General features: G+C 63.4%; 105 protein-coding genes (2 of these 105 only partly in view). 70 read left to right on the plus strand and 35 right to left on the minus strand.

Annotated elements, in window-relative coordinates; genetic code table 11:
* The 6 genes from ECTOBSL9_RS10115 to ECTOBSL9_RS10135 form a co-directional block, all read left to right on the plus strand.
* Positions 1–601, plus strand: the final stretch of a protein-coding gene (locus tag ECTOBSL9_RS10115) for a DNA cytosine methyltransferase (RefSeq protein WP_063464935.1). It extends 701 nt beyond the left edge of the window; the window shows 601 of its 1302 coding nt (coding positions 702–1302); its start codon lies off the left edge, out of view; its stop codon occupies positions 599–601.
* Positions 601–2178: an ATP-binding protein gene (locus ECTOBSL9_RS10120; RefSeq protein ID WP_063464936.1), complete on the plus strand. Its 1578-nt coding sequence runs from the start codon at positions 601–603 to the stop codon at positions 2176–2178. Before ECTOBSL9_RS10115 ends, ECTOBSL9_RS10120 begins: the two co-directional genes overlap by 1 nt.
* A complete protein-coding gene (locus ECTOBSL9_RS10125) occupies positions 2171–4372 on the plus strand; it encodes a Z1 domain-containing protein (protein WP_063464937.1) in 2202 nt (733 codons plus the stop codon). Before ECTOBSL9_RS10120 ends, ECTOBSL9_RS10125 begins: the two co-directional genes overlap by 8 nt.
* A 7-nt stretch (positions 4373–4379) precedes the next feature.
* Complete coding sequence (locus ECTOBSL9_RS10130; RefSeq protein WP_063464938.1) at positions 4380–5339, plus strand: PD-(D/E)XK motif protein; 960 nt, start codon at positions 4380–4382, stop codon at positions 5337–5339.
* A gap of 376 nt (positions 5340–5715) precedes the next feature.
* The gene (locus ECTOBSL9_RS16620) at positions 5716–5970 is read left to right on the plus strand and encodes a type II toxin-antitoxin system HicA family toxin (RefSeq protein WP_082829866.1); all 255 of its coding nucleotides are present in this window, start codon (positions 5716–5718) and stop codon (positions 5968–5970) included.
* Positions 5967–6305, plus strand: a complete 339-nt coding sequence (locus ECTOBSL9_RS10135) for a type II toxin-antitoxin system HicB family antitoxin (RefSeq protein ID WP_063466140.1) — start codon at positions 5967–5969, stop codon at positions 6303–6305. Before ECTOBSL9_RS16620 ends, ECTOBSL9_RS10135 begins: the two co-directional genes overlap by 4 nt.
* A gap of 94 nt (positions 6306–6399) precedes the next feature.
* Here the strand turns inward: ECTOBSL9_RS10135 and ECTOBSL9_RS10140 are convergent, their stop codons facing one another.
* Both ECTOBSL9_RS10140 and ECTOBSL9_RS10145 read right to left on the minus strand, forming a co-directional pair.
* Positions 6400–6675 (minus strand): group II intron maturase-specific domain-containing protein, encoded by a 276-nt coding sequence (locus tag ECTOBSL9_RS10140; protein ID WP_240480956.1) that lies wholly within the window; start codon positions 6673–6675, stop codon positions 6400–6402.
* A gap of 25 nt (positions 6676–6700) precedes the next feature.
* A complete protein-coding gene (locus tag ECTOBSL9_RS10145; protein WP_063464940.1) occupies positions 6701–7588 on the minus strand; it encodes a LysR family transcriptional regulator in 888 nt (295 codons plus the stop codon).
* Between the two features lie 90 nt (positions 7589–7678).
* Between ECTOBSL9_RS10145 and ECTOBSL9_RS10150 the strand changes: the two genes are divergently transcribed.
* Entirely contained in the window at positions 7679–8590 is a 912-nt protein-coding gene (locus ECTOBSL9_RS10150) for a cation diffusion facilitator family transporter (RefSeq protein WP_063464941.1), read from the plus strand.
* A 112-nt stretch (positions 8591–8702) separates the two neighbouring features.
* Here ECTOBSL9_RS10150 and ECTOBSL9_RS10155 read toward each other — a convergent pair whose 3' ends face one another.
* The gene (locus ECTOBSL9_RS10155; RefSeq protein WP_063464942.1) at positions 8703–9959 is read right to left on the minus strand and encodes an EAL and HDOD domain-containing protein; all 1257 of its coding nucleotides are present in this window, start codon (positions 9957–9959) and stop codon (positions 8703–8705) included.
* A 185-nt stretch (positions 9960–10144) separates the two neighbouring features.
* Between ECTOBSL9_RS10155 and ECTOBSL9_RS10160 the strand changes: the two genes are divergently transcribed.
* Genes ECTOBSL9_RS10160 through ggt form a run of 3 tightly spaced genes read left to right on the plus strand, consistent with a single transcriptional unit; the run spans position 10145 to position 12389 of the window.
* Positions 10145–10417, plus strand: a complete 273-nt coding sequence (locus ECTOBSL9_RS10160; protein ID WP_063464943.1) for a CopG family ribbon-helix-helix protein — start codon at positions 10145–10147, stop codon at positions 10415–10417.
* Complete coding sequence (locus ECTOBSL9_RS10165) at positions 10414–10716, plus strand: type II toxin-antitoxin system RelE/ParE family toxin (protein WP_063464944.1); 303 nt, start codon at positions 10414–10416, stop codon at positions 10714–10716. The genes ECTOBSL9_RS10160 and ECTOBSL9_RS10165 overlap by 4 nt, the downstream gene beginning before the upstream one ends.
* The gene (ggt, locus tag ECTOBSL9_RS10170; RefSeq protein WP_063464945.1) at positions 10704–12389 is read left to right on the plus strand and encodes a gamma-glutamyltransferase; all 1686 of its coding nucleotides are present in this window, start codon (positions 10704–10706) and stop codon (positions 12387–12389) included. The genes ECTOBSL9_RS10165 and ggt overlap by 13 nt, the downstream gene beginning before the upstream one ends.
* On the opposite strand, the gene cowN is transcribed toward ggt, so the two are convergent.
* The 4 genes from cowN to ECTOBSL9_RS10190 form a co-directional block, all read right to left on the minus strand.
* Complete coding sequence (gene cowN, locus ECTOBSL9_RS10175) at positions 12357–12659, minus strand: N(2)-fixation sustaining protein CowN (protein ID WP_063464946.1); 303 nt, start codon at positions 12657–12659, stop codon at positions 12357–12359. The two genes, ggt and cowN, sit on opposite strands and share 33 nt — an antisense overlap.
* 207 nt (positions 12660–12866) lie before the next feature.
* A complete protein-coding gene (locus ECTOBSL9_RS10180; protein ID WP_063464947.1) occupies positions 12867–15629 on the minus strand; it encodes a valine--tRNA ligase in 2763 nt (920 codons plus the stop codon).
* A gap of 63 nt (positions 15630–15692) precedes the next feature.
* Entirely contained in the window at positions 15693–16112 is a 420-nt protein-coding gene (locus tag ECTOBSL9_RS10185; RefSeq protein WP_063464948.1) for a DNA polymerase III subunit chi, read from the minus strand.
* A 37-nt stretch (positions 16113–16149) separates the two neighbouring features.
* Positions 16150–17643 (minus strand): leucyl aminopeptidase, encoded by a 1494-nt coding sequence (locus ECTOBSL9_RS10190; protein WP_063464949.1) that lies wholly within the window; start codon positions 17641–17643, stop codon positions 16150–16152.
* A 159-nt stretch (positions 17644–17802) separates the two neighbouring features.
* Between ECTOBSL9_RS10190 and lptF the strand changes: the two genes are divergently transcribed.
* Together lptF and lptG are read left to right on the plus strand one after the other, a co-directional pair.
* Positions 17803–18912 (plus strand): LPS export ABC transporter permease LptF, encoded by a 1110-nt coding sequence (gene lptF / locus ECTOBSL9_RS10195; RefSeq protein WP_063464950.1) that lies wholly within the window; start codon positions 17803–17805, stop codon positions 18910–18912.
* Positions 18909–19970 carry an LPS export ABC transporter permease LptG gene (gene lptG / locus ECTOBSL9_RS10200; protein ID WP_063464951.1) on the plus strand — a complete coding sequence of 354 codons (1062 nt, stop codon included), beginning with the start codon at positions 18909–18911 and terminating at the stop codon, positions 19968–19970. Before lptF ends, lptG begins: the two co-directional genes overlap by 4 nt.
* Here lptG and ECTOBSL9_RS10205 read toward each other — a convergent pair.
* The gene (locus tag ECTOBSL9_RS10205) at positions 19967–20488 is read right to left on the minus strand and encodes an RDD family protein (protein ID WP_063464952.1); all 522 of its coding nucleotides are present in this window, start codon (positions 20486–20488) and stop codon (positions 19967–19969) included. The two genes, lptG and ECTOBSL9_RS10205, sit on opposite strands and share 4 nt — an antisense overlap.
* Positions 20489–20613: 125 nt before the next feature.
* On the opposite strand from ECTOBSL9_RS10205, the gene ECTOBSL9_RS10210 reads away from it, so the two are divergent.
* The 10 genes from ECTOBSL9_RS10210 to htpX all read left to right on the plus strand — a co-directional run bounded on the left by ECTOBSL9_RS10210 (position 20614) and on the right by htpX (position 31833).
* Positions 20614–21021, plus strand: coding sequence for a PilZ domain-containing protein (locus tag ECTOBSL9_RS10210; protein WP_082829867.1), 408 nt, complete (start codon positions 20614–20616; stop codon positions 21019–21021).
* 95 nt (positions 21022–21116) lie between these two features.
* A complete protein-coding gene (locus ECTOBSL9_RS10215) occupies positions 21117–22649 on the plus strand; it encodes a nodulation protein NfeD (protein WP_063464953.1) in 1533 nt (510 codons plus the stop codon).
* A complete protein-coding gene (locus ECTOBSL9_RS10220) occupies positions 22646–23542 on the plus strand; it encodes a slipin family protein (protein ID WP_082829868.1) in 897 nt (298 codons plus the stop codon). The genes ECTOBSL9_RS10215 and ECTOBSL9_RS10220 overlap by 4 nt, the downstream gene beginning before the upstream one ends.
* Positions 23539–24435, plus strand: a complete 897-nt coding sequence (xerD, locus tag ECTOBSL9_RS10225; protein ID WP_063464954.1) for a site-specific tyrosine recombinase XerD — start codon at positions 23539–23541, stop codon at positions 24433–24435. Before ECTOBSL9_RS10220 ends, xerD begins: the two co-directional genes overlap by 4 nt.
* Positions 24436–24543: 108 nt before the next feature.
* On the plus strand, positions 24544–25278 hold the full coding sequence (locus tag ECTOBSL9_RS10230) for a DsbC family protein (RefSeq protein WP_063464955.1): 735 nt from the start codon (positions 24544–24546) through the stop codon (positions 25276–25278).
* A gap of 102 nt (positions 25279–25380) precedes the next feature.
* Positions 25381–26244, plus strand: a complete 864-nt coding sequence (gene trxA, locus ECTOBSL9_RS10235) for a thioredoxin (protein WP_063464956.1) — start codon at positions 25381–25383, stop codon at positions 26242–26244.
* Positions 26245–26352: 108 nt separating this feature from the next.
* Complete coding sequence (gene parE / locus ECTOBSL9_RS10240; protein WP_063464957.1) at positions 26353–28248, plus strand: DNA topoisomerase IV subunit B; 1896 nt, start codon at positions 26353–26355, stop codon at positions 28246–28248.
* Between the two features lie 35 nt (positions 28249–28283).
* Positions 28284–28517 (plus strand): hypothetical protein, encoded by a 234-nt coding sequence (locus ECTOBSL9_RS10245; protein ID WP_156500091.1) that lies wholly within the window; start codon positions 28284–28286, stop codon positions 28515–28517.
* 13 nt (positions 28518–28530) lie between these two features.
* Complete coding sequence (parC, locus tag ECTOBSL9_RS10250) at positions 28531–30777, plus strand: DNA topoisomerase IV subunit A (protein ID WP_063464959.1); 2247 nt, start codon at positions 28531–28533, stop codon at positions 30775–30777.
* A gap of 165 nt (positions 30778–30942) precedes the next feature.
* Positions 30943–31833: a protease HtpX gene (gene htpX / locus ECTOBSL9_RS10255; RefSeq protein WP_063464960.1), complete on the plus strand. Its 891-nt coding sequence runs from the start codon at positions 30943–30945 to the stop codon at positions 31831–31833.
* A gap of 44 nt (positions 31834–31877) precedes the next feature.
* Here htpX and ECTOBSL9_RS10260 read toward each other — a convergent pair whose 3' ends face one another.
* From ECTOBSL9_RS10260 to epmB, 3 genes are all read right to left on the minus strand, one after another.
* Positions 31878–33974 (minus strand): EAL domain-containing protein, encoded by a 2097-nt coding sequence (locus ECTOBSL9_RS10260; RefSeq protein WP_063464961.1) that lies wholly within the window; start codon positions 33972–33974, stop codon positions 31878–31880.
* A 114-nt stretch (positions 33975–34088) separates the two neighbouring features.
* Complete coding sequence (locus tag ECTOBSL9_RS10265) at positions 34089–35879, minus strand: hypothetical protein (RefSeq protein ID WP_156500092.1); 1791 nt, start codon at positions 35877–35879, stop codon at positions 34089–34091.
* Positions 35880–36051: 172 nt separating this feature from the next.
* Positions 36052–37065 carry an EF-P beta-lysylation protein EpmB gene (epmB, locus tag ECTOBSL9_RS10270; RefSeq protein WP_156500093.1) on the minus strand — a complete coding sequence of 338 codons (1014 nt, stop codon included), beginning with the start codon at positions 37063–37065 and terminating at the stop codon, positions 36052–36054.
* Between the two features lie 154 nt (positions 37066–37219).
* On the opposite strand from epmB, the gene efp reads away from it, so the two are divergent.
* Complete coding sequence (efp, locus tag ECTOBSL9_RS10275; RefSeq protein ID WP_025281169.1) at positions 37220–37783, plus strand: elongation factor P; 564 nt, start codon at positions 37220–37222, stop codon at positions 37781–37783.
* Positions 37780–38730 carry an EF-P lysine aminoacylase EpmA gene (epmA, locus tag ECTOBSL9_RS10280; RefSeq protein ID WP_063464964.1) on the plus strand — a complete coding sequence of 317 codons (951 nt, stop codon included), beginning with the start codon at positions 37780–37782 and terminating at the stop codon, positions 38728–38730. Before efp ends, epmA begins: the two co-directional genes overlap by 4 nt.
* Positions 38731–38737: 7 nt before the next feature.
* On the opposite strand, the gene asd is transcribed toward epmA, so the two are convergent.
* Positions 38738–39622, minus strand: coding sequence for an archaetidylserine decarboxylase (asd, locus tag ECTOBSL9_RS10285; RefSeq protein ID WP_063464965.1), 885 nt, complete (start codon positions 39620–39622; stop codon positions 38738–38740).
* Positions 39623–39664: 42 nt separating this feature from the next.
* Between asd and prmB the strand changes: the two genes are divergently transcribed.
* The 4 genes from prmB to ECTOBSL9_RS10305 all read left to right on the plus strand — a co-directional run bounded on the left by prmB (position 39665) and on the right by ECTOBSL9_RS10305 (position 44501).
* Complete coding sequence (prmB, locus tag ECTOBSL9_RS10290; protein ID WP_082829869.1) at positions 39665–40564, plus strand: 50S ribosomal protein L3 N(5)-glutamine methyltransferase; 900 nt, start codon at positions 39665–39667, stop codon at positions 40562–40564.
* Between the two features lie 159 nt (positions 40565–40723).
* Positions 40724–42112 (plus strand): oxygen-independent coproporphyrinogen III oxidase, encoded by a 1389-nt coding sequence (gene hemN, locus ECTOBSL9_RS10295; protein ID WP_063464967.1) that lies wholly within the window; start codon positions 40724–40726, stop codon positions 42110–42112.
* 79 nt (positions 42113–42191) lie between these two features.
* Positions 42192–43265: a chorismate synthase gene (gene aroC / locus ECTOBSL9_RS10300; RefSeq protein ID WP_063464968.1), complete on the plus strand. Its 1074-nt coding sequence runs from the start codon at positions 42192–42194 to the stop codon at positions 43263–43265.
* A 66-nt stretch (positions 43266–43331) separates the two neighbouring features.
* On the plus strand, positions 43332–44501 hold the full coding sequence (locus ECTOBSL9_RS10305; protein WP_063464969.1) for an MFS transporter: 1170 nt from the start codon (positions 43332–43334) through the stop codon (positions 44499–44501).
* A 35-nt stretch (positions 44502–44536) separates the two neighbouring features.
* Here ECTOBSL9_RS10305 and ECTOBSL9_RS10310 read toward each other — a convergent pair whose 3' ends face one another.
* Positions 44537–45418 (minus strand): LysR family transcriptional regulator, encoded by an 882-nt coding sequence (locus tag ECTOBSL9_RS10310; protein ID WP_063464970.1) that lies wholly within the window; start codon positions 45416–45418, stop codon positions 44537–44539.
* A 126-nt stretch (positions 45419–45544) separates the two neighbouring features.
* Between ECTOBSL9_RS10310 and leuC the strand changes: the two genes are divergently transcribed.
* The 18 genes from leuC to ECTOBSL9_RS10400 all read left to right on the plus strand — a co-directional run bounded on the left by leuC (position 45545) and on the right by ECTOBSL9_RS10400 (position 65963).
* Complete coding sequence (leuC, locus tag ECTOBSL9_RS10315; RefSeq protein ID WP_063464971.1) at positions 45545–46951, plus strand: 3-isopropylmalate dehydratase large subunit; 1407 nt, start codon at positions 45545–45547, stop codon at positions 46949–46951.
* 13 nt (positions 46952–46964) lie between these two features.
* On the plus strand, positions 46965–47606 hold the full coding sequence (gene leuD, locus ECTOBSL9_RS10320; RefSeq protein WP_063464972.1) for a 3-isopropylmalate dehydratase small subunit: 642 nt from the start codon (positions 46965–46967) through the stop codon (positions 47604–47606).
* 95 nt (positions 47607–47701) lie between these two features.
* A complete protein-coding gene (leuB, locus tag ECTOBSL9_RS10325) occupies positions 47702–48781 on the plus strand; it encodes a 3-isopropylmalate dehydrogenase (protein WP_063464973.1) in 1080 nt (359 codons plus the stop codon).
* Positions 48782–48834: 53 nt separating this feature from the next.
* On the plus strand, positions 48835–49857 hold the full coding sequence (locus ECTOBSL9_RS10330; RefSeq protein ID WP_063464974.1) for an aspartate-semialdehyde dehydrogenase: 1023 nt from the start codon (positions 48835–48837) through the stop codon (positions 49855–49857).
* 133 nt (positions 49858–49990) lie between these two features.
* Positions 49991–53005: a FimV/HubP family polar landmark protein gene (locus ECTOBSL9_RS10335; RefSeq protein ID WP_156500094.1), complete on the plus strand. Its 3015-nt coding sequence runs from the start codon at positions 49991–49993 to the stop codon at positions 53003–53005.
* Between the two features lie 90 nt (positions 53006–53095).
* On the plus strand, positions 53096–53788 hold the full coding sequence (locus tag ECTOBSL9_RS10340) for a CbiQ family ECF transporter T component (protein WP_063464976.1): 693 nt from the start codon (positions 53096–53098) through the stop codon (positions 53786–53788).
* Between the two features lie 41 nt (positions 53789–53829).
* Positions 53830–54624 carry a tRNA pseudouridine(38-40) synthase TruA gene (truA, locus tag ECTOBSL9_RS10345; RefSeq protein ID WP_063464977.1) on the plus strand — a complete coding sequence of 265 codons (795 nt, stop codon included), beginning with the start codon at positions 53830–53832 and terminating at the stop codon, positions 54622–54624.
* Between the two features lie 73 nt (positions 54625–54697).
* Entirely contained in the window at positions 54698–55342 is a 645-nt protein-coding gene (locus ECTOBSL9_RS10350; protein WP_063464978.1) for a phosphoribosylanthranilate isomerase, read from the plus strand.
* Complete coding sequence (gene trpB, locus ECTOBSL9_RS10355) at positions 55317–56537, plus strand: tryptophan synthase subunit beta (protein WP_063464979.1); 1221 nt, start codon at positions 55317–55319, stop codon at positions 56535–56537. Before ECTOBSL9_RS10350 ends, trpB begins: the two co-directional genes overlap by 26 nt.
* Positions 56534–57349 carry a tryptophan synthase subunit alpha gene (gene trpA / locus ECTOBSL9_RS10360; protein ID WP_063464980.1) on the plus strand — a complete coding sequence of 272 codons (816 nt, stop codon included), beginning with the start codon at positions 56534–56536 and terminating at the stop codon, positions 57347–57349. Before trpB ends, trpA begins: the two co-directional genes overlap by 4 nt.
* A 75-nt stretch (positions 57350–57424) precedes the next feature.
* Entirely contained in the window at positions 57425–58408 is a 984-nt protein-coding gene (gene accD, locus ECTOBSL9_RS10365) for an acetyl-CoA carboxylase, carboxyltransferase subunit beta (protein WP_063464981.1), read from the plus strand.
* Complete coding sequence (gene folC, locus ECTOBSL9_RS10370; protein ID WP_063464982.1) at positions 58405–59718, plus strand: bifunctional tetrahydrofolate synthase/dihydrofolate synthase; 1314 nt, start codon at positions 58405–58407, stop codon at positions 59716–59718. The genes accD and folC overlap by 4 nt, the downstream gene beginning before the upstream one ends.
* A 95-nt stretch (positions 59719–59813) precedes the next feature.
* Positions 59814–60284 carry a Dps family protein gene (locus ECTOBSL9_RS10375; protein ID WP_063464983.1) on the plus strand — a complete coding sequence of 157 codons (471 nt, stop codon included), beginning with the start codon at positions 59814–59816 and terminating at the stop codon, positions 60282–60284.
* 92 nt (positions 60285–60376) lie between these two features.
* Positions 60377–60961 carry an SPOR domain-containing protein gene (locus tag ECTOBSL9_RS10380; protein WP_063464984.1) on the plus strand — a complete coding sequence of 195 codons (585 nt, stop codon included), beginning with the start codon at positions 60377–60379 and terminating at the stop codon, positions 60959–60961.
* 107 nt (positions 60962–61068) lie between these two features.
* Positions 61069–61539, plus strand: a complete 471-nt coding sequence (locus ECTOBSL9_RS10385; RefSeq protein ID WP_240480957.1) for a CvpA family protein — start codon at positions 61069–61071, stop codon at positions 61537–61539.
* Between the two features lie 50 nt (positions 61540–61589).
* Positions 61590–63098, plus strand: a complete 1509-nt coding sequence (gene purF, locus ECTOBSL9_RS10390; RefSeq protein WP_063464986.1) for an amidophosphoribosyltransferase — start codon at positions 61590–61592, stop codon at positions 63096–63098.
* A 112-nt stretch (positions 63099–63210) separates the two neighbouring features.
* Positions 63211–63762, plus strand: a complete 552-nt coding sequence (locus tag ECTOBSL9_RS10395) for a L,D-transpeptidase (protein WP_063466142.1) — start codon at positions 63211–63213, stop codon at positions 63760–63762.
* A gap of 32 nt (positions 63763–63794) precedes the next feature.
* Positions 63795–65963, plus strand: a complete 2169-nt coding sequence (locus tag ECTOBSL9_RS10400) for a malate synthase G (RefSeq protein ID WP_063464987.1) — start codon at positions 63795–63797, stop codon at positions 65961–65963.
* Positions 65964–66068: 105 nt separating this feature from the next.
* Here the strand turns inward: ECTOBSL9_RS10400 and ECTOBSL9_RS10405 are convergent, their stop codons facing one another.
* The 7 genes from ECTOBSL9_RS10405 to ECTOBSL9_RS10435 form a co-directional block, all read right to left on the minus strand.
* Positions 66069–67019 carry an MBL fold metallo-hydrolase gene (locus ECTOBSL9_RS10405; protein ID WP_063464988.1) on the minus strand — a complete coding sequence of 317 codons (951 nt, stop codon included), beginning with the start codon at positions 67017–67019 and terminating at the stop codon, positions 66069–66071.
* Between the two features lie 66 nt (positions 67020–67085).
* Positions 67086–68534 carry a bifunctional 2-methylcitrate dehydratase/aconitate hydratase gene (locus ECTOBSL9_RS10410; RefSeq protein ID WP_063464989.1) on the minus strand — a complete coding sequence of 483 codons (1449 nt, stop codon included), beginning with the start codon at positions 68532–68534 and terminating at the stop codon, positions 67086–67088.
* Between the two features lie 160 nt (positions 68535–68694).
* Positions 68695–69846 carry a 2-methylcitrate synthase gene (prpC, locus tag ECTOBSL9_RS10415; protein ID WP_063464990.1) on the minus strand — a complete coding sequence of 384 codons (1152 nt, stop codon included), beginning with the start codon at positions 69844–69846 and terminating at the stop codon, positions 68695–68697.
* Positions 69847–69865: 19 nt separating this feature from the next.
* Entirely contained in the window at positions 69866–70750 is an 885-nt protein-coding gene (gene prpB, locus ECTOBSL9_RS10420) for a methylisocitrate lyase (protein ID WP_063464991.1), read from the minus strand.
* A 66-nt stretch (positions 70751–70816) separates the two neighbouring features.
* Entirely contained in the window at positions 70817–71542 is a 726-nt protein-coding gene (locus ECTOBSL9_RS10425) for a GntR family transcriptional regulator (protein WP_063464992.1), read from the minus strand.
* Between the two features lie 107 nt (positions 71543–71649).
* Positions 71650–73551: a propionyl-CoA synthetase gene (locus ECTOBSL9_RS10430; RefSeq protein ID WP_063464993.1), complete on the minus strand. Its 1902-nt coding sequence runs from the start codon at positions 73549–73551 to the stop codon at positions 71650–71652.
* A 237-nt stretch (positions 73552–73788) separates the two neighbouring features.
* Positions 73789–75312, minus strand: a complete 1524-nt coding sequence (locus tag ECTOBSL9_RS10435; RefSeq protein ID WP_063464994.1) for an FAD-linked oxidase C-terminal domain-containing protein — start codon at positions 75310–75312, stop codon at positions 73789–73791.
* Positions 75313–75609: 297 nt separating this feature from the next.
* Here ECTOBSL9_RS10435 and serS point away from each other — a divergent pair, with 297 nt between their 5' ends.
* Both serS and ECTOBSL9_RS10445 read left to right on the plus strand, forming a co-directional pair.
* The gene (gene serS / locus ECTOBSL9_RS10440) at positions 75610–76902 is read left to right on the plus strand and encodes a serine--tRNA ligase (protein ID WP_063464995.1); all 1293 of its coding nucleotides are present in this window, start codon (positions 75610–75612) and stop codon (positions 76900–76902) included.
* A gap of 10 nt (positions 76903–76912) precedes the next feature.
* Complete coding sequence (locus ECTOBSL9_RS10445) at positions 76913–77956, plus strand: thioredoxin fold domain-containing protein (protein WP_063464996.1); 1044 nt, start codon at positions 76913–76915, stop codon at positions 77954–77956.
* Here ECTOBSL9_RS10445 and ECTOBSL9_RS10450 read toward each other — a convergent pair whose 3' ends face one another.
* From ECTOBSL9_RS10450 to ECTOBSL9_RS10465, 4 genes are all read right to left on the minus strand, one after another.
* On the minus strand, positions 77957–78322 hold the full coding sequence (locus ECTOBSL9_RS10450) for a hypothetical protein (protein ID WP_063464997.1): 366 nt from the start codon (positions 78320–78322) through the stop codon (positions 77957–77959).
* Positions 78323–78468: 146 nt separating this feature from the next.
* The gene (locus ECTOBSL9_RS10455; RefSeq protein ID WP_082829870.1) at positions 78469–79137 is read right to left on the minus strand and encodes a Spy/CpxP family protein refolding chaperone; all 669 of its coding nucleotides are present in this window, start codon (positions 79135–79137) and stop codon (positions 78469–78471) included.
* A 150-nt stretch (positions 79138–79287) separates the two neighbouring features.
* Complete coding sequence (locus ECTOBSL9_RS10460) at positions 79288–80472, minus strand: toxic anion resistance protein (RefSeq protein WP_156500095.1); 1185 nt, start codon at positions 80470–80472, stop codon at positions 79288–79290.
* Positions 80473–80536: 64 nt separating this feature from the next.
* A complete protein-coding gene (locus ECTOBSL9_RS10465) occupies positions 80537–81475 on the minus strand; it encodes a hypothetical protein (RefSeq protein WP_063464999.1) in 939 nt (312 codons plus the stop codon).
* A 232-nt stretch (positions 81476–81707) separates the two neighbouring features.
* Here ECTOBSL9_RS10465 and ECTOBSL9_RS10470 point away from each other — a divergent pair, with 232 nt between their 5' ends.
* Positions 81708–82187 (plus strand): YbhB/YbcL family Raf kinase inhibitor-like protein, encoded by a 480-nt coding sequence (locus ECTOBSL9_RS10470; RefSeq protein ID WP_063465000.1) that lies wholly within the window; start codon positions 81708–81710, stop codon positions 82185–82187.
* Positions 82188–82272: 85 nt separating this feature from the next.
* Here the strand turns inward: ECTOBSL9_RS10470 and ECTOBSL9_RS10475 are convergent, their stop codons facing one another.
* Positions 82273–82701, minus strand: coding sequence for a DsrE family protein (locus tag ECTOBSL9_RS10475; protein WP_063465001.1), 429 nt, complete (start codon positions 82699–82701; stop codon positions 82273–82275).
* Positions 82702–82826: 125 nt separating this feature from the next.
* Here ECTOBSL9_RS10475 and ECTOBSL9_RS10480 point away from each other — a divergent pair, with 125 nt between their 5' ends.
* Positions 82827–83030: a hypothetical protein gene (locus ECTOBSL9_RS10480; RefSeq protein ID WP_025281546.1), complete on the plus strand. Its 204-nt coding sequence runs from the start codon at positions 82827–82829 to the stop codon at positions 83028–83030.
* A 15-nt stretch (positions 83031–83045) separates the two neighbouring features.
* Here the strand turns inward: ECTOBSL9_RS10480 and ECTOBSL9_RS10485 are convergent, their stop codons facing one another.
* Complete coding sequence (locus tag ECTOBSL9_RS10485) at positions 83046–84602, minus strand: GTPase family protein (protein WP_063465002.1); 1557 nt, start codon at positions 84600–84602, stop codon at positions 83046–83048.
* Entirely contained in the window at positions 84599–85786 is a 1188-nt protein-coding gene (locus tag ECTOBSL9_RS10490; protein ID WP_063465003.1) for a YcjF family protein, read from the minus strand. Before ECTOBSL9_RS10490 ends, ECTOBSL9_RS10485 begins: the two co-directional genes overlap by 4 nt.
* A 106-nt stretch (positions 85787–85892) precedes the next feature.
* Between ECTOBSL9_RS10490 and ECTOBSL9_RS10495 the strand changes: the two genes are divergently transcribed.
* The 3 genes from ECTOBSL9_RS10495 to ECTOBSL9_RS10505 all read left to right on the plus strand — a co-directional run bounded on the left by ECTOBSL9_RS10495 (position 85893) and on the right by ECTOBSL9_RS10505 (position 88859).
* Complete coding sequence (locus tag ECTOBSL9_RS10495; protein ID WP_063465004.1) at positions 85893–87245, plus strand: M48 family metalloprotease; 1353 nt, start codon at positions 85893–85895, stop codon at positions 87243–87245.
* Positions 87246–87302: 57 nt separating this feature from the next.
* On the plus strand, positions 87303–88001 hold the full coding sequence (locus ECTOBSL9_RS10500) for a TVP38/TMEM64 family protein (protein WP_082829871.1): 699 nt from the start codon (positions 87303–87305) through the stop codon (positions 87999–88001).
* Positions 88002–88139: 138 nt separating this feature from the next.
* Positions 88140–88859: a DUF3581 domain-containing protein gene (locus tag ECTOBSL9_RS10505; RefSeq protein WP_063465005.1), complete on the plus strand. Its 720-nt coding sequence runs from the start codon at positions 88140–88142 to the stop codon at positions 88857–88859.
* Between the two features lie 58 nt (positions 88860–88917).
* Here ECTOBSL9_RS10505 and ECTOBSL9_RS10510 read toward each other — a convergent pair whose 3' ends face one another.
* The 3 genes from ECTOBSL9_RS10510 to ECTOBSL9_RS10520 form a co-directional block, all read right to left on the minus strand.
* Complete coding sequence (locus ECTOBSL9_RS10510; protein ID WP_063465006.1) at positions 88918–89154, minus strand: thioredoxin family protein; 237 nt, start codon at positions 89152–89154, stop codon at positions 88918–88920.
* A gap of 32 nt (positions 89155–89186) precedes the next feature.
* The gene (locus ECTOBSL9_RS10515; RefSeq protein WP_063465007.1) at positions 89187–90185 is read right to left on the minus strand and encodes a permease; all 999 of its coding nucleotides are present in this window, start codon (positions 90183–90185) and stop codon (positions 89187–89189) included.
* A 120-nt stretch (positions 90186–90305) separates the two neighbouring features.
* Positions 90306–90809: a disulfide bond formation protein B gene (locus ECTOBSL9_RS10520; protein ID WP_063465008.1), complete on the minus strand. Its 504-nt coding sequence runs from the start codon at positions 90807–90809 to the stop codon at positions 90306–90308.
* A 66-nt stretch (positions 90810–90875) separates the two neighbouring features.
* On the opposite strand from ECTOBSL9_RS10520, the gene arsD reads away from it, so the two are divergent.
* The 6 genes from arsD to ECTOBSL9_RS10550 all read left to right on the plus strand — a co-directional run bounded on the left by arsD (position 90876) and on the right by ECTOBSL9_RS10550 (position 95947).
* The gene (gene arsD, locus ECTOBSL9_RS10525; RefSeq protein ID WP_240480958.1) at positions 90876–91259 is read left to right on the plus strand and encodes an arsenite efflux transporter metallochaperone ArsD; all 384 of its coding nucleotides are present in this window, start codon (positions 90876–90878) and stop codon (positions 91257–91259) included.
* A gap of 161 nt (positions 91260–91420) precedes the next feature.
* The gene (gene arsA / locus ECTOBSL9_RS10530; RefSeq protein WP_063465009.1) at positions 91421–93133 is read left to right on the plus strand and encodes an arsenical pump-driving ATPase; all 1713 of its coding nucleotides are present in this window, start codon (positions 91421–91423) and stop codon (positions 93131–93133) included.
* A gap of 21 nt (positions 93134–93154) precedes the next feature.
* Entirely contained in the window at positions 93155–93640 is a 486-nt protein-coding gene (locus ECTOBSL9_RS10535) for a CBS domain-containing protein (protein WP_063465010.1), read from the plus strand.
* A gap of 62 nt (positions 93641–93702) precedes the next feature.
* Entirely contained in the window at positions 93703–94995 is a 1293-nt protein-coding gene (locus tag ECTOBSL9_RS10540; RefSeq protein ID WP_063465011.1) for an arsenic transporter, read from the plus strand.
* Between the two features lie 83 nt (positions 94996–95078).
* Positions 95079–95561, plus strand: coding sequence for an arsenate reductase ArsC (locus ECTOBSL9_RS10545; protein ID WP_063465012.1), 483 nt, complete (start codon positions 95079–95081; stop codon positions 95559–95561).
* 71 nt (positions 95562–95632) lie between these two features.
* Positions 95633–95947, plus strand: coding sequence for a hypothetical protein (locus ECTOBSL9_RS10550; protein ID WP_063465013.1), 315 nt, complete (start codon positions 95633–95635; stop codon positions 95945–95947).
* 13 nt (positions 95948–95960) lie between these two features.
* On the opposite strand, the gene mltF is transcribed toward ECTOBSL9_RS10550, so the two are convergent.
* Positions 95961–97313, minus strand: a complete 1353-nt coding sequence (gene mltF / locus ECTOBSL9_RS10555; protein ID WP_063465014.1) for a membrane-bound lytic murein transglycosylase MltF — start codon at positions 97311–97313, stop codon at positions 95961–95963.
* Positions 97314–97406: 93 nt separating this feature from the next.
* Here mltF and ECTOBSL9_RS10560 point away from each other — a divergent pair, with 93 nt between their 5' ends.
* Both ECTOBSL9_RS10560 and ECTOBSL9_RS10565 read left to right on the plus strand, forming a co-directional pair.
* On the plus strand, positions 97407–97853 hold the full coding sequence (locus tag ECTOBSL9_RS10560; RefSeq protein ID WP_240480959.1) for a hypothetical protein: 447 nt from the start codon (positions 97407–97409) through the stop codon (positions 97851–97853).
* A 160-nt stretch (positions 97854–98013) separates the two neighbouring features.
* The gene (locus ECTOBSL9_RS10565) at positions 98014–98649 is read left to right on the plus strand and encodes a GDSL-type esterase/lipase family protein (RefSeq protein ID WP_063465015.1); all 636 of its coding nucleotides are present in this window, start codon (positions 98014–98016) and stop codon (positions 98647–98649) included.
* Between the two features lie 113 nt (positions 98650–98762).
* On the opposite strand, the gene ECTOBSL9_RS10570 is transcribed toward ECTOBSL9_RS10565, so the two are convergent.
* On the minus strand, positions 98763–99035 hold the full coding sequence (locus tag ECTOBSL9_RS10570; RefSeq protein ID WP_063465016.1) for a DUF4282 domain-containing protein: 273 nt from the start codon (positions 99033–99035) through the stop codon (positions 98763–98765).
* A gap of 212 nt (positions 99036–99247) precedes the next feature.
* Between ECTOBSL9_RS10570 and ECTOBSL9_RS10575 the strand changes: the two genes are divergently transcribed.
* Together ECTOBSL9_RS10575 and ECTOBSL9_RS10580 are read left to right on the plus strand one after the other, a co-directional pair.
* Positions 99248–100021 (plus strand): (Fe-S)-binding protein, encoded by a 774-nt coding sequence (locus ECTOBSL9_RS10575; protein ID WP_063465017.1) that lies wholly within the window; start codon positions 99248–99250, stop codon positions 100019–100021.
* Complete coding sequence (locus ECTOBSL9_RS10580; RefSeq protein WP_063465018.1) at positions 100018–102054, plus strand: LUD domain-containing protein; 2037 nt, start codon at positions 100018–100020, stop codon at positions 102052–102054. Before ECTOBSL9_RS10575 ends, ECTOBSL9_RS10580 begins: the two co-directional genes overlap by 4 nt.
* A gap of 70 nt (positions 102055–102124) precedes the next feature.
* On the opposite strand, the gene ECTOBSL9_RS10585 is transcribed toward ECTOBSL9_RS10580, so the two are convergent.
* Positions 102125–104866, minus strand: a complete 2742-nt coding sequence (locus tag ECTOBSL9_RS10585) for a cation-transporting P-type ATPase (protein ID WP_063465019.1) — start codon at positions 104864–104866, stop codon at positions 102125–102127.
* An 82-nt stretch (positions 104867–104948) separates the two neighbouring features.
* On the opposite strand from ECTOBSL9_RS10585, the gene ECTOBSL9_RS10590 reads away from it, so the two are divergent.
* The 6 genes from ECTOBSL9_RS10590 (at position 104949) to ECTOBSL9_RS10610 (ending at position 109235) form a co-directional block, all read left to right on the plus strand.
* On the plus strand, positions 104949–105332 hold the full coding sequence (locus tag ECTOBSL9_RS10590) for a DUF6394 family protein (protein WP_063465020.1): 384 nt from the start codon (positions 104949–104951) through the stop codon (positions 105330–105332).
* 34 nt (positions 105333–105366) lie between these two features.
* On the plus strand, positions 105367–107082 hold the full coding sequence (locus ECTOBSL9_RS10595) for a TrkA family potassium uptake protein (RefSeq protein WP_063465021.1): 1716 nt from the start codon (positions 105367–105369) through the stop codon (positions 107080–107082).
* Positions 107083–107101: 19 nt separating this feature from the next.
* Positions 107102–107491, plus strand: a complete 390-nt coding sequence (locus tag ECTOBSL9_RS10600) for a YajD family HNH nuclease (RefSeq protein ID WP_371259022.1) — start codon at positions 107102–107104, stop codon at positions 107489–107491.
* A 56-nt stretch (positions 107492–107547) separates the two neighbouring features.
* A complete protein-coding gene (locus ECTOBSL9_RS16985; protein WP_156500097.1) occupies positions 107548–107703 on the plus strand; it encodes a hypothetical protein in 156 nt (51 codons plus the stop codon).
* Between the two features lie 61 nt (positions 107704–107764).
* On the plus strand, positions 107765–108682 hold the full coding sequence (locus tag ECTOBSL9_RS10605) for a TIGR01777 family oxidoreductase (RefSeq protein WP_063465023.1): 918 nt from the start codon (positions 107765–107767) through the stop codon (positions 108680–108682).
* A gap of 70 nt (positions 108683–108752) precedes the next feature.
* Positions 108753–109235, plus strand: coding sequence for a hypothetical protein (locus ECTOBSL9_RS10610; protein ID WP_156500098.1), 483 nt, complete (start codon positions 108753–108755; stop codon positions 109233–109235).
* Between the two features lie 76 nt (positions 109236–109311).
* On the opposite strand, the gene ECTOBSL9_RS10615 is transcribed toward ECTOBSL9_RS10610, so the two are convergent.
* Positions 109312–110385: a lipoate--protein ligase gene (locus ECTOBSL9_RS10615; RefSeq protein WP_063465025.1), complete on the minus strand. Its 1074-nt coding sequence runs from the start codon at positions 110383–110385 to the stop codon at positions 109312–109314.
* Between the two features lie 55 nt (positions 110386–110440).
* Positions 110441–111940 (minus strand): fumarate hydratase, encoded by a 1500-nt coding sequence (locus tag ECTOBSL9_RS10620; RefSeq protein WP_063465026.1) that lies wholly within the window; start codon positions 111938–111940, stop codon positions 110441–110443.
* A gap of 114 nt (positions 111941–112054) precedes the next feature.
* On the opposite strand from ECTOBSL9_RS10620, the gene dacB reads away from it, so the two are divergent.
* Positions 112055–113432 carry the 5' portion of a D-alanyl-D-alanine carboxypeptidase/D-alanyl-D-alanine-endopeptidase gene (gene dacB / locus ECTOBSL9_RS10625; RefSeq protein WP_063465027.1) on the plus strand. It continues 56 nt past the right edge of the window, so only the first 1378 of its 1434 coding nucleotides appear in the window; its start codon is at positions 112055–112057; the stop codon falls past the right edge of the window.

Below are 113432 nucleotides of genomic sequence, written 5' to 3' on the forward strand. Positions count from 1 at the left end.
GGATGGGCCAACGCCGCACAAGCGCGGATATCAAGGGCTGGGCGCGTTCAAAGGCGGATTCGGTCAGCCGCTCAAAAGGCTATCCCCCGATGCGGTCAAAGACGCGCTGCCCGGTTATGCCCGCACAGACCTCGATACATTCCCGGACTGGAAGATCGACTTCATCCAGAAGAACCGCGATTTTTATGCCCGTCACAAGGCGCTGATCGATGGCTGGATTCACAGAATCAGGGAATTTCCGCCCAGCTTCCAGAAGCTGGAATGGAACTGCAAAGGCAGTGAGCGGAATATCTGGAGGCACCTACTCCAATTTCGTGCCAGCGGTATCCGTGTTAAGAAAGACGATACTGCGCCGTCACTGATTGCCATGACCACGAGCCAGGTGCCGATTGTTGCCTGGCAAAAGCGCTACATGACGCCGCGCGAATGCAGCCGTTTGCAGAGCATGGGCGGTCTTGAGCATCTGCCCGATTCAAAGAACGGTGCATACAAGGCGTTCGGCAATGCGGTGAATGTGGATGTGGTCCTGCACATCTACGATGTGCTGGTCAACCGATCAGCTCTTTGGGCACCGGAAACCATAATGGTTGCGGCGGAATAATGGCGCAGGTCAACTCGGTAAATATTCGACCTGGTGTCAACGTTCTCTCTGTACTGCCCCACCTGAACTACAAGTCATGGTTTGCTTTGGCCGAGTTTGTCGATAACTCGATTCAGAGCAGCATCGACAAGAAGAAGAAACTCAAGGCGGCGGACGGAGGCGCCTACAATCTGTGTGTAGAGATCGATTTCGATGCGCCTGGCAATATGATTACCATAAAAGACAACGCCGCCGGAATCGCCTCGGGTGACTATCAGCGGGCATTTCGCCCGGCAGAGATTCCGCCCGATGCGTCGGGCCTTTCCGAATTTGGTATGGGGATGAAGAGCGCGGCCTGCTGGTTCGCCTCAACCTGGAGTGTGCGGTCAAGCGCTCTCGATGAAGATGTCGAGCGTACCGTCATTTTCGATATCGATGAGATCGTCCACGACAGTACCGAAGAACTCAACGTGCTGTCCATGAAAGTGTCAGAAGACAAGCACTACACCGAAATCCGCCTTGAAAATATCCGCCGCTTTCCGCGCGGCAAGACCATTCAGAAGATCAAGGAGCACCTGTCCAGCATCTACCGGGTCTATATCCGAGAAGGATCGCTTGCTTTGTATGTTGATGGCCAGGAACTCAGCTATGAAGACCCGGCCATCCTCACCGCACCCAGCTACCGCGAGCCCGACGGACAGCCTGTCGAGTGGAAGCTGCCGATAGACTTCGATCTTGGTGACGGCAAGTCGGCCTCCGGCTTTGTGGCGATCCGTGAGACGGCGAACACACGGTTGGCCGGGCTTGCCCTGTTTCGGCGCAAGCGTCTAATCATGGGCAGCGCCGACGAAGCATACCGGCCCGAAGATATCTTCGGACGCTCGAACACCTATCCCTATCAGCGAATTTTCGGTGAAATCCACCTGAAAGGGTTCTTCGTCTCCCACACTAAAGACGGGATCAAGTGGGAAGAGAGCGAGGATGAGTTTCTGCGCAAGCTACGCAAAGTCCTGTCCGAAGAGGCATTCCCGCTGTTGCAGCAGGCACGGGAACACCGCACCAAGACCAGCGCTAAAGCCGCCCGCAAGGATGCTGCCGCCGCGTTGAACACCACCGCATCCAACCTTCAGGATGCAACCTTGGCTGGGAAGCAGAACACAGTGAGTGTTGCCCCTGCCACGTCCGCCGGGGCGGATGACGGTGCAGGGTCTCAGAGCGAGACGCTTCCCGATCTGGATAGCGCCGACAAGGAACAGGCCGAGTTCAGGTTGCGCTTTCGCAGCGAGATATGGGTTGTCGCCATCGAGTTGTCCTACGCCGATGATACCGCCGAGTGGCTGACTATCCGCGATCGCCCCTCGATCACCGACCCCGAACCCCGCCAGGTCACGGTGCGCGTGGCGATGCTACACCCATTCATGGCCCAATTTCCGACAATGGATTCGGACAGCTTCACGGCCATTCTCAACATCGCTGCGGCGATGGCGCTGGCCGAGGTCGTGGCCGGTGAGTTGGCCGACAAAAATCCGGCCGCTGTTCGCCGGTACACCAATGAAATTTTGAAGAATCAGATGTCCAAGAGACTAATGCATGGCTGATACGAAGAGCATCATCAGGGTTGCGCCAAACGCATCGGCGAGCGAGGGAAGGTGGACGCCCAAACAGGGTAGGGCCTTCATCGATATGCTGGACGCGAACGATGCCCTGTCCGATGAAGAAAAAGACCGGCTGGTCGAAGAGACAACCTCGATTTTAAGTGAGTGCGTTGCTCCGTCCCAAGCGGACGAGGTCAATACCGGCCTGGTCATCGGTTATGTCCAGAGCGGCAAAACTCTGTCCTTTACCGGCCTGGCCGCGCTCGCACGTGACAATCAATATCGCCTGGTCATTTTGCTGGCAGGCACTACGAACAATCTGGTAGAGCAATCCCATTCCCGCCTGAAAGAGGATCTGAATATTGAAGGCACGCGCGAATGGAAGCTGTTCTCTACGCAGCAAAAGGGCTTCCAGCAAAGCGAACTGGACCATGTGAATATGGAACTCGCACGGTGGCGACGGGGGAATCCCCGCGCCCGGACGATCCTGATCGTCTCCATGAAGCAGCACCAGCATCTCGACAATCTGGCAACGCTGCTGTCGGATTCCGACCTGTCCGACGTACCTACCCTGATCATCGACGATGAGGGCGATCAGGCCGGAATCAATACCCGCGCCAAGCAGGATGAGGAAAGCACGACATATTCTCGGATCGTCGAACTCCGCCGGTTGTTCCCGCATCACAGCTACTTGCTTTATACCGCGACGCCGCAGGCTCCGCTACTGATCAGCCGGATCGATACGCTTTCACCCGATTTCGGGCGCGTCCTGACGCCCGGCAGCAAATACGTCGGCGGGCAGGAATTCTTTGTAGACGGCGCAAGCCGTTATATCGAGCCGATCCCGCTCGGTGATGTACCAGACAAGAACGACCCGCCGCATGAGCCGCCGAATAGCCTGCTGACCGCACTGCGGGATTACTTTGTTGGCGTGGCCATCGGATTGCTGGAAAGAGATGACCATAAGGGGCGTAATCGCTCCATGATGATCCATCCCGCCGTACCCAAGGATGAACACCTGATGTTCGCACGGTGGGTCAAGCAGGCCAAAGAGAACTGGTCGGTCATCTTGCAGGATGAGGATCACGACGATCACGGTGATCTGGTTGCCGCGTTTACGGCATCCGCCCGCGAACTCTTCAAGACCTACGAGACGCCCTTCACCTGTGATGACGTGCTGTCAGTGCTGCTCGATGCAATCGAGGAAACAGCAGTGGTCGAACTCAACACCCGTGAGAAGAACCGCATCCCGACCGTAGACTGGAAGGGCGAATATAGCTGGATTCTGGTTGGCGGGATCGGTCTTGACCGAGGGTTCACGGTCGAAGGGCTGACAGTGAGCTACATGCCGCGCTCAACCGGCGTTGGGAACGCCGACAACATCCAGCAGCGCGCACGCTTTTTTGGATACAAGAAGGGCTATCTTGGCCTTTGCAGAATTTACCTGACATCCGGGAATATCGATGCGTTCACCGACTATGTGAAACACGAGGAATCCATTCGCGAATCGATCCGTCATCACCTTGAAGATGGCAAGACCCTGAAGGAGTGGCGGCGCACATACTTCCTCGATCAGAGCCTGAAGCCGACACGCAACTCGGTCATCCTGCTTGAAATGTACCAGTCCAAGGGGCGTGGCGGCTGGATTATCCCCGATCATCCGTTCGAGGATTCCGAAATCGTGTCCGACAATCGCGAAGTAGTGGATGAGATCATCGCCGATTTTGACTTCTTACGCTATGCCGAAGATGGCTGGAACGACAAGCAGATCGTTCCGGCGTTCAGCGATAATATCAGGCTGGCGGATGTGCTCGTGAAAATAGGGCAGTTGCGCTATAAATGGCCGGACGACAACTTGCAGCATTCCGCTCTAATGCTCGGCCTTGAACGGCTGGCCACCGAAGAGCCGGATATTCGGTGCAGCTTCTATGCATTGTCCGGGCCGTGGTCGGATGTCAGTGCAGTGCGTACCTTGAACGACAAGGTCCCACCGAAGATCAAGAACCTGTTTCAGGGTAAGAATGCCAAGACCAACTATCCCGGTGCCAGGGCGCTGATATCCGCCGAAACAGTGACCTTTCAACTTCACCGCTACGATATCCAGACTGCAAACAAGAAGCGGATGATCAGTGACGTACCGATATTAGTCGTTCATGTTCCCGATCATCTGATGGAACGTGTCTGGGTCGAAAGATAGTCCCGCCGTGCTGTTCGAATCCTACGCAAAGCTGGTGAACAACTTTCCTGACGGCTGCGACCAGTTATTCGGGCAAGCGTTGACGGAGGATAATGCATTCTGGCTCTCAGTAGACGGTGATGCCTGTCCCTCATTGCTGTTTTCTGCACGGCGCGAGGATGTCCGGAGCGATATCGAATTGCGATCCGTCTCGGTTTGCTTTTCGCGGGATTGCGTTGTTGAAGCCGCCAAGGGCGAAGCGACGATGGGCATCTACACGGTCGTGCGCCTGAACGAGAACGACCCGGATATCGTGCGGATGTTGCTCCGGCTTCTGGAAGAGACGTTCCGGACGCGCAAGACCCCTTACACCAACAAGGAAATCGCGGTCCGCATCCTGGAACTGGCCGACCTCTTTAAGCAGATCGGCGATTCCACAGGGGACATAGTTGGCCTGTGGGGCGAACTTTATGTCCTGTCGCGCGCAAGCAACCTTCAAACGGCTGTCCAATGCTGGTGCCTCAATAAGAACGCCAAGTACGACTATGTGACCGACGGCTTCGCCCTTGAGGCCAAAACGACGGTACGATCCCGGCGAAAGCACCGGTTCTCTCTCGATCAGCTTCGCCCCAACGGCGAGTTCCGCGTCTATGTCGCCTCACTAGCCGTCGTTGAACTCAATTCTGGCCACACGGCAGCCGACCTCATGGATGAGATGTATGGCAAAATCGGCGACGATGATCTGCGCGCGCGGTTCTTTGCGCAGTGCCTGGTCAAGGGCGGGCGCGATATCTACCGGAACACGCTCAAGCTGGGTGTGTTTCCCGATGGAACGTCGCTGATGGTCTTGGATGCTTCAACAATTCCCGTCCCCGAAGTCGCTCAGGCATCGCTCATCGAAAATGTGCGGTTTGATGTCGATCTGACCGACCTTAGCCCTGTCTCCCGCCGTGAGTTGGATACTGTGCTGGCATTCGGGAGGGCATAATCAGCAGGGTTTTCGACCCGTTACTTGTCCGGCACCAGAAATCGCCCCATGCCCTTACCGACTAGGGCGGCCCTTTACCCATAAGTCGCGCAGACCAGTTACTTTTGCCGACCATGATCATTCGATTCCATCCCGCAAGGCATAGGCGAAGCTCATGCTGATGAGTTTGGTGTAGCCACGCCAGATGAGTTGGTGCCCGGGCGGGGGATCGATGTTGCGGTTGAGGTAGCCACCCAGGACTGGGCGTAATCGCCCAGGACGCGCAGTTCGATGGTACCCGTCCTGTAGAACCCGTATTCCATAGTCCCCAGGCCTGGCACCCATGATCGAGGCGGCGGCCTCTTGACGTGGTACCGGTATATGGTACCATTCAATCATGAAACGGAAGCACCAGAAAACCCTGGAGGCTATTTTCGCCCGCCCAACGAGCGCCAATATCCAGTGGCGTGATATTGAAGCATTATTTGGCGAGCTTGGTGCCGAGGTGAGTGAGCGAGAGGGTAGCCGGGTTGCGGTGGTTCTGTTTGGAGAGGTTCGAATATTTCATCGTCCTCATCCAAGCCCGAATACTGACAAAGGAGCTGTTGCCAGCATTCGCAAATGGTTAAAGCAGCACAGGGTATCGCCATGAACACGATGACGTTAGAAGGCTATCACGCCAAAATTGAGTACGACGCTGAACTGGACACATTCCGGGGTGAAATCCTGGGGCTGAATGGCGGCGCTGATTTCTACGGTTGTAACCCAAAGGAGTTGAGGACGGAGTTCAGGAAGTCTTTGCACGCCTTCCTTGAGGTCTGCAAAGAGAAAGGCATCGAACCCCGCCGCCACTACTCTGGTAAGTTCAACCTCAGGATCCCGCCTGACCTGCACGAGCAGCTAGTGATTGCAGCGCAAGTGAAAGGCACAAGTGTGAATAAGCTAGCGCAAGAAGCATTGCAGAAAGAGATTACAAATGCCGGCTAATCGGGTAAGGGCGGGTGTTTAGCCCGCCCTCCCCACACCACCAAGCATGCGGGTCTGCACTAGGCGGTTCATAAGAAGGGAGCACACGACGATTTCAGGCCGAGGCATAACCATGCGCTTTCATCCATTGATCGCGGATGCTGGTCAAGCCCTGGCGTCGCAGCCAGTGATCCAGCTCGGGAATGGGCCGATAGTAGTCCGAGATGCCGAAGTAGCCCATCCAACCACGGACATATTCAGTCAGCGTCTGGAGCCGGTAGTCCATGGACACGCCCCAGCTTCTGCTGGTGAGCTTTCGCAGCCGGTGACGGAAGTCCTGGTGGGCGCGCTCGGACCATCGCAGCTGGTATGGATGGCTGGGCGCTGCCATGCCATGCATCTTTATCCTTGTGGCTTCAACAGTCGCCCTGCTCGGTAAACCATGTCTCCAGGGCGTTGCCGAGCCAGGTGACCACCGGGCGTCCGTGGGCTTGGTCCGCCTCCAGCGCGCTGAATGTCATCCACCAGGTGGCTTCCGGGTGGCGGATGACGCGCAACCTTCCACTGGCCAGATGCTCGGCGATCAGGGGGAGGGGCAGGTCACCCCAGCCGGTTTCTTCCATGACCACATCCCGCATGATTTCGAACTGGGTGAACGCCAGGTAGTTCGCCGTCTCGGGGGACGCGGCCCGCAGGTTGCTGTCGCCCAGGTAGGCGAGGGTGATCTGGGTGTGCAGCACGAGATCGTCCTGGGTGACACGCGGCAGCCGTGCCAGCGGGTGTTCCGAGGCGGCCACGGTGTGCATGCGCACGTCGGCGATTTCCCGCAGGTGGTGGTAGCCCAGGCTCATGGACTGAGGCAGGAGCCCGTAGGCCACATCGACGGCCTGGCGTTCCACGAGCCGGGGGAGTTCCTGGGGCGCTGCCAAGTACACGGAGACGCTGGTTTGCGGGAATTGCGTTTTCATGCGCCGCAGCAGATCCCGCCAGACGGATTCCGGCAGGCTGTCATCCCGGGCGATCCGCAGTTGTGATTCGGCCCCGGTGAGATGGTGCAGGCAGCGGGACTGGATCTGGTCGGCCACCTGCTGCAGGCGTCGACAGTCGGTGACAATGGCGCCGCCGACCGGAGAGAGTTCCAGCCGGTTGCCGGAGCGCTGGAACAGGGTCACCCCCAGTTCGTCCTCCAGGGCCGAGAGGCTGGTGCTCACGGTGGTCCGGCTCTGCCCCAGGGCGCGCGCTGCCGCGGCGACCGAGCCTGTGTCGACGATGGCGAGAAAACTTTTGATCTGTGCAATGCGCATGCTTTCTTCCGCCGGTTATCCCGTCGCTGAGCGACTCACGGTTGTGAGTGTGTCTCCCTAGAATCAGTTCAATAAGGTTCTGGAGGGATCATGAAGCATTTCTTTTCGCGGGAAAATACGTCGCTCGTCGTGTCTGCCGTGGCTGCCGGGTTGTTCGCGCTGGCCGGGGTGGCCTGGGGGCTGTGGATGGGGTCACTGATGATCCTGTTCGACGGTGCCTATTCACTGATCAGCCTCTTGCTCTCACTGCTGGCCCTGTACGTGGCACGCCTGATACGGCAGCCCGGCAACCGTCGCTTCCCCTTTGGCTATGCCGCGCTGCAACCGTTGGTCATTGCCGTCAAGGGCATGACCATCACCCTGCTGTGCGTCATCTCCCTGGCTGCGGCAGTGAACTCCATTTTGGCCGGTGGCGACTCGCTTCAGTTCGGGCTGGCCGTGGTGTTCACCTTCATCAGCGTGATCGGCTGTGCTCTTTGCATGCTGTATCTGCGCTGGTCCATGGGTGTGAACAGTTCGGGTCTGGTGGCGGCGGAGTATCAGCAATGGCGCATGGATACGGCGCTGAGTGCGGCCGTGCTGGCCGGTTTCATCGGCGCATGGGGCCTGGAGTATGCAGGCCAGGGTCATTGGGCCGTGTATGCCGACCCGGTGATGGTGCTGCTGGTCTCCGCTTACTTTCTGTGGGTGCCGGTGCGGATGACCTTGAATGCGGTGCGCGAACTGGTGCTGGCGGCGCCGCCCGCCCACATGGAGCGTCGGGTCACGGCCGCGGTAAGCGCCATGGGCCTATCCCTGGAGCAGGTACGCATGACCAAGATGGGCCCGTATCTGGTTCTGGAGGTGTCGCTGCCAGCGGAGGAGCGGCGGTCGCCGGAGGTGATTCGCTTCGGCCTGTATCGGGCCCTCACGGGTGTGGCTGCGCGGCCCGTGGTGCTGGTGCGCGCCGCCTCGGATCACGACCACATGTGGCCGTCGCTGGATGTGCCGGGGCGGCGCTGAACGGGTTTCAGCCCATAGGGTGACGCCGCTTTTATTGCAAAGGCGCCGGGGCCGGTCTGGGTGACGGTGACCTTGGGGGCGTAGGTGAGGGAGGCGTGCAGGGCGCACATCGTCATCCCGGATGGCCGGTGCGGCGGGATGGTTTTTCCATCAATGCCAGGGTGTGGAAAGCGGCGTCGGAGCTGGCGGCGAAGGCTTCGACGATATCGTGGGGATCAATCTCGCCGCACACCGCATTGGCCAGCCGATTGTTTTCCAGGGCCACTGCATCCTTCAGGAGGTGGCCGTAAAGTCCTTCATGCTTGGTGATGGCCTGCTTGATTTCATCGGCCAAAGGGAGTTCATCCATGAAAAGTTCAAAGGACAGGCCAATCATCGCATCCAGGATTGAGAGCAACCCCACGGTATAGGCAGTCTCCGGGGTTCCCCGACCAATGAGTCTGCACAGGTGCTCGCACAGGTTGGCGCGCAGTAAGCCCAGGTTGATGATTTCACTGGGGCGGCTCTCCAGTCCGGACATGACAAACAGGGTCGCCCACGCCCTGATGCGTTGCAGACCCATCAAGACCACCGCATGATGTATCGAGTGCACGCGGGTACGCAGGCCCACCGCGCTGGAGTTGACGTAGCGCAAGACCTTGTAGCTGAGCGCGGGGTCGCGGGAGACCAGGCTCACCACTTCGTCCATGGGTACATTCGGGTCATTCAAACGGGCAATCAGCCGTATGACCATGGATGCATTTTCCTCTACCCGGCGGGACTGAATCATCACCGGACGGGCGAAGAAATAGCCCTGGAAATAGTCGAAACCCATTTCCTTGAGTTGCTCGAACTGTTCCCTGGTTTCCACTTTTTCGGCCAGCAATCGGGCACCGCCAGCGCGCAGGCCGGGCAGTGCCCTGGGCAGTAGGGGGAGGGTGTCGGGGTTGATCTCCACCTTGATGTAATTCACCTCGGAGAGCAGGGGCTTGAGTGGCGGCTGGAAGGCGTAATCGTCCAGTGCCAGTTCGAAGCCCTGCTCACGCATGTTGGCCACACCGGCCAGCAAGGCATCGTCCACCTCCACATCTTCCAGAATCTCCAGCACCACCCGTTCGCGGTCGAAGGGGACCGGTGGCATGTCCACAAAGAAATGTCGGGTGAGGTTGATGAAGGCCTTGTGTGGGCCTGCCAGGCGATCCAGACCCATCTCCATGAAGGCGTTCAGCAGCGTCATGGATGAGGCGTGGTCCACATCGGTGATGCGGCAGTCCCCTTGGGCATCCCGGTAGAGGAGCTCGTAAGCGAACACGTTGAGGTCGCGGTCAAATATGGCCTGACGCCCCACCTGGATGGTGCGGGCCTTTTCCTGATCGTTGAGGGCTGGCATCGCTTCCTGGGAACCGAGTTCTTGAGCGCATGGGAGGGGAGGCGGATAGACTCAGTCTAACATCGAGCGCGGGGTTTTCGTACTTGGTTATCCCTGGTTATCCGTGTGGGTGGGCAAGAAAGCTTGTTGCCGGGTCATGGACTATAGTGTAATGCGTTGTATTCACCTGAGTTGAGGTCAAGGCCATGGGCGTTACCACAGTCCGTCTTCAGGCGGAGGTTGAGCAGGATCTGGAAGCGGTCGCGCACAGACTCCAGCGGAGCAAGGGTTGGGTGATCAATCAGGCGTTGTCTGAATACATCGAAAAGCAACAACGTGAGCAGCAGCGCTGGGAGCAGACCCTGGAAGCGATGGAATCTGCCGCTCTTGGGAAGGTGGTCGATGCCAGCGAAGTCCATCAATGGCTCGAAAGCTGGGGGACTGACAACGAGCGGGATGCACCGGGATCAGCCGAGTGAGGCTGGTTTACACGGACGAGGCGATTGCCGATCTGGAGCGGCTCAGAGCATTCATCGATGTGCACAATCCCTCTGCAGCCAACCGGATCGCGGCGGAGTTGGTAGAGAAAATTCAGCTGCTGAAGGATTTTCCCGGCATGGGGGCACCTGTCGGGATGGCACCGATGCCTGATACCGTTCGTGACATGGTCTTTGGCAGGTACGTTGTCCGCTATTCGACGCACCCCAGTGGCATCATTATTTTGCGGATCTGGCATGGTACCGCATTCCCACCAAGGAGCCCACGATGTCCCGTTTGATCCGATCCCTTGTCTTCCTGGTCTGCCTGATCTTTGCCGGTTCGTTGATGGCCGGGACGCCGCCCCATGGCGTGGCTACGCCCCATCCTCTGGCCACCGAGGTGGCCGTGGAGGTGCTTGCCCGGGGTGGCAATGCCTTCGATGCCGCCGTGGCGGTGGGTGCGGTGCTGGCGGTGGTGGAGCCTTATGGGTCCGGTCTGGGCGGGGGGGGCTTCTGGCTTTTGCATGAGGCCGCCACCGGGCGGCAGATGATGGTGGATGCACGGGAGCGGGCGCCGCTGGCCGCCCATGCAGACATGTTTCTGGATGATGCCGGCGAGGTGGACAGGGATCGGGTCATGAATGGTCCCCTGGCCGCCGCCATTCCCGGTACGCCCGACGCCCTGGATCACATCGCCCGGGAATATGGGGCGCTGCCCCTGGCGGAGCTGCTGGAGCCGGCCGTTCGCCTGGCTCGGGATGGGTTCCCGGTGGACCCGGTCTATGAGCGGTTGACCTCCTTCCGGCGGGACACCTTGCGGGAGTGGCCTGAGTCGGCAGCGGTGTTTCTGGATGATGGCCAGGTGCCCGGGGAGGGTTTCGTGATCCGTCAGCCGGATCTGGCCCGGACCCTGGAGCAACTGGCGGAGTCGGGGCGGGATGGGTTTTACCAGGGTCCGATCGCCGAGCAACTCATCCAGGCCGTGGGCGGGGCCGGGGGGATCTGGACCGAAGAGGATCTGGTGAGCTATCAGGTGGTGGAGCGCGAACCCATCACCTTCAATTATCGGGGCATGCGTGTGGTGTCGGCGCCGCCGCCGTCCTCGGGCGGCATCGCCCTGGCCCAGGCCCTGCAGGTGCTGGAACGCTTCGATCTTGGGGTCATGGACGAGGCGGATCGGTTGCATCACGGGGTTGAGGCAATGCGGCTGGCCTACCATGACCGCGCCCGGTATCTGGGGGATGGCGACTTTGTGGAGGTGCCCGTGGAGCGCCTCATGGATCCGCGTTACGCGGCCGGGTTGGCCGCCACGGTGCACCCGGGCCGGGCCCGGCCTAGCGATCAGCTCCCGGGCCCGGCGGGTCTGCGGGGAGGGCAGGACACCACCCATTTCTCCATCATCGATGCGCAGGGCAACCGGGTGTCGGCCACCCTGTCGCTGAACTATCCCTTTGGCTCGGGGTTCATGCCTGCCGGGACGGGGGTGGTCCTGAACAATCACATGGATGATTTCACCGCCGCGCCGGGCACGCCCAATGCCTACGGCCTGATCCAGTCGTCGGCCAATCGCATTGAGCCGGGCAAGCGCATGCTGTCGAGCATGTCACCCACATTCCTGGAGATGGATGATCGGGTGGCCGTGCTGGGCACGCCCGGTGGGAGTCGCATCATCACCATGGTGCTGTTGTCGGCCCTGGAGTTTCATGCCGGTGGTCGTGCCGATCGCCTGGTGGCGTCGCCCCGTCATCACCATCAGTATTTGCCGGATCACATCGAGTATGAACCGGATGCCTTCAGCGATGAGCTCAAGGCGCAACTGGAGGCGTATGGGCATGCCCTGGAGGCCCGTTCTCGTCCCTGGGGCAATCTGCAGGCGGTGGTGGTGGAGGCAGATGGCCGTTTCGAGGCGGCCGCTGACCCCCGGGGCGTGGGCAACCACTCAGCAGCAGGCTTCCTCCACCCAGGTGAGTAGGTCCTGGGCCTCGTCGTCGCCGCATTCTTCGAACAGTTCGCGGATCTGGTTGATGTTGGCGTGGATCAGGAACAGGTCGTCGGGTTTGGGGCCTGACTTGGGATTGCGCTTGCCCAGGAAGTAGTCCCAGAAGGGGGATTTCTGGGCCGGATCGGCGGTGAACTCCTCGATCAGGTTCATGACCAGGCGAGCATTGCCGTCGCAGTCCAGGTCCTTGAAGCTGATGTAGCGGGCGTTGGCGGCGTCGGGGTGTAGGTTGGGGCGGGTCACGAAGGGGCTCCTTGGTCTGGTGTTGTGCTGAGTGAGAAGCAAGGAGCGGGCCAGGTTTTTATTTTTTTTAAGTTTTTGTTAATTAAGGGAAAGCTGGAAAGGTGGGGTAGGGGGGTTACTTGAGATTGTGGGGAACGTGACAAGCAGAGGAGTATGGTCCGGCCCTCACCCCAGCCCCTCTCCCGCTTGCGGGAGAGGGGCTAAACCTCACAACCGCCGGATCTTATCCAGCTGACCTTCCAGTTCCCGCAGGCTGGCGCCCATCTCTGCCACCCGGGTGCGTTCCTTCTCCACCACCTCGGCGGGGGCGCGGTCCACGAAGCTGGGGTTTTCCAGTCGACCCCGGCATTGGGTGAGGTTCTTCTGCACCTTGGCCACTTCCTTTTCCAGGCGGGCGATCTCCGCCTCCTTGTCGATCAGGCCGGCCAGGGGGATGAGCAGGTGCATCTCGCCCACCAGGGCCATGGCAGACTCCGGGGGCTCCTCGCCGTGCAGCCACTGCACGGACTCGGGCTTGCCCAGGAATTCGATGAAGGCGCGGCTGGACTGGAAGCGGGTCTGATCCTCCGGCTGCCAGTTGTGCAGCAGCACGGGCAGGGGCTTGCCGGGGCTGATGTCCATCTCGGCGCGGATGCGGCGCATGCCCAGGATGAAGTTCTTCACCCATTCGATTTCCTTGTCTGCCTGGGCATCCCGTGCGCTCTCGTCCACCTGGGGGTAGGGCTGGTGCATGATGGTGTCGCCCTCGCGGCCCGCCAGCGGGGCCACCTGACGCCAGATGGCCTCGGTGATGAAGGGCATGATGGGATGCATCAGCCGCAGCAGGGTCTCCAGCACCTGAACCAGGGTCTTGCGGGTGCCACGGCGGGCGGCCTCGCTGCTGTCCTCGCCGGTGAGCACCGGCTTGCACAGCTCCAGGTACCAGTCGCAGTAGTCGTGCCAGGTGAACTCATACAGGGCGCGGGCAGCCAGGTCGAAACGGTACTCGGCCAGGTGGCGGTGCACCTCGGTGATGGTCACCTGCAGGCGGGAGGTGATCCAGCGATCGGCCAGGGAGAACTCCACCTCACCGCCGTTCACGCCGGTGTCCTCACCCTGGGTGTTCATGAGCACATAGCGGGCCGCGTTCCACAGCTTGTTGCAGAAGTTGCGGTAGCCCTCGATACGGCCCAGGTCGAACTTGATGTCACGGCCACTGGAGGCCAGGGCCGCCAGGGTGAAGCGCAGGGCGTCCGTCCCAAAGGCGGGGATGCCATCGGGGAACTGCTTCTTGGTGGCCTTGGCGATGCGCTTTTCCATCTGCGGCTGCATCAGGCCCTGGGTACGCTTGGCCAGCAGTTCATCCAGGGTGATGCCGTCGATGAGGTCGATGGGGTCGAGCACGTTGCCCTTGGACTTGGACATCTTCTGGCCCTCGGCATCCCGGATCAGGCCGGTGACGTACACCTCCTTGAAGGGCACGTCGTCCATGAACTTGAGGCCCATCATGATCATGCGGGCCACCCAGAAGAAGATGATGTCAAAACCGGTGACCAGTACCGAGGTGGGGTAGAAGGTCTTGAGTTCCGGGGTCTGCTCCGGCCAGCCCAGGGTGGAGAAGGGCCACAGGGCGGAACTGAACCAGGTGTCCAGCACGTCGGGATCGCGGGTCAGGTTGACGCTTGCATCCAGGCCGTACTTGCTGCGCACTTCTTCCTCGCTGCGGGCCACGTAGATCTTGCCGGCATCGTCGTACCAGGCGGGGATGCGATGTCCCCACCAGATCTGCCGGGAGATGCACCAGTCCTCGATATTGCGCATCCATTCGAAGTAGGTCTTGTTCCAGTTTTCCGGCACGAAGCGGATGCGGCCCTCTTCCACCGCCTGGATGGCCGGTTCGGCCAGGGGGCCGGCCTTCACATACCACTGGTCGGTGAGGAAGGGCTCGATGACGGCGCCGCTGCGATCCCCGCGGGGCACCATCAGCTTGTGATCGTCGATGCGTTCCATCAGGCCCTGGGCATCCAGGTCCTGAATCACACGCTCGCGGGCCTCGAAGCGGTCCAGGCCCCGGTAGGCCTCGGGGGCCTCGTCGTTGATCTTCGCGTCGATGGTGAAGATGTTGATCATGGGCAGGTCGTGCCGGCTGCCCACGGCGTAGTCGTTGAAGTCGTGGGCGGGGGTGATCTTCACGCAGCCGGAGCCAAACTCCGGGTCCACGTAGTCATCGGCGATCACCGGGATGCGCCGGCCCGTCAGCGGCAGTTCCACCTCCTTGCCGATGAGGTGCTGGTAGCGCTCGTCATCCGGGTTCACCGCCACGGCGGTGTCGCCCAGCATGGTCTCGGGGCGGGTGGTGGCCACCACCAGGTGACCGGAACCATCGGCCAGGGGGTAGCGCATGTGCCAGAGCTTGCCCTGTTCCTCTTCGGAGAGCACTTCCAGGTCCGAGACGGCGGTGTGCAGCACCGGGTCCCAGTTCACCAGGCGCTTGCCCCGGTAGATGAGGCCTTCGTCATACAGGCGCACGAACACCTCGCCCACGGCCTCCGACAGGCCATCGTCCATGGTGAAGCGTTCCCGGCTCCAGTCGATGGAGGTGCCCAGGCGCCGCATCTGTTGCTGGATCTGGTGGCCGGAGTGCTCGCGCCATTGCCAGACCTTGTCCAGGAAGGCGTCGCGGCCCAGGTCGTGACGGGACTGCCCCTCACGGGCCAGCTGGCGCTCCACCACCATCTGGGTGGCGATGCCGGCGTGGTCGGTGCCCCCCTGCCAGAGGGTGTTGTCGCCGCACATCCGGTGGTAGCGGATGAGGGTATCCATCAGGGTGTCCTGGAAGGCGTGCCCCATGTGCAGGGTGCCGGTCACGTTGGGGGGCGGCAGCATGATGCAGTAGGGGTCCCCCTCGCCACGGGCGGCGAACCAGCCATGGGTTTCCCATTCCTGGTAGACGGTTTGTTCGATGGCGCGGGGGTCGTAGGTCTTGTCCATGGGGCCTGTGTCGGATGCGGAGCGAAAGTGGCGGATTATATTAATCTTTTTTGGGGGTGCCGGTCACCTGCCCAGGGTGTGGTGATGCAGGTCGCAGCCCTGCTCCCGGTAGTGCCGGAACCGTGCCCGGCCGCTGTCACGCACGCTGGGGTCTTCATTGACCACCTCGGCCACGCGCTCGAAGCGCTCGAAGTGTGCGGGCACCTCGGGCGCCAGGTTGACCAGCACCTGGGCACCCTCCGGTGCATTGGGGCCGATGCTCACGGGCACTCGCGCATCGTCAGGGTTGATGCCATGCGGGATGAAGGCGTCATCCTTGAAGGTCCACAGCAGGTCGTCCAGTGCCCGGGCCTCGTTTTGCGAGCGGGTGTGGACATGCACCCGATGCCCAAGGCCGAAGGCCTTGTGCACCAGGCGACAGACGGTGGTGAGCCGCTGCTGGGGGTGGGTGCCCTTGAGGAGGTAGAAGTCGACTCTTGTCATGGTGAGGTGAGTTGTTTGGCTGGGGTGAGGGCCGCATTCATTCCTTGATGCGGTTGAACAGGAACTGCATCACCAGAGGCACAGGCCGGCCTGTTGCCCCCTTCTCCTTGCCGCTCTTCCAGGCCACCCCTGCAATGTCCAGGTGGGCCCATTTGTACTTCTTGGTGAACCGGGACAGGAAGCAGGCGGCGGTGATGGTGCCCGCCGGGCGGCCGCCGATGTTGGCCATGTCGGCGAAATTGCTGTTGAGTTGTTCCTGGTATTCATCCCAGAGCGGCAGCTCCCAGGCCCGGTCCAGGGTCTGACGGCTGGCGGTGAGCAGGTCGTTGGTGAGGGAGGCGCTGTTGCCCAGCACGGCGGTGGCCTGATGGCCCAGGGCAATGATGCAGGCGCCGGTGAGGGTGGCCATGTCCACCACCACCTCCGGGTCGAAACGCTCCACATAGGTCAGGGCATCGCAGAGCACCAGGCGGCCCTCGGCGTCGGTGTTGAGGACTTCCACGGTCTGTCCGGACATCGTGGTGATGATGTCACCGGGCTTGGTGGCGCGGCCATCGGGCATGTTTTCGGCGGCGGCGATCACGCCAATCACGTTCATGGGCAGCTTGAGTTCGGCGCAGGCCTTCATGGCCCCCATGACGGCAGCGGCCCCGCCCATGTCGTACTTCATCTCGTCCATGCCTTCGCCGGGCTTGAGGGAGATGCCGCCGGTGTCGAAGGTGATGCCCTTGCCCACCAGGACCACGGGCTTGTCGTTCTTCTTGCCGCCCCGGTAGTCCATGACGATGAGGCGGGCCGGTTGTTCAGAGCCCCGGGATACGGACAGCAGGGCGCCCATGCCTTCCTTCTCCATGGCCTCCTCATCCAGGATGTCCACCTTCAGGTCCTTGTAGGCCTTTTTCAGGCCCTTGGCCTGGTCCGCCAGGTACACCGGTGTGCACACGTTGCCCGGGCGGTTGCCCAGGTCCCGGGTGAGCTGCATGCCGGTGGCGGTGGCGGTGGCCCGTTTCAGGGTCTGCCCGGCGGTGTCCAGCTCCTCCTCGGCCTCCACGTTGAGCACCATCTGCTTGAGGGCCGTCTTGTTCTTTTTCTTGTTGCTCTTGAGCTCGTCGAAGCGGTAGAGGGCGTCTTCCACCACCAGCACGCTCTGGAAGAGCTTCCAGGGCAGGTCGCGGCCCTTGACGGGCAGGTCGGTGAGGAAATTGTGGGCGGTGGCTGCGCCGCTTTGCTTGAGGGCGGTGATCATGTGGGAGGTCAGCTTGCGGAAGGAGGCCTCGCTCAGGTCCCGCTCCTTGCCGCACCCCACCAGCAGCACCCGCTCGGCCAACTCGCCGGGCACTTGGTGCAGCCAGAGGGTCTGGCCCAGTTCGCCATCCATGTCGCCTCGCTTGAGCAGGGCGCTGATGGCGCCATCGGTGGCCTGATCCAGGGCCTTGGCGGCGGTGGACAGCTTGCGACGCTCGAATACACCCGCAACGATGCAGGGGCTGTGCTGTTCCTGGGGTTGACCGCTTGCGACTGAGAATTCCATGCCATTCCTCGAAATAGACTGGGAAAGCCCGATGATGCAGCAATCCGGGCCCTGGGTCACTGGGTTCGGCGGCGGGTGGTTGGCCTAGCCGATGCCGGGGCTAGTAGTATAGGGAATCTTCCTCCACCGTTAACGCACCCCGTGCCGGGGTGATTCGAGATGCCGTTGAAGGTCCTGGACCGTTACCTGATCCGCGAGATGCTGCTCACGCAGATGGCGGTGATCCTGGTGCTGCTGCTGATCATCCTGGGCGGCATGCTGGCGCGCCTGCTGGGGGAAGTGGCCGAGGGGCGCATCCCCGCCGATGTGTTGCCGGTGATCCTGGCACTGGGGTCTTTCCGGGCCCTGATCCTGTTGTTGCCGGTGTCGCTGTTCCTGGCGGTGATGCTCACCCTGGGGCGGTTGCACAAGGACAGCGAGATGGCGGCGCTCAAGGCCTGCGGCGTGGGTTACGGGCGGCTGTTCGGTACCGTGATGGCGATTACCCTGCCGCTGAGCGTGCTGCTGGCAGTGCTGTCGCTGTATGTGGGGCCCTGGACCACCCTGCAGGTGGACGAGATCCGCGCCGAGACTGCGCAGCGCTCGGATCTCATGGGGATCACCCCGGGGCGGTTCCTGCAGGCTGGCAGCGTGGATGGCACGGTGTTTTTCGTGGAGTCGTTTTCCGATGATCGTGAGGTGATGCACAACGTCTTCATCCAGCGGCGCCAGGGCGGGGACACCGAGGTGGTGGTGGCCCGCAGCGCCGAGCAGCAGATCGACCCCGGTAGTGGCCAGCGTTTCCTGGTGCTGCGTGATGGTCATCGTTACGAAGGCAGCCCCGGAGATGCGGATTTTCGCATCATTCAGTTCGCCACCCATGGAGTGCGCATGCCCGATCCCAGAGCCGTGACCGTGCGCAGTCGCACGGACAACGTGCCCACGGCCGATTTGTGGGGGTCGGAGCGCCTGGAGCACCGGGCAGAACTGCAATGGCGCCTGGCCGCACCGTTGTCCATGCTGCTGCTGGCCGTCCTGGCCCTGCCGCTGTCTTATACCTCGCCACGCCAGGGCCGGTTCGCCAAGCTGGCCGCGGGGGTGGGGATCTACGTGGTCTACGCGCAGATGCAGATGGTATCCAAGGACTGGTTCGCTGATGGTGACACACCAGCCTGGCTGGGCATGTGGTGGGTACACCTGGGGCTGGTGGTACTGGCGCTGGTGCTGCTGTGGCGACAGTACGGCAGTTTCTGGATGCTGCGTGGCTGGCGCCGGGCGAAACTGGCATGAAGATCCTGCGCTTCTACATTGCCCGGCAGGTGATCGGCGGGACCCTTCTGGCCCTGCTGGTGCTCACCGCCCTGGATGTGGGTTTTGCCTTCATCGCCGAGATCGACGATGTGGGGGAGGGGGCCTACGGCTGGATTCAGGCCCTCATGTACACGGCATTGACCGTGCCACGCCGCCTGTACGAACTGTTCCCCACCTCGGTGCTCATTGGGGCCCTGCTCAGCCTGGGCACGGTGGCGGAGAACAGTGAGCTCACGGCCATGCGGGCGGCGGGGGTGTCGGTCTCGCGCATCATCACCGCAGCGTTGCAGGCGGGTGTGGTGCTGATGCTGGCGGCGGTGCTGTTGGGCGAGGTGGTGGCCCCGGCCAGTGAGCGTCAGGCCCAGAACATGCGTACCTTTTCCCATTCCGATCAGATTCAGGTGGGTGGCATTGGTTTATGGGCGCGGGACGGGAACGATTACCTGAACGTGCGCGTGATCATGCCCGGTTTGCGCCTGCATGATCTGCGGGTGTACCGGTTCGACGACGAGCAGCGCATGACCCAGTCCATCCGTATTGCCAGTGCCCGTTATCACGACGGGGAATGGCAGATGGAAGGTGTGGTGCGCAGCCATGTCTCGGTAGATGGCGTGGAGGTGGAGCGTGCCGACGCGGAGCAATGGGATCGTCTGCTGGCCCCGGAGTTGTTTGACGTGATCGTGGTGGAGCCGCGGCAGATGTCTGCCTGGACCCTGGCGCGCTACATCGGTTACCTGCGCGAGAACAATCTGGAGTCGGCCCCCTATGAGCTGGCCTTCTGGACGCGATTCACCACGCCGTTATCCAGCCTGGTGATGCTGCTGCTGGCCATTCCCTTCATCTTTGGCTCGTTGCGCACCGGGGGAGCGGGGCAGCGACTGTTCATCGGCATCCTGATCGGCGTGAGTTTCCACCTGCTCAACCGGATGCTGAATCACATGGGTCTGGTGTACGGCATGCCGCCGCTGCTGGCGGCGGTGCTGCCCATGGCTGTCTTCCTGGTGATCGCCCTGTGGGCCATCCGACGGGTGCGCTAGACCTGCCCGGCCTTGTGATCCGGCAACCGTATCAGGCGCGTACCCGACCAGCGGTCGTGGAGCATGAACTTCTGCGGATGGCGCAGGGTCCAGATGAGCCCAGCCACGAGGATCAGCGCCACCACCACGGCCACGGGCCACAGACCCTGACGCCAGGCCTGCAGGCCCCCCAGCAGGAGCATCCACTGGCTCATGGCCAGCACGAAACGACGCAAGGCCTGCACCCAGGTGACGCGATAGCCATCAAACCCCACCAGGCGCACCCGCCAGGTCTGCATGGCCAGGGTGATGCCGCTGTGGGTCCAGAACCAGCCGAAATACAAAAAGGCCACCCCGAGGATGAGCAGCACATAGGCCGGATACAGGGGGTGCTCCACGGTCAGGCCGGTAGCAACGGTCACCAGCAGGGTGGTGAGCATCAGCGCGGACAGGGCCAGCAGGCCGTCGTACATCCAGCAGGCCATGCGGCGCAGCAGTCCAACGGGTTCGTGCGAGTAGGGTTTCGCGGTCTCGGTCATGGTGGAGCCTGGGCAATGCGTGAGGAGCGGCCATTATACTCATCCCCCCTGCAAGTAGAACCGGCCCTTACAAACCGGATCGGTACTCCTATACTCGTGGAGTGAATGCTGACAGGATCAGCGCAATGGCCACGATGGAGAGGCAATCCATGGTAGAGGAAGAGCAGAACGGAAGACGGCAGTTTCATCGGGTGACTTTCGACGGCGTGGCCTTTCTCACCTTCGACAGCCCCGATGAAATCCGGGTGGAACTGGTGGATCTGTCGCTGCAGGGTGTGCTGGTGCGAACGCCCACCCTGCTGGCTCCCCGTCGGATGGGCGATTATGGCTACCTGCGCGTGCCGCTGGATTCGGAGAACAGTATCCTGGTGATGGTTCAGGTGGTGCGCATGGATGCTCACGATCTGGGGCTTCGGGTCACGCAGATGGACCTGGAAAGTGCCCAGCATCTGCGACGCCTGGTGGAGCTGAACCTGGGCGACGAGACCCTGCTCAGCCGTGACCTGGCGGCCCTGATGGACAGCGGCCAGTAGAACAGCGGCCAGTAGAAAGGAAACCTTGTGCCGCCTCCCATGGTCGAACCCATCAACGTTCCTCAGCTCAATTCTCAAAGGCTGGTCCCGGCCCCATGAAACGACTCGCAACGCCCTTTGCCCGCCGAATCCTGCTCTGGTGTCTGCTGCTGTTGGTGGGCGCCGGGCTGGCCCTGTTCAGTCACGCCCAGGAGAACGGCAATGGCAATGAACGGGGGGTTGCCGTGGTGCTGGATGTGGATGGCGCCATCGGCCCGGCCACCAGTGATTACTTTGTGCGCGGGCTGCAATCGGCCCGGGACATGAACGCCGAGATCGTGGTGGTCCGCATGGACACCCCCGGCGGCCTCGACAGCTCCATGCGGGACATGATCAAGGCCATTCTGTCGTCCCCGGTGCCGGTAGCCAGCTACGTGACGCCCTCGGGCGCCCGCGCTGCCAGTGCCGGTACTTACATCCTGTACGCCAGCCACGTGGCGGCCATGACCCCGGCCACCAACCTGGGGTCGGCCACCCCGGTGCAGATGGGAGGCCCGCCCGGCATGCCCGATGAGGATGAGCCTCGCCGGCCACGCTCTGGCGACCGCCAGCAGGACGAAGCTACCGATGAGGACAACGGCAACGGCAACGGTAATGGCAACGGCAGTGAAGCCAATGATGAGGCTGCGGAAATCAGCGAGGAGGATGTGGAGCCTCTGCGCGATCCGCGTCGGGGCGGCACTGCCATGGAGCGCAAGGTGCTGGAGGATGCCGTGGCCTATATCCGCGGTCTGGCGGAGCTGCGCGGGCGCAATGCCGATTGGGCCGAGGAGGCGGTGCGCGAGGCCGTGAACCTCACGGCAACCGATGCACTTGAGAAGAATGTGATCGACGTGGTGGCCGAGGATACCCGGGATCTGCTGGCACAGATCCATGGTCGCACGGTGAAAATGGAGATCGGTGAGCGTGAGCTCAACACCGAAAACCTGGAGCTGGTGGAGATTGAACCTGACTGGCGTACCCGGCTGCTGTCGGTGATCACCAACCCGAACATTGCCTACATCCTCATGCTGGTGGGGATCTACGGCATCATTTTCGAGCTGGCCAATCCGGGCAGCATCTTCCCCGGCGTGGTGGGTGCCATCTGCCTGGTGCTGGCGCTGTATGCCTTTCAGGTGCTCCCCATCAACTACGCGGGCCTGGCGCTGATCATCCTGGGCATCGGCTTCATGATCGCCGAGGCCTTCCTGCCCAGCTTCGGGATACTGGGTATCGGGGGGGTGGCGGCCTTCGTCTTCGGCTCCATCATCCTGGTGGATGAGACCAACCTGCATATTTCCATCCCCCTGATTGGCGGTACGGCACTGATTTCCGCTGTCTTCTTCATCTGGGTGATGAGCAAGCTGATGGGCCTGCGCCGCAAGAAGGTGACCACCGGCCGCGAAGAGTTGATCGGGGCGCAGGGGCAGGCAACGAAGGATTTCTCCAAGGGTTCCGGTCGTGTCTGGCTGCACAGCGAATCCTGGCTGGCGCAATCCCAGGTGCCCGTTTCCAAGGGCGACACGGTGCGGGTAACCGGCATGAATGACCTGACGCTGATCGTGGAGCCCGTCTCTGATCAAGAAACCTCAAAAGGAGTCGTAACATGATTACAGCCATTCTGGCTCCACTGGCCCTGATCCTGGGTCTGCTCATACTGTCCATCAGGATCCTGCCCGAGTATGAGCGTGGTGTGATCTTCTTCCTGGGGCGTTTCCAGGAGGTGAAGGGCCCTGGCCTGATCATCGTCATCCCCGGGATTCAACAGATGGTCCGTGTGGACCTGCGCGTGATCACCCTGGACGTGCCCAGCCAGGACGTGATCTCCCAGGACAACGTGACGGTGCGGGTGAACGCGGTGCTCTACTTCCGGGTGGTGGATCCGGAAAAGGCCATCATCCAGGTGGAGGACTTCAACAACGCCACCAGTCAGCTGGCCCAGACCACCCTGCGTTCGGTGCTGGGCAAGCACGACCTGGATGAGATGCTCTCGGAGCGGGACAAGCTCAACGACGACATCCAGAGCATTCTGGACAAGCAGACCGACAGCTGGGGCATCAAGGTGGCCAATGTGGAGATCAAGCATGTGGATCTCAACGAGAGCATGATCCGCGCCATCGCCCGCCAGGCCGAGGCGGAGCGTGAACGGCGTGCCAAGGTCATCCACGCCCAGGGTGAACTGCAGGCGGCCGTGAAACTCACCGAGGCCGCCGACATCATGGCCGGCAATCCACAGGCCCTGCAGTTGCGGTATTTGCAGACCATGAGCGACATGTCCAACGACAGTAACGCCTCCACCATCGTCTTCCCCTTCCCGTTCGATCTGCTCGGTGCCTTCCTGGGGAGCGATCGCGCCAACCCCGGTGGCCCCAGCGGCGGGACGACCTCCCGGCCCGCCAAGAACCTGGACGAGGCTGCGGAGACCACCGTCGCGGCAGACGAGGGTCCGGCAGCGGACAACGCGTTGCCACGTCGCCCCAAGGGTGAAAAGGGCGATAAATGACCCAGGCGTCGCCGGTGATCGACCGGTTTCTCGACGCGATGTGGATGGAGCATGGCCTGAGTGGTCACACCCTGGCCGCCTATCGAGCCGACCTGACGGGTCTTGAGGGTTGGCTTGAGGGGCAGGGTGGAGATCTGGCCGCCGCTGACCGCCATCAGTTGCTGGCCTACCTGGCCCAGCGGCTGGAAGGCGGTGCCAGGCCCCGGAGTATGGCGCGTCTGCTGTCCACATTGCGGCGTTTTTATGGCTACCTGGTGCAGGCAGGGCAGATCCGCGAGGACCCCACGGTGCGTATCGACGCCCCCCGACTGGGGCGCCCCCTGCCGGATACCCTGACGGAAGCAGAAGTGGATGCCTTGCTGGCGGCACCGGATGTGGAGGATGCCAATGGCCTGCGAGACCGGGCCATGCTGGAGTTGCTGTATGCCACGGGGCTGCGCGTGTCCGAGCTGGTGGGTCTGCATCTTGGGCAGGTGAGTCTGCGCCATGGCGTGGTGCGTACCCAGGGCAAGGGCGGCAAGGAGCGCCTGGTGCCCCTGGGGGAAGAGGCCATGGACTGGCTGGAGCGCTACCTGGCCGAAGCCCGTCCGGGTTTGATGCAGGGTCACGGGCAATGCGAGGCCCTGTTCGTGACCCGCCGTGGCGCGGGTATGACCCGCCAGGCATTCTGGTACCTGATACGCCGTCACGCCCAGACGGCGGGCGTTACCAAGCATCTGTCGCCCCACACCCTGCGTCACGCCTTTGCCACGCATCTGCTCAACCACGGCGCAGACCTGCGCGTGGTGCAGATGCTGCTGGGTCATTCCAGCCTCTCCACCACGCAGATCTACACCCACGTGGCCAGGGAGCGGCTCAAGACGCTGCACGCCGAGCACCATCCACGGGGCTGAACCCAAAGCCCCTGGGATGGTCTTTTAATCAGCGCCCCGAGTAATATGTCCCGCGTTTCAATCCGGTGACACCGCGATCGCGGCCCAACCCATTCCAAGAGTTGAACCATGCCCAGCTACCGCATTGTCCTTGTCATGATCCTCCTGATGGCCCTGCCGGGGTTCGCCCATGCCGGCTCCGATGCCCCCCGCGAACTGCGCGAGCGTATCGAGGCACTGGTGCCCAATGCCCAGGCCAGCAGCATTCGCGAAACCCCCATCCAGGGCCTGTATGAAGTGCGCTTCGGTGCGCAGGTGCTCTACATGAGCGGCGATGGCCAATACGTGCTGGAGGGGGATCTGGTGGAGCTGGACACCCGCCAGAGCCTTACCGCTTCGGCCCGTTCCGAGGGTCGGCAGGAGATCCTGGGGGGGGTCAGCGAGGCCAGCATGGTGGTATACCCCGCCGAGGGTGAGTCCCGTCACACCATTACCGTGTTCACCGATGTGGACTGCCCCTACTGCCGGCGTTTGCACGACGAGGTGGCCGAGCTCAACAAGGACGGTATTACCGTGCGTTACCTGATGTTCCCTCGCTCCGGTGAAGGCACGCCCACCTACGAGAAGATGGTGTCCATCTGGTGTTCCGATGACCGTGCTCAGGCCATGGATCGGGTCAAGGCCGGTCGCTCCATTGGTGAGAATGACTGCGAGACGCCCGTGCGTGAACACCTGCGGGCGGGTCAGATGATGGGCGTGAACGGCACACCGGCCATCCTGCTGGAAACCGGTGACATGATCCCCGGTTATCGTCCGGCGGGTGAGATTGCCCAGATGATCGAGCATGTGTCCGGCGAACGTTGATCCAGTCTACCCCTTGAAACCTGAATCTTTACCCCGAAAATAGAGGGCCACCCATCGGCCCTTCGGGCTGGGACTCACGCAAATTCAGTACAAGGCCAATTCATGAGCACTTCCGCCACCATCGTCGATATCACCCAGGAGAATTTCCACGCCCTCGTTATCGAAGGTTCGCAGCAGCGCCCGGTGCTGGTGGACTTCTGGGCGGACTGGTGTCAGCCCTGCCAGATGCTCATGCCCATCCTGGCCAAGCTGGCCGAGGAGTACGCCGGTGGTTTCTTGCTGGCCAAGGTGAACAGCGATCAGCAGCAGGACCTGGCCCTTCAGTATGGGGTGCGCAGCCTGCCCACGGTGCTGGTCTTCCGCGAGGGTGAGCCGGTGGATCAGTTCATGGGCGTGCAGCCGGAATCCACCATTCGACAGATGCTGGACAAGCATCTGCCCGGCCCCGGCTCTGAAGCGCGCGGAGCTGCCCGGGAGGCACTGGAAGCAGGCGATGCCGACACGGCCCTGGCTCATCTGGCGCTCGCCCGCGAGGCCAACCCGGAGGAAGAAGAGCTGAAGATCGATCAGGCCCGGGCACTGGTGATGCTGGGTCGCGTGGATGAGGCTGAGGCGGTGATGAAGACGGTGCCCGTGCATCTCCATCAGGAGGATGCGGGCCGCCGCGTGGACGCCCAGCTTCGGCTGGCCCGGGCCCGCGGCGACCTGGCAGAAATCCCCGCACTGGAAGAGCGCCTGGACGGGAATCCGGATGACCCCGAAGCGCTGCACCGAGTGGGCGCTGCCAGGATCCTCGATGGTGAGTATGAGTCAGGGTTGGCCATGCTCATGCAACTCATGAAAAAGCATCGCAAGTATGGCGAGGATGCCGGTCACAAGGGCCTGCTGGCGGCGTTCGAGCTGCTGGGCGCCCGGCATCCGCTGGTCAACGACTATCGCCGCAAGATGATGGCGCTGATGTTCTGAGCCGGGCGTTTTCATCCTCTGGCAGGGGGATGGCCGGGCACTGGACTTGCCACCCACGATGATGTCCCATACAGTACCCGCGCCCTGGCAGACGACGATTGCACGCGCATGAGCGCCTCATCTTCCTATACTTCATCCGATATCGAAGTCCTCTCCGGACTGGACCCGGTGCGCAAGCGCCCCGGGATGTATACCGATACCTCCCGGCCCAACCACATGGCCCAGGAGGTGATCGACAACTCCGTGGACGAGGCCATTGCGGGCCACGCCGACCGCATGGACGTGATCCTGCATGCCGACGGTTCCGTATCGGTCACCGATAATGGCCGTGGCATGCCCGTGGATCTGCATCCCAAGGAGAAACGACCCGGGGTGGAGGTGATCCTGGGCACGCTGCATGCTGGCGGCAAGTTTTCCAACAAGAGTTATCGCTTCTCGGGCGGCCTGCACGGTGTGGGCGTCTCGGTGGTGAATGCCCTGTCGGAAAAGCTGGAGGTGACCATCCGGCGTGACGGCAAGGAACACCACATGAGCTTTGCCGATGGCCACAAGGTCACCGACCTCAAGGTGGTGGGCGAGGTGGGCAAGCGCAATACCGGCACCTGTCTGCGCTTCTGGCCCAATGCCGGTTATTTCGATACCCCGAAGTTTTCCGTACCGCGTCTCAAGCACATTCTGCGAGCCAAGGCGGTGTTGTGCCCCGGGCTGGCGGTGTCCTTCTATGATGAGATCACCGGCGAGCGTTGCGACTGGTGCTACGAGGCCGGCCTCAGGGACTATCTGGTGGAATCCCTGGATGGCGCCGAACGGGTGCCTGATGAGCCCTTCATGGGCAGCATGAGTGGCGAGACCGATGCGGTGGACTGGGCCGTGGTATGGCTGCCCGAAGGCGGCGAGGGGGTGGCCGAGAGCTATGTGAACCTGATCCCCACCGCCCAGGGCGGCACTCACGTGAATGGCCTGCGTACCGGCCTGACCGACGCGGTGCGGGAATTCTGCGAATTCCGGAATCTGGTACCCCGGGGTGTGAAACTGGCCCCGGAGGATGTCTGGGAGAACGTGGCCTACATCCTCTCCTTCAAGATGCTCGACCCCCAGTTTGCCGGCCAGACCAAGGAGCGTCTGTCATCCCGCGAGGCGGCCCCGTTCATCTCCGGTGTGGTGAAGGACAGCTTCAGCCTCTGGCTCAACCAGCACCCGGGCGCCGGGGAGCGCATCGCCGAACTGGCCATCAACAGCGCCCAGAAGCGCATGCGGGCCGGCAAGAAGGTGGTTCGCAAGAAGGTCACCCAGGGCCCCACCCTGCCGGGCAAGCTGGCCGACTGCGCTGCCCAGGATCTGGGTCGCACCGAACTGTTTCTGGTGGAAGGGGACTCTGCCGGCGGCTCCGCCAAGCAGGCCCGGGACCGGGAGTTCCAGGCCATCATGCCCCTGCGGGGCAAGATCCTGAATGCCTGGGAGGTGGACCCGGACCAGATCCTGGCCTCCCAGGAGATCCACGACATCAGTGTGGCCATCGGCGTGAACCCAGGGGCCGAGGATCTCAAGGACCTGCGCTATGGCAAGATCTGCATCCTGGCGGATGCGGACTCGGATGGCCTGCATATCGCCACCCTGCTGTGCGCCCTGTTCGTGCGGCATTTCCGGCCCCTGGTGGAGCAGGGGCGGGTGTACGTGGCCATGCCGCCCCTGTTCCGGGTGGATGTGGGCAAGGAGATCTTCTATGCCCTGGATGAGGACGAGAAACAGGGCATCCTGCAGCGCATCGCGGCCGAGAAGAAGAAGGGCAAGGTGGCGGTGACGCGCTTCAAGGGGCTGGGCGAGATGAACCCGCTGCAACTGCGCGAGACCACCATGGCCCCGGACACCCGCCGCCTGGTGCAACTGACCCTGGATGCCGGCGACGATACCATGGGCCTGCTGGACATGCTGCTGGCCAAGAAACGCGCCTCCGATCGCCGGGGCTGGCTGGAGTCCAAGGGGCATCTGGCGGAAGTGGATTGAGCGGGGCTTACTTTCAAGAATCAACAGGTGTACACGTGGCAAAACCAATGGTTGGATTCGGAACGCGCCTGGGGCTGATCCTGCTCAGCTTCGCGGGCATCATCATCGCCATGACCGGCATCCTGGAACTGGCCACCGGTGGGGTGGGCAGTTTCTATCCGCCTGAATGGCGATTCCCCGGTTACGCCGTGGTGATGATCGTTGGCGGCTATCTCATGATGGCACCCATGGGCTGGCTCTACATGCGGGATGCCAAAACCGATGACTGAGTCCCGCTGAGCCATGAGCAATCTTGAACTGAACCTGGATGGTGTTGAACAGCAGCCGCTGAGCACCTTCGCGGAAAAGGCGTACCTGGACTATTCCATGTACGTGATCCTGGACCGCGCACTGCCCCACGTGGGGGATGGCCTCAAGCCCGTACAGCGGCGTTTGATCTATGCCATGAGTGAGCTGGGCCTGTCGGCCCTGTCCAAGCACAAGAAGTCCGCCCGCACCGTGGGCGATGTGCTGGGCAAGTACCATCCCCATGGGGATTCGGCCTGTTACGAGGCCATGGTGCTGCTGGCTCAGCCCTTCTCCTCACGCTATCCGTTCGTGGACGGGCAGGGCAACTGGGGCTCACCGGACGATCCCAAGTCCTTTGCCGCCATGCGCTATACCGAGGCGCGCCTGTCCCCCTATGCCCAGTTGCTCCTGTCGGAACTGGGGCAGGGTACGGCGGATTGGGTGCCCAACTTCGACGGCACCATGGAAGAGCCCAAGGTGCTGCCGGCCCGATTGCCCAACGTGCTGTTGAACGGTGGCTCGGGGATCGCCGTGGGTATGGCCACCGACATCCCGCCCCATAACCTTCGCGAGGTGGCCCGCGCCTGCATCTGTCTGCTTGAGGACCCGGATGCGGGGCTGGAGCAGATCTGCGAGCACATCCAGGGCCCGGATTTCCCCACGGATGCGGAGATCATCACCCCGCGCCAGGATCTCATGGCCCTGTACCGCACGGGTCATGGCAGTCTGCGCATGCGCGCCCGGTTTGAGCGGGAAAATGGCGACATCATCATCACCGCCCTGCCATTCCAGGTGTCGGGAGCCAAGGTGCTCGAACAGATTGCCGGGCAGATGAACGCCAAGAAGCTGCCCATGGTGGAGGACCTGCGGGATGAGTCGGACCACGAACATCCCACCCGTCTGGTCATCACGCCCCGTTCCAACCGGGTGGACATGGCGGGCCTGATGGACCACCTGTTCGCCACCACCGATCTGGAGCGCAGCTACCGGGTGAACATGAACCTGATCGGCCTGGACGGCCGTCCCCGGGTGAAGAGTCTGCCAACGCTGCTGGCTGAGTGGCTGGAATTCAGGATTGAGACCGTGCGCCGTCGCCTGCAGTGGCGACTGGACAAGGTGCTCAAGCGCCTGCATATCCTGGAAGGCCTGCTGATTGCCTATCTGAATATCGATGAGGTGATTCGCATCATCCGGGAAAACGACGAGCCCAAGCCGGTGCTGATGGAGCGGTTTGGCCTCACGGATACCCAGGCCGAGGCCATCCTGGAACTCAAGTTGCGCCACCTGGCCCGCCTGGAGGAGATGAAGATCCGCGGCGAGCAGGACGAGCTGGAGCAGGAACGGGACCACCTGCAGTCCGTGCTGGGTTCCGATGTCAGGCTGCGTGGCCTGGTGCGCGACGAGATCGAGGCGGATGCCGAAAAATTCGGCGATGATCGCCGCTCCCCCATTGTTGCGCGCGCCGCCGCCCAGGCCCTGGATGAATCCGCCCTGGTGCCCGCCGAACCCCTGACCGTGGTGCTCTCGAAGATGGGCTGGGTGCGAGCCGCCAAGGGTCACGAGGTGGATGCCCAGGGGCTGAATTACAAGTCTGGCGATGCCTATCAGTCCGACGCCCAGGGGCGCAGTAATCAGCAGGCGGTGTTCCTGGATTCCACGGGCCGCACCTATGCCCTGGCCGCCCATACCCTGCCGTCGGCCCGAGGGCAGGGGGAGCCGATCTCGGGGCGCCTGTCGCCACCCGATGGGGCGCAATTCGTGGGTGTGATGATGGGGGCAGGGGAGGACCTGTACCTGATGTCCACTGATCACGGCTATGGCTTCATCTGCCGCATGGAGGACATGATCTCCCGTAACCGTGCCGGCAAGGCGCTGCTCACCGTGCCCCAGGGCGCCAGCGTGCGTCACCCGATGAAGGTGCGTGACCCGCAGCAGCAGTACCTGGCGGCCGCCACCACCGACGGTTACCTGTTACTGCTTCCCCTCTCGGAGCTGCCCTGCATGCCCCGGGGCAAGGGCAACAAGATCGTCAATATCCCCACCGCCCGCCTCAAGGCCGGCGAGGAGTCCCTGGCGGACCTGACTCTGCTGGACGGAAGTGACAGTCTCACCGTGGTGGCAGGCAAGAAGTTCAAGACCCTCAAGCCGGACGAATGGCAGGAATACCTGGGAGAACGCGGTCGCCGCGGCACCAAACTGCCCCGCGGCTTCCAGAAGGTGGACACCCTCAGGTCCGGCTGACAAAAGGCACCCAAAATGGGGACAGACACCTTTTTCGAAAACGAAAAAGGTGTCTGTCCCCATTTTGGGTGCGGGCCCAGGGTGCGCCTGAGCTTGAATTTTTAACGGCAAACCCCATCTAATACGCCGGATAGAATCGGCAATCCTCTCATTGACGGAGACAACATGAAGCGTATCGCCCTTTTCCTGGCCACTAACCTGGCCATCATCGTGGTGCTCAGTATCACCCTGCGGATTCTGGGCGTTGAACGGATCCTGGACGAGACCGGGACCGGGCTGAATCTCAACAACCTGCTGGTGTTCGCGCTGGTATTTGGTTTCGGTGGCTCGTTCATCTCCCTGGCCATTTCCAAATGGATGGCCAAGAAGACCATGGGCGTGAAGGTGATTGAGCAGCCCAGCAACCCCACCGAGCAGTGGCTGGTGGACACCGTGCGGCGGCAGGCCAAACAGGCCGGCATTGGTATGCCTGAGGTGGGTATCTTCGACTCTCCCGATCCCAACGCCTTCGCCACCGGCATGTCCAGGAACAACGCCCTGGTTGCGGTGAGTACCGGCCTGATGCAGAACATGGGGCAGGATGAAGTGGAGGCCGTGCTGGGTCACGAGGTGAGTCACGTGGCCAACGGCGACATGGTGACGCTGGCCCTGATCCAGGGGGTGGTGAACACCTTCGTGATCTTCCTGGCCCGCGTGATCGGACATTTCGTGGACCGGGTGGTGTTCAAGAACGAGCAGGGGCACGGTCCTGCCTTCTGGATTACCACCATCGTGGCGGAGATCATCCTGGCCATCCTGGCCTCCATCATCGTGATGTGGTTCTCCCGTCAGCGGGAATTCCGGGCCGACACCGGTGGTGCCAACCTGTCCAGCCGGGAGAAGATGATCTCGGCCCTGGAGCGTCTGCGCGCCGCTCAGGGGCAGCCTTCACAGATGCCGGATCAGATGCAGGCCTTTGGTATCCGTGGCGGTGGCGTCACCCAGGGCCTCAAGCGCCTGTTCATGACGCACCCGCCCCTGGAAGAGCGGATCATGGCGCTGAAGTCGGGGCGGTGATGGTTGTGTAGCTGGCGGGGATGAGGGGATAGGTACCGCGCCCCTCATCCCATCGTTGAAAAGTCGTATTCCAACCCCTCCGAGGGGGGCTGCAGGAAGTTACCCTGGATGTAATTGATCCCCAGTCCCCAGAGGATGGAGAGGCTGTTGGCATCTTCCACCTGCTGGGCCAGGATCAGGCGGTTCTGAGAGTGGGCCGTGTCCGTGATCTGGCGCATGGCCTTCTGGTTCTCTTCGCTGCTGGGCAGGTTTCGGGTGAATGAGGCATCCACCTTGAGATAGTCAGCGGGGAAGTGATTAAGCACCTGGAACGGATTGAGGCCGTTGCCGAAGTCCTCCAGGGCCAGTTGGCAGTGGACACTCTTGAGGGCCTTGGCAAATTCCTTGGCCTGCTTCAGATAGGCCACCACGGTATTTTCCTTGAGTTCGAAGACCACGCATTCCGCCGGGATGCGGTGCTCTTTCAACCGTTCCATGATCCAGGGCAGCATGCCCGGATCGTGTAGCGAGCCTGCAGTGATCTTGATGAAGAAGATGGTGTCGTGGCCAGCCTTGCGTTGGGTTGCCAGTCGCTGCACCGCGTGATCGATCACCCAGCGATCCAGGGCCTTGGCCATGTCGGTGCGTTCCGCGCTGGGCATGAACTCGGCTGGGCTGATGGCTTCGCCGTTCTCATCCAGCAGCCGCATGAATACCTCGTAACGCTCGCCGCTCTCGCCGTGCAGGCTCACCACAGGCTGATACAGGAGGTGGAGCCGGTTGTCCCGAATGGCCTCGCTGAGGCGGGTGGTCCAGGTCCCATCCAGCTGCTTTTGGGTCATCTCCCGTTCCTTGGGGCGATAGATGACCACGCGGTGGCCGTTGCCTTCCCGGGCCGCCTGCTGGCAGGCCTTCTGGGCGCGGGAAAGCAGCTCATTCATGTCCGGGGCGTTCTCGTCGATCCGGGCCACGCCCATGGAGGCCGTGCAGGTGAGCGAGCGGCCCTCCACGTCACAGATGTGATTGGAGATGGTTTCCAGGATGCCCTGAGTGAAGCGCTCCAGGGCCTCGCTTTCCCATTGGTGGGTGAGAATGGCGAAGGCCTCGCCATCGAAGCGCGCGACGATATCCTCCTCTGCGCAGACCTCCTCCAGCAGCTTGCCGATATCCCCCAGCACCAGGTCACCCCCGGCCACCCCCACCGTCTCGCGGATGTTGGAGAAGCGGTCGATGCGAAGTTCGATCAGTGAGGCGTTGCCGCTGCCCTGAGTGGCCGCGCTGAATGTATCCTGCAAGCGCTCCATGAAGTACTGGCGGTTGTAGAGGCCCGTGATCAGATCCCGCTGGGCCAGGTAATTGAGCTGCTTTTCCAGTTCCCGGGTATTGCTGGTGCGGTTTCGGATGAGGATCTGTGTGCAGGGCTCCCCTTCGATGGTCGCGGGGCTGAATTCCATCTGCACGGCCAGTGCTTCGCCGCCGGCGGTGCGGATCTGCAGATCCAGGGGCTTGGGGTCGGATGCATCCTGGTCCTGGCCCCGATTGCGTTCGTAGGCGCGCAGGAAGTCCTTGAGTTTTTGCTGGTCGTCCCGGGACACCATGTCCATGAGGGGAATGCCCTCGATATCGTCCAGGTGGGAATAACCGAACAGTTCCAGGTAGGAGGTGTTGGCGTAGGTGTGCATGCCCTCATGCACGTAGGCAATGGCATCACGGGAGCTGTCCAGGAGGGTCTTGCAGCGCCTTTCCGTGTCCCTGAGGCCGGATTCGAAGGTCTTCAGGCGGCGCCATTGCCGCTGGAACTCGGCGGCCCGGGTCACCACGTGTCGCAGATGGTCCAGGCGGTTTTTCTGCACCATGTCGTGGGCGCCCAGTTCCATGCAGTCCACCACGTCCACGTCCGGGGAGGTGGCCACGGCCACGATGGGGGCATGGCGACCCATGTTCTGGTTGGCCTCCACCACCTTTTCCAGTGACAGTTCAGGGTGATTCAAGGTGCAGATGACCACATCCGGGGTGTGGCTGCGGAGCTTCTCGTGGAGTTCTTCTTCGTCTTCGGCGCGCTCCGGCCTGACCGCAAATCCAGCGGACTTGAGGGTGCTGACCATCATCTCGGCGTCGTTGAGATCATCGTCGATGATCAGAAGGCGGATGATATTTTCCATGCGATCCGGGCCTGCTCGGGCGGGAACCATGATCGACTGTCAAGCCGATCCCCCATACTGCCGGCGATTATACAGACAATGCGGGGGCGGTCACCAACGAGCGGGCCTGGGGCGCTAGAGGATGTCGGGCCAGGGCGGGGTGTTCTTATCCGATGTTTCGCCCTCAGGGGCCGAAGTGAACTGCGCCGGGCGAAACTGGAATTGAGTGAACAGGCTGGACTGGGTTTCGATGGCGGAGAGATCAACCATGAGTGTGCGACCCGCGAGGGTAACGGCCACCCGTTCGCCCGCCTCGAACAGGCCGGCCCGGCAGATCAAGGTGGCCTGCTGCTCCAGCACCTTGATCCGCGGCAGCAGCAGCCCCGGAATACTGCGCCCCATGGGGCGACCATGTCGCACCGGACTGATGTCCACCGGCATGGCCTTGGGAGCCAGCATCTTGATGCCGACTTCCAGGCCGGCGTCGCTGGGGCTGCGTATCCAGCGGATCATGCCCGGGCGCCAATGCTCGCGTCCAGAGTTGGCATCCCGCAGGGCGATCAGTTCACCCACTTGCGCCCGAACGCTCATATCACCACGCCAGCGCAGCCGAAAGCCTCCGGCGCTGGTATCGAGGACTTCCCATGGGGTTGGAGCTGGCGCCTCCTCACGGGGTTGCAAGGCCCCTGACTGATCCTGCGTGGTGCGATCGGTGACCAGATTACCCTTGGCGATGGTATCCCAGGCACTGGAACTGACATCCTTGGGCGTGTCTGCCAGGTAGCGCACGGTGATACCCTCACTCTCGTAGCGTGGGGAATCGGACATGCGTTCCAGGGTGAGTTCTTCGAAGGCCCTGTCCCGCTCCTGATCCTTGCCGACCGCGCTGGCTTGGGGGGCAGGGCTGATGGCCTGACGGATCATCTCGTGGATGGCGCTGATGCCCAGCACGACGTCGATGCGACCGTCGCGGGAGATGCGGCTGAAGCGGCGTCGGGCATTGTTGGTCCACGCCTGCAGGATGCGGGCGGCTGTTTCCTTGTGGAGCGGGCCGAGGGCGCCCTGGGAGCCGGCACGGACCTCCTCACGTATCTGGCGGATCAAGGGAAACAGGTTCAGGTAACGGACGGCCTCGTGACGGCTGACCTCTGAACCATGAATATAGGCCGGTGGCTCATCGGTGCTCAGGTCGAGCACGTACAGGTGATCAGCGTTGTCTGCCACGGGGGAGGTGGTGATGGCGCACTCGTGGGCAGAATCCTCCAGGTAGCGGGCCAGGGCATCAGCATCCCCCTGGTGCAGGGTGAGGGGGTCGGCCAGGCTGTAAAGACTTATCTGCTTGTAGGTGTGCGCCACGGTGCTGCGTCGATGGCTGTTCAGCTCGACATCCTTGATTTCCTTGGTGACCAACTGCCTCTGTTCGGCCAGGTGGTACAGCCAATGGGCCTGCTCCCATAGCCCGTCGGGCGTGGGCTGGTATAGGCGCCCGGCGTGAAATTGGCGTTCTGCCAGGGCGCGCATGGCCCGGTGAATGGCCAGGCCCAGATGCCGGGGCGCCAGGCGGTTGGCTTCGCAGCTGCCTTCGCGTACCACCTGCAGGTAGCCCATGGCGAACTCGTGCAGCAAATCGGTGTTGATATTGGCGATGCGCTGGCTTCGGGAAGCCAGGGGCAGGGAGCGGTTGATGAAGTGCCTGCTCAGTTGATCGACGATCACTTTGCGGGTGGGCCGCAGAAGTTCGAGGATCTCCAGGCGGTCGTCCGGGGGCATCCGCAACCGATTGAATTCGGTCAGGCCCTGATAGAACAGCCGGGTGGTCTCGCCGGTGTTGGCCAGGGGCAGTTCCCTCAGCCAGCGCTTTACCTTGCGGGGCTGAGTGGGGAATGGCTCGGTTTCCAGGTGCATCGACGGGGTCCCGACCAACATGGCGGAGTGCTCCAGCGTGTCTCTCAAATTACAACGTGAGACATTAAAAAGTGTGACGGAGTTCACTATAATTTATAGCGCACCTCCACCGTGGTAACAAATGATTTTTTGAAGCATGGTTCGTACCGGGAGGTATAAGTGCATCCTGGGCTTGTCGTTTTCAGGTGTGACATCAGGTCCCGGTCACTGGGGATTTCCCCGGTGCGCCTGGAATCTCCCTGACCAATCTGGGCAGGAGATAGCCGGGTTGTTGAGCTGCCAATGCCTTCATGATGGCGAGCGCCGCTGCCTCTTCCACCGCGAAATGCGCGGCCCCGCTCACCGGGTCCAGCACGTGGAGGTAATAGGGTTGCACGCCCGATGCAAACAAAACCTCGCCAAGATCACCCAGGGCAGCGACGCTGTCATTGACGCCGCGCAGGAGAACGGCCTGATTGAACAGGCGCACACCGGTCCGGTCCAGGGTGGCGAGGGCACTGCGGGTGGAGGTGTCCAGCTCCTGGGCATGGTTGGCGTGGATCACCATGACCGGGCGCAGGCGTGTGCCCGTGAGCCAGTCAATCAGATCCGGTCCGATACGTTCAGGAAGGATCACCGGCAGCCGGGTATGCACGCGCAGGGTGCGCAGGTGGTCGATGCGGGCAAGATCCCGTGTCATGGCGGCCAGTTCGCCATCCGTCAGCACCAGAGGGTCGCCGCCGCTGAGAATGACCTCATGGATATCCGGTCGCGAGCGCAGCCAGGCCAGTGTTTCTGGCCAGCGGCTGCGTCCGGCTGAGGCCTGCCCATAAGGATAATGACGGCGAAAGCAGTAACGGCAGTGAATGGCGCAGGCGCCGGTGGTGATCAGCAGGGCTCGGCCGGCGTATTTCTGGATGACGCCAGGGGCCGCCATGGCATCGAGATCCCCCACCGGGTCTTCCACGAAGCCGGGGGCCGCTTCGAGTTCGCTCTCCATGGGTAACACCTGGCGCAGCAGGGGGTCGTGCAGGTTACCCGGGCGCATGCGGGCCACGTAACTTTCCGGCACCTGCAGGCGAAACCGCTGTGCCGCTACCCGGGCCGCGGGCAGGAGTGCCGGATCCAGGTTCAGGCGGCGAATCAGGACCTCCGGATCGGTGATGGCTTGTGCCAGTGCCGTCTGCCAGGCACAAGCCTGACGGTCGGCGGTCAATCGCGTTATCATCGGCGGCTTTACCCAGAGGGCGGACACGGGGCGGTCGGGCATTTTGCCGCGTTTCCCGGGCCCGGTGCCAGTTCCGCCCCGGATGCGCCCGGCATCCACGGTTTTCCCTTACCCCCAATGCGAGCCGAGGGGCTCGACCCGGAGAACTTTGAGCATGGCAACCTACAGCACCAACGAATTCAAGAGCGGACTCAAGATCCTGATGGACGGCGATCCCTGCACCATCGTGGAGAATGAGTTCGTCAAGCCTGGCAAGGGTCAGGCCTTCAGTCGCGTGAAGATCCGCAATCTCAAGACCGGTCGGGTACTGGACAAGACCTTCAAGTCTGGCGAGTCGGTAGAGGCCGCCGACGTCATGGATACGGAGATGCAGTATCTCTACAACGACGGCGAGTTCTGGCATTTCATGGTGCCCGATAACTTCGAGCAGTACGCCGCCGGCGAGACTGCCGTGGCGGACGCCATGAAGTGGCTCAAGGAACAGGACACCTGCGTGGTGACCCTGTGGAACAATTCTCCGTTGTCGGTGGCGCCGCCCAACTTTGTTGAGCTCACCATCACCCAGTGCGACCCGGGTATTCGCGGTGATACCGCCACCGGCGGCACCAAACCGGCCACCCTGGAGACCGGCGCGGTGGTGAAGGTGCCCCTGTTCGTCAACGAGGGGGACGTGATCCGCGTGGACACCCGTAGCGGCGAGTACGTGTCGCGGGCATGACCTGGAAGCCAGCCGCCGCGTTCGGGCGGTTACGCCAACGGGCGCGCCTGCTGGCGGACATCCGTGACTTCTTCGCCTGCCGTGGGGTGCTGGAGGTGGAAACCCCGTACCTGTCCATGGCCGGGGCTACCGATCCTGCCATCCAGAGCCTTTCCGTGCCTCTGGGGGGTGGCAGGCGCTGGCTCCACAGCTCCCCCGAATTCCCCATGAAGCGGCTGCTGGCGGCGGGCAGTGGGGATATCTACCAGATCGCCCGCGTGTTTCGGGGTGAGGAGGCCGGGCGCCACCACAACCCGGAGTTCACCCTGCTGGAATGGTATCGGGTGGGCCTTGATCATCATGCGCTCATGGCCGAGGTGGAGGCCCTGATCCGCCAGGTGGCCGGCGATCGGCTGGCGGCTGACGTGCAAGTGCTGACTTATCGCGAGGCCATGCTCCGTCATGCCGGGGTGGATCCGTTTCAGGTCAGTGAGATGGAATTGTCCCGACGCGCCCGGTCCCTGGGGCTGGATGTGCAAGGCAGCCTGGATCGGGATGGCTGGCTGGATCTGCTCATGTCCACCGTGGTCTGCCAGGCCTTCCCGGCGGACACCCTGACCCTCATTCACGACTATCCGGCCAGTCAGGCGGCCCTGGCCCGGGTCCGTCCCGGAGAGCCGCCGCTGGCGGAGCGTTTCGAGGTGTATTGGGGGCCGATGGAGCTGGCCAACGGCTTCCATGAACTGGGGGATGCCGCGGAACAGCGCCGCCGCTTTGAGGCGGATCAGGACCGCCGCGCGCGTCAGGGGTTATTGCCCATACCCCTGGACGAGCGGCTTCTCAAGGCGCTGGAGGCTGGGCTGCCCGGCTGTGCCGGGGTGGCCCTGGGGGTGGATCGATTGCTCATGTGCCTGGGCGGCGTGGACGATATCCGGGAGGTGCTGGCCTTCGACTGGGAGCGGGCCTAGGGTTTTCCTAACGCATCGCCACCGGCTTCATCCACCCCAGCGCCTCACCCATCCTGAGCTTGCGCCCGCTGGTCAGCTCCTGGGACCATTCCACCGCCCCCTCGGGCAGCAGCAGGATCACCGTGGAGCCCAGGTTGAACCGGCCCATCTCATCGCCCCGGGACAGAGTCACCGGTTCGGATTGATGATCCTTGACCTCCATCTCCCGTGGCAGGCGCGGCGTGACCTCGCCGGACCAGACGGTTTCGATGGAGGCCACGTTGATGGCGCCCACCAGCACCATGGCCATGGGGCCCATGTCGGTGTCGAAGAGGCAGACCAGACGTTCGTTGCGGGCGAATAACCGGGGAATGGTGCGGGTGGTGAAGGGCGCCACCGAAAACAGCCTGCCGGGCACGTAGACCGTCTCCCGGAGCACGCCATCCCAGGGCATGTGCACCCGGTGATAGTCGCTGGGGGACAGGTACTGGGTGATGAAGTCGCCGTTTGCGAACGCCGCCGCGCGCTTCGGGCAGCCTCCCAGGAGCTCCTGAGCCGAATAATCACGCCCCTTGGCCTGGATGATCCGTCCATCGTGCAGTTTGCCGAACTGGCTCACGCGGCTGTCGGCGGGGCTGAGCAGGGCGTCCGGATGGGTGTCCAGGGGGCGGGCCTCTGGATGCAGGGCCCGGGTGAACAGGGCATTGAAACTGGCGTAGTGGGCGGGCTCCGGGTCCAGGGCCTCGGCCATGTTGAGTCCGTATTGACGAATGAACCAGCGTGCCACCGGGTCCTTCAGGCTGGTTTCCCAGCGTGACAACCGGTACACCACGCGCGAGATGGCGTGGTGGGGTAGCAGATACAGGGGCAGGGCCTTGAGCCAGTCCCGCCAGTTGGCCTCTTGATCGCTCATGGGAGTATTATCCCACAGCCCTCCATCACCCGCATGAATCTCATGGACATCTCTTCTGACAGCGACGATCTGGTCACGGTGCGTGATTACATCCGCCTCGGCATGAGCCGGTTCAGTGCCGCTGGCCTCACCTTTGGCCATGGCACCGATAATGCCCTGGACGAGGCCGCCTGGCTGGTCTTTCAGGCCCTGCACCTGCCTCATGACCTCTCCGGCGCCTGGCTGGATTGCCGCCTCACCCGGGAGGAGCGCCGCCAGGTGCTGGACCTGCTGCATCAACGGGTGGAGACCCGCAAGCCGGCCGCCTATCTCACCGGCCGGGCCTATTTCATGGGCATGGAGTTCAAGGTGGACGAGCGGGTGCTGGTGCCGCGCTCGCCCCTGGCGGAGTTGATCGGCCAGGGCTTTGCCCCCTGGATCGAGCCCGAACAGGTGGAGCGGGTGCTGGACCTGTGCACCGGCAGCGGTTGCATCGGCATTGCCTGCGCCCATGTGTTCCCGGATGCCCGGGTGGACCTGACTGATATCTCCCGGGATGCCCTGGACGTGGCACGTGAAAACATCAGCCTGCACGGGCTTGAGGATCGTGTGGAGGCCCTGGAGTCGGATCTGCTGGCGGAGCTGGGTTCCAGGCAGTACGACATCATCGTCAGTAACCCGCCTTATGTGGATGCCGCCGACATGGCCGCACTGACCCCGGAGTTCCGCCATGAACCGGAACTGGGGCTCTCGTCCGGTCCCGATGGCCTGGAGGCCACGGTGCGCATCCTCAAGGACGCCGGTCGACACCTGAAGCCCGGTGGCATCCTGGTGGTGGAGGTGGGCAATAGCGCCCCGGCCCTGGAGACCCGCCTGCCGGATGTGCCGTTCACCTGGCTGGAGTTCGAGCACGGGGGGCAGGGGGTGTTCCTGCTCACCGCCGAGCAGGTACAGTCGCTCTGAAGTGACGCCGGTGCAGGGGCGCTCGAGTGGTCCTCACATGGCCTCAACATGGCACAAGTCACGCAAATGGCCGGTCAGACGTGCCAATCCGGTTCGGCATGTTTATGATGAGCGGTTACAATAGATGATCAACACTTTATCCCCGGGTACCTAGCCGCCATGAGCTTGTCGCAGAGCATTGATTTCGATCTGGACCTGATCAACCGTTACAACACGGCGGGTCCTCGATACACATCCTATCCCACGGCGGTGCAGTTCCACGAAGGCTTCGGGGCGGAGCGCTACGCGGAGATCGCCCGGGAGACCAATGCCAGCGGGCGTCCGCTGTCGCTGTATTTCCACATCCCCTTCTGCGACACGGTGTGCTTCTACTGCGCCTGCAACAAGGTGGTCACCAAGGACCGCGCCAAGGCCAAGCCCTATCTGGACCGTCTGTACAAGGAAATGGCCATGCAGGGGGCGCTGTTCGACAAGACCCGGCCGGTGACCCAGCTGCACTGGGGCGGCGGCACGCCCACCTTCATCTCCCACGACGAGATGTCCGAGCTGATGGGCATGACCGGCGAGCACTTCAAGCTGCTGGACGACGATACCGGCGAATACTCCATCGAGATCGACCCTCGGGAAGTGGACGACAGCACCCTGGGCCTGTTGCGCAAGCTGGGCTTCAACCGCATCAGCCTGGGCGTGCAGGACTTCGACGAGAAGGTGCAGAAGTCCGTCAACCGTGTGCAGAGCGAGTCCCTGGTGCTGGGCGTGCTGGAAGAGGCGAGAAGCCTGGGCTTCCGCTCCACCAGCGTGGACCTGATCTACGGCCTGCCCCATCAGGATCGCAAGACCTTCGGCGATACCATCGAGAAGATCATCAAGGTGGATCCGGCCCGGATCTCGGTGTTCAACTACGCTCACCTGCCGGATCGCTTCAAGCCCCAGCGCCGCATTGAAGAAGAGGCCCTGCCCAGCCCCGGAGAGAAGCTGGCCATGCTGCAGCAGACCATCCAGCAGCTCACCGAGGCCGGTTACGTGTACATCGGCATGGACCACTTCGCCAAGCCGGATGACGAACTGGCGGTGGCCCAGCGGGACCACACCCTCTACCGTAACTTCCAGGGGTACTCCACCCACTCCAACTGTGATCTGGTGGGCCTGGGTTCCACCAGTGTGGGGGTTGTGGGCAACAGCTACAGCCAGAACCATCATGATCTGGAGAAGTACTTCCAGTGCATCGATGAGGGCAAGCTGGCGGTCTTCCGCGGGGTGGAGCTGGATACCGACGATGTGCTGCGCCGCGATGTGATCACCCGTCTGATCTGCCATTTCGAACTGGCTTTCGAGGACGTCGAAAAGGTGCACGGCATCAAGTTCACCGACTACTTCGCCCGTGAACTCAAGGAACTCAAGTCCATGGAGGACGATGGTCTGATCAAGGTCTCCGGTAACTCCATCACCGTGCAGCCCGCCGGACGTCTGCTGATCCGCAATATCTGCATGACCTTCGACCGTTATCTGCGTGAGGCCACGGAACAGCGCTTCTCCCGCGTGATCTGATTCCGCTGTCCTTCTGCCCTTACCCCAAACCCTCTCCCGCCCGGCGGGGGAGGGGCCATCCTTCGGGGCCCGAGCATCCATGTCCGGAAACACCATAGGCAAGCTGTTTACTGTGACCAGCTTTGGCGAGAGCCACGGCCCGGCCATTGGCTGCATCGTTGATGGCTGCCCCCCTGGCCTGGCGTTGAGCGAGGCAGATCTGCAGGGGGACCTGGACCGGCGTCGCCCGGGGACCTCCCGGCATACCACCCAGCGGCGTGAACCGGATCAGGTGAAGATCCTCTCCGGTGTCTTCGAGGGCGTGACCACCGGGACACCCATCGGGCTGCTGATCGAGAATGCCGACCAGCGCTCCAAGGACTATTCGGAGATCGCCGAGCGCTTCCGGCCCGGCCATGCGGATTACACCTATTTCAAAAAATACGGTCTGAGGGACTACCGGGGCGGCGGTCGCAGTTCGGCCCGGGAGACCGCCATGCGGGTGGCTGCGGGCGGCATCGCCAAGAAATATCTGCGCGAGCACTTCGGGGTGCAGGTGCGGGGTTATCTGGCCCAGTTGGGGCCCATCCGCATCGACACCGTGGACTGGTCCGTGGTGGACACCAACCCCTTCTTCTGTCCCGATGCCGCCAAGGTGCCGGAACTGGAGGCCTATATGGATGCCCTGCGCAAGGAGGGGGACTCCATCGGTGCCCGCATCAACGTGGAGGCCTCTGGCCTGCCCGCCGGCTGGGGCGAGCCGGTATTCGACCGTCTGGATGCGGACATCGCCCACGCCATGATGGGCATCAATGCCGTCAAGGCCGTGGAGATCGGTGACGGCTTTGCCTGCGTGGAGCAAAAGGGCACCCAGCACCGGGACGAAATGACCTCCGAGGGGTTTGTTTCCAACCATGCCGGGGGTGTGCTCGGGGGGATCTCCTCGGGTCAGGACATCCGCGTGAGCATGGCCTTGAAGCCCACCTCAAGCATCCGTTTGCCGGGGCGATCCCTGGATGTGCATGGCGAGCCCGTGGAGGTGATCACCACCGGGCGCCATGATCCCTGCGTGGGCATCCGGGCCACGCCCATTGCCGAGGCCATGCTGGCCATCGTGCTGATGGACCATGCGTTGCGGCATCGGGGGCAGGTGGGGGAGAAGGGTCGGGGGTGAGGGGAGTGGTGGGCACGGTGTCACGTTTGCCTGCCTCGCCTCAACGCTCTTGATTCCGGAAAATCCATGCCTGCTTCCTACTGGAAACTCTCCAGCTTCTATTTTTTCTATTTCGCCAGTATCGGCGCCTTCATGCCCTACTGGGGGCTGTACCTGAAGGAACAGGGTTTTGGCGCCGGGCAGATCGGCGAACTCATGGCCATCGTGCTGGCCACCAAGATCATTGCCCCCAATGTCTGGGGCTGGCTGGCGGACTACACCGGCAAACGCACCCTGGTGGTGCGCATCGCCGCGGGTATGGCCATGGTCTGCTTTGCCGGGCTGCTGTTCCACTCGGGCTACTGGTGGGTGGCGGTCACCATGGCCCTGTTCAGCTTCTTCTGGAACGCGGCGCTGCCCCAGTTTGAAGCCACCACCATGAACCACCTGGGCAAGAGCACCCATGCCTACAGCCGGATCCGGCTGTGGGGGTCCATCGGCTTCGTGATCTCGGTGGGCAGCCTGGGGGCGGTGTTCGAGACCGTGGATGTGGCCTGGTTGCCCTGGATCGTACTCGTTCTCCTGGGTGCCCTCTGGCTCAGTACCCTGCGGGTGCGGGACGGGGGCGGTGTGCAGCCCGGGCCGGAGCCGGAATCCCTCTGGACCACCCTGAAGATCCCGGCGGTGATCCTGCTGCTGGTCGCCTGCTTTCTCATGCAGGCCAGTCATGGTCCCTACTATGCGTTCTTCACCCTGTATCTGGAGGAACATGACTACACCCGCACGGTGGCCGGCTACCTCTGGGCGCTGGGGGTGCTGGCGGAGGTGGGGGTTTTCCTCATGATGCATCGCTGGCTGCCGCGTTTTGGTGCCTGGCGCCTGCTCGCCCTGGCCCTGCTGATCACCGCGGTACGCTGGGGATTGCTGGCCGGTTTCGTGGACAGCCTGCCGATGCTGGTGGTCATCCAGTTGATGCACGCGGCCAGCTATGGCCTTTACCATGCGGCGGCCATCTCCTTGATCCACCAGTTTTTCGTGGGGCGTCAGCAGGGCCGGGGGCAGGCCCTGTATTCCTCCCTGAGCTTTGGTCTTGGCGGCGCCATGGGGGCCCTGGCCAGTGGTTACATCTGGGATGGGGTGGGGCCCCTATGGGTGTATGTGATGGCCTCGGGCCTGGCCACCGCAGGGTTCGTTGCCGCCCTGCTGGGTAGCGGTTCGCGGCAGTATTCAGTGCGGCCGGGTTCGGTGACTCAATGAGTGCGCGATAAGCGCGCGCCCTGATCGTGTTGTTTTCAAGCCGGGTCTGAAGGCGCATCGGCCCCCTCCAGCATGGCCAGCATTACCGATGCGGCGTTGGAGCGGGTGCGGTCCCGGTGAGTCACCCAGCCCAGTTCCCGGTGCATGGTCAGACCGGGCAGGTCCAGGTGGTGCAGCCCCGCGCCCATGGACAGGGGGAGCACACCCCAGCCCAATCCGATGCTGATCATCATCTGCAGTGTTTCCAGGTAGTGGGTCTCCAGCACCCGTGTGGGGGCCATGCCCTGGGTGGAGAAGGCCGCATTCACCAGGCGGCGGGTGAAGGTGCCCTCCGGGGGCAGGATGGCCGGATAGCCGCTCAGGGCTTCGGGAGTGCAGGTCCGGCTGGCCAGGGGATGATCCTTGGCCACCATGGCCGCCAGTGGGTCGTCCCAGATGCGCTGCCGGGTCAGCAGGGGTGAAGGCTGCTCCGGCAGGGTGACCACGGCCAGGTCCACCTGCCCCAGTTCCGCTGCCCGACAGGCCTCTTCCGATTCCATGAAGCGGATGTCCAGTTCCACTGCCGGGTAACGCCGCGCGAAGGTCTTGAGCACGGGCGGCAGCCTGCGCAGGCCCACATGATGGGAGGTGGCCAGGACCAGGGGGCCCTCCACCCGATCCGAGAGGTTATCCAGCAGTCGTCGCGTTTCCGCCAGGTCCTCCAGGATGAGCCTGGCCCGGGGCAGCAGCACCCGGCCGGCCTCCGTCACGCTGATGCGACGGCCGATGCGGTCGAACAGGCGCTGGCCCAGTTCCGACTCCAGGGCAGCCACACGCTTGCTCACCGCGGGTTGGGTGAGGTGCAGGGTCTGCGCTGCTTCGGAGAAGGAGCCGGTGTTTGCCACCGCCAGGAAGGCCTTGAGGTTTTCCGGGAGCATGAGGCTTCTCGCAAGTGGTGCAGGCTTTGAATTCCCCAGAGGAATACTTTACATGAATAAGATGAATTGGCGTTATCGAACTCCGGTCTCTATCCTTATCACCAGAGGCAATCGAGGTATTCACCCATGACCGGAAAGACACTCTACGACAAACTCTGGGACGCTCACGTGGTCCGCCGCGAGGACGATGACACGGCCCTGCTCTACATCGATCGGCATCTGGTGCACGAGGTGACCTCGCCCCAGGCCTTCGAGGGCCTGCGCCTGGCGGGGCGTCAGCTCTGGCGCACCAACACGGTGCTGGCCGTGCCGGATCACAATGTACCCACCACGGACCGTGAAAAGGGCATCGCCGATCCCGTCTCCCGCACTCAGGTGGAAACGCTCCAGCAGAACGTCACCAGTCTGGGCATCACCTTTTTCCCCATGGGCGACGTGCGTCAGGGCATCGTGCACGTGATCGGGCCGGAGCAGGGGGCCACGCTCCCCGGCATGACCGTGGTCTGCGGTGATTCCCACACCTCCACCCACGGGGCCTTCGGGGCCCTGTCCGTGGGGATTGGCACTTCGGAGGTGGAGCATGTGCTGGCCACCCAGTGCCTGCTGCAGAAGAAGATGAAGAACATGCTGGTCTCCGTGGACGGCAAGGTGGGCCCCGGGGTCACCGCCAAGGACATCGTCCTGGCCATCATCGGTGAGATCGGCACGGCCGGCGGCACCGGTTGCGCCATCGAATTTGGCGGTGAGGCCATTCGTGACCTGTCCATGGAAGGTCGCATGACCGTGTGCAATATGGCCATCGAGGCCGGCGCCCGGGCTGGCATGGTGGCCGTGGACCAGACCACCATCGACTACGTGAAGGATCGCCCCTACGCGCCCCGTGGCGAACACTGGGAGCAGGCCGTGGCCGCCTGGCAGGAACTCAAGTCCGACCCGGACGCGAAGTTCGACCACGTGGTGCGCATCGATGCCGCCAGCATCCAGCCTCAGGTGAGTTGGGGGACCTCTCCGGAGATGGTGGCCCCCATCAGCGGCCGGGTACCCGACCCGGCCCTGGCCGGTGATGCGGTCAAGACCCGTGGCATGGAGCGGGCGCTGGAATACATGGGCCTGCAGGCGGGTATGGCCGTGACCGACATCCAGGTGGACAAGGTCTTCATCGGTTCCTGCACCAACGGTCGCCTGGAAGACATCCGCGCCGCCGCCGAAGTGGTGAAGGGACGCCGTGTGGCCGAGAGCGTCAAGCTGGCCATGGTGGTGCCGGGCTCGGGCCTGGTGAAGCAGCAGGCGGAGCAGGAAGGCCTGGACAAGGTGTTTCTGGAGGCCGGCTTTGAATGGCGTGATCCGGGTTGCTCCATGTGCCTGGCCATGAACGCCGACCGCCTGGAGCCGGGAGAGCGCTGCGCCTCCACCTCCAACCGTAACTTCGAGGGTCGTCAGGGCCTGGGGGGGCGCACCCACCTGGTGAGCCCCGCCATGGCGGCAGCCGCGGCCGTGGCCGGGCATTTCGTCGATGTCCGGGACATGAACTGAGTGAGGTGACCCCATGGATAAATTTCAAAGACTGACCGCCAAGGTGGCGCCGCTGGATCGCTCCAATGTGGACACCGACGCCATCATTCCCAAGCAGTACCTGAAGTCCGTCAAGCGCACGGGCTTTGGCCCCACACTGTTCGATGACTGGCGTTATCTCGACCCGGGCGAGCCGGGCATGGATCACAGCCAGCGTCGCCAGAACCCGGACTTCGTGCTGAACGATGCACGCTATCAGGGTGCCCAGGTCCTCCTGGCCCGCAAGAATTTCGGCTGTGGCTCCTCCCGTGAACATGCGGTGTGGGCCCTGACCGATTATGGTTTCCGGGTCGTGATCGCCCCGAGCTATGCGGATATCTTCTTCAGCAACAGCTTCAAGAATGGCCTGTTGCCGCTGGTGCTGGACGAGGCCGTGGTGGATCAGCTCTTCCATGAAGTGCTGGCCCAGCCCGGCTATCAGTTGACCGTGGACCTGGAGGCCCAGACCGTGGAAACCCCCTCGGGCGAGAGTTTCTCCTTCCAGGTGGATCCGTTCCGACGTCATTGTCTGCTCAACGGGCTGGACGACATCGGCCTCACCCTGCAGCATGCCGATGATATCCGCGCCTACGAGGAGAAACGCCGCGCCGAGGCGCCCTGGCTGTTTCCGGCCTGATAAAAGAATCATGCACGCCGACGGACCGCCTCCCCCGGGGGCGGTCCCGGCTGTCACACTGATCCCATCACTCCTGTTGTCATTCCGAGTATCCCATGACCCACAAAATCCTTGTCATGCCCGGTGACGGCATCGGCCCCGAGATTGTCACCGAGGCCACCCGTCTGCTCAACGCCCTGCGCGAGCGCTTCGGCCTGGACGCTGAACTGGAAGAGGCCCCCATCGGTGGCGCCGGCTACGACGCCGCCGGTGAGCCCCTGCCGGCACAGACCCTGAAACTGGCCCGCGAGGCCGATGGGGTGCTGCTGGGCGCCGTGGGCGGCCCGCGCTACGACGAACTGCCCTGGGAGAAGCGCCCGGAGCGTGGCCTGCTGGCCATTCGCGCCGAGTTGCAGCTTTTCTCCAACCTGCGTCCGGCCATCCTCTACCCGCAACTGGCCTCCGCCTCCGCCCTCAAGCCGGAGATCGTCGGCGGCCTGGACATCATGATCCTGCGGGAGCTCACCGGTGGGGCCTATTTCGGCAAGCCCCGGGGCATCGACACCCGCGAGGATGGCGTGCGCCAGGGTTACAACACCATCATCTATTCCGAACCGGAGATCGAGCGCATCGCCCGAAGCGGTTTCGAGATTGCCATGAAGCGGGGCCGGCGCCTGTGTTCCGTGGACAAGGCCAATGTGCTGGAGGTCTCACAGCTGTGGCGTGAAGTGGTGGAACGGGTGGCCAGGGAGTACCCGGACGTGGCACTGTCCCACATGTACGTGGACAATGCCGCCATGCAGCTGGTGCGCGCACCCAAACAGTTCGACGTGATCGTTACCGAGAACATGTTCGGCGATATCCTCTCCGATGCGGCCGCCATGCTCACCGGTTCCATCGGCATGCTGCCTTCCGCTTCCCTGGACGCCCATGGCAAGGGGCTTTACGAACCCATTCACGGCTCGGCGCCCGATATCGCCGGGCAGGGCCTGGCCAATCCGCTGGCCACGCTGCTGTCGGTGGCCATGATGCTGCGCTACAGTCTCAATGAAGAGGCTCAGGCGGCACGCGTGGAGGCTGCGGTGGGCCAGGTGCTGGACAAGGGCCTGCGCACGCCGGACATCTGGACCCATGGCTGCGACAAGGTGGGCACCCAGGAGATGGGCCAGGCGGTGGTGGCCGCCCTGTCCGACTGACCGATCGTTGCCCGCGCACCCATAATCAGTATTCGATTCAAGGATTCATAAACATGAGCAAAACCTATGATGTGGCCGTTGTCGGTGCGACCGGCGCCGTTGGCGAGACCATGCTCTCCATCCTGGCCGAACGGAAGTTCCCCGTCGGGCAGGTGTATGCCGTGGCCAGCAGTCGTTCCGCCGGTTCCCGGGTAAGCTTCGGCGACCGTCAACTGGTGGTTCAGGACCTGGCCGGGTTCGATTTCTCCAAGGTGCAGATTGGCCTGTTCTCGCCGGGCGCCTCCGTCTCCAAGGAATATGCCCCCAAGGCAGCCGCCGCCGGCTGCGTGGTGATCGACAACACCTCCCAGTTCCGCTACGACGACGATATTCCTCTGGTGGTGCCGGAGGTGAACCCCCATGCGGTGGCCCAGCACACCAACCGGGGCATCATCGCCAACCCCAATTGCTCCACCATCCAGATGCTGGTGGCCCTCAAGCCCCTGCACGACGCCGTGGGTATCGAGCGCATCAATGTGGCCACCTACCAGGCGGTGTCGGGCACCGGCAAGGAGGCCATCGAGGAACTGGCCGGTCAGTCGGCGCGACTGCTCAATGGCCAGCCGGTGGAATGCCAGGTGTATCCCAAGCAGATCGCCTTCAACTGTCTGCCGCATATCGATGTCTTCCTGGAAAACGGCTACACCAAGGAAGAGATGAAGATGGTGTGGGAGACCCGCAAGATCTTTGAGGACGACGCAATCCAGGTGAATCCCACCACGGTGCGTGTGCCTGTGTTCTACGGTCACTCCGAGGCCGTGCACATCGAGACCCGGGACAAGATCAGCGCCGAGAAGGCCCGCGAACTGCTGGCGAATGCGCCGGGCGTGGAAGTGCTGGACGAGCGTGCCGACGGGGGTTATCCCACGGCGGTCACCGAGGGGGCCAACCGGGATCCGGTCTTTGTGGGCCGTATCCGCGAGGATATCTCCCATCCCCGGGGCCTGAATATGTGGGTGGTGGCGGATAACGTGCGCAAGGGGGCCGCCCTCAACAGTATCCAAATTGCCGAAGTTTTGATAAAAGATTACTTATAACGTGAGTCTGTCCTGAGTCAGTGGACCGGATGCAGCGTCCGGTTCACTGCATGACGAGGCTCAACCGGGGGAACGGCGACCGGGCCGGATGAGCAGGACGGTCCCCGGGTCGTGTCAAAGAGGGGATTAAGCTGTGCGCAGACTGGCTTTGGGAACCGCCGTGTGGGCCCTGATCGTACCGGGGGCGAGCCTGGGGCTGGGACTGGGAGAAATCGAACCCCGTTCCGCGCTCAATCAACCCCTCCGCGCGGAGATCGAACTGGTCTCAGTGGAGCCGGGCGAGATGGACGATCTGGTGGTTCGGCTGGCACCCGACGCCCTGTTCACGCGCATGGGCATCGACCGGGATCACCGTTTGACCGAGCTGGAGTTCGAGCCCATGACCACCGGGGACGGTCGCCACGTGATTCGGGTGACCTCCCGCGACCCCATCCGCGAACCCTTCCTCAACTTCCTTATCGAAGCCAGCTGGCCCAGCGGTCGTCTGGTGCGCGAATACACCATCCTGCTGGACCCACCCACCCGCTTCGAACAGACCCGCCAGCCCACCCCGGCGCCGTCGGCTCCGGCACCCGGGCGTGAGGCCGCCCCCCCGGGGGTGACCCGCGCCGAAGCGCCCCGCGACACCGGCCCCTCCACTTACCGGGTCAGTCGTGGCGACACCATGTGGCAACTGGGCGAACGGTTGCGTCCCGATACCGACGTGAGCGTGGAGCAGATGATGCTTGCGCTGCTCAGGGCCAATCCCGAGGCATTCGAGGACGACAATATCAATAACCTGCGCAGCGGCCATGTGCTGCGCGTGCCGGACCGGGATGAGATCACCCGCCTGGCGCCCCGCGAAGCACGTCAGGAAGTGGTGCGTCAGAATCGACTATGGCGGGAATACCGGGAGCGGGCCACCGAACAGCCTGAACCCCAGGTAGCCGTTGCCGATGAGCCGTCGCCGCCGCGCGACCCGGCTCCGGACGAAGCCACGGAACCGGCCCCCCCCGCGCCGATGGACGACGATGCCCGCCTGGAGATCGTTGGCGATGGTCTCACCGATGACGAGGCCCAACGCCTGGAGCGGGAACTGGCCCTGTTGCGGGAAACCACCGAGTCCCGTCGCCAGGAGGCGGAGGAACTGCGTAACCGGGTGGAAGAGCTGGAAGGGTTGCTGGAAAGGCAGTCCCGTCTGCTGACCCTCACCAACCAGCAGCTGGCAGATCTGCAGAACCAGTTGGCCCGCATGGAGGGCCGCGACCCCGACCACCTGCCTCTGGCCCTGCCTACCGAGCCTTTGCCAACGGCCCCCGAGGCGGTCGCGCCCGCGCCGGACCCGGATGCGAGTCCGACCCCTGAAGTGGCCCCAGCGCCTCCTGCACCGGCCACACCCGCCGAACCGGAGCCGCGACCCACCGCGCTGACCCAGTTACTGAACAATCCTTCCCTGCTCATGGGGGCCGGTTTTGGGCTGTTGCTGATCCTGGCCCTGCTGTGGCTGATGATCCGTCGCCTGCGTGAACGTGAGGGCGACGAGGACGCCGCACCCCCCCTGGCTGATGCCTCGATGGGCCAGGAGGCCGGCACTCAAGGCACGGGGACGGGAACCGCCGCCCTGGCCGCAGGCGCTGCCGCTGGCGGTATGGCTGCTGCTCGGGATGATGCGGGTCAGGAGCGGCCCACCTTTGGCGTCGAGTCCGACTCCAAAGAGGATATGTCCACGGCGATGATGGACACCATGGAAACGCAGTTGCCCTCACCGAAAGGGCCCATGGGGGATTCCTCCGAGCTGACCGATACCATGGAGCTGACCCTCCCCGGCGGTGCTGCCGCCGAAGAACCGGAGGATGGCGGCCCGCGCCATCGGGACGAAGTATCGAATGACGATACGGTGGCCGAAGCGGATGTCTACCTGGCCTATGGGCTGTACCAGCAGGCGGAGGATCTGCTCGAAAATGCCGTGAAGCAGGACCCTGATCGCCTGGATTATCGTTTCAAATTGGCAGAAACCTATTTCGCCGGCAAGAATCGGGAGGCCTTTGAGGGCGTGGCGGCAGACATGCGCCAGTCCCTGGGTGAGCGTCCCGCCAGGCTGTGGGACCGCGTGGTGCTCATGGGGCAGGAGATCAGCCCGGATAATCCCCTGTTCCGCGGTGCGGCCGCCGCGGGTCAGGCCACGCACGAGCGCCCTGATACCAGCGATTTCGATCTGGATACCACGGAACTGGAAGGCTCGCTCTCCGAGGTGGACTTCGAGATTCGTGATGACATGGATGACATGGGGCTGGGGGAAGATCCAGCCTCTGAGGATCAGACACAAATCTCCGATATCGGTGAGCTGGATCTGGATCTGCCCGAGGACATCCGAGCCGATGTGTCCGAGGGTTCAGGTAAGGTGGCCCCGGAAGATGCACCCACCATGCAGGTGGAAGGAACCCCGGGCATGGATGACGAGGCTCCCACCCGGGTTCAGACTCCGTCACAGGCGGCCACGCCCGCCCCGGACAAGCCTGAGGAGCGCGCCCGTACCCAGAACGCCGATGATGCGACACTGGAATTTGACCTGGACGACAGTGGCTTCCTGGATGAGGACTGGGCGAAAGACGTGGGTGATGATGCGCCCAAGCCGGACCTGGACAAGGGCGCTGACATCGGTGCGGATGAGCCGACCCGGCGCGCCGATGCCGCGGACGATACCGCCACGCTGCAGATGGACGAGCCCTTCCCGGATCTGGACGCACCCCCGGCACGGGATCGTGATGTCGCCAGCTCCACCACCGAGGGCAGGGACGAGCAGGACGACACCCTGCAGCTGGATGCGGACGATCTGAACTTTGATCTGGATGACATGGAGTCCATGGGCAAGGAAGAGCCTGCCACCCCCAGGGCGCTGGGTGAGGATCTGGACTCCGATGCCGATACCCGATGGCTGGATGACACGTTTGACGCAGACGATGCCGCCCGTACCGCAGATGAACTGGACAGTGCCGAGGATGACGACTTCAGCCTCGGCGACGAGGTCAGCACCAAGCTGGATCTGGCCCGGGCCTACATCGAGATGGGTGATGCCGAAGGCGCCCGTGCCACACTGGAGGAAGTGATCAGCGATGGTGACGAAGGTCAGCGTCGCGAGGCCGAGGAGCTGATGCGGCAGATCCAGTAAGCCGCCGGTTACCCGGCACCTCTTCCAGCCCCAGGAAGACCACCCACCGGATGGCACCGATCATCCAGTGGGTGGTTTTCATCGTGATTCATGCATCCAGCCACCAAGATACTCGGCGTTATCCTGTTCATTCTCTGCGTTGCTCGGGCCAACCCGGCGGTACTTGCCGGTGGATGTTTCTGGGTGGCGCTGGGCCTGTGGCATGTGGGCAGGCAGGGGATCGACCGCTTCCTGACCATGGTGGCGCGGCTTAAATGGTTTTTCCTGTCCATTATTCTGGTTTTTGGTTGGTTTACTCCCGGGACGCCGCTGCTCGCCCTTGCGCCGGAGTGGTCTCCCAGCCGGGAGGGGCTGGTGCTGGGGCTGCAACGCAGCCTGGTCCTGGTGCTGGCCGTGGGAGCGGTGGTCTGGCTGCTGGAGACCACCCGACGCGATGATCTGGTGAAGGGCCTGCTCTGGCTCACCCGCCCCCTGGCGATCCTGGGGTTTCCGCGCGAGCGGTTTGCGGTGCGCCTGGTCCTGACCCTTGAGGCGCTTCCCCGCGTCGGGCTTCTGGCCCGGGAGGCGCGGGATCATGCCAGCGAGGCACCCCGGGGGCTGGGGGAGCGACTGCAAGGCTTGGGCGAACGGGCTGCGGGCCTGTTTCAGAGCGTGCTCAACCAGGCGCAACAGGCGCCGCTGGAACCCATTCATCTGGCCCCCTTGGCGGCACCGGGGTGGCGGGACTGGCTTGGCGTGGCGCTGGTCATCCTGCCCTTGATGGCCCTGGCCGCTGGGCCTTGAAGGGCCCGAACGCCCCTGATTCTTCCGAACGACTGGTACACATGACTGAGACCCTTCATCGCCTGGCGATAGGCATCGAATACGACGGCTCCGGATTTCGCGGCTGGCAGACCCAGAAAGAGGCCCGTACCCTGCAGGCCCAGGTGGAGAAGGCCCTCTCCCGGGTGGCGGACGAACCCATCGGCGTGACCTGTGCCGGTCGCACCGATGCGGGTGTGCATGCCACCGGCCAGATCATTCATTTTGACACCAGCGCGGTGCGCGATCCGCGCGCCTGGTTGCTGGGGGGAAACAGCCATTTGTCCCCGGAGCTGAGTTTTCAGTGGGTGCGGCCCATGCCCGATGACTTTCATGCCCGTTTCTCGGCGCGGTGGCGTCGTTACCGCTACATCTTTCTCAACCGCCTCACCCGACCGGCGATCCTGCGCCGTCGAGTCACCTGGATTCATCGACCCCTGGATGCGACGCTGATGGCCGAGGCGGTGCCGTATCTGCTGGGGGAGCATGATTTTTCCAGTTTTCGCGCCAAGGGCTGTCAGGCGCGCACACCCATACGCACGGTGCAGGACGTATCGGTGCATCGCCGAGGCGATTTCATCCATCTGGATATCCGCGCCAACGCCTTCCTGCATCACATGGTCCGCAATATCGCCGGGGTCTTGATGGCCATTGGTCGTGGCGAATATCCTCCCGAGTGGATCGCCGAGGTGCTCACGGCGCGAGACCGCTCCCAGGCAGGCATCACGGCTCCGCCGGACGGCCTCTACCTGGTGCAGGTGGGTTACGAGGATCGTTTCGATCTGCATCCGCCGGCAGTCGTGCCCGAGTACGCCTGACTCCCCGGGCAGGCTGATCCTGGGGCCGGATTTCTGTTAACCTTGCCCATCCTGTTCAGCAACCCGGGCGGCCATGCGTACCCGTATCAAGATCTGTGGCATTACCTGCGCCGAGGACGCCCGGGCAGCGGCTCAGGCCGGCTGCGATGCCATCGGTCTGGTCTTTTACGATCGAAGCCCCAGGGCAGTCGATGTGGAGCAAGCACTGGCCGTGGCCCACGCCGTGCCGCCGTTCGTGGCGCGGGTGGGATTGTTCATGGATGCGGATGCCGAGCAGGTGCGCCAGGTGATGGCCCGGGTGCCCCTGGAGGTGCTGCAGTTTCATGGTGGCGAGCCGCCGGACTATTGCGAGTCCTTTGGCCGCACCTACCTCAAGGCGGTCCCCATGGCCGGTTCCGAGACGCCGGAAGCCTTCATGGCCCGTTATGCCGGGGCACAGGGTTTCCTGCTGGACAGTCATGGCGCCGGTCAGGCCGGCGGTACCGGGCAGACATTCGATTGGGGCCGATGGCCCACGGGCAGCCCACAGTCGTTGGTGCTGGCGGGTGGGCTGCATCCCGACAATGTGGCCGAGGCGGTCAGGCAGACCCGCCCCTGGGCCGTGGATGTGAGCAGTGGCGTGGAGTCGTCGCCGGGTGTGAAGGATGCCCGACGCATGATCCGATTCATCAGCGAGGTACGACGTGTCGACCGTGAGCAAACCCCAACAGACGCCTGACTGGAGCGCCTTCCCGGATGCCCGTGGGCATTTCGGGCCCTATGGTGGCCAGTTTGTCTCCGAGACCCTGATGGAGCCCCTGGAGGAACTGCGAGAGGCCTATCATCGTTATCTCAAGGACCCGGAGTTCCTGGCTGAACTGGACCGTGACCTGGCACAGTACGTGGGTCGCCCCAGCCCCTTGTATCTGGCGGAACGGCTCACCCGTGAACTGGGGGGTGCCCGCATCTACCTCAAGCGCGAGGACCTGAATCACACCGGTGCCCACAAGGTGAACAACACCATTGGCCAGGCGCTGCTGGCCAAGCGCATGGGCAAGACCCGCATCATTGCCGAGACCGGCGCAGGACAGCATGGCGTGGCCACGGCCACCGTGGCGGCCCGCCTGGGGCTGGAATGCGTGGTCTACATGGGCGCTGATGACATCCAGCGCCAGTCGCCCAACGTGTATCGCATGCGTCTGCTGGGCGCCAGGGTGGTGCCCGTGTCCTCCGGGTCGCGGACCCTCAAGGATGCCCTCAACGAGGCCATGCGTGACTGGGTGACCAACGTGGACAATACCTTCTACATCATCGGCACCGTAGCCGGTCCACACCCCTATCCGGCCATGGTGAGGGACTTCCAGTCGGTGATCGGTCGCGAAGCCCGGGCCCAGTATCTGGAAGAGACCGGCGAACTGCCCGATGCCCTGGTGGCCTGTGTGGGCGGTGGTTCCAATGCCATCGGGCTGTTTCACCCCTTCCTGGATGATGCCAGCGTGGCCATGTACGGGGCCGAGGCCGCCGGAGACGGTATTGACAGCGGCCGCCATTCCGCGCCCTTGTGTGCCGGCAAGCCCGGCGTCCTGCATGGTAATCGCACCTATCTCATGGAGGATGCCGATGGACAGATCACCGAGACCCATTCGGTGTCGGCCGGGCTGGATTATCCCGGTGTGGGGCCGGAGCATGCCTGGCTCAAGGATGCGGGGCGGGTGCAGTACGTGCCCATCACGGACGAGGAGGCCTTGTCCGCCTTCCATCGCCTGACCCGCACCGAGGGCATCATTCCGGCACTGGAATCCAGTCATGCCATCGCCCAGGTGATCAAGCTGGCGCCCCAGGTTCGCGCCGATGGCGGGATCATCGTCAATCTGTCCGGTCGTGGTGACAAGGACATCAACACCGTGGCCCGCATGGAGGGCATCGAGCTGTGAGTCGCATTGCCGCCCGTTTCGAGTATCTCAGGTCTCAGGGTCGCAAGGCCCTGATCCCCTATGTGACCGCCGGTGACCCGGAGCCCGCCAATACCGTGCCGCTGATGCACGAGCTGGTGAACGCCGGAGCCGATATCGTTGAACTGGGGGTGCCGTTCTCCGATCCCATGGCCGATGGCCCGGTGATCCAGCAGGCCTGCGAGCGTGCCCTCAAGCACCACGTGAGCCTGCGGGACGTGCTGGGCATGGTGCGCGAGTTTCGCCGCGACAACACCACCACGCCGGTGGTTTTGATGGGCTACCTCAATCCCGTGGAAATCATGGGCTACGAGACCTTTGCCCGGGAGGCGGCCGAGGCGGGCGTGGACGGGCTGCTGATCGTGGACCTTCCCCCCGAGGAGGGCGGTGATCTGGTGCAGACCCTGACCACGAACGGCATCGATCCCATCTTCCTGCTGGCGCCCACCAGTCACGAGGGCCGTATCAAGGCCATCTGCGCAGCCGCGTCCGGTTTTGTGTACTACGTATCCCTCAAGGGGGTGACCGGTGCCGCTACCCTGGATGTGGATGCGGTGGCAGAGAAGCTTACCCTTATCCGGCAGCACACGGACCTGCCCGTGGGTGTGGGTTTTGGCATCAGCGATGCGCCCACCGCTGCCCGTGTAGGCCGTGTGGCCGATGCCGTGGTGGTGGGCAGTGCGCTGGTCAAGCTGCTGGCCGCCAACACCCAGGATCTGCCGGCTGGTCGTGCCGCCGCAGCAGGTCTGCTGGGAGAGATGCGCCAGGCCATGGATGCCGCCCACCAGGCCTGACGGGATTTGCCATTAGTCTTCAAGGTCGGCCACGTGCCCGTGCCGATCATCGATCCAACAGGATGACCGACGCCCATGAGCTGGTTTGAAAAACTCGTCCCTTCCCGGATCCGCACCGACGCCACCAACAAGCGTGCCGTGCCCGAGGGTCTGTGGCTGCGCTGTGATGGCTGTTCGGCCACCCTGTATCGCCCCGAGGTGGAGCGCAGCCTGGACGTCTGTCCCAAGTGCGGCTTTCACATGCGCATGAATGCCCGGCGCCGTCTGGAGACCTTCCTGGACGCAGGCGAACGCGAGGAGATTGGTGCTCAGATCGAGCCCTTGGACATGCTGCGCTTTCGCGACAGCAAGCGTTACAAGGATCGCCTGCAGGCGGCCCAGAAGACCACAGGCGAGAAGGATGCGCTGGTGGTCATGAAGGGCACGGTGCGGGATGTACCCGTGGTGGCCGCGGCCTTCAACTTCAACTTCATGGGTGGCTCCATGGGTTCCGTGGTCGGTGAGCGGTTTGTGCGCGGCGTGAATACCGCCGTGGAGCAGGGCGTTCCCATGGTGTGCTTCTCGGCCAGTGGCGGGGCCCGCATGCAGGAGGCCCTGTTCTCGCTCATGCAGATGGCCAAGACCAGTGCCGCCCTGGCGCGGTTGCGCGAGGCGCGCCTGCCCTATGTCTCCGTGATGACCGACCCCACCATGGGGGGCGTGTCGGCCAGTCTGGCCATGCTTGGTGACATCAATGCCGCCGAGCCGGGCGCCCTGATCGGGTTTGCCGGCCCGCGGGTCATCAAGCAGACGGTGCGTGAAACCCTGCCGGAAGGCTTCCAGCGATCCGAGTTCCTGCTGGAACACGGCGCCATCGACATGATCATTGATCGCCGGGAAATGCGGAACCGCCTCTCCTCGGTGCTGTGTCTGCTGACCCACCGGCCTGGTCAGCCGGTTCCCGAGGCCGAGGCCTTCGATGAGGAGTCTGATCCGGAGCGGGTGGGGCAACCTCCCGAGGGCGCGCTCGATCAGTCTTCGGAGCAGGACAAGGCTGCACAGGGGCCGGCCAGTTCATGAGTGAACCCGGCGTACCCCGGCCGCGATTCGACAATCTGTCGGACTGGCTGGACTGGCAGGAGCGGTTTCACATACGCCCCATTGACCTGGGGCTTGAGCGGGTGGGGCGCGTAGCCGACCTGATGGGTTTGCGGCCAGCCTCTGCCCCCGTGATCACCGTGGGTGGCACCAATGGGAAAGGGTCGACGGTGGCGTTTCTGGAGGCCATCTATCGGGCTGCGGGCTATCGCGTCGGTGTCTACACCTCGCCTCATCTGCTGCGCTATAACGAACGTATTCGCCTGCAGGGGGAGCCTGTGGGGGATGGCCCTCTATGCGAGGCCTTTGCCGCCATCGACCGGGCCCGGGACAACATCAGCCTGAGTTATTTCGAGTTCGGCACCCTGGCGGCCCTGTGGCTGTTCCGCCGCGAAGCCATGGACGTGATCCTGCTGGAAGTGGGGTTGGGTGGTCGTCTGGATGCGGTCAATATCCTGGACGCCCACGTGGCCGTGGTCACCTCGGTGGGGATCGATCATCAAAGCTGGCTGGGGGAAGACAGGGAAGCCATTGGTTTTGAGAAGGCCGGTATCTTTCGCAGTGAACAGCCGGCGGTTTGTGGTGATATGGATCCGCCCCGTCGCCTGCTGGAGCATGCCGCCAGCCTGGACACCCCCCTGGCCCTGGCCGGCAGCGACTTTCATGCCGGGCCCGTGGCCGAAAACGGTGTGTGGGATTATCACGGCATGGGCATGACCCTCACGTCGTTGCCGCCACCGGGCCTGGCCGGCTCGGTGCAGCGTGGCAATGCCGCCACCGCCATTACCGCGGCCCTGCTGCTGGAGGATCAGGTCCCCCTGACCGAGCGCGCCGTGCGTGAGGGGATCGCCCAGGTACGTCTGGCGGGGCGGTATCAGCGCCTTCAGCAGGACCCCGCAGTGTGGGTGGATGTGGCGCACAATCCACAAGGCGCCCGCATCCTTGGGGGGCACCTGGCCGATGAGCCCGTCAAGGGCCGCACCCTGGCCGTCATGGCCGTCATGGCCGACAAGGATGTGGCGGGAATTCTGGAGCCATTGAGATCGTTGGTGGATGCCTGGTATCTGGGGGCGCTGGACATTCCCCGAGCCCTGGCGCCCGAGGAACTGGCTGTCCACCTGGAGGGCGCAGCCCCGGTGCAGATCCAGGCCAGCGTTGCCCAGGCCTGTGAGGCGGCGCTGTTGCAGGCGGGCCCGGGGGATCGCATTATCGTCTTCGGTTCCTTCTATACCGTGGCCGCCGTGCTGCAGACCCCGTTCCCCTGGGCCAGCGCACCCTTGAAGAGCGCCTGATTCGCCCATACCTTCGTAGGGGGCGAGGGGGTTTTCCGATTAACCCATCCCTCTCGTTTATTCAATTTCGTCCGTTTAGCAAGGAGATCAAACCAGTGAGCAAGATCGATATCGGCATCAATGAACAGGACAGACTCAGTATTGCCGAGGGCCTCAAGCGCCTGCTGGCCGACTCCTACACCCTGTACCTGCAGACCCACAACTTCCACTGGAACGTGGTGGGCCCGCAGTTCCGCGAACTGCACCTGATGTTTGAGGAACACTACACCGAGCTGGCGACCGCGGTGGACGATATCGCCGAGCGTATCCGCACCCTGGATGTGGTGGCTCCAGGCACCTACAAGCAACTGGCCTCCCTGAGTTCCATCGAAGAGGTGGAAGGCGTGCCTGCGGGTCGGGAGATGGTGGACATCCTCACCGACAGCCATGAGAAGGTGGTCAAATGCTGCCGCGAGGTCCTCAAGGTGGCGCAGGCGGCCGATGACGAATCCACTGCCGCGCTGGTATCGGATCGCATGCGGGTTCATGAAAAGACCGCGTGGATGCTGCGGGCACTGAACCAGTAACACGCGGCCTTAGGCTGCAGTGCCTGCGGGTCGGGCCTCTTGCCTTGAGGTGAGGGGCCCCGGCCCGGGGCTTGTGAGATGATGGGCGACACGTGGAAGCACCCCTGAAACAACGTCTGTTGGGCGCCACCGTCCTGGTGGCCCTGGCCGTGATCTTCCTGCCCATGCTGCTGGATGGCTCCGGGCGGGAGGCTCGCCTGGACACCGCGCAGGCGATCCCCCCGGAACCGGTCTTTGATCGCCCGACCACCGCGGCAGCGCCCCGTAGCGACGCAACCGTGGCACCCGAGGTATCCACACCGCAAATGCTCCAGGCGCCCACGCCCGAGTCGGTGCGCGAGCCCAAGGCACGCCCCCTGCCGGATAACGCCTCGTCGCAGCCGGCCCCGGCGGCGGAATCCCGTCCGCCGGCGCGTCCCCAGCCTGGCAGCACGCCGGTGTCTGGCGGCTGGGTGGTGCAGGTGGGCAGTTTCAGTCAGGAATCCAACGCCCGGGCCGAGGCCGAGCGCCTCAGGCAGGCAGGATTTCCGGCCTTTGTGGAACGCACCGAGGCCGAGGGGCGATCTCTCTTCCGGGTGAAGGTGGGCCCCGAACTGGAGAGGCGCGCTGCCCTGGGCCTCAAAACGCGCCTCGAACGGGAGCAGGAGCTACCCGGTATCGTTGTGACCCACCCGTGAGCGGGTTATTTTTCGGGCAAATGGCCATCCGCGCCTTCGATCTTTGTTAAAATCCCGTTCATGTTCCCGCAATCGTCAAGACAATGATCTGGATTGATTTGGTTATCGTGGCCATCATCGCCGTCTCGGCGGTGATCAGCCTGTTCAGAGGGTTCATCAAGGAGGCCATTTCCCTGGCCACCTGGGTGCTGGCCTTCCTGGTGTCGCTCACCTACGCGACCCCCTTCTCCGAATACCTCCCCCTGGGCATTGAAGATCCCACCCTGCTGGTGGGGATCGCCTTTGCCATTCTCTTCATCCTCACCCTGATTGTGGGCGGGGTGGTGAACCTGCTGGCGAGCCAGTTGGTGAAAAAGACGGGTCTATCGGGGACCGATCGCAGCATCGGTGCCGTCTTCGGCCTGGCACGGGGCGTGGCCATCGTCGCCGTGGTGGTGCTGCTGGCGGGCCTGACCGTCGTGCCCCAGGAACCCTGGTGGCAGGAAAGCCAGCTATTGCCCCAGTTTGAACGCATCGCGCTGTGGATGCGTGACTTCCTGCCTCAGGACATCGCAGAGAACTTCTCCTTTGGGGACTGACCCCCGGATCGGGTTCCCCCGCTCTTTCTGAATCTTCAAGAGGCCTTCCCATGTGCGGAATCGTCGGAATCGTCGGTCGCAGCCCTGTCAATCAGGCGCTGTACGACGCCCTGTTGGTATTGCAGCACCGGGGGCAGGATGCGGCCGGCATCGTCACCTGTGACCTGGAAGGCCATCTGCACCTGCGCAAGGACAACGGCCTGGTCAGGGATGTGTTTCGCGAACAGCACATGCGCAATCTCACCGGCCCCATGGGTATCGGCCATGTGCGTTACCCCACGGCCGGCAGCTCGTCATCGGCCGAGGCTCAGCCCTTTTACGTGAACTCGCCCTACGGCATCACCCTGGGGCACAACGGCAACCTCACCAACGCCAGTGATCTCAAGCGCGAACTCTTCCTGGAAGACCGACGCCATATCAATACCGAATCGGACTCCGAGATCCTGCTCAATGTGCTGGCCCAGGAGCTGATTCGACACGATGTGCTGGCGGTCACCCAGGAGGAGATCTTCAGCGCGGTGAGCGGCGTGCATCAGCGCTGTCAGGGCGCCTATGCGGTGGTGGCCATGGTGGCGGGTCGCGGGGTGCTGGGCTTTCGGGATCCCCACGGCATCCGTCCTGTCGTCTTTGGTCGGCGGGAAACCCCGGAGGGCCCCGAATACATGGTGGCCTCGGAAAGCGTGGCCCTGGACACCCTGGGCTTTGAGCTGGTGCGGGATCTGGATCCGGGAGAAGCGGTCTACATCGAGATGGATGGCACCGTGCACACCCGACGTTGCGCCGAGCCGGCCAGGCTTTCACCCTGCATCTTCGAGTATGTGTATTTTGCCCGTCCCGATTCGGTCATCGACGACGTGGTGGTGCACCGGGCGCGCATGCGCATGGGGACGCGCCTGGGCAAGAAGATCCTGCGGGAGTGGCCGGATCATGACATCGATGTGATCATCCCCATCCCGGATACCGGGCGCACGGTGGCCATCGAGATGGCCCACGAGCTGAACGTGAAGTACCGGGAAGGCTTCATCAAGAATCGCTACATCGGTCGTACCTTCATCATGCCGGGGCAGACCCAGCGCCGTAAGTCGGTACGCCAGAAGCTCAATGCCATCGGGCTGGAGTTCAAGGGCAAGAACGTGCTGCTGGTGGATGACTCCATCGTGCGCGGTACCACCTCCCGGGAGATCGTCATGATGGCTCGGGAGTCCGGAGCCCGTAAGGTCTATTTTGCCTCCGCCGCGCCGCCGGTGCGCTACCCCAACGTGTATGGCATCGACATGCCCGCCGCTCAGGAACTCATCGCCCACGGACGCAGCGAGGAGGAGGTCTGCCAGGCAGTTGCTGCCGACCGGCTGATCTATCAGGATCTGGAAGACCTGGTGGGTGCCGTGCGCAAGGGCAATCCGCGCCTGGAGGACTTCGATTGTTCCGTGTTTACGGGAGAATACGTCACACAGGTCAGTCGTGATTACCTGGCCCATCTGGAAGAGCGTCGCAATGATCTGGCCAAAAAGAAAAAGGAACGCGAATACGCCAACCTTGATCTGTACAACAACGCCTGACCCCATGTTGCGCCGCGTCCAAACCATGGCCATGCTGGCTTTGTGTCTGTTTGCCTTTGGTCCCATGGCGGGTGCAGGCTGGTATGTGGAAACCTTCGATACGGAGCGCGAGATGTCGCCCTGGTATCAACCCGTGCTCAAGCGACTGCAGTCGGATTTTCCCGAGTTCTTCGTGGCCGACCCGGTGGCGGTGGTGCGTATTGATGAGCAACGCCTCTATCTGATCCGCCAGGGGCAGATCCAGCGGGAATATCCGATCTCCACGTCCCGCCACGGCATCGGCAATCAGGATGGCAGCTTCCGCACGCCGCTGGGGGTGCATCGGATCCACAGCAAGTTCGGCGACGGGGCCCCCAAGGGCACGGTGTTCAGGGCCCGCGAGAACACGGGCAAGGTTGCGCCCATCGTCACCGTACCCGAGCGCACTCCTGGTGATTTCATCACGACCCGCATCCTCTGGCTGGAAGGGCTTGAGGATGGCGTGAACCGGGGAGAGGGCATAGATTCCTTTTCCCGCTACATCTATATCCATGGCACCGACGAGGAGGGGCTGATCGGTCAGCCTGCCTCGGAGGGCTGTGTGCGCATGACCAATGCGGATGTGATAGAACTGTTCGAAACCATGCCAGAGGGCACGCTGGTCGTGATCCAGTCGTCGCCCTGAAAGCCCAAGCCCCAGGAAGCAGAGGACAGCATATGAGCGAGTACGTCACGGCGGGTCAGTTGCAGGTTGCCGCCCAACTGCACGATTTCATCAACCGGGAAGCCCTGCCGGGCACGAACGTCTCTGCCGAGGCCTTCTGGGGCGGCCTGGACCGGATCGTTCATGATCTGGCCCCCCGGAACCGTGAGTTGCTGGACAAGCGCGATGCCATGCAGGCGTCCATTGACGACTGGCACAAGGCGCATGCCGGCCCCGTGGATATGCAGGCCTACCAGGATTTCCTGCGGGAATCCGGCTACCTGTTGCCCGAAGGCGAGGATTTCCAGGTGACCACGTCCAACGTGGATGCCGAGGTGGCCAGCCAGGCCGGTCCGCAGCTGGTGGTGCCGGTCATGAATGCCCGCTATGCCCTGAATGCGGCCAATGCCCGCTGGGGCAGCCTTTACGACGCCCTCTATGGCACGGATGCCATCGCCGATGCCGATGGCTGTGAGCGCGGGGCAGAGTACAACCCCCGCCGTGGCGCCAAGGTGGTGGAGTTCGCGCGGCAGTTCCTGGACGATGCCGCATCCCTGCAACATGGCAGTCATGTGGGCTCCAGGGGCTATGCGGTGGTGGATGGCGTGCTGCGCGTTACCTGTGCCGATGGCAGCGAGACCAGTCTGAGGGTGCCTGGCCAGCTCAAGGGCTACCAGGGTGATGCGTCGGCCCCCAAGGCGGTACTCCTGGAGCACAACGGCATCCACTTCGAGATCCAGTTCGATGCCGAACACCCCATTGGCAAGACCGACTCCGCCAGCATCAAGGACGTACTCATGGAATCGGCCCTGACGGCCATCATGGATTGCGAGGACTCGGTGGCTGCGGTGGACGCCGAAGACAAGGTGGAGGTCTACCGGAACTGGCTGGGCCTGATGAAGGGGGACCTGTCCACCACCTTCCAGAAGGGTGGGCACCGTGTTGAGCGGTCCATGCACCCGGACCGGGAATACACCACGCCGGAGGGCGGCCGCCTGGTGATGCAGGGCCGCTCGCTCATGTTCGTGCGCAACGTGGGTCACCTGATGACCATCGACGCCGTGCGCGACAAGGATGGCCAGCCGGTTCCCGAGGGTATTCTGGATGGGATGATTACCAGCCTGATTGCCCTGCATGACCTGAACAAGACCACAGGACTGCGCAATTCCCGCAGCGGTTCGGTGTATATCGTCAAGCCCAAGATGCACGGCCCGGAAGAAGTGGCCTTCACCAACGAACTCTTCGGGCGGATCGAGGATGTCCTGGGCATGACGCGCCACACCCTGAAGGTGGGTGTGATGGACGAGGAGCGTCGCACCACCCTGAACCTCAAGGCCTGTATCCGCGAGGTGAAGGAGCGCATCGTCTTTATCAATACCGGCTTCCTGGATCGCACCGGGGACGAGATGCACACCTCCATGGAGGCCGGCCCCATGATCCGCAAGGCCGCCATGAAGAACTCCCGCTGGTTGCAGGCCTACGAGGACTGGAACGTGGATGTGGGTCTGGCCTGTGGTCTCCAGGGGCATGCCCAGATCGGCAAGGGCATGTGGGCCATGCCGGACCTGATGGCCGACATGATCCAGCAGAAGGTGGGGCATCCCAGGTCCGGTGCCAACACCGCCTGGGTGCCATCCCCCACGGCAGCCACCCTGCATGCCTTGCATTATCACCAGGTGAAGGTGGCCGATGTGCAGGCCCAGCTGGCCGGTCAGCGCCGCGCACGGCTGGAGGATATCCTCACCATCCCGGTGGAGGCCAATCCCCAGTGGAGCGCCGAGGAGATCCAGCAGGAACTGGACAACAATGCCCAGGGCATCCTGGGTTACGTGGTGCGCTGGATCGACCACGGTGTGGGTTGCTCCAAGGTGCCCGACATCAACAATGTGGGTCTGATGGAGGACCGGGCCACCCTGCGCATCTCCAGCCAGCACATCGCCAACTGGCTGCATCACGGCATCTGCAGTGAGGCCCAGGTGGTGGAGACCCTCAAGCGCATGGCCAGGGTGGTGGACGAGCAGAACGCCAGTGACCCCACCTATCACCCCATGTCGGCAGATTTTAACGCCTCGGTGGCCTTCCAGGCGGCTTGTGATCTGGTCTTCAAGGGACGTGAGCAACCCAGCGGCTATACGGAGCCGGTGCTGCACCAGCGCCGGATCGAGGCCAAGGCACGGGGCTGATAGGTCCCGCGCCGAGAGCATTCACGCATCGACAAAGGGGGCGGCCGATAGGCCGCCGCCCCCTTTTCAATCGTCCGGTCAATCGTCTGGCGTGGCTGTCGAGGCTCAGTCGTGATCCAGCCAGAACTCCAGACCCTGCACATTCAGTTCCACATCCATCCCCAGCAGTTCCCTGATCCGGGATTCGGGCATGTGGCAGCCATGGGCCCGCAGGCGCGTGACCAGCAGGGCCATCATTCCCTCCACCAGGGCCTCGTGCCGTCCTTCACCGATATCGGCGTGCGCGCGGGCCATGTTCACATAGGCATCGATCATCTCGTGCTGCTCCACCCGCAGGCGCGGCAGGTCCTCCACCCGCCCGTAATGGGTGAGATACATGTAGTCCAGCCCCTGATCCATCAGTCGATCCACCGAGGCATGCAGGGCATCGGGATCGAATTGCACCGGGGTCGTCGTGGGCAGGGCGAAAGCACCGCGATCCGTGTCGAATTCACGGTAGGACAGCCCGAAGGTGTCTCCGCTGAAGACTCCATGTCCGTCCTCGTCCACCACACTGAAGTGATGTTTGGCGTGCCCTGGGGTGTCCAGGAAGGTGAGGGTGCGGCCATTGAGCGACACCGTGTCGCCGTCCTCGGCCTGGATGACCCGTTCCTCGGGGATGGGCAGGATCTCACCAAACATGCGCGCCATGGCCTCCTCCCCATAAACGGCCGTGGCCCCGGCGATGAGCCTGGAGGGATCGATCATGTGCCGCGCCCCCCGCGGGTGGATCACCAACCGGGCCTGGGGCAGGTGGCTCATGAGTGCACCAGCGCCGCCGGCGTGATCCAGGTGCACATGGGTGGGGATCACGTAGTCCACCTGATCCCGCCCGATGCCCCTGTGCTCCAGCACTTCCAGCAACCCGGGTACGGACAGGGCAGTACCCGTCTCCACAAAGGCGGCACGATCGCCTTCCTGAATGAGATAGCAGGCGGCCAGACCGGGGCGCTGGATCTGTGCATCTATCAGGGTGATGCCATGGCCCAGATCCTTGAATGTCGCTGCTGGGGGCATGAAAAACCTCCTGGAATGTCTTGTGGGTGTGCTTGCAGGTGCGCGCTGGGATAGGCTGGCCCGGGTTCAGATCATGAAATGGTCCATGAACTCATGCACTGGCGTGTTGTTCAGGCGATTCGCATCGGTACACAAGGACAGGATCTCCTGGGCCCGCCCCCTGGGGAAACGGCCGCGCAGGGCGCTCTCGAACTTGCGTTCCAGTTCCGGCAGGCCCTCGTCCCGGCGGCGCCGGTGGCCGATGGGATATTCCACTTCCACCTTGGCCGTCTGGCTGCCGTCGGTGAAGAAGACCTGCACCGCATTGGCAATGGAGCGCTTGTCCGGGTCGTGGTATTCCCGGGAATAGCGTTCATCCTCCACCACCTGCATCTTGTCCCGCAAGGCATCGATGCGCGGATCGGCGGCGATGTCATCCTCGTAGTGACGGGCGGTCAGTGCCCCGAAGATCAGAGGGATAGCCACCATGTACTGCAGGCAGTGGTCCCGGTCGGCGGGATTGTACAGGGGGCCTTGCTTGCTGATGATGCGGATGGCCGAATCCTGGGTGGTGAGTTCCACCCGGTCGATCTCGTCCAGACGATCCTTCACCTCATCGTGCAGTGCCAGGGCGGCCTCCACTGCCGTCTGGGCGTGGAACTCGGCCGGGAAGCTGATCTTGAACAGGATCTGTTCCATCACATAGCTGCCATAGGGCCGCTGGAACCGGAAGGGCTGCCCCTTGAAGAGGACGTCATAAAAGCCCCAGCGCGGCGCACTGAGTACGCTGGGCAGGCCCATCTCGCCCTTCATGACCATCATGGCCAGGCGTACGGCGCGACCACAGGCATCGCCCGCGGCCCAGGACTTGCGTGAGCCGGCATTGGGGGCATGGCGATAGGTGCGCAGGGCCTGTCCGTCCACGAAGGCCTGGGAAACGGCATCGATCACCTGATCGTGCCGGGCGCCGAGCAGATGTGCGCTGACGGCGGCGGAGGCCACCTTCACCAGCAACACGTGGTCCAGCCCCACCTGGTTGAAGCTGTTCTCCAGGGCCAGCACCCCCTGGATCTCGTGGGCCTTGACCATGGCCTGGAGCACCCGGTCCATGGTGAGGGGAGGGTGGCCGTTGGCCACGGCCTGTCGGCTCAGGTGATCCGCTACGGCGAGGATGGCCCCCAAGTTGTCCGAGGGATGCCCCCACTCGGCCGCCAGCCAGGTGTCGTTGAAGTCCAGCCAGCGGACCATGGCGCCGATGTTGAAGGCCCCCTGGATGGGGTCCAGCTGGAACGAGGTGCCGGGGATGCGGGTACCGTTGGGCACGATGGTGCCCGGGACAACAGGTCCCAGGTGCTTGGTGCATTCGGGATATTGCAGGGCCAGCAGGGCGCAGGCCAGGGAGTCCATGAGGCAGTGGCGCGCGGTGTCCAGGGCCTCGGGGGATTGGATGGGGTCGCCGCAGACGTAATCGGCGATGGCGATGAGTTCGGGATCGGGATCGGGGCGAAGGTTGGAGTCGGCGGTGGTTGCGGTCATGGGTCATTCCCCCTGGTTTGGGTGGTCATATTACCGCCGGCGCCCTCACCTCAACCCCTCTCCCCGAGGGGAGAGGGGCCACAGTCTCTTCCAACAGCGAAGAGAAACTACCTTCTCCCTTCTCCCCCTTGGAGAGAAGGGCCGGGGATGAGGGGAGAGATCAACCCCGCTGATTCATCGGTGCCCAGGCTCTGTTTTCCGGACCGATGTAGTTGGCGCTGGGACGGATGATCTTGCCGTCCTGGCGCTGCTCGATCACGTGGGCCGCCCAGCCGGCGGTGCGGGCGATCACGAAGATCGGGGTGAACAGCGGTGTGGGGATCCCCATCATGTTGTAGGAGACCGCAGAGAACCAGTCCAGGTTCGGGAACATTTTCTTGGCATCCCACATGACCGTTTCCAGACGCTCGGCCACCTCATACATGCGCATGTCACCCTGCTGCTCCGACAGCCGGCGGGCCACTTCCTTGATCACCTTGTTACGCGGATCGGAGATGGTGTACACCGGGTGACCGAAGCCGATCACGATTTCCTTGCGGGCCATGCGCTCACGGATGTCTGCCTCGGCCTCATCAGCGTCATGATAGCGCTGCTGGATGTCGCAGGCCGCCTCGTTGGCGCCGCCATGCTTGGGACCACGCAGTGCGCCAATGGCGCCGGTCAGGGCCGAGTAGATATCGGAGTTGGTGCCGGCGACCACACGGGAGGTGAAGGTGGAGGCGTTGAATTCGTGCTCGGCGTACAGGTTCAGGGAGGTATGCATCGCCCGCACCCACTCCTCGGGGGGCTTGCGACCGTGCATCAGGTGCAGGAAGTGGCCGCCCATGCTGTCATCGTCCGTCTCCACATCAATGCGACGGCCGTGGTGGGCGAAGTGGTACCAGTACAGCAGCGCCGAACTCAGGCAGGCCAGCAGGCGGTCGGCAATCAAACGGGCGCCGGCCACGTTCATGTCTTCCTTTTCCAGCTCCAGGGTGCCCAGCATGGACACGGCGGTGCGCATCACATCCATGGGGTGGGCCGAGGGCGGGATCTGCTCCAGGGTGATGCGCAGGGCGGCGGGCAGGCCGCGCATGGAACGCAGCAGGGCCTTGTAGCGCTCGAGCTCGGCACGGCTGGGCAGGGTGCCGTGGACCAGCAGGTAGGCAATTTCCTCGAATTCCGCCTCATCGGCGAAGTCCAGGATGTCATAACCACGGTAGTGCAGGTCGTTGCCGGTGCGGCCCACGGTGCAGATGGCGGTGTTGCCCGCAACCGTACCCGACAGGGCAACGGATTTCTTCGGCTTGGGCTTGTTCTCGGTTTCACTCATTTTGCGGTTCTCCGTCTTCTTAGCCGCCTTTGCGGTATAGCTGGTCCAGTTTCTCTTCGTAGGCGTGATAGCCCAGATGCTCGTAAAGCTCAGCGCGGGTCTGCATGGTGTGCAGGGCGGCTTCCTGCGTGCCATCCCGGCGGATGGTCTCGTAGACATTCAGCGCCGCCTTGTTCATGGCCCGGAAGGCGGATAGCGGGTAAAGCACCAGACCCACGCCCACACTCTTGAGTTGTTCAGTGGTGAACAGCGGGGTGCTGCCAAATTCCGTGATATTGGCCAGCACGGGTACGTCCACCGCGTCCACAAACTGCTGATACTCCTCCAGGGTGGTCATGGCCTCGGGGAAGATCATGTCCGCGCCGGCTTCCACGCAGGCCTTGGCCCGCTCGATGGCCGAGTCAATGCCTTCCACGGCCAGGGCATCGGTCCGGGCCATGATGACGAAGTCCTGGTCGCGGGCGTCGGTGGCGGCCTTGATGCGGTCGACCATCTCTTCCTGGGTGACAATGGCCTTGCCGGGGCGGTGACCGCAGCGCTTGGACTGCACCTGATCCTCGATGTGGCAGCCGGCGGCGCCGGCGCGGATGAGTTCCTTCACGGTACGGGAGATGTTGAAGGCGCTGGAGCCAAAACCGGTGTCGGCATCCACCAGCAGCGGCACGTCGGTCACATAGGTGATGCGGCGCACGTCCTCCAGGACATCATGCAGGGTGCTGATGCCCAGATCGGGCAGGGCCAGGGAACCGGCGGCCACGCCGCCCCCGGAGAGGTACAGGGCCTTGTAACCCACGTGCTCGGCCATCATGGCGTGATAGGCATTGATGGCGCCCACCACCTGCAACGGTTGCTCTTCCTTTACGGCGGCACGCAGGCGCGCCCCGGGCGTGGATGGATCGCTCATGTGAACTCCTGAAACCAAAGGAATGAAAAACGAAAGGTATGCGTGCAGACCCGCCCCAGCAGCGGACTATCCGGTGGCACCCAGGTCCTGACCCTGACGCCGGGTCAGCGACGCTTGAGCGTCGAACAGCATCTCCACGTTCACCCGTGAACTGCGAATGTGACGGCGCATGATCAATTCGGCCATTTCCGGGTCCCGGTCGGCAATCGCCTCGACGATGTGGCGATGCTCGCGAAAGGCAATCCTCGCCCGGGAACTGGCCATGCCGAACTGGTATCGATACATGCGCATCAGGTGGTACAACTCGTTGCACAGAAACTGGATCAACCGGGCATTGCCGCTGGCCTGGATGATCCGGTAATGAAAATCCAGATCGCCTTCCTTTTGAAAGTAGGCGATGCCGTCCTTCACGTCGGCCCGTTGCTCGTGCTGCTTGAGCAACTGGCGCAGGCTGTCGATTTCCGTGGCGGGCATGCGCTCCGCCGCAAGCCGGGCCGCCATGCCCTCCAGGGCCTCCCTGAGCAAATAGAGTTCCAGCAGGTCCTCCTGGCTGAGGGAGACCACCCGGGCCCCCACGTTGGCGCGTCGTTCCACCAGGTGGCAGGCCTCAAGGCGGCCCATGGCATCCCGCAGTGGACCGCGGCTGATACCGTATTCAGTGGCCAGTTCCGGCTCGCTGATCTTGCTCCCGGCCGGGATCTGGCCTTCCACGATGGCCTTGCGCAAGCGGGAGAAGACCCGATCGGCAATGGTCACGCCCTGTTCGCCTGGCTGCTCGGTATACGGTGGCATGGGTGGGTCCGGATTGTTAACAATATTAGGTTAACAGTATGGAAAGCAGGGGTAAAGGGAAAGGTTTGCTGACAATTGGGCCTCGCCCTTCACCCCAGCCCCTGGGCTTAACCCTTCTTCCGCTCCGCATATCCGATGCCGGTCAGGCTATCCCGGATTTCCTCCAGGATGGCTGGATCGTCGATGGTGGCCGGGGCCTGGAAAGGCTCATTATCGGCGATCTTGCGCATGATGGCCCGCAGGATCTTGCCCGAACGGGTCTTGGGCAGGCGCTTGACCACCGCCACCAGCTTGAAGGCCGCCACCGGGCCGATCTGATCGCGGACCTGGGCCACCAGTTCCTTGCGCAGGCTCTCTTCGTCCTGCTCCACACCGCTCTTGATGACCACCAGACCCATGGGCAGTGACCCCTTGAGGGTGTCCTGCACGCCGATCACGGCACATTCCGCCACTGCCGGGTGCGAGGCCAGGACTTCTTCCATGGCACCGGTGGACAGACGATGGCCGGCCACGTTGATGGTGTCGTCGATACGGCCCATCACATACAGGAAGCCTTCTTCGTCCAGGTAACCGGAGTCGCCGGTCAGATAGTAGCCGGGCTGGGCGCTGAGATAGGCCTCCTGGAAACGCTGGTCATTCTGCCACAGGGTGGGCAGGCAGGCCGGGGGCAATGGCAGCTTGATCATGATGCGGCCCATCTGCCCGGCGGGCACTGGCTCACCGTGGTCATCCAGAATCTGCACATTGTAACCGGGCACGGGCTTGCCCGCGGTACCGGGGCGGATGGGGAACTGTTCGATACCCAGGAAGTTGGCGGCGATGGGCCAGCCGGTTTCCGTCTGCCACCAGTGGTCGATCACCGGGCGCTCCAGGATCTCCTGAGCCCAACCCAGGGTGTCGGGATCGCAGCGCTCGCCGGCCAGGAACAGGGCCCGGAACTTGCTCATATCGTAACGCTTGAGGTGCTCGGCCTTGCTGTCCTCTTTCTTGATGGCGCGAAACGCCGTCGGAGCGGTGAACATGACCGAGACTTCGTGCTCTTGAATCACTCGCCAGAAGGCGCCCGGGTCTGGTGTGCCCACGGGCTTGCCCTCGTACACGACCGTGGTGCACCCGTAGAGCAGGGGGGCGTAAACGATATAGGAGTGTCCGACCACCCAGCCCACATCGGAGGCGGCCCAGAAGACTTCACCGGGCTCCATGCCATAGATGTTCTTCATGCTCCAGTTCAGGGCCACGGCGTGGCCGCCGTTGTCCCGCACCACGCCCTTGGGTTTGCCGGTGGTGCCGGAGGTGTAGAGGATGTAGAGGGGGTCGGTGGCCTTGACGGGCACACAGGGGTGGGGTTCCACGCCGTCGATGGACTCGTTCCACTCCAGGTCGCGACCGGCCGTCATCTCGCCTGGCCCTTGGGGGCGCTGCAGGACCACGCAGTGGTCCGGCTTGTGTTCGGCCATCTCGAAGGCCTTGTCCAGCAGGGGCTTGTAGGGCACCACCCGGTTGGGCTCGATGCCGCAGGAAGCCGCGACCAGTGCCTTGGGCTTGGCGTCGTTGATGCGTGTGGCCAACTCATTGGAGGAAAAGCCGCCAAAGACCACGGAATGGATGGCGCCCAGTCGCGCGCAGGCCAGCATGGCCACCAGGGCCTCGGGGATCATGGGCATGTAGATGATGACCCGATCACCCTTCTCCACCCCCAGGCGCGCCAGGCCACCGGCAAACAGGGAAACCTGCTGCTGCAGCTGGGCATAGGTGATGGTCTGCTTGTTCTGGGTGACGGGGCTGTCATAGATGATGGCTGCCTGCTTGCCCCGGCCGCTCTCCACATGCCGGTCCACCGCGTTGTAGCAGGTGTTCAGTTCGCCGCCGGCGAACCAGTGGTAGAAGGGCGCCTTGCTGTCATCCAGCACCGTGTCATACGGCTTGTACCAGTCGATCCCTTCGGCGGCTTCACCCCAGAAAGCCTCCGGATCATTGACCGAGCGGTTATAAACCTCTGCGTAACCCATGACTCGCTCCTGCTGTGCTTGTCCCCCGTCAGGGGGGTGATGGCCACGTTCTGGTGGGTGGCCTTTTCGATGGTGAGGCCGTGACGGGCCTGGTTCGTATCTCGTCAAGGCATGACCTTAGAGTATTTGGCGAATGTGTCAACAATTTCTAAGGGTCGTTGCGATTATGTGCGCATGACGGGGCGATCCGTACCATGTGAGCAGGTCATGTGTCGACTCTCGGATCCGGTTGCTTCATCAGAATCGGGGCAGGTCAGGGAAGGGTAGCTGCCCTCGATGCACGTGCATGGCGCCGAATTCGGCGCAGCGGTGCAGGGTCGGCACCGCCTTGCCCGGGTTGAGCAGGCCCTGGGGATCAAAGGCCGCCTTCACCGCGTGAAACTGGGTGAGCTCCGCGGGCTGAAACTGCACGCACATCTGGTTGATCTTCTCGATGCCCACGCCGTGCTCGCCGGTGATGGTGCCACCCACCTCCACGCACAACTCCAGGATCTGACCGCCCAGCTCTTCGGCCTTTTCCAGTTCCCCGGGCTGGTTGGCATCGAACAGTATCAGCGGGTGCAGGTTGCCGTCCCCGGCATGAAACACGTTGGCCACCCTGAGCCCGTAGGCCTTTGACAGGTCGGCAATCCCGCCCAGCACCTTGCCCAGCTGGCGTCGGGGGATGGTGCCATCCATGCAGTAGTAGTCCGGCGAGATACGCCCCACGGCAGGAAAGGCCGCCTTGCGACCGGCCCAGAAACGCATGCGTTCGGCCTCGTCGGTGGCGGTGCGTACCTCGGTGGCCCCGGCCCCCAGCAGCAGTTCGCGCACCTCGTGTACCTGCTCCGAGACCTCCGCATCCGTGCCATCCAGCTCACACAACAGGATGGCCGCCGCCTCCACCGGATAGCCGGCATGGACGAAATCCTCGGCGGCGCGGATGGCGTCGTTGTCCATCATTTCCAGGCCCCCGGGGATGATCCCCTGGCCAATCAGGGAGGCCACGGCCTCGCCGGCGGTCTGGGGGTCGTCGAACGCTGCCATGAGCACCTGGGCCCGCTCCGGCTTGGGCAGCAGTCGCACCGTGACTTCGACGATGATGCCCAGCATGCCTTCCGATCCATGGATCAGGGCCAGCAGGTCATATCCGGGACTGTCCAGGGCCTCGGACCCCAGGGTGACCAGATCGCCTTCAATGGTGAGCATCTTCACCGCCACCACGTTGTGCACCGTGAGGCCATACTTGAGGCAGTGCACGCCCCCGGAGTTCTCGGCCACATTGCCACCGATGGAGCAGGCAATCTGCGACGAGGGGTCGGGGGCATAATAGAGCCCGTGGGGGGCGGCGGCCTCGGAGATGGCCAGGTTGCGCACCCCGGGTTGCACCCGGGCGAGGCGCTTGGTGGGGTCCAGGTCGATGATCTCGTTGAATCGCGCCAGGCTCATCAACACGCCATTGGGGAAGGGCAGGGCACCGCCGGAGAGTCCGGTTCCGGCGCCGCGGGCAGTGATGGGAATGCCGCGTTCCCGACAGATGGCCAGCGCCTCTCGTGCCTGATCCAGGTCATGGGGAATGATGACTGCCAGGGGCAGTCGCCGGTAGGCGGAGAGGCCATCGCACTCGTAGGGTCGAAGGTCTTCCTCTTCGTGGAGCACGGTGTCCGCCGGGAGGGTCCGCTCCAGGGCATGGATGAGGTCAGCCCTCTCTTCCGGGGTAACGGTATGATGGGGGTCGGGGTAGAGCGAATCCTTGCCAGGCGTCTGGGGTTGAGCGGACATGAAACCCTCCTCGATCGTCGAATGGGGACGGACCCCTTTTGCCCTGGGTTTGACACCGGAGCAGCGCCTCGGCGGGGTGGCGCTCCCACCAAAAGCACCACCGTGGGAGCCGGCCTGCCGGCGAATCGCCGCGACAGCGGCGCCATGCTTGAGAATCCCTCGCGGCCGAGGGCAACTCCCATAAGGCGATTGCATGGAGTGTCCTACCCTCGGCCCGCGCGGTCAATCGCCAGGGGACCCTGTGCTACCATCGCCTCAGTTTTCATCCACCTTTTTCACGATCCTGGATACGGACGCATGCTCGATCCCAAGACCCTCAGAAACGACCTGGATACCATCGCCGCCCGCCTGGCGTACCGGGGCTTTGTGCTGGACACCGACGCCTTCAATCGGATGGAGAATGCCCGTAAGGAGCTCCAGGTACGCACCCAGGAGCTGCAGAGCGAGCGTAATACCCGCTCCAAGGCCATCGGTCAGGCCAAGGCCCGGGGCGAGGATATCGAGCCGTTGAAGGCGGAGGTCTCCCGTCTGGGGGATGAACTCAAGGATTGCGAGAACCGGTTGGGAGAACTGCAGAAGGAATTATCGGATTTCCTGATGGCCATCCCCAATCTTCCCCACGAGAGCGTGCCCCAGGGGGAGGACGAGGATCAGAATGAGGAGGTGCGTCGCTGGGGTGAGCCGCGCACGCTGGATTTCGAACCCAAGGACCACGTGGACCTGGGCCTGCCCCATGGATGGATGGATTTCGACAGTGCGGTTCGCATCAGCGGCAGCCGCTTTGTGGTCATGCGCGGTGCCATGGCCCGCCTGCACCGGGCCCTGATCCAGTTCATGCTGGATGTGCATACCCGGGAGCATGGGTATCAGGAGGTTTATGTCCCGTATCTGGTGAATGCCGATAGCCTGCGGGGGACGGGGCAGTTGCCCAAGTTTGAGGGGGATCAGTTCCGCATGGCGCAGGATCCGGGCTATTACCTGATCCCCACGGCGGAGGTACCGGTGACCAATCTGGCGCGGGACAGCATTCTGGCGGCAGATGAGGTGCCGGCCCGTTTTGTGTGTCATACCCCATGTTTTCGTTCGGAGGCGGGTTCTTATGGCAAGGACACCCGGGGGTTGATTCGCCAGCATCAGTTCGAGAAGGTGGAGATGGTGCAGTTGGTACCTGCGGGCAAGTCCTGGCAGGCGCTGGAGGAACTCACGGGGCATGCGGAGACGATCCTGCAGCGTCTGGAGTTGCCTTACCGGGTGGTGACGCTGTGCACCGGCGACCTGGGTTTTTCGTCGGCCAAGACCTACGATCTGGAGGTGTGGCTGCCGGGGCAGAATACTTATCGGGAGATTTCTTCCTGCTCCAATTTTGAGGACTTCCAGGCCCGGCGGATGATGGCCCGGTACCGTAACCCGGAGACGGGCAAGCCGGAGTTGCTGCATACGTTGAATGGTTCGGGCCTGGCGGTGGGCCGCACCCTGGTGGCGGTGGTGGAGAATGGCCAGGATGCCGAGGGTCGCATCCATATCCCTGAGGCATTGCAGCCTTATATGGGTGGGCTGAGTGTGCTGGATCCGGAGGGCAGCGCCGGGTAAGGAGGAGCTGATGGAGTATCGTTTATCGAGACATCGACAGGGGCTGGCCGGATTTCTTTGCGGGCTCCTGATCGTGGTCGTGGGCGTTTGGGCACCGTCGGTGGCGAAGGATCAGCCTCCCATCGATGACACGCCGCGCTTGATCGGTCTGCAGCATCCCCACTGGTTCGAACTCTCCCTGCTGGATCTGCGGGAGGATCTGAAGAGCGTGCGGGAGCAGGGCAAGCGGGCCCTGGCCGTGTATGTGGGTATGGACGACTGCCCTTATTGTGAGGCCCTGTTCCAGGTGAACTTTGCTGAGCCGGACATCGTTGAATACACGCGGCGGCATTTCAATGTGGTGGGGCTGGATGTACTGGGCAGTCGTGAGATGACCAACCTGGAAGGCGAGTCCATGACGGAGCGGGAGTTTGCGGTGGGCAAGGGGCTGAATTTCACCCCCGCTTTCATCTTCTACGAGCCCGATGGCACGCCGGTATTTCGTCTGCGGGGGTATCACTCACCCTATCGTTTTCGTGCTGCGCTGGAATACGTGGCCGATGGTCACTATGAGAACGAGTCCTTCCGCGAATACCTGGCCCGGGCAGATCCGCCGCCTCGGTTTGAGCCGGATGATCTGAATCACCAGGAGTTCTTTGCCCCCGAGCCCTTCGGGCTGGATCGCTCGCGTATCCCCGCCGATCGTCCGCTGGCAGTGTTCTTTGAGCAGGGGGAGTGTCATGCCTGCGATATCCTGCATACCGAACCCTTGGGCGATGAGCAGGTCCTGGATCTGCTGGATCTGTTCGAGGTGGTGCAGCTGGATATGTGGTCGGAGGAGACGCCGGTGCTCACACCGGATGGCCGTTCGATGACTGCCCGGGCGTGGGCGGAGGATCTGGGGTTGTTCTATGCCCCGACGTTGATCTTTTTTGATGAGGCGGGTGAGGAGATCCTGCGCATCGATTCGGTGGTGCGGCTGCACCGGCTGCGTTCTGTGCTGGAGTATGTGCTCACCCGGGGATACGAGGACTATCCCACCTACCAGCGCTGGCGGATGGATCAAGGCGGCTGATCAGTCCCAGTTGTCCCGGTCCACGGGCGGGTCGATGCGTGGCGGCCCGGCCCGCTTCTGGGAGACCAGCTGGGCCACCAGGTGGGCGATGCCTATCAGGAAGGCCACCATGAAGAATAGCGCCAGCAGTGGAATGCCGGCGATCACGAACAAAAAACCCAGGGGCGAGACCTGAATCAGCCAGGCCCCCAGGGCAATGAGCATCCAGCGCCCGGCAAAGGTCCCGCAGTGGTCCCGGCACCAGGCCGCCCGGGCCAGCTTCTCTTCAGGCGTGGCCTTGGGCATGCCCTTGAGGTGCCAGGGGGCGAGCAGGTAGGCCAGGACGGTATGGTGGACTGGTGTATTCTTCGGGTCGGGCTGATTCATGGTGCTGCTCGCAAAGGGGCCCCAGAGGGCAAGTGGCGGAGCAGTCAGGGTAGCATGCAGGCCCACCGCTATCCGACAGGGCCGTGTTGGAGGGGGCATGCGGGCCGTGTCCAGGCAGCCCGCATGGTAAAGCTCAGAGGTGGTGACTATCGCCCCATGCCGGGCTGGTCCAGACCGCCGGGCGGGGGTGGCTCAAGGCCGCGGCCCTGTCCAGGGGGTTGCTGGTCCAGGCCTCTACCCTGACCGGGGGGTTGCTGGCCCAACCCCCGACCCTGTCCCGGCGGCTGATCAACGCCGCGGCCTTGTCCCATCCCGGGTTGAGGCTGGGTCCCCTCTTCATCCTGCCAGCGTGTCCACTCCCGAACGGTGGGTGAGTTATCCAGGATGTCCCGTTGCTCGCGGTCCAGGGACCGGTACAGTGCCCGTGCAGCACTTCGAGCTTCCCGGGCCTCTTCCAGCCGCACCTGGGCCATGGAGACGCGCGTTTCCATGCGACTCAGGAAATCCGTCTCCTGCATGGCCTCGCGCCGCTGGGATCGGTCCTCAGGGGTCTGCCGGGGCCCCATGTGCTGGACGAATTCGTTCCACAGGGCCTGTTGTTCATTGTCCAGGTTGAGGGAGGCTTCCAGTTGCTCGATACCCCGCTGCCCAGGCGCCATGCCGGGCTGCTGCATCCCCCCCTGTCCCATCCCGGCCTGAGCCAGGGTCACGGGCCCATCGGCCTGGAGCGGAGCAGCCAGGCCAGCCATCAGCACTGCCGTGGCAACGCCCACATACAGGGCCATCGAGCGATTCTGATTCGATCGTTTCATCATGCAACCTCCGAGAAAAGATCTTGAAAAGGACTGAAAAGGGGACAGACACCTTTTCTCGTGCGGAAAAAGCCTTCGCGGCCGAGGGCCGCTCCCACGGGGGATGCACCTCTCACCTTGTACCTTGATCCCTCGTCCCGACCCGGGTCAACCTCAAATGGCCTGGTCCACCCGGGCTGAATCCCCTTTGTCCATGCGCTCGATGGCCTCGTTGCCCTGTTGGGCCAGGGCATCCAGGCGGTCGATTTGCGCATCCAGCTTGGGCAGGGCCTCCTGACGGTAGCGGGATACCTCATCGATGGCCCCCACCACGTCCTCGAAGGCCTCCTCCAGCTTTTCCATGTCCAGCATGGTGGAGGCCGCCCGGTTCTGGATCTCCACCCCCTGGGTGCGCAGCGCGTGGGCCGTGCCGGCGATCATGTCCGAGGTGGTGGTATTGATGGCTTCCACACGGTCCAGCACCAGGCGCTGGTTGGCCAGGGCCATGGCCACCGTGACCGCTACATTCAAGGCGGACACGGTGACGTTGATGGCCCGGTCCACGCCGCGCATCAACTCCCGGTTATTGCGGATCACCACCTCAAGAGACAGGATGCCCTGCTGGCTCACTGCCAGTTGCTGCTGCAGATCCACCACCCGCTGGCGCAGCGGGAAGAGCAGTTCTTCGTCCACAAACCGCTTGCGACCGTCATCCTCCGGAAGTTGCCGGGATTTTTCGCTGAGCCGACGATCAATCAGGCGCCCCAGGGCGATTTGTCGCTTGAGTTGGTCCAGGCTCTCGCGCAGGGATTTCTGGTCGTCGCTGAGGGTGAGGTTGTCCCGGTGCAGCATGTCCTTGCCTGATTCCAGATCCTTGATGATGGCATCCAGCGCCTCCTGGGCCGTCTCGAACTTGTTGAAATACCGCTGCAATGGCGTGCCCACCCCTGGCAGGCGGGACAACATGCGTTTCAGGCCGCTGGTACTGAGATTGTGTCGGCGTGGATCCAGGTCCACCATCCGGTCGCGCAGATCCAGCAGCGACTTGGCCACCGGACCACCCTCGTCGCCCTGATGGGCCAGCTTGCGGATGGGGGCTTGCAGCATCTGGCTGCGATGGGCCGCCTGGCGCTGGATATTCAGACCCATTTCATCCACCGCCTGACGGTGGCGATGATCCGGCGTTTCCTTCGGCTCGCTTCCCAGCACCTGCTCAAGGAACCGGTCCGCCAGGGCATTCAGCTCCGGATCGCCCGTCACCGTTTCCGGATCGCTCTCCTTCTTTACCTGGGACTCGATCTCCTCGGCGGTGGGCAGCGAGAGATTCAAGGGGTCGGAATCATGGCGGCTGGCGTTCATCTCGGGCCTCGGCTAGGGACTGCGGCGTGAATTTCCATGATACGCATGCGGCAGCCCGGGTTCACTAATCCTTGCGGCCGTAGTGGTGGGCCTTCTCCACGAACTGGCGCAGATCCTCCATGGCCTGGTCGGCGGCCACGGAGGCGCGGGGGCGGTCGGTGTTGACGGCGGAGACAGCCACGGCGGCATCGTCCAGGGCGGTGATGGCGGCCTCGTTGCGGGCCCCCAGGTCACGCAGGCGGGTTTCGGTTTCATCGACCAATTCCAGACGTCGCTCCAGGGCGCGCCGTTCTTCGTCGCTCATATGGGCTTCCCGATCCAGGCGGCCCCGCACATGATCCACGTCCACACCCCGCACACCGCGAGCCACCGAGGCCATGGTGTTCAGGTTGTCCACTGCCGTCCATGAGACTTCCCGGACCAGCTTGAGGGAGCGCTCGAAGGTCAGTTCACGTTCGTCGAACTTGCCCTCAAGTACCTCGTTCACGTGGGCGTAGCGCGTGTAGATGCGATCCACCTGGCTGGCCAGATCCGGCCGACGTACCTTCAGCAGAGCACCCTTGGTGTCGCACAGGGCTCGCACCAGTTCATCGGCACCCACCGGTGGTTGCTCCGGATCCAGGATGGCCAGCCCGGCTTCCCGGGCCTTGTGCTCGAGCGCCGCCCGCTCCCGGACTGCCGCCGCCTCCTGCTCAGCCTCGCGCCGTCGCGCGGCACGCCGTCGCAGCCAGCCTCGCAAGCCGCGCTCGGCGGGGATGGCCACGAAGATGGCAAGCAGACCGGCCACCCAGCCACTCAGGGTGGGGCCGAAGCCGCCAAACAGGGAGGTCACCCAGAGGATGAAGGCGATGAAGGGGATGATCAGCCAGTACCGAAGCATCACATGCCAGCGGGTGGGCCCCTGCAAGGGCACGGCAAGTCGTGGCTCGATCAGTCCGATGATCAGCCAAGGCAGGCAGGAGATGAAGAGCCCGTAGGCAAAACCCTGTAAGAATCCAAGCATGGGTCTAGTCTACTATCTTCCATCACCAGAACGGAGCCCCATTCCGAAAGCAAAAGCACGAACCCACGCCAGCTAAAATGGGGACAGACACCTTTTCCCATCAGGAGAAAAGGTGTCTGTCCCCATTTGGTGAGGGGTGAATGATGGTGGGAGGGTTTTGTTAGACTCGGGCCAGAGGTTTAGCCATGCTCGGTGCACGCTTGTATCGGGCTCACGTAACAGGAGGGAATCCATGGGTTTTGCACTGTCTGATATGCAATTGACCAGCCCGGCCTTTTCCCAGGGCGGGGCCATTCCGGCGCGGCATACGGGGGAGGGGGAGGATGTCTCACCGGCGCTGGCCTGGAGTGGGGCGCCCCAGGGCACCAAGGCCTTTGCGGTGATCTGCCATGATCCGGATGCCCCGCTGATCTCACCGGGAGGCACCTATGGGTTCGTCCACTGGGTGCTGTACAACATCCCGGCATCGGTGACCCGACTGCCCGAGGGGGTGGAGGAATACACCCGCGGTGCCACCGACTTCGGCCGCACCGGCTATGGGGGCCCCATGCCACCGGAAGGCCACGGAGTGCATCAGTATTACTTCTGGGTGCTGGCGCTGGATCGGGAGATGGAACTGCCGGAGGGGCTTACCCTGTGGCAATTGCTGGAGAAGATCGAACCGGCCGTGATCGGCATGAACCGACTGGTGGGGACCTACCAGCGCGGGTGACAAAAAAAAGCCGCCCCGGCGTGAACCGGGGCGGCGAGGTCCGGGGCAGGGCCCGGACCGTGTGGCGTGCGTGTTGCGTCAGGCCTTAGTAGGCCAGGAAGCGCGTGCCTTCGATCATGAACTCACCCATCTGCGGCGGGGTGGCCACGCCAACGCCGTCGATCAGATCATCTTCGGTATAGTCACTGTTGGGCAGGAACAGCGCGCAAACATAGGCATTGGCGCCGTTATTGATGGCAGCCTGCATGACTTGCTGAGGCGTGGCATCCGGACCCTTCAAGGTCGGGCCGTCATAGTCGGTGGTACCCATCTTGCCGCCCTTGTCGCACAGCAGGATGTTCACCTGGGCGCCTCGCTCCAGCAGCTGGTTGGTCAGGATCATGGCCATGGCCTGGGTCTGCGGCTCACCGGAGGTGACGGTGACCAGGACCTTGTTCTCATCGTCGGCGATGGCAGCGAAGGGGACCAGGGCCAGCAGGGCGATACCGATCAAACCACTCTTGAGATGCTTCATAGTCAGCAATACTCCTGTTTGCGAATGACGAGCAACACCATATCATCAAATTCTAATGTTTGTCTCCCGTTAAGCGGGATGGAATTCACAGTTCCGGCATACGCAGCCGGCGGAGCCTTATATCCATGGTCAAATTTCTCACCCTGCTGATCCTGCTGGCCTTCGCCTGGTGGCGCTTCAAGCGCTGGTGGCGAGTACGGCAACTCAAGGCGCAGGGGCAGCCGGTGCCTGAAGAGACGGGTATCCGGCCGATCACCCTGCTCAGCATCGTCCTGCTGGGCGTCTACGGGGGTTTTCTGCTCTGGCATCTATTCGGGCAGCCCCAATAAGGTTGTGATGCGACATCAGCGCGAGCGCATCCAGCGCCGTGTGACCTCGGCGCCGGCGCGAGCTGTCTGCTTCAGCACCCGTTTCCATTCCCCCGGCGAGGCCTTGAGCAGGATGCGCATGGCGCGGCCCCGCTGCGCCCGGTCCAGCTGGCCATTGACCCGCTCCCATATCGTATCCACGTTGTAGGCCTTCTCCCGGGTATCCAGCCGGACCGGAATGGTGGATTCCATGGGCACGCCCAGATCAGTGGCGATCACCTCCATGGCGCGACGCATGGCCTGTTCTTTTGGGCGCGTGGGGGCCTGCAGCTCATAGGGAGGCTGCCACTCCCGCGGCGGTGACAGGCGATCCACATGGCTCAGGATGACCAGGATCGGGGGCAGAATCCGGCGCGGGTCGGCGGCAAAGCGCTGGCGCAGATGCTCCAGTGCCCGTCCATCCAGGGCCCGATCGGCCCGATGGGCATCCACCACCCAGAGGATGCAGTCGCTCTCGCAGAGCGTGTCCACCAGAGTATCGATGCCTTCCTTGTCCTTGAGTCCCGGGGTGTCCACGAGTACCGCCTCCGGCAGCCCGTCACGCTCCAGCAGATAGCCGTTGGCCTCCCGGGTGCTGGGGAGGACATCCACACCGGCAGCCACCCGGTCCAGCAGGCAATTGACCAGGCTGGATTTGCCCGCATTGGCCTGACCGGCCACCATGATGCGGATGGGTCCTCCCTGGTCCGCCAGGGGCACGCCCGGCCCCATGGCCTGCATGGCAGCGGCTTCGTCCAGTTGTTCGGTATCGATGCGTAGCCGCCCGGAATACAGTTCAATGGCCGCGCGGCCCACTTCCTCCACCCAGATGCGGGCACCGCGTCGTCGCAGATAATCCCCGGCCTCACCCATCATCATGGATACCATGCGCTCCCGGGCCTCGGCCATCACGGCGCCCAGGGGATTGACCAGTCGGGCCGCTCGGTACACCCGCGTGGCACCGCGAAACCAGCGCATGCTTGTGCTGGCGGCGGGCTGAAAGTCCCACAATCGCATCAATTGACTGGCGCGGATCAGATGGGAGCCAGGGACCTTGTCCAGCATCACCCGGCGCAGGCGCACGCTCACCCGCTCGGTGAGCAAAAGCGCCTCGGGTACGGTGAAACGCCACATGGGGTGGCGTTCCTCCGGGTGATAATGGCGGGCCACCTGCTCGATGGTCTGCCGGCCGGCAAGCAGCAGCAGGCGGTAGTCGCCAACGATGTGGGGGTCGGACTCGGCCGCGATCCGCTGCACGCTCTCCCAGGCCGCCATGTCCCGGGGTGACCAGTCCGCATCCGGCGCCGAGACCGCGCCCTGATCCCTGTGATCGGTGATGGCATCCACGCGCTCGGCCCGGCGTTGCAGCCACAGGGACAGGGTGTACCCGACCAGTCCCAGACCGGTGGCGATGCCCAGCCAGATCAGGAGCCAGCCCTGTTGCCACAGCCAGAAGGCCCCCAAGGGGATCAGGATCAGAAAGGGCAGGGTGGCGGCGGTCAGCGCTGCGGCCAGGGCGCCCCAACGGGTCCAGAGGGTGCCGGGCCGGGTCATGAATGGGGTCCTCGTGGGGGCGGTTGTGGGTTGTCCCCGTTTTGTCGCCGGAACAGGGTGTGGGCCTCCTTGAGGGCGCCATTGAAGGCCTCGGACACGCCCTCGGGTGTATTCACGCCCATGCGTACCTGTTCAAGGTAATAGCAGGCGGCGCGCCCCAGCGCGTAGGTGACGGCGGCGCTGGCCGCCCCCGCCACCGCCGCCCCCGCCGCCTGGCCATACACCGGGATCAGCTTGCCCAGTTGCCGGGCGGCGAACCCGGCCCCCAGGCCCAGCACAGTGCCCGAGCCCAGGGAGGCCAGAAAGGCCTTGAGCGTGGGCCGATCCCAGGTCAGGGCGTAGAATTCCCCGATGCTATGCAACATCTTGCCCTGCAGGGTGGGCACGGTGACCATGCCCACCACGGGCACCATGTCGGTGACCCCGGCGGCGGTGGCATAGCCCAGGATATGCGGGCGGATGCGGGCCTGGCGGCTGTCGCGGGCGTTGCGTGCCAGTTCCCGGATCAAGCCGGCGCGCCCGGCACTGCAGGCTGCCTCCAGGGCGTCCAGCAGGGCATCAAGGCCGTAGTCCGGGTCATTGAAGCCGTCCTCCGGGCGGGTGAGGTCCACGGCCACCTGATGAAATGGCCCGTGGCCTGGCAGTTCACGGAAGGCCCGCGCCTGCGTCTCCATGGAGCGCCGCAGATCCTCAAGGTCGGGGTCACGGGCCAGGGCTTCGGGCCCTGGATGATCCCGGTCATCCGGGTAGCCGTCATGCAGGCGGGTCTGCACCAGCACGATGGCCCAATCCGGATGGCGCCGGCGTACCTGCCTGAGCACCCGCAGGAGGGTCTCTTGCTGTGGGTCCATGGCCCGTGCCACAGCAATCACCGCATGGGCGCCGCGTTCCACCACGGCCAGATCATCGCTGGGGTCGTAGCCCGTTTCCTCCAGGCCGCGCGTATCCAGAAAACGCACCACCGGGACATCTGCCGGGAACTCATGGATGCGTGAGGCCCGGGTACACGGTTCAAAGGCGCTGCCGATCTCCACCTGGGGGTCGCCGGTGACACTGCGCACGATGGAGCTCTTGCCCGACTGCACCTTGCCCAGCAGCCAGAGCACGGGCGCGCGGGCACGGGCCTGGGCACGGATGTCGGCGGCCAGGCCCGGATCCGGTTCGGGCTTGAGTACGGCGTCCATGAAGCGTCGCCATGGGGGGTTGGGTTTCAAGACTTGGGAACCTCCGCGTCCAGGAGTAAACTCAGATTTTATACCCCGACCAGCAAGCACCCGGAGAGATTGCACCATGGACGCCCACCCAGGTAACCGTATCCTCCAGCGCCGCATGACCCGGCGTGACTTCCTTTGGCTGATGTCTGCCGCCTCCGCCGGTGCGGTGGTGGTGCCCCAGTTGCAGGGCTGCGCAACCGATCCGGTCACCGGTCAACAGCGTCTCATGCTCATGTCCGAGCAGGAAGAGATTAATATTGACAAGCAGCACTCTCCGCACCAGTTCTCCAACGATTACGGGTTGTTGCGCAACGATCGGGTGAACAGCTACGTGAGCGAGGTGGGCACGTCGGTGGCCGAGGTCTCCCATCGTCCCCACATGCCTTACAGCCATCATGTGGTCAACGCCAACTATATCAATGCCTACACCTTTCCCGGGGGCACCATGGCCTGCACTCGCGGCATCATGGTGGAGATGGAGGACGAGGCCCAACTGGCGGCACTGCTGGGTCACGAGACCGGGCATGTGAATGCCCGGCATACGGCGCGCCGCCAGACCACCGGCATCCTGGCCTCCCTGGCGCTGGGGGGTATCGGCATCGCCGCGGCCCAGTCCGATCAGCTCTCCGGTTACAGCAACCTCATTTATGCAGTGAGCGCCGTGGGGGCCACCGCCCTGCTGGCCCATTACAGCCGCCAGAATGAGCGTGAAGCCGACGATCTGGGCCTGCAGTACATGGCCGAGGCGGGTCAGAATCCCCAGGGGATGGTTGATCTCATGGATATGCTGCGTTCCATGTCCGACCGCCAGCCCAATGCCCTGGAGACCATGTTCTCCACTCATCCCATGAGCCAGGAGCGTTTCGATACCGCCCAGCGTGAGGCTCAGTCACGCTATGGGGGCGCTGTGGAGCGAAGCGTGCGACGAGAGCGGTACATGGACAACACCCGTGACCTGCGCCGCATCAAGCCGGCCATCAAGGAGATGCAGGCGGGTGAGGAACGCATGGCCCGGGAGCAACCCCGTCAGGCCGAGGAGCACTTTGCCAAGGCCCTGCGCCAGGTGCCGGATGACTATCCAGGCCTCGTGCTCATGTCCAAGGCCAAGTCGGCCCAGGGGCAACATCAGGAGGCCCGGCGCTATCTTGAACAGGCACGGGCTGCCTATCCCCAGGAAGGGCAGGCAGTCCATCTCAGTGGCATCAACCAGCTGGCGCTGAACCGGCCGGATGCAGCCCTGGATCACTTCCAGAATTATGAGCGGATGCTGCCGGGCAACCCGAATACGATTTTCCTCAAGGGTGTGGCCCATGAAGGCATGCAGAACCGTCGGGCTGCGGCCGGTGAATATCAGCGTTACTTGCAACAGGTGGGGACTCAGACCCAGCAGGGTCGCTATGCCGCCCAACGCCTGGAGGCGTGGCAATAGGCGATTGCTTGACGTATCCCGCTTGCCGGTAGGGTCGTTAGTGGTTAGCGTTGGGGGATGAACCCACCATCCACGACTGATCGGGGTGCCCTTAGGTACTTCCTTGCGCGCCCGCGCCTTTGGGTCCTCGCCTTACTGGTCGTCGCCGGGCTGCTGATCGCTGCGTGGCAGCCGGTGTCGCTGGATGCCCTGCTGGAATGGGGCCACGCCATGAGTGCCAACCCTCTGGTGGCCGTGGGAATCATCCTGCTTCAGGCCCTGCTGCTGGCCGCGGCCCTGCCGGGTACCCTGATGCTCTGGGTGGTGGCCCCCATCTACTCTCCGCCGGTGGCGGCCCTGATCCTCACCTGCGGCAGCGTGCTGGGTGCGCTGGGGGCCTACGTGATCTCCCGGCGCTTGAGGGGCGCCCATCCCGAAGAGGTGGACCACGGGCGGGTGATGAATTTGTTGCGGGAGCGGGGAGACCTGCTCACGCAGCTGACCCTGAGGGTGACCCCCGGCTTTCCCCATTCGGTGGTCAATTATGCGGCGGGCATTCTGCATCTTCCCTTGAAGACCTTTTTGTTGGCGGCGGTGATCGGTCTTGGGGTCAAGTGGATGGTCTACGCCGCCGCCGTGGATGCCCTGGTGGATGTGGGCACGGGGGCCGAGCCGCTGGGTCTTGAGTCAGTCGTGCCGTTGCTGCTGCTGGCCCTGTTCCTGGGTATCGGCGCAGTGGCCCGACACCTGTTCCTGCGCCACCGTGGCCGCCGCTGACCCAGCATCCATAGTCCACTGACCAGGCCTGGTCATGCCCCGTGGGGTCGGCCAGTTAACTGGCTTTGGACTCACTGGGCTTAGTAGAATCCACCGGCCTTGCAGCATCACAACCACCGAGCCCGGGAGATTGACCCCTTGCCTTCGTATCTTGACGAATTTCATGCCCGTGACAACGGGGCCGTTCGAGTCACACCGGATCAGGCCAGCCGATTTGCCAAGCAGGTGGCCGGGGACTTCAACCCCATCCACAACCCCGATGCCAAGCGCTTCTGCGTGCCGGGTGACCTGCTGTTCTGCCTCGTGCTCAACCACTACGGGGTGAGCCCGCGCATGAGCTTTCGCTTTACCAGCATGGTGGGCGCCGATGTGGCCCTGCGATTCTCCCCCTCCGACGAGTCCAGGCTTTCGATCCAGGATGAAGCGGGCAAGACCTATCTGGAAGTGGAACGGGAGGGAGAGCCCTCCACCGACCCTCAGTTGATCGAATCCCTTACCCGGGACTACGCTGCGTTTTCGGGCCAGAATTTTCCTCACATCCTGGTGCCGTTGATGAAGCAGCACAACGTGATGGTCAACCCGCAGCGCCCGCTGGTGTTCTACGACAGCATGTCCTTTGCCTTCGATGAGTGGCCGGCACCGGCGCCCAGCCTGCGCTTTTCCAATGCCGAACTGGTGGTCAACGGCAAGCGCGGCGACGTGGCCCTGGATTTCGACCTGCTGGCGGATGAAAAGGTGGTGGGTAGCGGTCGCAAGAAGCTGATCATCTCTGGTCTTCGGCCCTTCGAGCAGGCGGTGATGGATGATCTGGTGCGTCAGTACGACGGCTGGAAGTCGGATTACCAGGCCACCGCGTAAGAACCGTGTGTGAGCCCGTGGCGGTCGCATCCCTGCGCCGCCATGTCTCGCGTGACGATCAATCCGAAAGCCAGCTACGCACCTGGTCTGCCTTGGGGATGGAGCCGGTGTGAACCACTTTCCCGTCGATCACCACGGCCGGAGTGGACATGACCTTGTATTCCACCAGGGCCTCCGGGCGGGTGTCCTTGGCGACGTTGGCTTGTGCCCCCATCTCCTTGGCGGTGCGCTCGATCAGGTCGGCGGTGTCGGTGCAGCGAGCACAGCCCATGCCAAGTACTTTGATCTCTTTCATTTCTGTGTTCCTCATTCGTAAGGGATAACGGGTTACAGGTTCAGGGTGAGCAGAGGCTCGACCAGATTCAGTATCCAGCCCACGAGCGTGAAGGCCACCAGCAGTAACAGGAAGAAAATGGCCAGCAAGCGCCACTGCATCACCTGCTTGAGCAGGACAAACTCGGGGAAACTGGCGGCCACGGTACTCATGCAGAAGGCCATGGTGGTGCCGATGGGCAGGCCTTGAAGGATAAGACTCTCCATCACGGGCACCACGCCGGTAATGTTGGTGTAGAGGGGAATACCCAGCAGTACCGCCGCCGGGACCTGCCACCACTGCCCCCCACCCAGGTTTGACTCGACCCAGCCTTCCGGGACGTAACCATAGAGCAGGGCGCCCAGACCCACGCCGATGAAGACCCATTTCCAGACCCGCCCGAGGATCTCCAGTGTCTCGGCCCGGGCGAAGAGGTGTCGATCCTTCATCGTCAGGGGCTCGCGCTGCGTGCCGTCACCCGCGGGGACCTCCCCCTTGGCATAGGCCTCGGCAAGGAAGGGCTGCAGATAGCGCTGGGCATTGATGGCATCCAGGAAGGCACCTGCCAGCATTCCCACAACAAAGCCCATCAGGATGTAGAGTAGCGTGAACTGCCAGCCCAGGAGCCCCCAGAGGACCACAACGGCCACCTGGTTGATCATGGGCGAGGTGATGAGAAAGGCCATCGTGACCCCGATGGGAATCCGGGCGGAAGTGAAGCCAATGAACACCGGCACGCTGGAACAGGAGCAGAAGGGCGTGATGGCCCCAAAGGTTGAACCAAAAAAATATCCCACCACCCGATTGCGTCCGGCCAGGAAGGCACGCATGCGCTCCACGTTCAGGGAAGCGCGGATCAGGGCGATGAGATAGATCATCACCACCAGCAGGGTGAAGATGGTGGTGGTGCTCTTGATGAAGAAGTGGGTGGCCGCACCGAAGGGGGTCTGCGGGTCCAGACCCATAAGGGTGTAGGCCACAAGATTGGCGATCTGGGTGAAGATTTCCAGCATGGGTTGGGGTGTCCCGTCCGATATATGCTTTTAAACTAATATATGGAAAATCATATATCAAGCCTTCCGTCACCAGGGCTGGTCGACCGGCAGTCGCCGGTCATCCATGCCCGGGTGTTATCAGAACGGCTGGCGTGCCCGCCACAGGGCCCAGATGGCCAGTCCAATGACCAGCAGATGGCCCACAACCGCTGCATTGGCCAGGGAGATGCCCAGGACCTGCGGTCCCATCTCATCACACATGCCCGTGGCCATGAACAACGTGGGTGCCTGATCCCCCAGCCACTCCACAAGGCGTTCGATCGGTCCCGGTTCAACGCCCATGCAGGAAAACCCCAGGTCCGCGGGCTGGCGTTCCAGCCAGCTCTGGTAGCCTGCCACCCCCAGCCCCGTGCCTGCTGTCGCGACCACCAGCACGCCCAGGATCGTCCCGGGCAGGGCGGACCCGAATAGCACGCCGCCCAGGGCCAGGACCGTCAGGACCATGAACAGCAGTCGCTGGAAGATGCACAGATGACACGGGTGCAGATTGAAGAGTTCGGTCAGAGCAATACTCAGGCTGGCCGCCAGGGCACAGAACAAGGCTATCGCGAGCCAGAGGGGGCGAACCGCCGGTGTGAACATGTCGAATCTCTCATGGTTTGCGTGGATATATACGGTTGATCATATATGTCGCAGGGCGTATGCTCCATGAGCAATGTCATTGTCCTGGAGACGCTCATCATGACCGAAGTGACCGTATTCGATCCACCCCAGTGCTGCGCCAGCGGTGTATGCGGACCCAGCGTGGACCCCAAACTCTCCAAGCTGGCAGGCGACCTGGCCTGGCTGCGCCATTCCGGCGTGACGGTGAACCGTTACAACCTGTCACAGCAACCGGGTGCTTTCGTGGAAAACGCTACCATTCAGGGCATTCTGGAGAAGGAAGGCGAGGGCGCCTTGCCGGTGTTTCTGGTGGATGGAGAGGTCAAGAGCCAGGGGGCCTACCCCGATCGGGAGCAACTGGCTCAATGGACGGGGCTGGAGGCGGAGTGCAGCACGAGTGTCAGCCCGGGCAATAGCTGCTGCGGCTGATTTGAAGGTCCGCCGCGTCCACGCTCCCTTTCTCCCGGGGAGGGCTTTGACTCCCTTCTCCCCCAGGGGGAGAAGCGCTGGGGATGAGGGGCGTGGGAGGGCATGGGGCTGGCTTTCGCGCCCTCACTCAACAGCACATGAATCCACATCGAGGCACCGCCATGAATTTCCTGCAACACCCGACCCGACATCTCTTTTTCACCGGCAAGGGTGGTGTGGGCAAGACCTCGCTGGCCTGTGCCAGTGCGCTGGCCCTGGCGGAACAGGGCAAGAAGGTCCTGCTCATCTCTACCGACCCGGCTTCCAATGTGGATGAGGTCCTGGAGACCCCTCTCTCCGACACACCCACCCCCATACTGAATGTTCCGGGCCTCAAGGCCCTGAATATCGACCCGGAAAAGGCCGCCGCCGATTATCGCGAGCGGGTGGTGGGCCCCTATCGGGGCAAGCTCCCGGAGGCCGTGGTGAATAGCATGGAGGAGCAGCTCTCGGGTGCCTGTACCATGGAAATTGCAGCCTTTGATGCCTTTGCGGCCCTGCTGGGCGATGCTGAATCCACCCGGGACTTCGATCATCTGATCTTCGATACCGCACCCACCGGGCATACCTTGCGCCTCTTGTCCCTGCCCAGCGCCTGGACCGGATATATCGAGTCCAACACCTCGGGCACCTCCTGCCTGGGGCCGCTGGAGGGTCTGGCCAATCAGAAGGAGACCTACGCCCAGGCGGTGGACAGCCTGGGCGATGGCCAGCGCACCACCCTGGTACTTGTCAGCCGCCCCGAGGCGGCAGCCCTCAACGAGGCGGCCCGCTCCAGCGGGGAGCTGCGGGCATTGGGCGTGGCCAATCAGCACCTGGTGGTGAATGGCCTGTTCCAGGCCCTGGATCGGGACGATCCCGTGGCCTGCGCCCTGGAGGCGCGGGGGCGTCAGGCCCTGGAGCGCATGCCCGCCATGCTCAGGGATCTGCCTCGCAGTGAACGCCCGTTGCGGGGGCGCCCCCCCATGGGCCTTGAAGGCCTGCGCATCCTGCTGGCCGAGGTGGAACCCCCGTCCGCGCCCGGTGAATCGGTTCAGGCGCCCGAGGGCGAGACCTTCGATGCGCTGGTGGATTCCCTGGGAGCCGACGGCCATGGGGCGATCATGACCATGGGCAAGGGAGGCGTGGGCAAGACCACCCTGGCGGCCCGTCTCGCCGTGGCCCTGGCCCAGCGTGGCCACAAGGTCCATCTGACCACCACGGACCCGGCGGCCCATGTGGAGGCCGCCGTGGGCGAGATTCCCGAAGGCATGACCATCGGCCGGGTGGACCCGGTCCTGGAGACCCAGCGTTATCGGGACGAAGTCATGGCCTCCGCCGGCAAGGATCTGGACGAGGAAGGTCGACGCCTGCTGGAAGAGGATCTGCGTTCCCCCTGTACCGAAGAGATCGCCGTCTTCCAGGCCTTTGCCAAGACCGTCGACCAGGCCCGGGATCAGTTCGTGGTCCTGGATACCGCGCCCACCGGTCACACCATCCTCCTGCTGGATGCCGCGCAGGCCTATCATCGGGAATTGGGGCGTCAGAGTCAGGGCGTGCCCGAGGCGGTGGAGCAATTGCTGCCCCGACTACGGGATCCGGCCTTCACCCATGTGCTCATCTGTACCCTGCCCGAGGCCACGCCCGTGCACGAGGCTGCAGCCCTGCAGGCGGACCTGCGACGGGCCGGCATCGAACCGGCCGGCTGGATCGTCAATCAGGCGCTGAGCCCGGTGAAGGTGAGCGATCCCATCCTCAAGGCCCGTCAGGCCGCCGAGGGCCGATGGATCCGGGAGATCCTGGAGCAACACCACCAACGATTGGTGGTGGAGCCCTGGAGCGAGACCTACGACTGATCACATAGAGGCATTGCCGCCATGCGCATACGTGATTTCATGACCAAGGACCCTCAGCGGGTCAGCCCGGATACGCCCATCCCCGAGGTGGCCCGCCTGATGGTTGAGCATCGCATCAATGGCCTGCCGGTGGTGAGTGGGGAGGGGCATCTGGAGGGTATCGTCACCACCGGCGATCTCACCCATCGGCTGGCCGATGAACGCATCGAACAACGGGAATCCTGGTGGAAGGAGTCCTATTACCGTTCGCCCATCGGTGGCGCGCGGGACGAGGGCCCGAATCGCGCCAGCGGCCGTACCGCTGGAGAGGTGATGACCCGCAAGCTGATCACCCTGAGCCCCGACGATGACATGACCCAGGCGGCGCGCATGTTCCTGGAGCACGGGGTACAGGCCCTGCCGGTGGTGGAGGGGGAGCAGTTGGTGGGGATCATTTCCCGATTCGACCTGTTGGGTTGCCTGGCGGAAGACCCGGGGTGCTGCAATCCGTTCAGGGCGGAGAAATAGCAGCGCCCCTCATTCTCAAAGCAGATATTCGAACCCAATCATCCGAACCCAGGGATCCACCCATGCTCCTCACCGCACTGACGATCTTCGTCGCCACCATCACCCTTGTCATCTGGCAACCCAAGGGCCTGGGCATTGGCTGGAGCGCCATGGCGGGCGCGGCGCTGGCTCTGGCCACCGGCGTGGTGCAGTTCTCCGATGTGCCCATTGTGGTGGACATCGTCTGGAACGCCACCCTGACCTTTGTCTTCATCATCATCATCTCCCTGTTGCTGGACGAGGCCGGTTTCTTCGAGTGGGCGGCATTGCACGTGGCCCGCTGGGGGGCGGGCAGCGGGCCCAGGCTCTACGCCTTCATCATCCTCCTGGGGGCTGCGGTGGCAGCCATGTTTGCCAACGACGGGGCGGCCCTGATGCTCACGCCCATCGTCCTGGAGATGCTGCTGGCCCTGGGCTTCTCCGCCGGGGCGGCCTTTGCCTTCGTGATCGCGGCCGGCTTCATTGCCGATACGGCCAGTCTGCCCCTGGTGATCTCCAACCTGGTGAACATCGTCTCCGCCGACTTCTTCGGGATCAGCTTCCGGGAGTATGCGTCGGTGATGGTGGTGGTCAACCTGGTCTCGGTGACCGCGTCCCTGGCCGTGCTCTATCTGTTCTTCCGCAAGCAGATCCCGCGCACCTATCAACTGGCCGGGCTGCGGACACCCGAGCAGGCCATCAAGGACCCGGCGGTGTTCAAGGCCGGTTGGGGTGTGCTGGCCCTGTTGCTGTTCTCTTTCCTGGTGATCGAACCCATGGGGGTGCCCATCTCCGCCATCGTCGGCGTGGGCGCCGCGGTGCTGCTGGCCGTGGCCGCCCGGGGCCGGGCCATCTCCACCCGGCGGGTGGTGCTCAGTGCCCCCTGGCAGATCGTGATCTTCTCCATCGGCATGTATCTGGTGGTCTACGGTCTGCGTAATGCCGGCCTGACCGCCGATATCGCCGGTGCCCTGAACTGGATCGGTCAGTACGGGGTGATGGCCTCCGCCGTGGGGACCGGGTTCATCGCCGCCTTCCTCTCCTCGATCATGAACAACATGCCCGCCGTGATGGTGGTGGCCTTGTCCATCGATGAGGCCCAGGTGACCGGTGTCATCAAGGAGGCCATGATCTACGCCAATGTGGTCGGTTCGGACCTGGGGCCCAAGATCACACCCATTGGATCACTGGCCACGCTGCTGTGGCTGCATGTGCTGGCGCGCAGGGGCATCCACATCACCTGGGGGCAGTACTTCAAGATTGGCATCATGATCACGCCGCCGGTGCTGCTGGTGACCCTGCTCGCCCTGGCGGGTTGGCTGAGCATCATCCGCTGATGCCCTTGATGGGGGGGTGGCCACAAGCCGCTCCCCCATGAGCTGTTTCCATTCCATCCCATTGGCCACGAGAGTAACGTTCCATGAATCTGCTGTTTCTGTGCACCGGCAATTCCTGCCGTTCCATCCTGGCGGAGGCCACCTTCAATGCCCTGGCCCCCGAGGGCTGGCAGGCTATGAGTGCCGGCAGTCAGCCCACCGGGGCGGTTCATCCCCGCTCCCTGGCCTTGCTGGAGCGGGAGGGTATTCCCACCCAGGGGCTTCACAGCAAATCCTGGGAAGACCTGCCTCAAACCCCGGATGTGGTGGTCACGGTCTGTGCCAGTGCGGCCGGGGAGACCTGCCCGGTGTACCTGGGATCGGCCCTGCGCACCCACTGGGGTGTGGAGGACCCGGCCAAGGCCACCGGCACCGAGGAGGAGATCAACGCGTCCTTTGAGCAGGCCTACTGCATTCTGCGGCATCGGATCGAGGCGTTCCTGGCTCTGAGCCAGAACGACCCGGTGTGGCGAGATCGGGACGCCCTCAAGACGGCGCTGGATCGCATCGGGGAACAAACCCCCTGAGGCCGGGGTCCATTGCACAATGGTGTACGAAGCGATAACGTCACCACCTTGCCACCTACGAGGCCTCATCCATGCTTGATCGCATCCTTGCCAGACACTCGATCGACCGCCAGCAGTTCCAGCTGGGGGCACTGGTGCTGTTCACCGGGCTGGTGCTCACGCTGCAGAACCCGGTTGCGCGGGATTCGGCGGCGGAGTTGATATCCCAGGTGGAGATGCCCTCCCTGTCCAACATCATGGAGATGCGCCCCAGCGGCCCGCCGCCGTGGATGGACAGCGACCAGTTCCTGATGGACGACGCCGAGGAGATCCAGCCGGTGCTGGTGACCCTGGATCGGGATGAAGCCGTTCCAGCAGGGGATCTGCGGGAGCGCCCGCAGCGTTAATGGGCTGCGTGGCTCAGTCGAACACCTGACTCAGCACGTCTCTATAATTGCGGATGCGCTGCACGAAGTGCACTGGCTCGTAACCTCGCGCGTAGCCATACCGTAACTGTGGGTAATACCGCTCATCCGAGAGGAGCGGTAGAACCTCCCGCATGTCAGCCCAGCTGTCCGGGTCTTTCCCCAGATCCCGGGCCAGTTGGCGTGCGTCCAGGAGGTGGCCCCTTCCCACGTTGTAGCTAGCCAGGGCCAGGAAGGTACGGTCGGGTTCCGGAATGTGATCCGGCAGTCGCTGGTGACGATCTTCCAGATAGCGGGCACCGGCCAGGATGCTTTGTTCAGGATCCAGGCGATTGGTGACGCCCAGGGATCGTGCGGTGTTCTGGGTGAGCATCATCATGCCGCGTACGCCAGTGGGACTGCGTGCATTGGGATTCCAGTGAGATTCCTGATAGGACAGGGCCGCCAGCAGGTCTGCCGGCATGTCGGTTTCCTCCTCGGCGGCCAGAAAAAGATCCTTGAACTCGGGCAGGCGATCCTCAATGCGCCGGTTCAGGGCCCGCAGGTCCACATAATCAAACTCTTCGATGTACGCATAATGCCTGCGCTCCATGCGATCGATGGCTTCATCGCCCTCACGGCTGTTCATCCAGCTGAAGGCCTGCTCGGAGAGCTTCGTGGTGCCTTGAGCCAGGTACCAGCCCAGGTTCTGGCCCTCGGTGAGATCCATGGCCACGCTCAGTGACGGCATGAAACGGCGGTTGACCTTGACGATGTTGGAGTCGGCCACGGTGCACTGCAGGGCGTTTTCCGCCACTTCTCCCAGCAGCCGTTCGGTGCCCTTGTCCACTTCCTGGAAACTCAGCCCCTCGTGATCGCCCGCCAGCGTCCGCAGCCGCTCGGCGTAGCTCGAATCCGCTGTCACCACGATTTCCACGTCGGCCAGATCCGGGGTTTGCCTGGGCTTGCTGGCAAGATCACGATGGCATACCACCTGTTGAGTGACCTCGGTGTGAGCCGGCCCCCGTTCAAAGCGCTGGTTACGGGATTCCAGGTGTGTCAGTCCCGACGCGGCCAGGTGGGCCTTGCCCGCCTCCAGTGCCTCGATCACCCGGGCAGTGGAATCCACCACCATCCAATCCACCTCCCAACCCCGGGCTTCGGCAAAATCGGTCACCAGATCGTATTCAGGCCCACTGGGACGCTCGTGTCGGTCCAGATAGTAGGTGGTGGGTCCGTTTCGGGTCACCACGACCAGCACCCCGGATTCATCCGGATGGATTTGAGCCACGCCGGCCCCCCTGTCACAGCCGCTGAGCAGTGCCAGGGTCAGGCAGAGAAGAGGCAAAAGGCCAGGTAGCTTTCTCATCAATTCGTCTCACGGCTATCCCATAAGCAAGACTATACTCATCCCGTAGACGGTGTGCAGACACAGGCCAGGCACACCAGTGGGATTCGGGCCATGATGGTGGGTAAAGGGGATGAGCGCATGAAGGTCACAGAGTCCTTCTACATGGGTGAACCTCTAGGGCAGCAGCATCAGACGCTGGCCGCCGCCACCTATAATCGCGCCCAGTTGCTGCTGGCTCATAGTGGTGAAACGAGCCTGTTCGTGCCGATCCGCTCCATGCAGTACCTTGCGGTGTTACAGGCGCGGGAATTTCTCTTCGTGGATGGAATGGGTTCCCGCGTGGTGGAGGTGGCCTGGCGTCACTTTCGCCCAAGCGAGCGTGATTCGCTGGACGCCCCGGTACCGTTTGAACTGGTCTTTTTCCGACAGGATTCAGCGGAGGTGGTGCGCCGGCTCCACGGCGAGTTGCGCCGCGCCCTGGATCAGCTGGCATCCCGCCACGCCCTGCAGGGTGCGCCAACAGGCCAGGTGATCCCCTTCCGCCGCCAGCGCACCTGAAAAGGGGACCAAAAAAGGGGACAGACCAAAAAAGGGGACAGACACCTTTTTCCAACGTTTGGCACGAGCCTGGGTTTGCCAACGAGATTCGGAAAGAGCAGGGTAAAAAGGTGTCTGTCCCCTTTTTTGCGGAACGAACAAAGATCAAGAGGCGCTTTTCATGTTGTCCAGATACTGGCGTGCCCCGTGGTCACTGATGCTGGTGGTGTGCCTGTTCTGGCTGGGTGCCTGCTCCCCCCGGCCGGAGCCCCTGCTGCTATTGCCACCAGATGCGGTGATCCTGGCCTTTGGTGACAGCCTGACCCATGGCACCGGGGCCGAGGCGGGAGCCAGCTATCCGGCGCATCTGGCGCGGATGACCGGTCTGGAGGTGATCAACGCAGGCGTGCCCGGCGAGGTGACCACTCAGGGGCGGGTACGTCTGCCCGGATTACTGGATCAGTATCAACCCGATCTGCTGATCCTGATCCACGGCGGTAACGACATGCTCAGGCGCGGTGACGGTGAAATCAAACGACAGAACCTGGAGGACATGATCCTGACCGCCCGGCAGAGGGACATCCAGGTGGTGATGGCGGCGGTGCCCACCCCGGCCCTGTGGCGGCTCAGTGGTGCCCAGGTGTACCAGGATCTGGCCGATGAACTGGGGGTGACCCTGGAGGGTGATGCCCTGGCGTATATTCTTTCCCGGGATTCCCTCAAGGCGGACCCCATCCACCCCAATGCCGAGGGCTATCGAATCCTGGCGGAGCGAATTCATGACCTGCTCCGGGAGGCAGGCGCGTTGATCAACTGAAGTGATCAAACAGGTGCGGGTACGAGGTGATATGGCGGCACACATCCCGGGCATGGGAATGCGCAGGGAGATACCCAGCGCCGCGGCGTTGCCGAGGCACTGGGTGTGTGGATTCAGGTGCGGGTGTCTGGGCCCGGACCCGGACCCAGGTCCGGCTTTCTGGCGATCTCCGTAAGCCGGTCGTGAATGCTGAACAGGACCAGCATCAGTTCACAGCCGACGCGCCAGAACACCACCCCCAGCACCAGCATCATCAGCCCGCCGAAGAAGCTCTGCCCGAACATGGTCCCCAGCGCGCCGATCACGATGGCGGCCAAGCCGATCCAGAAAATGATGTGGATGAAGGGCGGCGTGATCATCTTGCGGAATAGCAGATAGTCATTCATTGGTGTCACTCCCCTTAAGTTCTTCCTGACGTGGATCGGCGTGCAGACACCGGTCCGTGAAAGCGGCCGAATACCGCGGGGCAGCCCGGCGCCCGCGCCGAACGAACGTGAAAGCCCCCTGAAAGTATAGTGGGTTGACAGCAAGACGCTGCCGACCCGGCGTTGAGCGTCTATCCTTGGCAACAGCGCCCATTCATTTCGCGACGGCGGACATGACCGTGAATCCCCCCGCACATCCCCATGTGGCCCTGTATGCCACCTGCTTGATGGACCTTTATCGCCCCAATGTGGGGTTCTCCGCCATCCAGCTGCTGGAGTCGGCGGGCTGCCGGGTGAGCGTGCCGCGGGGGCAGACCTGCTGCGGACAGCCGGCCTATAACAGCGGCGACCGGGCCACTGCCCGGGCCCTGGCGCTGCGGGTGTTGCAGGAATTCGAGGGTTTTGACTACGTGGTGCTGCCCTCGGGCACCTGCGGCGCCATGATGCAGGCCTATCCAGCCCTGCTTGCTGATGATCCCGAGCTGCAGGTCCGGGCTCGGGATCTGGCCGACCGGACCTTCGAGCTGACGTCCTTTCTGGTGGATGTGATGGGAGTGACCGCAGTGGATGCGCAACTGGATGGCATCGCCACCTATCACGACTCGTGTTCCGGCCTTCGGGAACTGGGGGTGCGGAATCAGCCGCGCCGACTACTGTCCACGTTGCGGGGGCTGGAACTCAAGGAGATGAGCGACGCCCATGTCTGTTGCGGGTTTGGGGGCCTGTTCAGTGTGAAATACCCGGAGATCTCCGGGCGCATGGTGTCCGACAAGGGGCATCGGGTGGGTGAGACTGGCGCCGGTTTCCTGCTGGGTGGTGACCTGGGGTGCTTGTTGAACATTGCCGGCCGACTGCGCCATGAGGGCAGCGCCGTCCGGGTCTTTCACGTGGCCGAGGTGCTGGCCGGGCGCACCGGCGTGCCGGCCATCGGGGAGGGCAGGGCATGAACACGTCCGCAGGGGATTTCAAGTCCCGGGCCCGGGCGGCCCTGAAGGATCGACATCTGGAGCAGGCCCTGGGTCGTGCCCGGGATGGTTTCGTGCTCAAGCGCCGCAAGGCCGTGGACGCCCGGCCCGACTTCGAGGCCCTGCGCGATCGGGGGGTGGCCATCCGGGACCATACCCTGGATCACCTGGAAGACTACCTGCAACAGTTCATTCAGGCCTTCGAGGCCCAGGGCGGCCAGGTGCACCGGGCTGCGGATGCCCAACAGGCCCGGCGCATCGTTCTGGATATCTGCCGTCAGGCGGGTGCCCGACGCGTGACCAAGGGCAAGTCCATGGTGGCCGAGGAGGTGGGTCTCAACGAAGCCCTGGATGACGCCGGCTACGATCGGGTGGAGACCGACCTGGGTGAGTACATCATCCAGCTGGCCCATGAGACCCCCAGCCACATCATTGCGCCCGCGGTTCACAAGACCCGCGAGCAGATCACCGAACTCTTTCACGAATACCACCGGATACTGGGCTTCCCGGAACGGGTGACCAGTATCCCGGGCCTGGTGAATGAGGCCCGCAGTGTGCTGCGTGAACGCTTTCTCACCGCTGATGTGGGCATCACCGGCGCCAACTTCCTGGTGGCCGAGAACGGTGCCAGTGTGATCGTCACCAACGAGGGTAACGGGGATCTGACCGCCACGTTGCCCCGGGTGCATGTTTCTGTGACGGGCATCGAGAGGGTGGTGCCCACACTGGAGGACATGACGACCCTGCTGCGCCTGCTGGGTCGTAGCGCCACGGGACAGGTGATGACCAGCTACACCACCCTATCCACCGGTCCACGCCGCACCGATGACACGGATGGCCCGTTGGCGCATCATGTGGTGCTGGTGGACAACGGCCGAGCGGGCATGCTGGCGGATCCGCGTTACCGGGCCATGCTGCGTTGCATTCGTTGCGGGGCCTGTCTGAATCACTGCCCGGTGTATGGCGCCATCGGCGGTCATGCCTATGGGTGGGTGTACCCCGGGCCCATGGGTTCGGTGCTCACCCCCCTGACCCGCGGTCTGGCCAGCGCCCCGGATCTACCCCAGGCCTGCACCCTGAATGGCCATTGTGCCGAGGTGTGTCCGGTGAAGATTCCGTTGCCGGAGTTGCTCCGTGGGCTCCGTGAATATCAATTCGAGCAGCGGGTGGTGGGTCGACGGCCCCGCTGGGCGGTGTGGCTATGGGGTCAGGTGGCCCGGCGGCCGGGGTTGTATCGCCTGGTAGCCCGGTGGTCGGCGCGGACCCTGGCCTGGCTGGGGAGGGGGCAGGGCGTGCTCCGGCGTTTGCCCATGGCGTCCGGCTGGTTTAAGGGCGGGAGGTATCTGCCGGTGCCGGAGGGGCGCAGTTTTCTTGATATGTGGGATGGAGGACGCCCAGTGCCTTCCGCCCCCCTCACCCCAACCCCTCTCCCCGGTGGGGAGAGGGGCTCTGGATCGCAGGCTGCGGACTCCACCTATGTTCTCCCTTCTCCCCCCGGGGGAGAAGGGCCGGGGATGAGGGGCTTTGAAAGTGCGCTGGAGCAGGCTGCCGGGACCCTTGAGTGGGTCGATCAGCCAGATGACATCCCCCGGCAACTTGCCCGCATCATGCAGCAACAGGGCCTTGCTGGCCCGGTGGTCGTGGCCCCGGCGCTGGCTCACCTGGACTGGGCGGGCGCTGGACTGGCCCCCCGCTTCGGACCCGCCCTGGGCGATGAAACCGTCGGCCTGAGCCAGGCGGTCTGTGGCGTGGCCGAGACGGGTACGCTGGTCCTTGCTTCAGGTGCAGATGACCCCACCACCATCAACTTCCTGCCTGAATACCACTTTGTGGTGCTGTCGTCGTCGAACGTGGTGGATTGCCTGGAGGATGCCTGGACGCGACTCCGGGAACGGGATACCCCCTGGCCACGAACCATCAACCTCATCACCGGCCCTTCGCGCACCGCAGACGTAGAGCAGACCATCCAGCTCGGCGCCCACGGCCCCCGCAGCCTGAAGGTGTTCATGCTGTAAAAAAGGGCAAAAAAAGGGGACAGACACCTTTTTCCACGGGTAAAAAGGTGTCTGTCCCCTTTTTTGCTTTTTAGTCAGTGTTTACCCACGGCAGTCGCCGCAGCACCGTCTTTTCCAGTTCCACGATGATGAACAACGCCAGTCCGAACAGCAGGATGCGGGCCCAGTCTTCCCAGCCGATGGGGGTGGTGCCGAACAGGGTGTTCATCACCGGTGCATAGGTGAAGGCCAGTTGCAGCAGCACCAGGATGCCGATGGCCAGCCACATGGCCCTGGACTGGAAGATGGCCCAGCCACGCAGGACCGGCTGATAGATCAGGCGCAGGTTCAGCAGGTAGAAGGCCTGACCGGCCACCAGGGTGTTGATGGCCACGGTGCGGGCCAGTTCGGAGGAGGTGCCCACCACTTCCTCCATCCACACGAAATGCCCGAACGTGCCCAGCCACAGGAGCACCGCCACGAAGGGGATGCGCCAGAGCAGAAAGCCCGACAGCAACGGGGCATTGGGATTGCGCGGTGGACGCTTCATTACCCCCGGCTCGCTGGGCTCGAAGGCCAGGGCCATGGCCAGGGTGACGGAGGTGACCATGTTCACCCACAGCACCTGCACCGGGGTGAGGGGCAGGGCCAGGCCCATGAGGATGGCCATCATGATGGTCATGGACTGCCCGGCATTGGTGGGCAGCATGTGCAGGATGGCCTTGCGGATGTTGTCGTACACCGTTCGGCCTTCCTCCACCGCATGGGCGATGGAGGCGAAGTTGTCATCGGCCAGCACCATCTCCGAGGCCTCCTTGGCCGCCTCGGTGCCCTTGTGGCCCATGGCCACGCCCACGTCGGCGCGCTTCAGGGCAGGGGCGTCGTTGACGCCATCACCCGTCATGGCCACGATGCTGCCGCCGTGCTGCAGGGCCTGTACCAGTCGCAGCTTGTGCTCGGGGGTGGTGCGGGCGAACACATCCGTCGTGCGGGCGGTCTCCCTGAGCTGTTCCGGAGTCATGTGATCCAGCTCGTGGCCGGAGATGGCGGTGGCCTTTTTGCCGCCGCCGATCCCCAACAAGCCGCCCACGGCCTGGGCCGTGATGAGATGATCGCCGGTGATCATCTTCACCCGGATGCCCGCCTCCAGGGATTGGCCTACCGCCCGGATGGCCTCCTCCCGGGGTGGGTCGATGATGCCCAGGATGGCCAGCAGGGAGAATCCTCCCGCCTCCACCTGGCTGTAGCTGAGTTCGTTCTGGTGCGGTCGGGCATCCCTCGCCGCCACGGCCAGCAGGCGCTCACCCCGGGCGGCCACTTCTTCCATGGCCTGCTCCCACCAGGCCCGCTCCAGCGGGCGTGCCCCATCGCGGGTCTGCTCATGCTCACACAACTCCAGCACGCGCTCCGGCGCACCCTTGAGGTAGATCACGCCCTGTCCGTCGTGATCCCGGTGCAGGGTGGCCATGTACTTGTGGTCCGACTCAAAGGGGATCACATCCACCCGGGGCATCTGTCCCTGTTCGGTCTGCGGATCCATGCCGGCCTTGCGGGCCAGGACCACCAGGGAGCCCTCCGTGGGATCCCCTTCCATCACCCAGTGACCTTCCTTTTCGAATACCTGGGCATCGTTGCAGAGCAGACCCACCCTCAGGGCCTGGGCAAGCACCGGATCTTCATCGGGATTGATGTCCTGGCCGGCCTCGGCAAACCCGCCCTGGGGCGCGTAGCCCACGCCGTCCACCTGCACATGATGCTCCCGGCTGCGCAGGGAGGAGACCGTCATCTCGTTGCGGGTGAGGGTGCCGGTCTTGTCGGAACAGATGGTGGACACCGATCCCAGGGTCTCCACCGCCGGCAGGCGTCGGATGATGGCGTTGCGTCGGGCCATCTTCTGCACGCCGATGGCCAGGGCGATGGTCAGGATGGCCGGCAGACCCTCGGGGATGGTGGACACCGCCAGACTGGCAGCGGCGAGAAACATCTCGTCCAGGGGGTAGCTGCGCACCCAGTAACCAAAGGCAAAGGTGGCTGCCGCGACCACGATGATGACGCCCGCCAGCCAACGCCCGAACTGCTCCATCTGCCGCACCAGCGGCGTCTGCAGGCTGTCCACCTCGCCCAGCATGGTGGAGATGCGGCCCACCTCCGTGGTCTGCCCGGTGGCCACCACCAGGCCCCGACCGCGACCAAAGGTGACCAGGGTGCCGGAATAGGCCATGCAGAGCCGATCGCCCAGGGGGGCATCCCTTGCCACAGGTGGCACTGCCTTTTCCACCGGCACTGACTCCCCGGTGAGCACGGCCTCGTCGATGCGCAGGTTCTTGGCATTCAGCAGGCGCAGATCCGCCGGTACCTTGTCGCCCGCCTGCAGGTAGACCACATCCCCGGGAACCAGGCTGCTGGCCTCCACCTCGCGCCGATGACCATCCCGCAGCACCAGGGCCCGGGGTGAGAGCATCTTGCGGATGGCATCCAGGGCTTTTTCGGCCTTCCCCTCCTGCACGAAGCCGATCAGGGTGTTGATCAGCACCACTGCCAGGATCACGCCGGTGTCCACCCAGTGGCCCAGCAGGGCGGTGCCCAGGGCGGCCACCATCAGGATATAGATCAGGATGTTGTGAAAATGCCGGAAGAACCGCATCAACGGGCCGGCCTTTTCCGGCGGGCGCAGTTCGTTGGGGCCATGCTGCTCCAGGCGCTGTTCCGCCGCCTGGGTGGTCAATCCGTCGGCATGCGACTCCCAATGCCGGACCACCTGGTCGGGGTCCTGGGCGTGCCAGACCGGCCTCTCTTGGGTGTCACCTTGATCCTGTCGGGTGTTTGAATCCATCGGTACCGCTCCACTCTACCGCTTGATCCTTGCAAGGTTAACATCGACCATAGGGACTACAACCATCCCAAGGGACGCCCCGGTGAGCCTGGAAAAGGTCTTTTTTGGTTTCTTCATCCTGCTGGCCCTGACCCTGAACTTCGGGTTTGTGCTGGGGGAGTTCGATAATCCCGATCATCACAATACCTACGAGCTGCTGGCCGTGATCATCGTTAATCTGATCGCCACCGTGCTCAAGTTCGGGGATCGCACGCAAACGGGGGCCCTGCTGCTGGCCAGTTCGCTGGTGGCGGATCTGCAGCTACTGGCGGCGGCGGTGGTCTGGGCCTATGCCGTGCATGTACATGCGGGAGGGCTGGATGCCATGTTCATGGCCAGCATCGTCTCTCTGGCCGCTGGCGCGCTGCTGGCCAACATCGTTTCGGTGGTGCTGGTGATCATCGACACCGTGAATCTGCGGCGCTGACGGTCAGCGGCTACAGGCTCACCCCCAGGCTCCCATGAACAAGGTCATCTTTCTGTTCCTGAGGCGCATGAGAACCCCCCTGCTGGTTCTCATCGGCGCCTACACCCTGGCCGGGCTCGGGTTGTTGCTGATCCCGGGGGTGGATGAGTATGGCGAGCCCTGGCGCATGGATATCCTCCATGTGCTTTATTTCCTCAGCTACACAGCCACCACCACCGGTTTTGGCGAGGTGCCGCGGGAGTTCAGCGAGGCCCAGCGACTGTGGGTGATGTTTTCCATCTATCTCACGATCATTGCCTGGCTGTATGCCATCGGCAAGATCCTCGCCCTGGTGCAGGAGCCCGCGTTCAGGCAGGCGGTGCGATATCAGGGCTTCGAGCGTCATGTCAGGCGCATGCAGGAGCCCTTTTATATCGTCTGCGGTTATGGAGACACCGGTTCCATGCTGGTGAAGGCCCTGGTACACCGGGGCCAACGGGCGGTGGTGATCGACCTGAATGTGGACCGCATCAACGATCTGGAACTCACGGACCTGAGCAGCCATGTGCCGGCCATGGTGGGGGACGCCAGCGTGTCCAGGCATCTGCGGTCCGCCGGATTGCGTCATCCCCTGTGCCAGGGCGTGGTGGCCGTTACGGATAACGATGATGCCAATCTGAAGATCGCCATCACCGTGAAGCTGCTCAATCCCACGTTGCCGGTGGTCTGCCGTGCCCACACCCGTTCCACCCAGGACAACATGGCCTCGTTCGGCACGGACCACATCGTCAATCCCTTTGATGCCTTCGGTGAGCGCCTCACGCTGGCGTTGCACTCGCCGGGCTTGTACCTGCTGCGGGAATGGCTCACCAGCGTGCCGGATACCCCCCTGCCACGGCCCGTGGAACCGCCACAAGGCACCTGGATCCTGGTGGGGTTCGGTCGTCTGGGGCGGGCGGTTAAACAGGGCATGAAGTCACTGGGCATGGGCACCGTGGTGATCGAGGAGATCGCCGAGCGGGCAGATCCCGACGGCCCCTGCCTGCAGGGTCGCGGCACGGAGGCCGATACCCTGCAGCAGGCGGGCATCGCCAACGCAGTGGGTCTGCTGGCGGGCACGGATGAGGACACCAACAATCTCTCCTGCCTGATGACGGCGCGGACCCTGAACCCGGATTTGTTCATCGTTGCCCGGCAGAATCATTACGATAATCGGGACATCTTCAGGGCTGCCAAGCCCGACCTGATCATGCGCCCCAGCGAGATGATCGCCGAGGCCATCCTGGCGCATCTGAGTGCCCCCTTGCTGGCCCGGTTTCTCCAGTTATCCCTGGAAAAGGATGACGACTGGGCCAATGAACTGCTCAGCCGGATTAGCGCCGTCACCGATGAGGTGGTCCCCGAGGTTTGGCTTGTGAGCGTGAATGACAAGTCAGCGCCGGCCCTGGTCCGGCTGCTGCAGGAGCAGTCGATCACCCTGGGGGCGCTGCTGGATGCCACCCATGCCTGGCGGGATTCCTTCAATTGCGTGCCCCTGATGCGGGTACGCGAGGGAGAAGCCTTGCTGACCCCGGGGCCTGAGACCGATATCCAGACGGGCGATCGGCTGCTGTTGTGCGGCCAGCCCCGGGTGGCGGATCGTTTTCATCACCTGCTGCGGGATGTTCAGGCCCTGCGCTACCTGGTGACGGGCTACAATCGGCCCGATGGCTGGGTGTGGCGCGCGGGCAGCCGGCGCAGCCGGCCTGGCACCACGGGCAACACGAATTGACGAGGACAAGACCATGGCAGTGAATTCATCCGGCGGTGGCCGCCTGGATCAGGTGGTTGCCAACAGCCACCGCGAACGCGAAGACCGGGAGAAGGGCTACCGGGCCAAGGCCCTGAAGATGTACCCCTGGGTCTGCGGGCGCTGTGGGCGTACCTTCGATCACAAGAACGTGCGTGAACTCACCGTGCATCATCGGGATCACAACCACGATCACAACCCGCCCGATGGCTCCAACTGGGAGCTGTTGTGCGTGTATTGTCACGATAACGAGCATCAGCGCCTCACCGAAGCCATGAGTGGTCATGGTGGCGGGCAGGGTGATGGGCCGGGCCTGGGGGCTACCCATAACCCCTTCGCCGCCCTCGGGGATCTGCTCAAGGGACAAGGTGGGGGCAATCGCGGGGATTGACCCGGCCACTGGGCGCGGCGTAGCTTCAGATCTGACCAGTTGAGGAGACACAGACCATGGGTGAGGGTTCGGACATCAAGGCCCTTGAGGGCCTATTGATCATTGCGGTGGTCGCTGCCTTTGGTATCTGGCAGTTCATCTCCTTGCGCCGCGATCGGGAAGAGCGAGAGCGCCGCAAGGAAGAGAAGGCCCGGGAGAACAAGGACAAGTAACAACAGGGGGGCGCCGCAGACGCTCCCCCCGATGCACATGATCGATGCACACGGAGACCCTATGAGAATACTCATCACCGGTGGGACTGGTTTTGTTGGCTCGCGCCTCATCGCCCGCATGCAGCCCCAGGGCCACGAGTTCGTGGTGCTCACCCGCAATGCCGAGAAGGCTCGACGCAAGCTGGGTATGGATACCTTCCGCATCATCGAATGGGACACCCGTTCTCCCATTCCTCCGGACGCCTTTCAGGGAGTGGAGGCTGCCGTGAATCTGGTGGGGGAGAGCATCGCCAGCAAGCGCTGGAGTTCCCAACAGAAGAAAAAGATCATCAACTCCCGCGTGGAACCCACCCGCGCCCTGGTGGATGGCATCAATGCGCATGCGCCCCAGTGCCGTGCCCTGGTGTCCGCTTCGGCCATCGGTTACTACCCGGTCAATCACCCGGAGCCGCTGGAGGAGGAAAGCGAGCCCGCCGCCGGCTTCATGTCGGAGATCTGTCAAAAGTGGGAGGCGGAGGCCGAGCGTGTGAACGAGAGCACGCGACTGGTCATCGTGCGCATCGGGGTGGTTCTGGGGCGGGGAGGCGGTGTGGTGGGCCGCCTGATGCCCATCTTCAAGGCCGGGCTGGGTGGGCCGGTCTCCGATGGCTCCCAGATGATGAGCTGGATCCATCTGGAGGACCTGGCCGGGATTCTCTCCCGGGGCTTAAAAGAGGACTCCATGCGCGGGGTCTACAACGCCGTGGCCCCTCATCCGGTGACCAATCGGGAGTTCTCCAAGGCCTTTGCCAAGGCCCTGGGCCGTCCGGCCCTGCTGCCTGCCCCGGCCTTCATGCTGCGGGCCACCATGGGAGAAATGGCGGATATCGTTCTGGACTCCCAGGCCATTTCCGGGCGCAAGGTGCAGGAGGAGGGCGGCTACAGTTTCCTGTATCCGCGCATTGAACATGCCATGAACGAGATCGCCGGTCGATCATGATGCTGGAAGGTGTCGATGTTTCGTCCCGGCCAGGCCGGTTGATCCTGATCTATGAGGGAATGCTTCGTTCATGGTAATTCGTCACCCCGACCCCATGGCCATGTTGCTGCAGGCCATGCCCATTGTGGCCATGGTGGTGTATGGCACGATCTATCTCCGCCAGTTCCTGGATGGCTACCCGCCCCCGTTGGCCAATCTCGCCATCCTGATCGCCCTGGGCGTTATGTCTTTCTATGCCCTATGGCGCCTGTCGCCATTCACCCTGTACCGTTTCCGGCATTCGCCGGCCCATGTGGCCATCGAGAAGCAGCGACTTATCGGTCGTAACCCATTGCTGGAGCATGACCTCTCCCGTGTGCAGCGCATCAGCATCGAGCGCTATCCCTTCAACCGGGGCTACCGTTACGTGGTCTGCATGCACCTGGCAGACGGTCGACGTATTGTGGAAGGCATGCCGGACGCGCCGCGACCCGAGCCCATCTATGATTTCGCGGTGCGCGTGGCCCGGTTCTACGGCGTGGCCGAAGGGCCTGGGGGCCCGCCCGAGGAGTAAGAAAGTAAAATGGGGACAGACACCTTTTCCGCGAAAAGCGAAAAAGGTGTCTGTCCCCATTTTGCCCCTTTGCCGGTCAGGCGCCCCGGAAGGCGGCGGTGATGGCGGTGGCGATGTCCACGTGGGTGACGCCGGGGATGTCCAGGGCCACGTCGCGCATGGCCTGCTGGGTGGCGCCCTGGAGTGAGTCCTGGGTGAGGGGGACGCCCTTGAGGGCGTCGGCCAGGCGCTGCATGCCGTCCTCCGGGAAGACCGTGAAATCGCCGCTCAGGGACAGGTCCACGATGTGGTCGTCCTTGGCCAGCAGGCGGCTGCGGATCAGGCCGCCGGGGGCCTTGAAGGCGCCTTCGGCCAGGTGGGTGTCGGCAGAGATCTTTACGCCCCGTTCAATGAATCGACGCCCCTTCTGGTAGGTCCACTCAGGGTCCTGGAGTTCCTTCTCCTGCTCGGCAATGGATGCCTCTTCCGCGGCGGTGGCCTGGTCCATGACCGGTTCCACCCGCAGATGCACCGCAAGTTCCTCCATGAAGGTCTTGATCACCGTCTCCCGTGAGGGGGGTTCGCCCAGTTCCCGGGTGAGGGTGGTGATGTAGTCGGACATGCCGGCGCGCAGCTTGTCGCGGAATTTCTCCGAGGGGACCTTCAGGCAACGGGACATGGTGTCCACATCGAAATCGAACATGAAACTGCCCACCATGAGGGTGGCATCCCCGATGGAGGCGGCGCCGGTACCGCCGATCTTGCGACCATCCACATGAATGTCGTTCACCGGGCGAAAGATCGCCTGCACCCCCAGTCGGTGATAGGTCTGGATCACCGGTTCAATGAAATGTGAATAGATGTCGCTGACCCGCCGGGGGGCCTTCTCGGCGGGGTAGATGAAGTGGAAGAAGAGCTGATTCTGGTCCAGGAATACCGCCCCACCCCCCACATGGCGACGGATGATCGGCAGTTGATGCGCCTGGCAGTAGTCCTCGTCCACCTCCAGGGCCACGTCCTGATGCAGACCGACGCAGACATAGGGTGATGAGGGATTCACCAGGGTGAGCACCGGTGTGTCGCCGGGTTGCATGTGGTGGGCAATGCCGTGGTAGACCGCCTGGGATCGCAGGGCGGGCTGGGAGCCAAAGTCGAGCACTCGAAGCTGCATGGGTCGCGTCCTTCCGGGTTGTGATCGGTGTGCGGTGGCGTCGGCGTCCGGCCCGTCAGGCCTGCTCGATCCGGAGGCGCCATTCCCTGGGACCGGTTTCGTGCACGGAGGTGCCCTGGCTGTCCACGGCCACGGTGACCGGCATGTCCTTGACTTCGAACTCGTAGATGGCCTCCATGCCCAGGTCCTCGAAGGCCACCACCCGGGAAGACTTGATGGCCTTGGACACCAGGTAGGCGGCGCCGCCCACGGCCATCAGGTACACGGCCTTGTTGTCGCGGATGGCCTCCACGGCGGTGGGGCCGCGCTCGGCCTTGCCCACCATGCCCAGAAGCCCGGTCTGCTCCAGCATCTGCCGGGTGAACTTGTCCATGCGCGTGGCGGTGGTGGGGCCGGCCGGGCCCATCACCTCGTCGCGCACCGGGTCCACGGGGCCCACGTAGTAGATGAACCGGTTGGTGAAATCCACCGGCAGTGTGTCGCCTGCGTCCAGCATCTGGGTGAGGCGCTTGTGGGCGGCGTCCCGTCCGGTGAGCAGGCGGCCATTGAGCAGCAGGACATCACCCGGCTGCCAGCTGGCCACTTCCTCGGGAGTGATGCTGTCCAGGTCGACGCGCTTGCCTTTGCTGGGGTCGTAATCCAGTTCCGGCCAGTCTTCCAGGGCAGGCGGGGTGAGTTGTGCCGGGCCGCTGCCGTCCAGGTGGAAATGCACATGACGGGTGGCCGCGCAGTTGGGGATCATGGCCACGGGCAGGGAGGCGGCATGGGTGGGGTAGTCCAGGATCTTCACGTCCACCACGGTGGTCAGCCCACCCAGGCCCTGGGCGCCAATGCCCAGGGCGTTCACCTTCTCGTACAGTTCCAGGCGCAGCTCCTCCACCCGGTTGGCCGGTCCGCGGGCCTGAAGTTCCTGGATATCCACGGGGGCCATCAGCGATTCCTTGGCCATGAGCATGGCCTTCTCCGGCGTGCCGCCGATCCCCAGGCCCAGAATCCCTGGCGGGCACCAGCCAGCGCCCATGGTGGGTACGGTCTTGAGCACCCAGTCGACGATGGAGTCGGAAGGGTTGAGCATGGCCATCTTGGCCTTGTTCTCGGAGCCGCCGCCCTTGGCGGCGCAGATCACCTCCAGGTGATCGCCGGGTACCGTCTCCATGTGCACCACAGCCGGGGTGTTGTCCTTTGAGTTGCGGCGTTCACCGGCGGGGTCCAGCAGCACGGAGGCGCGCAGGGTGTTGTCGGGGTCGGTGTAGGCACGGCGCACGCCCTCATCCACCATCTCCTGAACACTCATCGTCGCCTCCCAGCGCACGTTCATCCCGATCTTGAGGAACACCAGGGCGATACCGGTGTCCTGACAGATGGGGCGGTGTCCCTGGGCGCACATCCGGGAGTTCACCAGGATCTGAGCCATGGCGTCTTTCGCCGCGGGGGACTGCTCACGCTCGTAGGCCTGGGTGAGGGCCTGGATGTAATCCTTGGGGTGGTAATAGCTGATGAACTGGAAGGCGTCTGCGATGCTCTGGATCAGGTCTTCCTGGCGGATGACGGACATGCAATGGCTCCGGCGGTATGACAATGGATGGTAACCCGCCATCTTACTGAGTTCGCGGTCGGAGTAGAATCACGACCGCAAGAACCATCCACTTTCATCGCACACACGGCCACCATGATCCCCACGAGATCCCGTTTCCTTTTCCTCCTCCTGCCTCTGGCACTGCTGATGACCCTGGGGTCATCAACTGCCCTTGCTGGCCTGCCCCATGCCATTGTCCAGGTGCTGGAGCGTCATGGCGTGCCCCAGGACGCGGTCAGCCTCTGGGTGCAGCCTCCGGGGTCGTCCCCCACGATCGCCCATCGGGTGGATGTGCCCCGCAATCCGGCCTCCACCATGAAGCTGGTCACTACCCTGGCGGCCCTGGATATCCTGGGCCCCGCGCATCGCTGGGAAACGCATCTGCACACCTTTGCACCGGTGGAAAACGGCGTGCTCAAGGGCGATCTCTACGTGCGTGGCGGCGGTGACCCCTTCCTGGTGACCGAGCAGGTGTGGAAGCTGGCGGGGGCCCTCAGGCGCAGTGGCATCGAGCGCATCGAGGGGGATCTGGTCTTTGATCTCAGCCACTACGATGTGGCCCCGGAGGATCCGGGTGAGTTCGATGGTCAGGCCTTCCGGGCCTACAACCAGCCGCCTCATGCCCTGCTGATGAATTTCAATGCCGTCCGTTTCGAGTTCCGTCCTGCCGAGGATGGTCGTTCGGTGCGGGTGACCACCGACCCCCCGCTGTCACGTTTGCAACTGGATAACCGTCTGCGCCTGGCGGCAGGGCCCTGCGAGGGGTATCAGCGCGGCGTGGCCTATCACGTGGAGGATGCGGGTCGCGTGCGCCTGGAGGGAAACTTCCCTCGGGGCTGCGATCAGTACAGCCTGCTGCGCACGGCCCTGGGGCCCGAGGCCTATGCCCATGGCCTGTTCAGCGAGCTCTGGGAGCAATGGGGCGGGACGCTTGATGGCAACTGGCGTATTGGCATGCTACCGGACAAGGATGCCAGGCCCCGGGTGGTGCACGAATCCCCTCCCTTGGGAGACCTGATCCGCCTGATCAACAAGTACAGCAACAATGTCATGACCCGGCAACTCAAGCTGGCCCTGGGGGTGGAGGTATACGAGGGCCCGGCCACCGTGGACAAGGGGCATGCGGCCATCCGGGCCACGCTGGCCCGCAACGGGGTGGATACCCAGGGGCTGGAGCTGGACAACGCCGCCGGTCTCTCGCGCAGCAACCGCATTACCGCCCGCCAGCTGGCCCAGGTGCTGCAAGTGGGTCGAAACAGCCCCTATATGCCCGAGTATCTGTCCTCCCTGGCCATTTCGGGCGAGGACGGCACCCTGCGCCGGCGCTTCGTGGATGCCCCAGGAGCTGGGGACATGCGCATGAAGACCGGGTATCTCAATGGGGTCTCGGCGGTGGCCGGTTACCTGCGCACCGCCCGGGGAGAGGACCGCATCGTGGTGCTCATGATCAATCACCCTGGGCTGCAGCACT

The organism is Ectothiorhodospira sp. BSL-9 (assembly GCF_001632845.1).
GTDB lineage: Bacteria > Pseudomonadota > Gammaproteobacteria > Ectothiorhodospirales > Ectothiorhodospiraceae > Ectothiorhodospira.

Excerpts from the sequence above, each read along its gene's own strand:
- ECTOBSL9_RS10120 (WP_063464936.1), top strand. The coding sequence starts at position 601 with ATGGCGCAGGTCAACTCGGTAAATATTCGACCTGGTGTCAACGTTCTC.
- ECTOBSL9_RS10125 (WP_063464937.1), top strand. The coding sequence starts at position 2,171 with ATGGCTGATACGAAGAGCATCATCAGGGTTGCGCCAAACGCATCGGCG.
- ECTOBSL9_RS16620 (WP_082829866.1), top strand. The coding sequence starts at position 5,716 with ATGAAACGGAAGCACCAGAAAACCCTGGAGGCTATTTTCGCCCGCCCA.
- ECTOBSL9_RS10135 (WP_063466140.1), top strand. The coding sequence starts at position 5,967 with ATGAACACGATGACGTTAGAAGGCTATCACGCCAAAATTGAGTACGAC.
- ECTOBSL9_RS10140 (WP_240480956.1), bottom strand. The coding sequence starts at position 6,675 with ATGGCAGCGCCCAGCCATCCATACCAGCTGCGATGGTCCGAGCGCGCC.
- ECTOBSL9_RS10145 (WP_063464940.1), bottom strand. The coding sequence starts at position 7,588 with ATGCGCATTGCACAGATCAAAAGTTTTCTCGCCATCGTCGACACAGGC.
- ECTOBSL9_RS10150 (WP_063464941.1), top strand. The coding sequence starts at position 7,679 with ATGAAGCATTTCTTTTCGCGGGAAAATACGTCGCTCGTCGTGTCTGCC.
- ECTOBSL9_RS10155 (WP_063464942.1), bottom strand. The coding sequence starts at position 9,959 with ATGCCAGCCCTCAACGATCAGGAAAAGGCCCGCACCATCCAGGTGGGG.
- ECTOBSL9_RS10160 (WP_063464943.1), top strand. The coding sequence starts at position 10,145 with ATGGGCGTTACCACAGTCCGTCTTCAGGCGGAGGTTGAGCAGGATCTG.
- ggt (WP_063464945.1), top strand. The coding sequence starts at position 10,704 with ATGTCCCGTTTGATCCGATCCCTTGTCTTCCTGGTCTGCCTGATCTTT.
- ECTOBSL9_RS10180 (WP_063464947.1), bottom strand. The coding sequence starts at position 15,629 with ATGGACAAGACCTACGACCCCCGCGCCATCGAACAAACCGTCTACCAG.
- ECTOBSL9_RS10185 (WP_063464948.1), bottom strand. The coding sequence starts at position 16,112 with ATGACAAGAGTCGACTTCTACCTCCTCAAGGGCACCCACCCCCAGCAG.
- ECTOBSL9_RS10190 (WP_063464949.1), bottom strand. The coding sequence starts at position 17,643 with ATGGAATTCTCAGTCGCAAGCGGTCAACCCCAGGAACAGCACAGCCCC.
- lptF (WP_063464950.1), top strand. The coding sequence starts at position 17,803 with ATGCCGTTGAAGGTCCTGGACCGTTACCTGATCCGCGAGATGCTGCTC.
- lptG (WP_063464951.1), top strand. The coding sequence starts at position 18,909 with ATGAAGATCCTGCGCTTCTACATTGCCCGGCAGGTGATCGGCGGGACC.
- ECTOBSL9_RS10205 (WP_063464952.1), bottom strand. The coding sequence starts at position 20,488 with ATGACCGAGACCGCGAAACCCTACTCGCACGAACCCGTTGGACTGCTG.
- ECTOBSL9_RS10210 (WP_082829867.1), top strand. The coding sequence starts at position 20,614 with ATGGCCACGATGGAGAGGCAATCCATGGTAGAGGAAGAGCAGAACGGA.
- ECTOBSL9_RS10215 (WP_063464953.1), top strand. The coding sequence starts at position 21,117 with ATGAAACGACTCGCAACGCCCTTTGCCCGCCGAATCCTGCTCTGGTGT.
- ECTOBSL9_RS10220 (WP_082829868.1), top strand. The coding sequence starts at position 22,646 with ATGATTACAGCCATTCTGGCTCCACTGGCCCTGATCCTGGGTCTGCTC.
- xerD (WP_063464954.1), top strand. The coding sequence starts at position 23,539 with ATGACCCAGGCGTCGCCGGTGATCGACCGGTTTCTCGACGCGATGTGG.
- ECTOBSL9_RS10230 (WP_063464955.1), top strand. The coding sequence starts at position 24,544 with ATGCCCAGCTACCGCATTGTCCTTGTCATGATCCTCCTGATGGCCCTG.
- trxA (WP_063464956.1), top strand. The coding sequence starts at position 25,381 with ATGAGCACTTCCGCCACCATCGTCGATATCACCCAGGAGAATTTCCAC.
- parE (WP_063464957.1), top strand. The coding sequence starts at position 26,353 with ATGAGCGCCTCATCTTCCTATACTTCATCCGATATCGAAGTCCTCTCC.
- parC (WP_063464959.1), top strand. The coding sequence starts at position 28,531 with ATGAGCAATCTTGAACTGAACCTGGATGGTGTTGAACAGCAGCCGCTG.
- htpX (WP_063464960.1), top strand. The coding sequence starts at position 30,943 with ATGAAGCGTATCGCCCTTTTCCTGGCCACTAACCTGGCCATCATCGTG.
- ECTOBSL9_RS10260 (WP_063464961.1), bottom strand. The coding sequence starts at position 33,974 with ATGGAAAATATCATCCGCCTTCTGATCATCGACGATGATCTCAACGAC.
- ECTOBSL9_RS10265 (WP_156500092.1), bottom strand. The coding sequence starts at position 35,879 with ATGTTGGTCGGGACCCCGTCGATGCACCTGGAAACCGAGCCATTCCCC.
- epmB (WP_156500093.1), bottom strand. The coding sequence starts at position 37,065 with ATGATAACGCGATTGACCGCCGACCGTCAGGCTTGTGCCTGGCAGACG.
- efp (WP_025281169.1), top strand. The coding sequence starts at position 37,220 with ATGGCAACCTACAGCACCAACGAATTCAAGAGCGGACTCAAGATCCTG.
- epmA (WP_063464964.1), top strand. The coding sequence starts at position 37,780 with ATGACCTGGAAGCCAGCCGCCGCGTTCGGGCGGTTACGCCAACGGGCG.
- asd (WP_063464965.1), bottom strand. The coding sequence starts at position 39,622 with ATGAGCGATCAAGAGGCCAACTGGCGGGACTGGCTCAAGGCCCTGCCC.
- prmB (WP_082829869.1), top strand. The coding sequence starts at position 39,665 with ATGGACATCTCTTCTGACAGCGACGATCTGGTCACGGTGCGTGATTAC.
- hemN (WP_063464967.1), top strand. The coding sequence starts at position 40,724 with ATGAGCTTGTCGCAGAGCATTGATTTCGATCTGGACCTGATCAACCGT.
- aroC (WP_063464968.1), top strand. The coding sequence starts at position 42,192 with ATGTCCGGAAACACCATAGGCAAGCTGTTTACTGTGACCAGCTTTGGC.
- ECTOBSL9_RS10305 (WP_063464969.1), top strand. The coding sequence starts at position 43,332 with ATGCCTGCTTCCTACTGGAAACTCTCCAGCTTCTATTTTTTCTATTTC.
- ECTOBSL9_RS10310 (WP_063464970.1), bottom strand. The coding sequence starts at position 45,418 with ATGCTCCCGGAAAACCTCAAGGCCTTCCTGGCGGTGGCAAACACCGGC.
- leuC (WP_063464971.1), top strand. The coding sequence starts at position 45,545 with ATGACCGGAAAGACACTCTACGACAAACTCTGGGACGCTCACGTGGTC.
- leuD (WP_063464972.1), top strand. The coding sequence starts at position 46,965 with ATGGATAAATTTCAAAGACTGACCGCCAAGGTGGCGCCGCTGGATCGC.
- leuB (WP_063464973.1), top strand. The coding sequence starts at position 47,702 with ATGACCCACAAAATCCTTGTCATGCCCGGTGACGGCATCGGCCCCGAG.
- ECTOBSL9_RS10330 (WP_063464974.1), top strand. The coding sequence starts at position 48,835 with ATGAGCAAAACCTATGATGTGGCCGTTGTCGGTGCGACCGGCGCCGTT.
- ECTOBSL9_RS10340 (WP_063464976.1), top strand. The coding sequence starts at position 53,096 with ATGCATCCAGCCACCAAGATACTCGGCGTTATCCTGTTCATTCTCTGC.
- truA (WP_063464977.1), top strand. The coding sequence starts at position 53,830 with ATGACTGAGACCCTTCATCGCCTGGCGATAGGCATCGAATACGACGGC.
- ECTOBSL9_RS10350 (WP_063464978.1), top strand. The coding sequence starts at position 54,698 with ATGCGTACCCGTATCAAGATCTGTGGCATTACCTGCGCCGAGGACGCC.
- accD (WP_063464981.1), top strand. The coding sequence starts at position 57,425 with ATGAGCTGGTTTGAAAAACTCGTCCCTTCCCGGATCCGCACCGACGCC.
- folC (WP_063464982.1), top strand. The coding sequence starts at position 58,405 with ATGAGTGAACCCGGCGTACCCCGGCCGCGATTCGACAATCTGTCGGAC.
- purF (WP_063464986.1), top strand. The coding sequence starts at position 61,590 with ATGTGCGGAATCGTCGGAATCGTCGGTCGCAGCCCTGTCAATCAGGCG.
- ECTOBSL9_RS10395 (WP_063466142.1), top strand. The coding sequence starts at position 63,211 with ATGTCGCCCTGGTATCAACCCGTGCTCAAGCGACTGCAGTCGGATTTT.
- ECTOBSL9_RS10400 (WP_063464987.1), top strand. The coding sequence starts at position 63,795 with ATGAGCGAGTACGTCACGGCGGGTCAGTTGCAGGTTGCCGCCCAACTG.
- ECTOBSL9_RS10405 (WP_063464988.1), bottom strand. The coding sequence starts at position 67,019 with ATGCCCCCAGCAGCGACATTCAAGGATCTGGGCCATGGCATCACCCTG.
- ECTOBSL9_RS10410 (WP_063464989.1), bottom strand. The coding sequence starts at position 68,534 with ATGACCGCAACCACCGCCGACTCCAACCTTCGCCCCGATCCCGATCCC.
- prpC (WP_063464990.1), bottom strand. The coding sequence starts at position 69,846 with ATGAGTGAAACCGAGAACAAGCCCAAGCCGAAGAAATCCGTTGCCCTG.
- prpB (WP_063464991.1), bottom strand. The coding sequence starts at position 70,750 with ATGAGCGATCCATCCACGCCCGGGGCGCGCCTGCGTGCCGCCGTAAAG.
- ECTOBSL9_RS10425 (WP_063464992.1), bottom strand. The coding sequence starts at position 71,542 with ATGCCACCGTATACCGAGCAGCCAGGCGAACAGGGCGTGACCATTGCC.
- ECTOBSL9_RS10430 (WP_063464993.1), bottom strand. The coding sequence starts at position 73,551 with ATGGGTTACGCAGAGGTTTATAACCGCTCGGTCAATGATCCGGAGGCT.
- ECTOBSL9_RS10435 (WP_063464994.1), bottom strand. The coding sequence starts at position 75,312 with ATGTCCGCTCAACCCCAGACGCCTGGCAAGGATTCGCTCTACCCCGAC.
- serS (WP_063464995.1), top strand. The coding sequence starts at position 75,610 with ATGCTCGATCCCAAGACCCTCAGAAACGACCTGGATACCATCGCCGCC.
- ECTOBSL9_RS10445 (WP_063464996.1), top strand. The coding sequence starts at position 76,913 with ATGGAGTATCGTTTATCGAGACATCGACAGGGGCTGGCCGGATTTCTT.
- ECTOBSL9_RS10450 (WP_063464997.1), bottom strand. The coding sequence starts at position 78,322 with ATGAATCAGCCCGACCCGAAGAATACACCAGTCCACCATACCGTCCTG.
- ECTOBSL9_RS10455 (WP_082829870.1), bottom strand. The coding sequence starts at position 79,137 with ATGATGAAACGATCGAATCAGAATCGCTCGATGGCCCTGTATGTGGGC.
- ECTOBSL9_RS10460 (WP_156500095.1), bottom strand. The coding sequence starts at position 80,472 with ATGAACGCCAGCCGCCATGATTCCGACCCCTTGAATCTCTCGCTGCCC.
- ECTOBSL9_RS10465 (WP_063464999.1), bottom strand. The coding sequence starts at position 81,475 with ATGCTTGGATTCTTACAGGGTTTTGCCTACGGGCTCTTCATCTCCTGC.
- ECTOBSL9_RS10470 (WP_063465000.1), top strand. The coding sequence starts at position 81,708 with ATGGGTTTTGCACTGTCTGATATGCAATTGACCAGCCCGGCCTTTTCC.
- ECTOBSL9_RS10475 (WP_063465001.1), bottom strand. The coding sequence starts at position 82,701 with ATGAAGCATCTCAAGAGTGGTTTGATCGGTATCGCCCTGCTGGCCCTG.
- ECTOBSL9_RS10480 (WP_025281546.1), top strand. The coding sequence starts at position 82,827 with ATGGTCAAATTTCTCACCCTGCTGATCCTGCTGGCCTTCGCCTGGTGG.
- ECTOBSL9_RS10485 (WP_063465002.1), bottom strand. The coding sequence starts at position 84,602 with ATGACCCGGCCCGGCACCCTCTGGACCCGTTGGGGCGCCCTGGCCGCA.
- ECTOBSL9_RS10490 (WP_063465003.1), bottom strand. The coding sequence starts at position 85,786 with ATGGACGCCGTACTCAAGCCCGAACCGGATCCGGGCCTGGCCGCCGAC.
- ECTOBSL9_RS10495 (WP_063465004.1), top strand. The coding sequence starts at position 85,893 with ATGGACGCCCACCCAGGTAACCGTATCCTCCAGCGCCGCATGACCCGG.
- ECTOBSL9_RS10500 (WP_082829871.1), top strand. The coding sequence starts at position 87,303 with ATGAACCCACCATCCACGACTGATCGGGGTGCCCTTAGGTACTTCCTT.
- ECTOBSL9_RS10510 (WP_063465006.1), bottom strand. The coding sequence starts at position 89,154 with ATGAAAGAGATCAAAGTACTTGGCATGGGCTGTGCTCGCTGCACCGAC.
- ECTOBSL9_RS10515 (WP_063465007.1), bottom strand. The coding sequence starts at position 90,185 with ATGCTGGAAATCTTCACCCAGATCGCCAATCTTGTGGCCTACACCCTT.
- ECTOBSL9_RS10520 (WP_063465008.1), bottom strand. The coding sequence starts at position 90,809 with ATGTTCACACCGGCGGTTCGCCCCCTCTGGCTCGCGATAGCCTTGTTC.
- arsD (WP_240480958.1), top strand. The coding sequence starts at position 90,876 with ATGAGCAATGTCATTGTCCTGGAGACGCTCATCATGACCGAAGTGACC.
- arsA (WP_063465009.1), top strand. The coding sequence starts at position 91,421 with ATGAATTTCCTGCAACACCCGACCCGACATCTCTTTTTCACCGGCAAG.
- ECTOBSL9_RS10535 (WP_063465010.1), top strand. The coding sequence starts at position 93,155 with ATGCGCATACGTGATTTCATGACCAAGGACCCTCAGCGGGTCAGCCCG.
- ECTOBSL9_RS10540 (WP_063465011.1), top strand. The coding sequence starts at position 93,703 with ATGCTCCTCACCGCACTGACGATCTTCGTCGCCACCATCACCCTTGTC.
- ECTOBSL9_RS10545 (WP_063465012.1), top strand. The coding sequence starts at position 95,079 with ATGAATCTGCTGTTTCTGTGCACCGGCAATTCCTGCCGTTCCATCCTG.
- ECTOBSL9_RS10550 (WP_063465013.1), top strand. The coding sequence starts at position 95,633 with ATGCTTGATCGCATCCTTGCCAGACACTCGATCGACCGCCAGCAGTTC.
- mltF (WP_063465014.1), bottom strand. The coding sequence starts at position 97,313 with ATGAGAAAGCTACCTGGCCTTTTGCCTCTTCTCTGCCTGACCCTGGCA.
- ECTOBSL9_RS10560 (WP_240480959.1), top strand. The coding sequence starts at position 97,407 with ATGATGGTGGGTAAAGGGGATGAGCGCATGAAGGTCACAGAGTCCTTC.
- ECTOBSL9_RS10565 (WP_063465015.1), top strand. The coding sequence starts at position 98,014 with ATGTTGTCCAGATACTGGCGTGCCCCGTGGTCACTGATGCTGGTGGTG.
- ECTOBSL9_RS10570 (WP_063465016.1), bottom strand. The coding sequence starts at position 99,035 with ATGAATGACTATCTGCTATTCCGCAAGATGATCACGCCGCCCTTCATC.
- ECTOBSL9_RS10575 (WP_063465017.1), top strand. The coding sequence starts at position 99,248 with ATGACCGTGAATCCCCCCGCACATCCCCATGTGGCCCTGTATGCCACC.
- ECTOBSL9_RS10580 (WP_063465018.1), top strand. The coding sequence starts at position 100,018 with ATGAACACGTCCGCAGGGGATTTCAAGTCCCGGGCCCGGGCGGCCCTG.
- ECTOBSL9_RS10585 (WP_063465019.1), bottom strand. The coding sequence starts at position 104,866 with ATGGATTCAAACACCCGACAGGATCAAGGTGACACCCAAGAGAGGCCG.
- ECTOBSL9_RS10595 (WP_063465021.1), top strand. The coding sequence starts at position 105,367 with ATGAACAAGGTCATCTTTCTGTTCCTGAGGCGCATGAGAACCCCCCTG.
- ECTOBSL9_RS16985 (WP_156500097.1), top strand. The coding sequence starts at position 107,548 with ATGGGTGAGGGTTCGGACATCAAGGCCCTTGAGGGCCTATTGATCATT.
- ECTOBSL9_RS10605 (WP_063465023.1), top strand. The coding sequence starts at position 107,765 with ATGAGAATACTCATCACCGGTGGGACTGGTTTTGTTGGCTCGCGCCTC.
- ECTOBSL9_RS10610 (WP_156500098.1), top strand. The coding sequence starts at position 108,753 with ATGGTAATTCGTCACCCCGACCCCATGGCCATGTTGCTGCAGGCCATG.
- ECTOBSL9_RS10615 (WP_063465025.1), bottom strand. The coding sequence starts at position 110,385 with ATGCAGCTTCGAGTGCTCGACTTTGGCTCCCAGCCCGCCCTGCGATCC.
- ECTOBSL9_RS10620 (WP_063465026.1), bottom strand. The coding sequence starts at position 111,940 with ATGTCCGTCATCCGCCAGGAAGACCTGATCCAGAGCATCGCAGACGCC.